Raw genomic sequence first — 112,406 nt, forward strand, 5'->3', positions numbered from 1 at the left:
CACCCGCCAGCGCGGCCTGCGGGCCATGCCGACGGCCGTCATGTACGCGATGACCGGAGCGAGATAGTTGTGCACCGGGTCGGTCAGACCGCCCCCGGACGCGGGCTGCGTCAGCGCGTCCTGGATGGTGCCGGGCGCGGCCTTCGCCACCCACAGATCGGTCGCGAGCGTCACCCCGTGCGCGAGCACCGCGGCGAGCACCCCGTCCGCGATCCGCAGTCCGTCACGTTTCACCAGACGTTCGATCGCGAACGCCACCGGGATCAGCAGCACCGCGATCGACGACACCAGACCGGCGATCTTCACGAACACGTCGGGCGCGCCACCGGCGCCCTTGTTGATGTCCTGCTCAAGACCCGACGTCGTGCCGTGGGCGAAGGCGGCGATGGCGAGCACCAGGGCGATGGCGAGCAGGCCGATCAGCAGCCGCATCAGGTCCGACGGGCGGTGCACCCGGGCGGCGAGCAGCGGCTCGTCGACGGAGACGCGCTCAGGAGCGTGCCCGGAAGCGTGGTCAGGAGCGTCGTGCCCCTGCGCGTGCTCCCGCGCGTGCTCCGGCGGGCTGTCGTGCGCCATCACCATGTCCGTCTCTGCGTGCCGTTCGGTCATGTCCGCGGCGGTCTGAACCGCCGCCCCCTCCGCCGTCACGGCGTCCGTCGCCGCTGTCGTCGTCTGCTGTTCTTGATCTCGTATCACCAGTCACCGCCCGCATGATGGTGGCACGAAGCGGGTCCGTTCGGAGGCATCAGGGGGTTGTCGGTGGGGTGAGGCAGGATGGGCCGAATGGAGATGCAGGAGCTTCCCGAGCTGCCGGACTACGCGGAACGAGTCCTTCAGGTCGCCGAGGAGATCCCGCCCGGCCGGGTGATGACGTACGGGGACGTCGCCGAATGGCTGGGCCAGGGCGGCCCGCGCCAGGTGGGCCGCGTGATGGCGCTGTACGGCGGCTCCGTGCCCTGGTGGCGCGTCGTCCGCGCCGACGGCGCCCTGCTCCCGGGCCACGAACGGCGGGCGCTCGGCCACTACCGGGCGGAGGGGACGCCACTGCGGCAGCAGCGCGACGGCGCGATGCGGCTCGACATGTGCCGGGCGCGCTGGGACGGGGCGGGGGCGGACCAGGCAGGTCCGGGAGCCCCGGCGGGGGAGTGAGCGGGCCGCGGCGCGGCGCACCCCGGCGGACCGGCCGTGGGACGGCTGCCCGGACCTGAGGCCCCCGGACCGTCGTCCGGTCCCGGATCCCCGTACGGCTCCGGACCGTCGTCCGGTCCCGGATCCTCGTACGGCCCGGGATTCTCGTACAGCCCCGGATCCTGGTACGGCCCGGGATCCTCGTACGGCTCCGGTTCGCGCCGCCCATCGCGTAACGTCGATGGCCGCGCCCCTCACCCGGGCACCCCGCATCCCGACCCACCAGCACCACCAGGACCGGCGACCCACGTGACTTCCACCTCCACCCTTCGGTACACCCGGGGCCCCGGCGCGTACCGGCTGGTGCGGGCGGTCCCGGCACCGGTGCGGCCCCCTGTCCTTGACGCAGGGCAGCGCGCGGTGGTTGAGCACACGGAAGGACCGCTTCTGGTCCTCGCCGGACCCGGCACCGGCAAGACGACGACACTGGTCGAAGCGGTCGCGGCCCGCGTCGAACAGGGCGCCGACCCCGAACGGCTCCTCGTCCTCACCTTCAGCCGCAAGGCCGCCGTGGAACTCCGCGACCGGATGGCGGCCCGCCTCGGCGGCCGCCGCCCCCCGCAGGCCACCACCTTCCACTCGTACTGCTACGCCCTGATCCGCGCCCACCAGGACGCCGACCTGTTCGCCGAACCGCTGCGGCTGCTCTCGGGACCCGAGCAGGACCTCGCGGTACGGGAACTCCTCGCCGGCCAGATCGACCTGGAGCGCCTCGGCCTCGGCCACGTCCGCTGGCCCGACGAACTGCGCGCCTGCCTCACCACCCGGGGCTTCGCCGACGAGGTCCGCGCCGTGATCGCCCGCTCCAGGGAACTGGGCCTCGGCCCCGACGCCCTCGACGCCTTCGCCCGCCGGGTCGGCCGCCCCGACTGGCGGGCCGCGGCCGGGTTCCTCGCCGAGTACCTCGACGCGCTCGACCTCCAGGGCGTCGTCGACTACACCGAACTGGTGCACAGGGCGGTACTGCTCACCGAACGGGCGACGCCCGGCACCCTGCCCCCGTACGACGCCGTGTTCGTCGACGAGTACCAGGACACCGACCCGGCCCAGGTACGGCTCCTCCGCGGCCTGACGGCGGGGTCGGGCGCCCGCGCGCTGATCGCCTTCGGCGACCCCGACCAGTCCATCTACGCCTTCCGCGGCGCCGACGTGAACGGCATCCTCGACTTCCCCGCCACCTTCGGCGGCCCCGTCCACGCCCTCACCACCACCCGCCGCTCCGGCGCCGCCCTGCTCGCCACGAGCCGCCTCCTCACCGCCCGCATGCCGCTGCCCCGGCTCCCCGCCGACCGGGTCCGCGCCCACCGCGACCTGACCCCGGTACGCCCCGGCGGCCGCACCGAGGTCCACACCTACCCGACCCCCTCCACCGAGACCGACAACATCGCCGACCTGCTGCGCCGCGCCCACCTGGAGGACGGCGTCCCCTGGCACGACATGGCCGTCCTCACCCGCTCCGCCACCCCCCTCCCCACCCTCCGCCGCGCCCTGACGACGGCCGGCGTCCCGGTGGAGACCGACGCCGCCGACACCCCGCTCCGCCATGAGCCCGCCGTGGCGCCGCTGCTGCTGGCGCTGCGGGCGGCGGCGGGGGGAGCGGAGGCGGGTGCGGCGGCGCCGGGGGCGGGCGTGGGCGAGGCGGGCCCCGGGGCCGGGGGCCCGGACACCGGTTCTGGCACCGACAGCGGCGACGCGGCCGAAGCCGAAGCGGGCTCCGGGGCCGGGGGCCCCGACACCGGCGCGCCCGGCGACGCCGCCGACCCGGCGGCTCCCGCGCCCGACGACGCGCCCGGCCAGGCCGCAGGCCCGGCCACCCCCGCCGCCCCCGACATCGCGGTGCCCGGCGACACCGCCCCCACCTGGCTCGACACCGACACCGCCGTCACGCTCCTCGCCTCGCCGCTCGGCGGCATGGACCCCGCCGACCTGCGGCGGCTCGGGCGCGCGCTGCGCGACGAGGAGCGGGCCGGGGGCAACGCCGTGCCCCCGCCGTCGGACGTGCTGCTCGCCCGCGCCCTCGCCGAACCCGAGCGGCTCGTCGCCCACGACCAGAGCTACGCCCGCGGCGCCCGCCGCCTCGGCGAACTGCTGCGCGCCGCGCGCGAACGGCTCGCCGCGGGCGGCACCGCCGAAGAGGCCCTGTGGCTGCTCTGGAACGGCACGCCCGAAAACGGCACGCCCTGGCCCGGCCGACTGGAACGCGCCTCGCTGCGCGGCGGCACCGCGGGCCGCAACGCCGACCGCGACCTCGACGCCCTGTGCGCGCTGTTCGAGACCGCCGCCCGCGCCGAGGACCGCGTCGGCGGCCGCGGCGCGCTCAACTTCCTCGAAGAGCTCGACGCCCAGGACATCGCCGCCGACACCCTCACCCGCCGCCACCTCCGCCCCGACGCCGTCCGCCTCATGACCGCCCACCGCGCCAAGGGCCTCGAATGGGGCCTCGTCGTCGTCGCCGGTGTCCAGGAGGGCCTCTGGCCCGACCTGCGCCGCCGCGGCTCCCTCCTCGAAGCCGACCGCATCGGCCGCGACGGCCTCGCCGAACCCCTCACCCCCGGCGCCCTGCTCGCCGAGGAACGCCGCCTCTTCTACGTCGCCGCCACCCGCGCCCGCGACCGCCTCGTCGTCACCGCCGTCAAGGCCCCCGCCGACGACGGCGACCAGCCGTCCCGCTTCCTCACCGAACTCGGCGTCGAACCCAAGGAGATCACCGGCCGCCCCCGCCGCCCCCTCGCCGTCGCCGCGCTCGTCGCCGAACTCCGCGCCACCACCGTCGACCCCGCCGCGTCGCCGGAGCTCCGCGCCGCCGCCGCCGAACGCCTCGCCCGGCTCGCCGCCCTCACCGACGACGACGGCCACCCGCTCGTCCCGGCCGCCCACCCGGACCGCTGGTGGGGCCTCGCCGAACCCACCCGCGCCGCCGCCCCGCTCCGCGACCGCGAGGCGCCCGTCGCGCTGTCGGGCTCCGCGCTCGACCAGCTCGTCAACACCTGCGCCCTCCAGTGGTTCCTGGGCCGCGAGGTCAAGGCCGACGCGCCCGCGACCGCCGCGCAGGGCTTCGGCAACGTCGTCCACGTCCTCGCCGACGAGGTCGCCTCCGGCCGCACCCCCGCCGACCTCGACGTCCTGATGGCCCGGCTCGACTCGGTCTGGGACGCCCTCGCGTTCGACGCGCCCTGGAAGTCCGCCCAGGAGAAGCGGAACGCCCGCGTCGCCCTGGAACGCTTCCTGCACTGGCACGTCCTCGACCGGGCGGGCCGCACCCCCGCCGCCACCGAGCACGCCTTCGACGTGACCCTCGGCGCGGGCGACTACCAGGTCCGCATCCGCGGCTCCATGGACCGGGTCGAGACCGACGAGCAGGGCCGCGCGTACGTCGTCGACTTCAAGACCGGCAAGACCGCGCCCACCAAGGACGAGGTCGCCCACCACCCGCAGCTCGCCGTCTACCAGCTCGCCGTCCGCGAGGGCGCCGTCGACGAGGTCTTCGGCGGCCGCACCCCCGAACCCGGCGGCGCCGAACTCGTCCACCTGCGGCAGGCCGCCGCCAAGAAGGAGGGCGGCGAGGCCCTGCCCAAGGTGCAGGGCCAGAGCCCGCCGGACGCCGAGTGGATCGGCGGCCTCCTCGCCACCGCCGCGGGCCGGGTCCTCGACGAACGCTTCACCCCGACCACCGGCCAGCACTGCACCACGTGCGCGTTCCGCGCCTCGTGCAGCGCGCGCGCCGAGGGCCGCCACGTCGTGGACTGACCGGGAACGAACTGACCGGGAACGAGCGGTACGCGCGCGTGTACGGCGTTCTCCGGCGCCGGTACGACATGGGCACCGGTACGGCACGGGCACCGGCCCCGTACGGCGTGCGGTCGCGGGCCCGCGCGGGGTCCGGCACCCTGGGAGAACGGGCCCAGGGGGGAGCCGTGGGCTCGGGGAGAGTCCGCGAGGAGGCTCGCATGGCGTCCCACACGCCCGGCACCACCCCACAGCGCCCCGCGCCGCCCCGCGGACCCCGGCGGCACGCCCACCGGCGGGCCCTCGGCGCCGCCCTCGCCGTCACCACGGCCCTGCTCCTCGGCGCCGCACCGGCCGCCACAGCAGCCACCGCCGCCACGCCCGCAGTAGAGGTGTCCGCCCCCACCCCCGACCCGTTCCGGAACCTCACCGCCGACCAGATCGCCGACCGCGCCGTCACCGCCACCCAGTCCGCGACCTCGGTCCGGATGGCCGGCCGGGTGGTCTCCGGCGGACAGCCCCTGGACGTCGACTTCTCCGTCGACGACCACAAACAGTGCACCGGCACGATCCGCCTCGAAGGCGGCGCCGCCGAACTCCGGCAGACCGGCGGCGTCACCTACATGAAGGGCGACCAGGCGTTCTGGCGCGCCTCGATGACCTCCCAGGGCCTGCCCGCCCCACAGGTCGAGGCCACCATCGAACTCCTCAAAGGCCGCTGGCTGAAGATCACCCCGGGCCAGGCGGGCAGCAGCGACCTGAGCGACGTCTGCGACCTGAAGGCGCTCCTCGCCGACCTCGGCCGGGACTCCGCCGACCGTACGGGCCTGGTCCGCGGCCCGGACAGCGCCGTGAACGGCACCCCGGTCGCCACCGTGATCAAGCACAAGCCCGGCGGCGAGACGACGACCGTGTCGGTCGCCGAGACCGGCAAGCCGTACATCCTGAAGACCGTCAAGACGGGCGGCGAGCAGGCCGGCAGCGTGACCCTCTCCGACTACGACAAGCCGGTCACCGTCGTCGTCCCGCCCGCCGACGAGACCGTCGACCTCTCGGTCCTGGACCAGGGCACCCCGGCCCGCGCCGCCTGACCCGCACGGCCGTCCCGCACCCCGGCCCCGGGGGCGGCGGGTGTGACCCTCCCCACCCACCCACCGCCCCGCCCCCCGCCGCACCGGCCCACCCCACCGGCCCCCACCGCGCACCGCCGCCGACTGTCAGCGCCCCCCGCTAGCCTCTTTCGGGTGACCCCACACCTCACCGACCCCGAGCAGCTCAAGGAGCTCCTCGGCATCCCGTTCACCCCGGAGCAGACGGCGTGCATCATCGCGCCGCCCGCGCCGCAGGTCATCGTGGCCGGTGCCGGGTCGGGGAAGACGACGGTGATGGCCGCCCGGGTGGTGTGGCTGGTCGGCACCGGGCAGGTCGCCCCCGAGCAGGTCCTGGGCCTCACCTTCACCAACAAGGCCGCCGGAGAGCTCGCCGAACGCGTCCGCGCCGCCCTCGTCAGGGCCGGGGTCACCGACCCCGACCCGCTCGACCCCGACGAACCCCCCGGCGAGCCCCGCATCGCCACCTACCATGCGTTCGCCGGACAGCTCCTCACCGACCACGGGCTGCGCCTCGGCCTCGAACCCACCTCCCGGCTCCTTGCCGACGCCACCCGCTTCCAGCTCGCCGCCCGCGTGCTCCGCGAGGCCCCCGGCCCGTACCCGGCGCTCACCCGCTCCTTCCCCACCCTCGTCGGCGACCTCCTCGCCCTCGACGCCGAACTCTCCGAGCACCTGGTCACCCCCGACCAGCTCCGCGCCGCCGACACCGCGCTCATCGGCGAGCTCGCCGACGCCCGGCTCACCAACGCCGACCTGCGCAAACTCCCCGAAGCCGCCACCGCGCGCCGCGAGCTCCTCGACCTCGTCGTCCGCTACCGCGCCGCCAAACGCTCCCGCGACCTCCTCGACTTCGGCGACCAGATCGCCCTCTCCGCCCGGCTCGCCACCACCCGCCCCGAGGTCGGCGCGATCCTCCGCGACGAGTTCAAGGTCGTCCTCCTCGACGAGTACCAGGACACCTCCGTCGCCCAACGGCTCCTGCTCTCCGGCCTGTTCGGCCAGGGCACCGGCCACGCCGTGACCGCCGTCGGCGACCCCTGCCAGGCCATCTACGGCTGGCGCGGCGCGTCCGTCGCCAACCTCGACGACTTCCCCGACCACTTCCCGTACGCCGACGGCACCCCCGCCACCCGCTTCTCGCTCTCCGAGAACCGCCGCAGCGGCGGCCGCCTCCTCGACCTCGCCAACGGACTCGCCGCCCCCCTCCGCGCCCGCCACGCGGGCGTCGCCGCCCTGCGCCCCGCCCCCGGCGCCGAACACGACGGCACCGTCCGCATCGCCCTCCTCGACACCCACACCGAGGAGATCGACTGGCTCGCCGACTCCCTCGCCCACCTCGTCCGCACCGGCACCGAACCCGCCGAGATCGCCGTCCTGTGCCGCACCGCCGGAGACTTCGCCGCCATCCAGGGCGCCCTCGTCGCCCGTGACGTGCCCGTCGAGGTCGTCGGCCTCTCCGGGCTCCTCCACCTGCCCGAGGTCGCCGACCTCGTCGCCGTCTGCGACGTCCTCCAGGACCCCGGCGCCAACGCCTCCCTGGTCCGGCTCCTCACCGGCCCCCGCTGGCGCATCGGCCCCCGCGACCTCGCCCTCCTCGGCCGCCGCGCCCGCCTCCTCGTGCACCGCCCCGGCGCCGACCCCGCCGACACCGACCAGCGGCTCGCCGCCGCCGTCGAAGGCGTCGACCCCGCCGAGGTGATCTCGCTCGCCGACGCCCTCGACACCTTCCTCGACACCGGCAGCGGCGGGCAGGGCGGGCACGGCGCCGCCCCCGGCCCGGCCACCGCCGACGGACTGCCCTTCTCGTCCGAGGCCCGGGTCCGCTTCGCCCGCCTCGCCACCGAACTCCGCAGCCTGCGCGGCTCCCTCGCCGACCCCCTGATGGACGTCCTGCACCGGGTGCTCGCCACCACCGGCCTGGAGGTCGAGCTCTCCGCCTCCCCGCACGCGCTGGCCGCCCGCCGCCGCGAGACCCTCGGCAACTTCCTCGACATCGCCGCCGGATTCGCCGCCCTCGACGGCGAAGCCACCCTCCTCGCCTTCCTCGGCTTCCTGCGCACCGCCGCCCAGTACGAGAAGGGCCTCGACAACGCCCTGCCGGGCGGCGAGAACACCGTCAAGGTGATGACCGCCCACAAGTCCAAGGGCCTGGAATGGGACGTCGTCGCCGTGCCCGGGCTCGTCACCGGACAGTTCCCGTCCACCCGCGCGCGCGAGTCCTGGACCACCCAGCCGCAGGTCCTGCCGCACGCGCTGCGCGGCGACGCCGCCACCCTGCCCGCGCTCGACACCTGGGACGCCGCCTCCCTCAAACACTTCAAGGAAGACCTCCGCGACCACCAGCACACCGAGGAACTCCGCCTCGGCTACGTCACCTTCACCCGCCCCCGCTCCCTGCTCCTCGGCTCGGGCCACTGGTGGGGCCCCGCCCAGAAGAAGCCCCGCGGCCCCTCCGACTTCCTGCACGCCCTGTACGAGCACTGTGCGACGGGCGCGGGCGAGATCGAGGCATGGGCCGACGAACCCGCCGAGGGCGACGCCAACCCCCTCCTCGCCGCCGAACTCGCCGACCAGGCATGGCCGCTGCCCCTGGACCGCACCGGCCTCGCCCGCCGCCGCGAGGCCGCCGAAGCCGTCCTGCGCCACCTCTGGGCCCCCGCGCCCGAGACACCCGCGACGCCCGCGGCGGATGCCCCGGCGGACCCGGACGACCCGGACGACCCGGACGACCTCTGGCTCCCCGGCGAGCTCGACGGGGACGGCGGCTGGGACGACGAAGGAGATGGCGAAGAAGACGTCGAAGGGAACGGAGTAGGGAACGACGGCGCCCCTGGTCCCACCCCGGACCCCCGCCCCGGCGCCCGCCTCCCCGCCCCGCGCCCCGAGGCCCGCCCGGCCCGGCGGCCCGCGCCCGCCCCGACCCCCGAGGACGCCCGGACCATCGCCTCCTGGGACCGCGACCTCACCGCCCTCACCGCCGAGCTGCACCGCGCCCGCGCCACCACCCGCGACGTCCTGCTGCCCGCCTACCTCTCCGCCTCCCAGGTGCTGCGCCTCGCCGCCGACCCCGACGGCTTCGCCAAGGAGCTGGCCCGGCCGATGCCCCAGCCGCCGCAGCCCGCCGCCCGCCGCGGCACCCGCTTCCACGCCTGGGTGGAGTCCCGCTTCGAGGAACTGCCGCTGCCCATGCTCGGCCCCGACGAGCTGCCCGGCGGCGAGGACTTCGCGGGCGAGCCGGAGATCCGCGACGAGCGGGACCTGGAAGCCCTCAAGGAGGCGTTCGACCGCACCCCGTACGCCCGCCGCGTCCCGTACCGCGTCGAGGTCCCCGTCCACCTCTCCCTCGCGGGCCGGGTCGTCCGCGGCCGGATCGACGCCGTCTACCGCGACGAGGCCACCGGCGCGTACGAGATCGTCGACTGGAAGACCAGCCACCTGCGCACCGCCGACCCGCTCCAGCTCGCCCTCTACCGGCTCGCCTGGGCCGAGCAGCACGGCCTCGACCCCGACGAGGTCACCGCCGCGTTCGTGTACGTCCGCACGGGCGAGGTCGTACGGCCCCGACGGCTGCCCGGCCGCCCCGAACTGGAGGCGATCCTGCGCGGCGCGCCCCCCGAGGACGCCGGACCCGGACCCGTACCCGAAGCCGTACCCGACGCCGGACCGCCGGACCCCGCCCTCGACGAGGCCCCGCCCCTCGACGACCTGCCCCCGGACGAGGACCCCTTCCATGCCGGATAGGCTCGGGAGCATGAGCGAGACCCCGGACAGCGCCGTCCGCACCGCGGACACCCCTGCCCCGAGCGACGGCGGCACCACCGCCGGCACCGCGGGCACCTCCGACGTACGCGCGTACGTCGAGCGGCACCGCGCCGACTTCCTCGGCGAGCTCGCCGAGTGGCTGCGGATCCCGTCCGTGTCCGCCCAGCCGGAGCACGCCGACGACGTCCGGCGCAGCGCCGCATGGCTCGCCGACCGGCTCACCGGCACCGGCTTCCCCACCGTCGAGGTGTGGGAGACCGACGGCGCGCCCGCCGTCTTCGCCGACTGGCCGTCCGACACCCCGGACGCCCCGACCGTGCTGGTCTACGGCCACCACGACGTGCAGCCCGCCGCCCGCGAGGACGGCTGGCACACCGACCCGTTCGAGCCGGTGATCACCGACGGCCGGATGTACGCGCGGGGCGCCGCCGACGACAAGGGCCAGGTGCTGTTCCACACCCTCGGCGTCCGCGCCCACCTCGCCGCCACCGGCCGCACCGCGCCCGCCGTCCACCTCAAGCTGCTGATCGAGGGCGAGGAGGAGTCCGGCTCGCCGCACTTCCGCGCCCTCGTCGAGAAGCACGCCGACCGGCTCACCACCGACGTCGTCGTCGTCTCCGACACCGGCATGTGGTCCGAGACCACCCCGACCGTGTGCACCGGCATGCGCGGCGTCGCGGACTGCGAGATCGACCTGTACGGGCCCGACCAGGACATCCACTCGGGCTCCTTCGGCGGCGCCGTGCCCAACCCGGCGACCGTCGCGGGCCGGATCGTGGCCGCGCTCCACGACGCCGACGAGCGGGTCGCGATCCCCGGCTTCTACGACGGCGTCACCGAACTGACCGACGCCGAGCGGGCCCTGATCGCCGAGCTGCCCTTCGACGAGGCGGCCTGGCTGACCACCGCCAAGTCGCACGGCACCCTCGGCGAGACCGGCTTCGCCACCCTCGAACGCGTCTGGGCCCGCCCGACCGCCGAGGTCAACGGCATCGGCGGCGGCTACCAGGGCCCCGGCGGCAAGACCATCGTGCCCGCCACCGCCCACCTCAAGCTGTCGTTCCGGCTCGTCGCGGGCCAGGACCCGGCCAGGATCGAGACCGCCGTACGGGACTGGCTCACCGGCCTCGTCCCGGCCGGCGTCCGCCACGAGATCGTCTTCGGCGCCCCCACCCGGCCCTGCCTCACCCCGCTCGACCACCCGGCCCTCACGGCGGTCGCGGGCGCCATGAGCCGCGCCTTCGACGGCGCGAAGGTCCGCTACACCCGGGAGGGCGGCTCGGGACCGGCCGCCGACCTCCAGGACGTCCTGGCCGCCCCGGTGCTGTTCCTCGGCATCTCGGTCCCCTCCGACGGCTGGCACGCGCCCAACGAGAAGATCGAGCTCGACCTGCTGATGAAGGGCGTCGAGACGGCCGCGTACCTGTGGGGCGACCTGCCCGCCGCCCTCGCCGCCGCCGGGCCCGCCGGGTCCGCCGGGTCCGCCGGGTCCGCCGGGTCCGCCGGGTCCGCCGGGTCCGTACAGGACGACGGCGCCGATCCCGTACGCCACGAAGACGACGCCTGACGCACACCTCGGCGGCCTGCCGCACCACCCACCCGCCGAGACCCGCCGAGCGCCTGACCCACACACCGAACCGGGGGAGTTGGAAGCACCTGTGAGCACCTTGAACAACGCGTTCGCGGACCACCCGATCTCGCTCACCGCCCCGAGCGGCATCGACCGCGCCGCCCACCACCGCCTCGACGAGGCATGGCTCGCCGCGGCGTGGAGCCACCCCAGCACCCGGGTCTTCGTGGTCTCCGGCGGCCAGGTGCTGATCGACGACACCCCGGACGGCCGCACCGAACTGGTGATGACCCCGGCGTTCGAGGCACCCGTCACCGAGACCCACCGCTACTTCCTGGGCACCGACCCCGACGGCGTCTCCTACTTCGCGCTCCAGAAGGACAGCCTGCCGGGCCGCATGGACCAGTCGGCCCGGCCGGCCGGGCTGCGCGAGGCGGGCCTGCTGCTCTCGCCGCGCGACGCCGGACTGATGGTGCACGCGGTGGCCCTGGAGAACTGGCAGCGGCTGCACCGCTTCTGCTCGCGCTGCGGCGAACGCACGGTCATCGCCGCCGCCGGCCACATCCGCCGCTGCCAGGCGTGCGGCGCCGAGCACTACCCGCGCACCGACCCCGCCGTCATCATGATCGTGACGGACGACCAGGACCGCGCCCTGCTCGGCCGCCAGGTGCACTGGCCCGAGGGCCGGTTCTCCACCCTGGCCGGATTCGTCGAGCCGGGGGAGTCCATCGAGCAGGCCGTGGTCCGCGAGGTCTTCGAGGAGGCGGGCGTCACGGTCGGCGAGGTCGAGTACGTCGCCAGCCAGCCCTGGCCCTTCCCGTCCAGCCTGATGCTGGGCTTCTTCGCCCGGGCGACCTCCGACGAGATCACCGTCGACGGCGACGAGATCCAGGAGGCCCGCTGGTTCTCCCGCGAGGAACTCGGCGCCGCCTTCGCCTCGGGCGAGGTCCTCCCGCCGTACGGGATCTCCATCGCGTCCCGCCTGATCGAGCTCTGGTACGGCAAGCCGCTGCCGAAGCCGGGCGACGTGGTCTGACCGCCTTCGCCGGGGCTACGTGCCGCCGGCAACGGAACAGCCCCCTCCCGATCCTTCGGGAGGGGGCTGTTCTCAGCCATGTACGGCCACGGCCACCGGTGCCTCAGACCGCGAGGGCCTGCTTGACCTGCGCCAGGCTCGGGTTCGTCATGACGACCTCGGAACCGCCCGTCGACGGGACCACACGGACCGTCGGAACGGTCTGGTTGCCGCCGTTGGCCTCCTCGACGAACTTCGCCGAGTCCGGGTCCTGCTCGATGTTGATCTCCGTGTACGCGATGCCCTCGCGGTCCAGCTGGCTCTTCAGCCGGCGGCAGTAGCCGCACCACGTCGTGCTGTACATCGTCACAGTGCCCTGCATGGCCTGGTGCTCCTTAGGTCTCCGTCGTGCGATCGGCTCCGGGGCGAAGCCCGGGGTCGGTGCCGAGGACAAGAACGTACGCCGAACCCCCGCCATTCCCGCAATGCGAGCCGCGATCCGGATCCGGGCAGGGAGCCGGGCAGGGAGCCGGGCAGGGAGTCGGGCAGCGCGGGGCAGGGCGCCGGGCAGGGATCCGGGGCCGGGGCCGTGCCCGGCGCCCGGGCCCCGTGATTCGTATGACCGGACCGGCCCGCCTGTGGACAAGCCGCCGCACCCACCCCGCCGAACCTGGCAGCATGGCTGATGTGACAGCAGCGACGCACTCCTCCCTCTTCCCGCAGGTCCCCGAGTCGGCCGACGCGGTGCTCGACGGGCTCGACCCCGAGCAGCGCGAGGTCGCCCTGGCCCTGCACGGCCCCGTGTGCGTCCTCGCCGGAGCCGGCACCGGCAAGACCCGCGCCATCACCCACCGCATCGCCTACGGGGTCCGCGCGGGCATCCTGCCGCCCGCAGGCGTGCTCGCCGTCACCTTCACCAACCGCGCCGCCGGAGAGATGCGCGGCCGGCTCCGCGAGCTCGGCGCCGGCGGCGTCCAGGCCCGCACCTTCCACTCCGCCGCCCTCCGCCAGCTCCAGTACTTCTGGCCGAAAGCAGTCGGCGGCGACCTGCCCCGCCTCCTGGAACGGAAGATCCAGCTCGTCGCCGAAGCCGCCGCCCGCTGCCGCATCCGCCTCGACCGCAACGAGCTCCGCGACGTCACCGGCGAGATCGAATGGGCCAAGGTCACCCAGACCGTCCCCGCCGACTACCCCGCCGCCGTCGCCAAAACCACCCGCGACGCCCCCCGCGACCCCGCCGAGATCAGCCAGATCTACGCCACGTACGAACAGCTCAAGCGCGACCGCGACGTCATCGACTTCGAGGACGTCCTGCTCCTCACCGTCGGCATCCTCCAGGACCGCCACGACATCGCCGACCAGATCCGCCGCCAGTACCAGCACTTCGTCGTCGACGAGTACCAGGACGTCTCCCCCCTCCAGCAGCGCCTCCTGGAACTCTGGATGGGCGACCGCGACAACCTGTGCGTCGTCGGCGACGCCAGCCAGACCATCTACTCCTTCACCGGCGCCACCCCCGACCACCTGCTGAACTTCCGCACCCGGCACCCCAGCGCCACCGTCGTCAAACTGATCCGCGACTACCGCTCCACCCCCCAGGTCGTCCACCTCGCCAACGGCCTCCTCAGCCAGGCCCGCGGCCGCGCCGCCGAACACCGCCTCGAACTCGTCTCCCAGCGCGACCCCGGACCCGACCCCGCCTACACCGAATACCCCGACGAACCCACCGAGGCCGAAGGCACCGCCCGCCGCATCCGCGACCTCATCGCCGCCGGCGTCCCCGCCGGCGAGATCGCCGTCCTCTACCGCATCAACGCCCAGTCCGAGGTCTACGAACAGGCCCTCGCCGACGCGGGCGTCCCCTACCAGCTGCGCGGCGCCGAGCGCTTCTTCGAACGCCAGGAAGTCCGCGAAGCCGGCGTCGCCCTCCGCGGCGCCGCCCGCGCCGGCGGCAACGACTCCCTCCTCGACGACGCCGACGACCTCCCCTCCCAGGTCCGCGCCGTCCTCTCCACCAAGGGCTGGACCAGCGAACCCCCCACCGGCTCCGGCGCCGTCCGCGACCGCTGGGAATCCCTCGCCGCCCTCGTCCGGCTCGCCGAGGACTACGCCCGTGCCAAACCCGGCGCCACCCTCTCCGACCTCGTCGCCGAACTCGACGAACGCGCCGCCGCCCAGCACGCCCCCACCGTCCAAGGCGTCACCCTCGCGTCCCTGCACGCCGCCAAGGGCCTCGAATGGGACGCCGTCTTCCTCGTCGGCCTCACCGAAGGCATGATGCCGATCACCTACGCCAAGACCGACGAGCAGATCGAGGAAGAACGCCGCCTGCTCTACGTCGGCGTCACCCGCGCCCGCCTCCACCTCTCCCTCTCCTGGGCCCTCTCCCGCGCCCCCGGCGGCCGCGCCTCCCGCCGCCCCACCCGCTTCCTCAAGGGCCTGCGCCCCGGCTCAGGACCCCTCGGCGCCTCCGGCGGCGCGGGCGGCGCGGGCGGCGTCGACCGAGGCAGCGGCGGCGGCCGCCGCAAGCGCCGCGGCCCCGTCCTCTGCCGGGTCTGCGGCACCACCCTCACCGACGCCGGCGAGATGAAGCTCATGCGCTGCGAAGGCTGCCCCTCCGACATGGACGAAGGGCTCTACGAGCGACTCCGCGAGTGGCGCATGGAACAGGCCCGCGAGCTCGGCCAGCCCGCCTATTGCGTGTTCACCGACAAGACGCTCATGGCCATCGCCGAACAGGTCCCCGGCACCGACGGAGAGCTCGCCGGGATCTCCGGCGTCGGCGCCCGCAAGCTCGACCGCTTCGGAGCCGACGTACTCGCCATCTGCGCAGGTCAGGAGCCTGGCGGAAGCCACGAAGAAGAGTGAGAAAAACTCGTGGCAAAAATAGTTTGCGCCCGCCCCACCACGCCCCATAGGTTCTTAACCACGACACAGCGGCTTCTCCGAAGCCCTGTCCTCGTGCTGTACTTGTCCAAATGAACATGAAGGTCCGGCTCACACCGAACCTTCCGAGACGCCGAGAGGAGGCGATTCCAGTGATCAGCATCACCACCAGCTCCATCAAGACCAGCACCGCCAAAATGACCGATCTCTCGGTCGCCTCCGCCTGCTCGCTCGGCCTCTCCGTCGCGCTCGCTCCCATCGCCCTCCGTGGCACCGGTCTGTCCGGCGCCGGCCTGCCTCTCGGCATGTCCGGCCTCCTGATGGACCGGCCCGAGGGCAATGAGCGACCGACCAAGGCACTGGAAGCAGTAGAGGGCAAGGCCAAGGGCTTTACCTATGGCTTTGCGGCGACCAGTGCCGGCAACCAGCAGCAGACGACGCAGCACCACACGATGTGGGCCTTCCGTGGGCTCGAACCCTGGAGTGATCCAGCCTGATCGACGATCAGGCCGGCGCCTTCAGGGCCGCGGAACCCCACCAGGGATCCGCGGCCCTTCTGTTTGTCCCCGAACGGGGCTGACGGAACGAAGGGGCCTCGGGACCAAGCAGTGACCGGTACCAGCCGAAACCCCGGCCCACCAGGCCGGAACGACCAGACGAGGAAAAACACCCCGTGCAACTCGAAGCGCACGCCGCCCCGTCCGTACCGCCTTCCGAAACGATCCCGCCGCCCCGCCGCACGGAGGACTCCACCTTGACCCCCCTCACCGCGCTCACCGCGCTCGACGACGCCATCGAGAACCTCGGCGTACCCGTCCCCTGCCGCTCGTACGACCCCGAGGTCTTCTTCGCCGAGTCCCCGGCCGACGTCGAGTACGCCAAAGCGCTCTGCAAGACCTGCCCGCTGATGGAGGCATGCCTCGCCGGCGCCATCGAGCGCCGCGAGCCCTGGGGCGTCTGGGGCGGCGAGCTCTTCGTCCAGGGCGTGGTCGTCGCCCGCAAGCGGCCCCGCGGCCGCCCGCGCAAGAACCCGGTCGCGGCATGAACGCCACCGGAACCATCGACCGCCCCCTCACGCACGATCCCCAGAAGCAGGCCCCGATGACGACGCCCGCCCCCCACGAGCCCTCCGGCTCCGCAACCCCAGACGTTTCGATCATTGGCGCGAACCGCTCGCGTCAGAACAGGACCCGTGAGATGCAACTCATCCCAGAAGCCCTGGCCCGTGCCCATATGCACGACCGCCTTCGCGAGGCCGACCGCGACCGACAGGCCGTCCGCCTGATCGCCGCCCGCCGCATGCAGCGCCGCGCCGAGCGCGTCTCGCTGCGCGCCCGCCGCGCCCTCGCCATGGCCGTCATGCACTGAGCCACGCCACCCGAACACCCGCGGGGGCCGGTCCGAACGGACCGGCCCCCGCGGTGCGTTGCCCCGAACCCGGGCACTCCCCGAGTTATCGTCACCAAGGTGAACGAACCACCCACCGCAGAGTCGCCCACCACCCCCGCGCCCGCCACAGGCCCCGCCACCTCGGCCACCACGCGCGCCGACCAGCCCGCCCTCGTCTGCGCCCGCTGCGGCAAGCCCACCCAGGAACTCCCCCTCACCTGGACCTGCTCGGTGGAGAACGGCACCCGCCACTACTTCTGCGACGACTGCGCCCGCACCCACCTCAGAGCCATCGAAGGCCGACTCGACTCCGCCTGGTGGTGACCCCGGCGTACCCCGACCGCCACCCCAGCCGCCGCACCGGCCGCCACACCGGACCCACGCTCACGAAGACTCGGCAGGCGCGACGAACCCCGGCAACCACTCCGCCAACTCGTCCCGCAACCGCACCGTCGCACCCAACTGGCACAGCACCCCGATCGTGCTCAACGTCACACGGTGAATCAGCAGATACGACGGCGGCAGATTCAACTGCCGCCCCAACTGATGCGCCGGAGACCGAGGATCCGCGATCCGCGCCGCCTGCGCCCGCAGCCACCCCCGCGTGAACTCGAACGCCTCCACCTCCGCCGGCTCGATGATCGGCACCAGATACTCGAGCACCGCATCCGGATCCAGCGCCACCGACTCCTTCACGAAGCCCTCCGCGCACAACAACGCGTACACCGGCTCCGCCCGCCCCTCCAACGTCATCCGCAGACACGCACCGATCGTCTCCGGCAACCCACCCGGCAACCGGTCCACCGTCCCGAAGTCCAACACCCCGAGCCGCCACGAACCCGGCTCACCCCCCTCCGGACCGTCCACCGCCCCACCCGGCAACAACCGGAAATTCCCCGGATGCGGATCCGCGTGCAACAACCCCGTCCGCGCCGGACCCGAGAACAAGAACCGCGCCAACAACTGCCCCGCCCGATCCCGCTGCTCCCGCGACCCCTCCGCGATCACCTCCGACAACGGAATCCCGTCCAGCCACTCCGTCACCAACACCTGCTCCGACTGATGCACCACCGCCGGAACCACCACATCCGGATCATCCGCGAACACCACCGCGTGCGCCCGCTGCGACGCCGCCTCAAGGCCGTAGTCCAACTCCTCCTCGACCCGGTCCCGCAGCTCCTTGATCAACGGCTTGATGTCCATCCCCGGAATCAGCGGCCCCAGCAACCGGGCGAACCGGCTCAACTGCGTCAGATCCGACAGCAGCGCCGCCCCCGCCCCCGGGTACTGCACCTTCACCGCCACCTCACGGCCGTCGTGCCACACCGCCCGGTGCACCTGACCGATCGACGCCGCCGCCGCGGGCTTGTCCTCGAACTCCAGGAACAGCTCCCGCCACCCCTCGCCCAGCCGCTCCGCGAGCACCCCGTGCACCGTCCGCGTCGGCATCGGCGGCGCCGCATCCTGCAACTTCGTCAGCGCCGCCCGATACGGGCCCGCCACCTCCTCCGGCAACGCGGACTCGAAGACGGACAGCGCCTGCCCGAACTTCATCGCCCCGCCCTTCAGCTCACCGAGCACCTTGAACAACTGCTCGGCGGTCCGCTGCTGCAGCTCCCGCGCCACCAGCTCGGCGGACTTCCCACCGATCCGCTTGCCCAGACCCCACGTGGCCCGCCCGGCGAAGCCCAACGGCAACGCGGCCAGCTTGGCCGTCCGGGTGACCGCCTTCCGGGGAAGATCAGACATACGCCCTCCAAGTCCCAGCTGCCGTGCCGCGGGCCGGCTACCCCGCCATTGTGTCGTGCCCCCCTCGCGAACCGGCCGCACGTTCCCCCTCGCCGTCGCGCCGGGCACCACACCCGCACTCCGGATGCGGCCGCACCGGCTCCGACCGCCACTCCAGCAACGGCAACGACACCTCCCACCGCGCCCCCGTCGACGACGGCAGATCCCCGTCGAGGAACGACAACGCGTGCGCCGCCGCCAGACCCGCCACCGCCGACGCCAGCGTCACATCACAGGCGGGCAGCGGATGGCGCCGCCCCGACCGCCACTGCACCGGAAGCCGCGGCCACACCGGCTCCCGGTCCGCCAGCTCCCGCTGCATGCACCCGGCACAGGCCGTCCCGCCCGGCAGCACCAACGGCCCCACCACCCCCGTCGCCTCAAGGACCCCCGCGTACAGATGCGGGGTACCGGTCGCGAGCCAGGCGTCCGCGGGCAGCGGATCGGGCACATAGGCCCCGAGCCCGTCCCGCGGTGCCACGACCACCAACGCGATCCCGGCCTCTTCGGGGGCCCCACCCCCTCCCCCTCCCCCCGCCCCCACCCCTCCCCTTTCCCCCGTGGTGTCGCGTGGCCCTCCCCGGGGGCCGGTGGCCGCTGGTGGGCGACCGGTCGGTGTACTGCGGCGGACCAGGCGGGTGGCCGCCCGGGCGCGGCGGTCGCCGACGGCTTCCGGGGGGAGGCCGCCGGGGGAGACCTCCCATGGGGTGACCGTGCCGGAGTCGAGGACTTCGACATGGCCGATGCCCGCGGCCGCGAGGAGCGCCGCGATGGCCGCGCCGACCCGGCCCGCGCCGCGGACCTGGACCCGCAGCGCGCGGCGGGCGGTCAGGGCGCGGGCCGCCCCGTCGGGGGCCGGGTGGACCACCGAGAGGGAGGCCAGGTCGGCCCGGACCGGGTCGAGCTCGGGGTCGGCGCGTCCGGTGGGCCGGGCGGACGCGTCGGCGATCAGTCCGGCGTCGGCGAGCCGGGCGAGCAGTGCCTCCAGATGTTCCGGGGATCTGCCCAGGGCGGCGGCCTCCGCCCGGAGCAGATCCATGCCTCTCGTGCCGTCGAGGAGGTCGATCAGACTGCCTGTCGTCGTGTCGATCGGCCCCACGACCACCGCGTGGGCGGGGGTGACGCCGAACTGCACGTACTTCAGATTTCGCCAGGCCCGGCGCAGTGCGGGCTTCACCATCGGATGCATCGCCACCCCCGTGAATCGCTTCTGGGGTCAGCTTGCCCAGTTGTGGCGGAGGGGGTGGAAAGTTGTCCACAGGGCTGAGGCATTAGTCATTCGAATGCGCCGGTGCGGGACTTCCACCGGGGCCAGCGGGTAACGTCGGGGCCGTGCCGGCCGACCCACAGCGAAGCGTGACGAGCAGACCGCCCAGCGGTCCGGCGGCGAGCGCGGTCGAGGTCCGCAGGAGCTCCCGCCGGAGCCGTACCGTGTCCGCCTATCGTGAGGGGGACCGGACGATCGTGCTGATCCCCGCCCGGATGTCGGAGGCGGAGGAGCAGCGCTGGGTGACGGTGATGCTGGACAAGCTGGCGGCGCAGGAGAGCAAGCGGGTGCTCGGGGACACCGAGCTGACGGAGCGCGCGGCCCGGCTGTCCGAGCAGTATTTCGACGGCAGGGCGCGGCCCGCGTCGGTGCGCTGGGTGACGAACCAGAACACCCGCTGGGGGTCGTGCACCCCGTCCGAGGGAAGTATCCGGCTGTCGCACCGGCTGCAGGGCATGCCGGAGTACGTGGTCGATTACGTGCTCTGCCATGAGCTGGCGCACCTCCTTGTGCCGGGGCACGGGCCGCGGTTCTGGCGGCTGCTCGACGCGTATCCGCGGACCGAGCGGGCGCGTGGCTATCTGGAGGGTGTGGTCGCGGCGGCGCGGCTGCCGCATCCGCCGGGCGGCGACCGCGAGGACTGACCGTCCGTGGACGGGGGCCGGGCGCGGCCGGCTTGTGCTCCGGTTCTGTACCGAAGCGCCCCGGGCCTGCCGCATTGTCCGGGGCACCCGTTAGCCTGGCGCGACGCATTCGTCGTTTCGGGATGGGGGACGGTCGTCACACATGGCCAGGGAATTCCAACGCGGCCACAAGGCCAAGATCAGTGATCTCACGGCGGGGACCGATCTGTATGTGGGTGTGCAGATCTCCGGTCCCGGCTTGACCTTCGACATCAGCTGTTTCGGCCTGGACGCCGAGGAGCGGCTCTCGGACGACCGCTATTTCGTCTTCTTCAACCAGCCGAAGTCGCCGGAGGAGTCCCTTCAGCTGCTGGGCGCGCAGGCCGGGGACACCGAGTCGTTCCGGGTGACGCTCGACCGGATCCCGGCGAGCATCCACAAGCTGTCGTTCACCGCGACCCTCGACGGCACCGGGCAGATGTCGCAGATCGGCCCTGGCTGGATCCGGATTGTCGCGGGCGGTGAGGAGGTCGCCCGGTACGCGTTCGACGGGGCGGAGTTCTCCACCGAGCGTGCGGTGATGCTGGGCGATTTCTATCTGAAGGACGTGTGGCGGTTCGCCGCGGTCGGGCAGGGCTTCGACGGTGGTCTTGAGGCGTTGCTGAAGAACTTCGGCGGCGAGGTCGCCGAGGAGGAGCCCGCGCCGGAGCCGCCCGCCGCGGCCGCCGCGCCCGGGTTCGCGCCGCCCGCGCAGGCCGCCGCGCCGCCCGCGCAGGCCGCCGCGCCGCCCGCGTTCGGCGTGCCCGCCGCCCCGGCTCCGGCTCCCGCACCGGCGGCGCCGGCCCCGCCGCCGTCGTTCGGTGCCCCGCCCGCGCCCGCACCGGCCCCCGCGCCGATGCATTCGGCGCCGACCATGGTCGCCCCGATGGCGCCCGCCCCGGCTCCGGCTCCCGCGCCGCCCGCCCCGCCGGGCCCCGCGCCCGCCCCGTACGGCCAGGTCCCGGGCCAGGTCCCGGGCCAGCCGCCGTACGGGCAGCCCGCCCCCGCCCCCTACGGGCAACCGCAGCAATTCGGCCAGGTGCCGCCGCAGGGCATGCCGCCGCAGGGCATGCCCCCGGGCCCCGGCATGGCCCCGCAGGGCATGGCACCGGCCCAGGCCATGCCGGCCGCCGGGGCCGGGCTCGCCGCCGCGCTCGCGCCGTACAAGGAGACCGCGACCGGCGCCCGCTGGACGCCGCAGAACCAGCAGCTGATGCGGGTCGACCTCGGCATGGGCGGGGTGCCCGTGCTCGCCCGGCAGGGCTCGATGGTCATGTACCAGGGGAAGGTCGACTTCTCCTACAAGGGCGCCGGATTCGCCGGCCGGATCGTCGGCAACGCCACCGGCCAGGAGATGCAGCTGATGCGCTGCACCGGCCGCGGCCAGGTGTTCCTCGCCGAGAACGGCGCCCATCTGCACCCGATCGAGCTCCAGGGCGACGCGATCTGCGTCTCCGCCGAGAACGTGCTCGCCTTCGACGAGTCGCTGCACCACGAGGTGCGCCGGATCGAGGGCCACGGCATCCCCGGCGGCGCGCTGTTCACCATGCAGTTCCAGGGCTCCGGCACCGTCATCGTGAAGACCCACGGCACGCCCGTCGTGCTGCCGGTCACCCCGACGACGTTCGCCGACTGCAACGCCGTCGTCGCCTGGTCGGCCGCCTCCCAGGTGATCCTTTCCAGCCAGGTCAGGCTGCGCCGCAACGCCTACCCGGGGCACAGCGGCGAAACCGTGAACCTGCAGTTCCGGGGCGCCCCCGGCAACTTCATCGTCGTCCAGCCCTACGAGGTCTGAGGAGCCCGGCACCATGAACCAGCAACTCGCGGGCTACGCCCCGACCCCGGTCACGGCCCGGATGGAGAACCACGGCCGGTCCATGCTCAAGGTCGCCATGGCGAGCGGCCAGGACCTCTTCGCGCGCACCGGCTCGATGGTCGCGTACGAGGGCTTCGTGACGTACGAGCCGAACCCGCCGGCGGTACGGCAGATGGCGTCCCAGTGGCTCACCGGCGAGGGCGCGCCGTTGATGAAGTGCTCCGGTGACGGACTGCTCTATCTCGCCGACTACGGCGCCGACGTCGTCGTCGTCAACCTCAACAACGACGCCCTGTCGGTGAACGGCAGCAACCTCCTCGCGTTCGACGCGCACCTTCAGTGGGGCGTGGAACGGGTCAAGGGGCTCGCCAAGTTCGCCGGGCAGGGCCTGTTCAACGTGCAGATCGCGGGCACCGGCTGGGTCGCGCTGACCTCGCGCGGCACGCCGATCGTGGTCGACTGCGGACGTGGCGAGGACGAGACGTACGTGGACCCGGACGCGCTCGTGGCCTGGTCGCCCGCCCTGAAGGTGAAGGGCAAGCGCAGCTTCAAGGCGTCCTCGCTGATCGGGCGGGGCAGCGGCGAGGCGTTCCAGATGGCCTTCTCGGGCCAGGGCATCGTCGTCGTACAGCCGAGCGAGGACAGCACCGACCGCCTGCGGGTCCGGGGCTGAGGGGGAGCGAGAACAATCATGCAGAGCCCGCTTTTCAACTACGCCGAGCAGCAGAGCCAGGAGCGTTACGTCGTGCAGAACCCGCAGCTGCTGCGGGTGACGCTGGGCGGTCACGACGACGTCCTCGCCCGTAAGGGTGCGATGGTCGCGTACCAGGGTCTGGTCGACTTCGACGGCGAGTACAAGTCGCCGAACCAGCGGCGTTCCCGGGCGCGCACCGGTGAGGGTCTGGATCTGATGCGCTGTTCGGGGCAGGGCACGGTGTACTTCGCGAACCTCGCGCAGTACATCCATGTGGTGGACGTCGACCCGGAGGGGATGACCGTCGACAGCGCGTACGTGCTCGCGCTCGACTCGACCCTGCACACCGAGGTCATCGCCGTGGACAGCCAGTACGGGGTGTCCGGGACCGGCAAGTACCAGCTGAACATCACCGGGCGCGGCAAGGTGGCGCTGATGACGTCGGGTCAGCCGCTGATGATGCTGGTGACGCCCGACAAGTACGTGAACGTCGACGCGGACGCGATCGTCGCCTGGTCGGCCGGGCTGCGGGTGCAGATGCAGGCGCAGACGGTGAACAGCAGTGTGATGCGGCGCCGAGGGAACACGGGGGAGGGCTGGGAGCTCAGTTTCCTCGGGCAGGGGTACGCGCTGGTGCAGCCGAGCGAGGTGATGCCGCCGCAGCACGCGGCGCTCGGTCAGGGTGTCGCCGCCCAGTTCGGGGTGGGGCAGCACGGGGCGCGCGGGCAGAACCAGGGCAACGTCTGGAGCTGAGCCCGCGACCGTACGGGCCCGGTGGGCATGAGTGAGGGGCGGTCTCCGTGGAGACCGCCCCTCGCCTTCTTGTGGCGGCGGTACGGGCCGATGGCCTTCTCGCCGCGGTACGGGCCTACAGGCGGCGCAGCGTCGCCGTCAGCAGTTCGGCGACCGACGTGTCCGCCACGTCGGCGACCTCGTCGTAGTCGAACCAGCGCAGGTCGAGCGACTCGTCGCTGATCCGCTCGGCCGCGCCGGCCGGGGTGAGCGCCGCGTACTGCACGTCGAGGTGCCAGTTGCAGGGCGCCGGGATCGGGTGCCGGTCCAGGCGCACCGGGCCGCCGGGGAGCAGCGTCAGTCCTTCGATGCCGGACTCCTCGGCGCCCTCGCGGAGCGCGGCGGCCTCGACGGTCGGGTCGCCGGGCTCGCAGTGGCCGCCCATCTGCAGCCACATGTTGAGCTTCTTGTGGAGGGTGAGCAGCACCTTCCCGCGGGTCGGGTCGACGACCAGGGCGCTGGCGGTGAGGTGGCCCGCCGTGCACGGCTTGTACATGCCGTCGGGGTGGGTGGCCAGATGGTCCAGGTAGGTCTGGCGCAGCTCTTCCTGGTCCCCGTACCCCTTGAGGACGAGGACCGCGTCGTCGTACAGGCTCACTTCGCGTCGTCGCCCTTGCCCTCGGTGTCCTCGGTGCCCTGGCCGTCCTGGCCGTCCTGGCCGTCCTGGCCGTCCTGGTTCTCCGGGGCGGTCCCGGGCGCGTTGCCCTTGGCGGCCTCGCCGAGCATCTTGTCGAGCTCGGAGAAGTCCAGGTGCTCGCGGTGCACGAAGCCGTCCGGGTCGTCCAGGTCGGTCGCCGTCGGCAGCATGTCCGGGTGCTCCCACAGGCCGTCCCGGCCGTCGACGCCGCGCGCGTCGGTGAGCGACGCCCACAGCCGGGAGGCGTCGCGCAGCCGGCGCGGGCGCAGTTCGAGACCGATCAGGGTGGCGAAGGTCTGCTCGGCGGGGCCGCCGGAGGCCCGGCGGCGGCGCAGCGTCTCGCGGAGCGCGTCCGCCGACGTCAGGCGGGACTTCGCGGCCTCGTGGACGACCGCGTCGACCCAGCCCTCGACGAGCGCGAGCGCCGTCTCCAGGCGGGCCAGGGCGGCCTTCTGCTCGGGGGTGTCCTCGGGCTGGAACATGCCCTGCTGGAGTGCTTCCTGAAGCTGCTCGGGGTGCGTCGGGTCGAGCTGGCCCACCGCCTCCTCCAGCTTCGCGGTGTCGACCTTGATGCCGCGGGCGTAGCCCTCGACGGCGCCGAACAGGTGCGAGCGCAGCCACGGCACATGGGCGAAGAGCCGCTGGTGGGCGGCCTCGCGCAGGGCCAGGTAGAGGCGGACCTCGTCGGACGGGACGCCGAGGTCCTTGCCGAACGCCTCGATGTTCAGCGGCAGCAGCGCGGCCTTCCCGGCCGGGCCGAGCGGCAGGCCGACGTCGGTCGAGCCGACGACCTCGCCCGCGAGCGCGCCGACGGCCTGCCCGATCTGCTGGCCGAACATGGCGCCGCCCATGGAGCGCATCATGCCGATCAGCGGGCCCGCCATGGCCTGCATCTCCTCGGGCAGCACATCGCCCATGGCGGTGCCGACCCGCTCGGCGACCGGGTCGACGAGCTGCTGCCAGGCCGGGAGGGTCGCCTCGACCCATTCGGCGCGGCTCCACGCCACGGCCGTGCCCGCGCCCGACGGCAGCGAGGTGACGGCGTCGAGCCACAGGTCGGCGAGGCGCACCGCCTCCTCGACGGCGGCCTTCTCGGCCGGGCCCACGCTGGCGTCCTTGGTGCCGTCGGGGGTGCCCTGGGCCACCACCTGGCGGGCGATCTGCTTGGCCATGTCCCAGTTGACCGGGCCGCCCTCGTAGCTGAGCATCTGGCCGAGCTGCTGGAAGGCGGCGCCCAGGTCCTGCGGGTTCAGCGAGCCGAACATCGCGGCGAACGGGTTGTCGCCGCCCGGGCCGCCGATGCCACCCATGCCGGGCAGGCCGCCGAAGCCGAACGGGTTGCCGCCGCCCTGGCCACCGGACCCCTGGTCACCGGCCCCCTGGCCACCTCCGGTGGGGTCCTTCTTCTTGCCCTCGTCGCCGTTGTCCGGCTCCTCCGGCGGAAGGCCGAATCCGAATGGTGTGTCGCTCACAGGTTTCCTCGGCTCGTCAGGCCGTCGGCTGCTGCCGACGGCGGCTCTCTCGGCTCGGCTCGCCTCCCCGATGCCACACCACCAGCGTAGGCGGTGGGTCACCGGTCGGTCCTGGCCCGCGCGGCCGCCACCACCTGACATCCGTCCGGATCCGGGCTCGGTGCTCCGTGGAGCCGTGGCCTGGGGCAGGATGGACGCCACCTGGTACGTACGCGTCATTCGGGTACGTACTGAAGACAACCGCTGGAGACGCCCGGTGAGTTCCCCTGATCCTCAGGTTCGCGCAGCGCGAAACCACTCAACCAGGTCCGCCGCGCGCGGGCCCGTCGTCGCGGTCACCGGTGCCGCGTCCGGCGTCGGAGACCTGCTGACCCGGCGCCTGGCCGCGTCCGACGAGATCAAGCGGGTCGTCGCCATCGACGAGCGCCGGGGCGACGTCGTGGACGCGCAGTGGCACATCCTCGACGTCCGCGACCCGGCGATCGCCGAGAAGCTGCGCGGCGCGGACGTCGTCGTGCACCTCGCGGTCGACCTGGACCTGGAGACCGACCCGGCGGCGCGCACCGCGTACAACGTGCGCGGCACCCAGACGGTGCTGACGGCGGCCGCCGCGGCCGGGGTGCACCGGGTGGTGCTGTGCACGTCGACGATGGTCTACGGGGCGCTGCCCGACAACGACATCCCGCTGTCGGAGGACGCCGAGCTGCGTGCCACGGCGGAGGCCACGGGCGTCGGCGACATGCTGGAGATCGAGCGGCTCGCCCGCCGGGCGCCGCGCGCCCACCCCGGCCTGAACGTGACCGTGGTGCGTCCCGCGGTGCTGGTCGGCGGTACGGACACGGCGCTGACCCGCTACTTCGAGTCGCCGCGGCTCCTCGTGGTCGCCGGATCGCGGCCCACCTGGCAGTTCTGCCACGTCGACGACCTGGTGAGCGCCCTGGAGTACGCGGCCCTGGAGAAGGTCGAGGGCGAGTTCGCGGTCGGCTGCGAGGGCTGGCTGGAGCAGGAGGAGGTCGAGGAGCTGTCGGGGATCCGGCGGATGGAGCTGCCGTCGGCGGTCGCGCTCGGCGCGGCGGCCCGGCTGCACCGGATCGGGCTCACCCCGTCACCGGCGGGCGACCTCGCGTACACGATGCATCCGTGGGTGGTGAGCGTCGGGCGGCTGCACGACGCGGGCTGGCGGCCGCGCTGGACGAACGAGGAGGTGCTTGCGGCGCTCCTGGAGGAGGTGCAGGGCCGGCACACCGTCGCCGGGCGGCGGCTCGGCCGCAAGGACGCGACGGCGGCCGGCGCGGCCGGTGCGACGGTGGCGCTGCTCGGCACGGCGGCCCTCGTCCGGCAGATGCGCAAGCGGCGCGGCCTGTAGGACCCTCCTACGGGGGGTCCCCGGCCCCCGGTGGAAAACGCTATTCCGCGCTGTCGGTGCGGTACGGCACGATGGAGGCATGGCGCAGACGCACACCCCCAGCGACCACCCCGGTGAGCTGGCCTCGGACGACCCGATCAAGCTCCTCGCGATCCGTGACACCCCGCTGTCGGTCGACGAGGTGTTCCGCGCCGTCGGCGACGACGCGGCGGGCGGCACGACGCTGTTCGTCGGCACCGTCCGCAACCACGACGGGGGCGCCGACGTCGACGCCCTGGGCTACTCCTGCCACCCCACCGCCGAGGCCGAGCTGCGCCGCGTCGCCGAGAAGGTCGTCGCCGACTACCCGGTGCGCGCCCTGGCCGCCGTCCACCGGGTGGGTGACCTCCGAGTGGGTGACCTCGCGGTCGTCGTCGCCGTCTCCTGCCCGCACCGCGGCGAGGCGTTCGAGGCGTGCCGCAAGCTGATCGACGACCTCAAGCACGAGGTGCCGATCTGGAAGCACCAGAAGTTCTCCGATGGCACCGAGGAATGGGTCGGCGCCGGGTCCTGCTGACCTCCCGCACCGGTTCACCGAGGGTTCCCGACGAGGGTTCGACGAGGGCCCGCGGAGGGCCTGCGGGCGGCTCCCCGAGGGTGTTGTCGCTGCGCTGGGTGACCGGCCGGTGGCAAGGCGCCACGCCGACGAGGGGTAGTCGAACGCCCCGATTTGCGTAACCGCCCCCCAGGCAGGAGCGTTGGGTTCGCGGATGAATAATCTGCTGATCCACTCACTGGGGACCACTGGGGATGGGAGGTCGGGATGGCGGCGCTGGCCTGGTTGCTGATTCCGCTTTTCGCCGTCATCGGCGCGGCGATATGGGGAAGCTGGGCATCACGGAACAAGACCATCGGTGACGTCGCGGAGCTCGCGGGCTACGCGCGGTTCAGGGACGCCATGGAGCGCACCCACGTCACCTCCGACCCAGCGGCCGCCCCGGCCTCCGCTTCGGCCCGGCCGGAGCGTGACTTCGTCACCCCCGCCGCGGTCGCACCGGCCGCCGCCACCGCCCCGTCGACCCCCGCCGCGTGACGCCGTAACGGTCCTCGGCGCGGCCCCGGTTCTCGTACGGACCGCCCCAGGGGTGCACTCACAGGCCGGTCCCGTACTGTCGTTCCATGCCACGCCGCACCGCGACGATGCTCGCCTCCACCCTGGTCCTGATCACGCTGCTCTGTGTCGGCGTCCTCATCCCGGTGCCGTACGCGGAGATGAGCCCCGGCCCGACGGTGAACACCCTCGGCGACGCGCGCGGCGAGCCCGTGCTGAAGATCTCGGGACACCAGACCTACCCGACCTCCGGGCACCTCAACATGACGACGGTCCGGGTCACCGGCGCGGACTACCGGATGAACGGGTTCGAGGCCGTCTACGGCTGGCTGGCCCACGACAGCGTCGTCGTCCCGCACGACACCCTCTACCCGGACGGCAAGACCGAGGAGCAGTCGAGCCAGGAGAACGCCGAGGAGTTCAGTCAGTCGCAGGAGAGCGCCAAGGTCGCCGCCCTGAAGGAGCTGAAGATCCCGGTCACCACCCGGGTCGTGGTCGCCACCGTCGTCAAGGGCACCCCCGCCGAGGGCAAGCTGCACGCCGGTGACGTGATCCGCGCCGTCGACGGGGTGGCCGTCAAGGAACCCGGCGACGTCGCCAAGCAGGTCACCAAGCGCAAGCCCGGCCAGGAGGTCGTCTTCACCGTCGTCCCGGCCAAGGAGGCCGCGGCCGCCGAGAAGGCCCACAAGGACGCCACCACCACCCAGCGGGTCGTCATCAGGACGGTCAAGTCGGAGGAGGGCGACCGGGCCATCGTCGGCATCCAGGCCGGCACCGACCACGTGTTCCCGTTCACCATCGACATCAACCTGGCCGACGTCGGCGGCCCCAGCGCCGGTCTGATGTTCGCGCTCGGCATCGTCGACAAGCTGACGCCGGGACAGCTCACCGGCGGCAAGTTCATCGCCGGCACCGGCACCATCGACGACAAGGGCAAGGTCGGCCCGATCGGCGGCATCGAGATGAAGCTGGTCGGCGCGCGCAAGGCGGGCGCCGAGTACTTCCTCACCCCGGCCGACAACTGCGCCGCCGCGGCCGCCGACACCCCCGACGGGCTCACCCTGATCAAGGTGAACACCATCGACGACGCCACCAAGGCGCTTGAGAAGATCCGCGCCGGGGACACGAAGTCGCTCACCGGCTGCGCCAAGGGCTGAGCCCCGGGACCGGAGCGGGGGATCCGGGGTCCGGGGTCCGGGGTCCGGGGTCTGATATCCGGGATATCGGATCCGATGTCCCGGATCCGATATCGGATATCCGAAATCTGATATCCGGGCCCCGCGTCCCGGGCCCCGCGTCCCGGGCCCCGCGTCCCGGGCCCCGCGTACTGGGGCCCGGATCCCCGCGGCCTCAGGACTCGAACGTCGCCGCCAGCGCGTCCGCGAGCCCCGGCACCAGGTCGGGGCCGGTCAGGACCTCGGTCGCGGTGTCCTTCTCGCGCAGCCGGATCGCCGCCTCACGGGCGCCGGTACGCAGCACCGCGACCGTCATCCGCACCTCCTGGCGGTCCGGGTGACGGGCCACCCACTTCGCCAGGGCGGCCTCCTTCAGGCCCTTCGGCACGGCCGCCTCCGCCGACGGCGGCAGCATCAGCCGCTCCACCGTCAGCGCGCAGCCCGCCACACCGGCCGGCCAGGCGATGGTGCCGAGGAACTCGTCGAGGGCCTTGCCGCGCGGCAGCTCCTCCTGCTCGATAGGGGTGTACGTGGTGGTCTCGGCGCCCCCGGCACCCAGCTGGGCCGCCAGCTTGGGCTCCTGGGCGCGCAGCCGGGCGGTGTCGACGAGGGCGAAGAGCCGGGCCGGCCGGTCCCAGCCGAGACCCGACGCGTACTCGTCGATCTCGAGCACGGCACGGGTGAGGGGGCTCGTGGCCATCGGAGGGCCGGAGGGGGAAAGGTTGGACATGACCAATATCCTGCCTCCTCTTCCCCCCAGGACGGGAACTAGGTAAAGCCTCAGTAAGTTGCACCAGTGGGCTCTACGATCGCGGAGCCTGCTTTCCGCGTCACACGACGCACATGACGCACACGACCAGACGCATCAACCCGAGGGGCGCACGTTGGCTTTCCAGATGCCGGACCGCGGAGGCGGCACAGGTCCTTCGGGACCGAGGATCAGAGTCGGCCGGCCGTCCCGGCGCGCCCGCACCCTGCTGATGACGCTGGGTGTGCTGGCGGTCCTCGCCATGGCGTTCGTGATGTTCGCCGGGTTCTGGACCGACTGGCTGTGGTTCAGGTCCGTCCACTACTCGTCCGTGTTCACCACCACCCTGTGGACCAAGATCGGGCTCTTCCTGGTCTTCGGCCTGCTCATGGCGCTCGCCGTCGGCCTGAACATCTGGCTGGCCCACCGGCTGCGGCCGCCGCTCAGCGCGATGTCGCTGGAGCAGCAGAGCCTCGACCGCTACCGGATGGGCGTGGCGCCCTACCGCAAGTGGGTGCTGCTCGCCGTCGCCGTCCTCGTCGGCCTGATCGCCGGCGCCTCCGCGTCCGGCCAGTGGCGCACCTGGCTGATGTGGGTCAACGGGGTGCCGTTCGGCCAGAAGGACCCCCAGTTCGGGCTCGACGTCGCGTTCTACGCGTTCGACCTGCCCTGGTACCGGTTCCTGCTGGCGTTCGGCTTCGCCGCCACCGTGCTCTCGCTGATCGCCGCCGCGCTCACCCACTACCTGTACGGCGGGCTGCGGATCACCAGCCCCGGCGCGCGCGCGACCGCCGCCGCGACCGGCCACCTGTCGGTGCTGCTCGGCGTCTTCGTGACCCTGAAGGCGGTGGCGTACTGGCTCGACCGGTACGGCCTGGCGGTGAAGTCCAGCGACTTCAAGGCCACCGGCAACTGGACAGGACTGCGCTACGTCGACGCCAACGCCTACCTCCCGGCGAAGACCATCCTGTTCTGCATCGCCGCGATCTGCGCCGTGCTGTTCTTCGCCACCCTGTGGCGGCGCACCTGGCAGCTGCCGGTGATCGGCTTCGGCCTGATGGTGCTCTCGGCGATCCTCATCGGCGGCCTGTACCCGGCGATCGTGCAGAAGTTCCAGGTCCAGCCGAACGAGCAGGCCAAGGAAGCCGAGTACATCAAGAAGAACATCGACGCGACCCGCAAGGCGTACGCGATCGACTCGACGAAGGCCGAGGACTACTCGGGCAAGTCGACCGTGAAGGCGAAGGACCAGCTGCGCGCGGACGCGGACACGGCGGCCAGCTACCGGCTGATCGACCCGAACGTCGTCTCGCCGACCTTCCAGCAGCTGGAGCAGAAGCGGAAGTACTACCAGTTCCCGCTCACCCTGGACGTCGACCGCTACAACGGCAAGGACACCGTCGTCGGTCTGCGTGAGCTCAACATCAAGGGCATCCCGAAGCGGAACTGGATCAACGACCACTTCACCTACACCCACGGGTACGGCGCCATCATGGCGACCGGCACCCAGACCGACGCCAACGGCTCCCCGGTCTTCACCGAGCAGGGCCTGCCGACCACCGGGATGCTCCCGAAGTACGAGCAGCGCATCTACTACGGCGAGAAGACCGACCAGTACTCGATCGTCGGCGGGCCCCAGAAGGAGCTCGACTACGAGGACAACGGCGAGAAGACCACCAGCTACGAGGGCAAGAGCGGCGTCAGCCTCTCCAACGCCTTCAACCGCGCCGCCTACGCGGTCGCGTTCAGCGAGCCGCAGATCCTCTACTCGGGAGCCATCGGCGACGGCTCGCGGATCCTGTACAACCGCACCCCCAAGGAGCGGGTCGAGGCCGTCGCGCCGTGGCTGACCATCGACGGCGACGCCTACCCGGCGGTCGTCGACGGCCGCATCCAGTGGATCGTCGACGCGTACACGACCACCAACGGCTACCCGTACGCGTCGCGCACCACGCTGGGCGAGTCCACGGCCGACGCCCTGACGGTCGGCAACCAGCAGCGCGCGGTCGTCGCCCAGCAGAACCAGGTCAACTACATCCGCAACTCGGTGAAGGCCACCGTCGACGCCTACGACGGCACGGTCAACCTGTACCAGTGGGACACCGAGGACCCGGTCCTGAAGACCTGGATGAAGGCGTTCCCCGGCACGGTCAAGGACCGCGCCGACATCAAGCCCGACCTGCTGGCCCACCTGCGCTACCCGCAGGACATGTTCAAGGTCCAGCGCGAGCTGCTCACCCGCTACCACGTGCAGGACCCGGCGCAGTTCTACAGCGGCTCGGACGCCTGGCAGGTGCCGGACGACCCGACCAACAAGGACGGCAACGCGGTCCCGCCGTACTACCTGAGCATCAAGATGCCCGGGGACGACAAGCAGAACTTCTCGCTGACGACCACGTTCACGCCCAACGGGCGGCCGAACCTGGGGGCGTTCATGGCAGTCGACGCCGACGCCAACAGCAAGGACTACGGCCGCATAAGGCTGTTGTCGGTCACCGAGGACGTGCCAGGACCCGAACAGGTGCAGAACAAGCTCAACAGCCTGCCGTCGGTGGCGACGTTCGTCCGTGACATGAAGGGCGCCGACTCCGACATCATCTACGGCAATCTGCTCACCGTCCCGCTCGACGGCGGCTTCCTGTACGTGGAACCGGTGTACGCCCAGGGCCGCAACGCCCAGTACCCGCTCCTGAAGAAGGTCGCCGTGTCGTACGTGGACGCGGACCAGCCGAAGGGCGACACCACCAAGGACACCACGGTGTTCGCGGACAACCTGACGGGCGCCCTCAACGCGGTCTTCGGGGTGGAGGGCACCACCAAGCCGCCCACCACCGAGCCGCCGGGCACCAAGCCGCCGACGCCCACCACCAACGACGCCGCGCTGAAGCAGGCCATCGCCGACGCGCAGAAGGCGTACGACGACGGTGAGGCGGCGCTGCAGAAGGGTGACTGGGCGGCCTACGGCAAGTCCCAGGAGGCGCTGCAGGACGCCCTGCAGCGCGCGGCCGACGCCGGGGCGAAGCTCCAGACGCCGGCCCCGGGCGCGACGCAGGGCTCGACACCCGGCGGCAAGCCCAGTGGTACGCCGAGCGCACCGCCCGGCGGCACGCCGAGCACGCCACCGAGCAGCCCGCCCAGCCCGGGCGGCTGACCGGCGGACAAGCCCCACCCCCGCGTCGTGATACTGTTCAGGAACCGACGCGGGGTGGAGCAGCTCGGTAGCTCGCTGGGCTCATAACCCAGAGGTCGCAGGTTCAAATCCTGTCCCCGCTACTGATCGACGAGGGCCCGGATCCAGATGGATTCGGGCCCTCGTCGTGTCCGGCCACGGTTCGGGACGTGGGCCGGGCCGGGTCGGGCGGCGGGTCCGGGGGCGCCAGGGGAGGGCGACGCGTGCGCGAAGCGCGGTACGGAAGGGGTGAGTTGGCACGAGTCGTGTTTGACTTGTCTCTCTGTGGGCATGTCGACAAAACGCTGAAGTGACCTCACTGGCCGCGGATACCAGGTGTACGCGGGTTGCGGGTGGTGCGACGATGGTATTTATGGGGGACAGGGCAACTCTGTTGGAGACAGGGCGGTTTGTGCAGCGGCATGCCGGAAACGCCGCAGACGAGATCATCGAGGCCGTGAGGGCCGTCGATGCGGCCGTCGACACCACCGCCGAGCAGGAGACCGACACCGAGGCCGAGGCCCGACACCGCCTCGCCGCCGAGCGCGGCGACGCCCCGGCCATGAGCGTCCTCGGCGCGCTGCTGCTGCGCCGCGGCGACCTCGACGCCGCCGAGCCGTATCTGCGCGGCGCCACCGGACAGGGCGACCGCGCCGCCGCCAACAACCTCGGCGTCCTGCTGCACCAGCGCGGCTACCCGGACGAGGCGGCCGGCTGGTGGCGGGTCGCCGCCGTCGCGGGCTCCGCCCCCGCCGCACACGCCCTCGGCCGCCACCACCGCGAGCGCGGCGACGAGCCCGCCGCCGAGTACTGGCTGCGCCAGGCCGCCGAACAGGGCCACGCCCTCGGCGCCTACGCCCTCGCCGACCTCCTGGAGCACCGCAGCGACGTCGGCGCCGAGCGCTGGCTGCGCGCCGCCGCCGAACAGGGCCACCGGGAGGCCGCGTACCGGCTCGCCCTCGCCCTGGAGCGGCGCGGCACCGAGCCCGCCGCGCGCGGCCCGCACGCCCCCGCCCACGACCCGCTCACCGGCCCCGTCACCGGCCGGAGCCAGGGCGCGGGCCGCGGCGCCACGGCCGGCAAGCCCGTGGGCAAGGCCGCAGGCAAGGCCGTGGCCAAGGCGCCAGGCCAGGCGGCGGGCGCCGCCACCGGGCCCCGTACGCCCGACGGCTGGCTCGCCGAGGCCGAGCAGTGGTTCCGGCAGGCCGCCGCCCGCGGCCACCGCCGGGCCGCGCTGCACCTCGGCGCCATCCTGGAGAAGCGCGGCGAGCTCAAGGAGGCGGGCCGCTGGTACCTCACGTCCGCCAAGGACGGCGAGGCCAAGGCCGCCTGCGCGCTCGGCTTCCTGCTGCGCGACGCGGGCGACGAGGAGAGCGCCGCCGTCTGGTGGCTGCGCGCCGCCCAGGACGGCGACGGCAACGCCGCCAACGCGCTCGGCGCGCTGCACGCCGCCCGCGGCGAGCAGCAGACCGCCGAGCGCTGGTACCGCGCCGCCATGGACGCGGGCGACGTCAACGGCGCCTACAACCTCGGGCTGCTCTGCGCCGCCCAGGAGCGCACCGCGCAGGCCGAGCAGTGGTACCGGCGCGCCGCCTACGCCGGGCACCGCGAGGCCGCCAACGCGCTCGCCGTGCTGCTCCTGCAGGCCGGGGACGCGGGCGGCGCCGAGCCGTGGTTCTCCAAGGCCGCCGAGGCGGGCAGCGTCGACGCCGCCTTCAACCTGGGCATCCTGCACGCCGGACGCGACGACGACCGCACCGCGCTCGCCTGGTACGAGCGGGCCGCGGCCGGCGGCCACACCGAGGCCGCCCTCCAGGTCGGCATCGCGCACCTGCGCGACGGCGACGAGCAGGCCGCCGAGCGGCACCTGCGCTGCGCGGCGGGCGGCGGCAGCGCCGAGGCCGCCTACCGGCTCGCCACCGTCCTCGACGCCCGCCGCCCCGCGCCGGGCCCGCCGGTCCTCGGCGCCCCGCGCGAGGAGAAGACCGAGTGCGAGGAGTGGTACGAGCGGGCCGCCGAGCAGGGGCACCGCCGCGCCCAGGTCCGCGTCGGCATGCTCGCCGCCGGGCGCGGCGACGTCCCCGAGGCGGCCCGCTGGTACCGGGAGGCCGCCGAGGCGGGCTCCCGCAACGGCGCCTTCAACCTCGGACTGCTGCTCGCCCGCGAGGGCGCCGAGCGCGAGGCCGCCCTGTGGTGGACCCGCGCCGCGCACGCCGGGCACGGCCGGGCCGCGCTGCGGCTCGCGCTGCTCGCGGCCCGGCGCGGCGAGCTCACCGAGGGCCGCCGCTGGTGCGCCCGCGCGGTCGAGCTCGGCCCGGCGGAGGTCGCCGAGCGGGCGGCCCGGCTGAGCGAGGCGCTGCAGCAGGAGCTCACCGCGTAACGGCAGCTCACGTGTGACGGGAGGTGGCCGAGTTACCGATTTGCTGTACTCCGAACGGTCCCGTAAGGTTGTGTTCACCGACGCGGGGTGGAGCAGCTCGGTAGCTCGCTGGGCTCATAACCCAGAGGTCGCAGGTTCAAATCCTGTCCCCGCTACTCAGTAGCACGAAGGCCCGGATCGTCTCGACGATCCGGGCCTTCGTCGTATCCACCGTCGTATCCGCCGACGGCAGTGGATGACACGGAAGTGGCGCGGAAACGGCGCGGAAACGGCACGGAGCAGGCACGGAAAAGGCCGCCACCCCTCGGGTGGCGGCCTTTTCACATGCCTTCAGGTGCGTCGGTTACGTCAGGCGGTCGACGCGCAGCTCGGGCAGATGCCCCGGTACGTGACCTCGACCTCGGAGATCGTGAAGCCGAAGCGCTCGCCCGTCGGCAGGTCCGCGAGCGGGTCTCCCGCCGGGTGCACGTCGCGGATCGCGCCGCAGCGGGCGCAGACCAGGTGCTGGTGCGGGCGGTGGGCGTTCGGGTCGTAGCGCTTGGCGCGCTTGTCCGTGGCGACTTCCAGCACCTCGCCGAGGGTCACCATCTCGCCCAGCGTGTTGTAGACGGTCGCCCGGGAGATCTCGGGCAGCCGCTCCACGGCACGGGCGTGGACCTCGTCGGCGGTCAGGTGCACATGGTCCCCGTCGAGCACCTCGGCCACGACGCGACGCTGTGCGGTCATCCGCCAGCCTCGGCCGCGCAGTCGTTCCAACAGGTCACTCATGGGGGTCAGAGTAACAGTCGCCGACGTCAAATCCCGAACCGGTGTGAGTTTGGATGACAGCTTGACTTAGACAATGTCAAATGTAGGATCGAGTTCGAACAGGACGGACCGGCAGGGCGGCAGGACAGGCCGCCACGGCAGGAGGCGCAGCATGACGCAGGGACCGACGCAGGAGTCGACGCGAGGACCGCTCACCACCGAGGCCGGGGCTCCGGTCGCGGACAACCAGAACAGCGAGACCGCGGGCGCCGGCGGACCGGGACTGGTCCAGGACCAGCACCTGTTCGAGAAGCTGGCGCACTTCAACCGCGAGCGGATCCCGGAGCGCGTGGTGCACGCGCGCGGCGCCGGTGCCTACGGCACGTTCACCGTGACCGCCGACGTGACCCCGTACACCCGGGCCGCGTTCCTCTCCGAGGTCGGCAAGCAGACCGAGACCTTCCTGCGCTTCTCCACGGTCGCGGGCAGCCTCGGCGCGGCGGACGCGGTGCGCGACCCGCGCGGCTGGGCGCTGAAGTTCTACACCGAGGAGGGCAACTACGACCTCGTCGGCAACAACACCCCGGTCTTCTTCATCCGGGACGCCATCAAGTTCCCCGACTTCATCCACACCCAGAAGCGCGACCCGTACACCGGCTCCCAGGAGGCGGACAACGTGTGGGACTTCTGGGGGCTCAGCCCGGAGGCCACCCACCAGGTGACCTGGCTGTTCGGCGACCGCGGCATCCCGGCCTCGTACCGGCACATGAACGGCTACGGCTCGCACACCTACCAGTGGAACAACGAGGCGGGCGAGGTCTTCTGGGTCAAGTACCACTTCAAGACCGACCAGGGGATCAAGAACCTCACCCAGGCCGAGGCCAACCGGCTCGCGGGCGAGGACCCCGACTCCCACCAGCGCGACCTGCGCACCGCGATCGAGCAGGGCGCCTTCCCGACCTGGACCGTGCAGGTGCAGATCATGCCCGCGGCCGACGCGGCGGCCTACCGCTTCAACCCGTTCGACCTCACCAAGGTGTGGCCGCACGCCGACTACCCGCCGATCGAGATCGGCACCCTCGAACTCAACCGCAACCCGCGGAACGTGTTCGCCGAGGTCGAGCAGTCGATCTTCAGCCCGGCGCACTTCGTGCCCGGCATCGGCCCGTCCCCGGACAAGATGCTCCAGGGCCGGCTGTTCGCGTACGGCGACGCCCACCGCTACCGCGTCGGCATCAACGCCGACCACCTGCCGGTGAACCGCCCGCACGCCACCGAGGCCCGCACCCACTCCCGGGACGGCTTCCTGTACGACGGCCGGCACGGCGGCGCCAAGAACTACGAGCCCAACAGCTTCGGCGGGCCCGAGCAGACCGGCCGCCCGCTGTGGCAGCCGCTGCCGGTCACCGGGGTCACCGGCGACCACCCGACCCCGGCGCACGCCGAGGACGACGACTTCACGCAGGCCGGTGAGCTGTACCGGCTGATGGCGGAGGACGAGAAGGCGCGGCTGGTCGACAACCTCGCCGGGGCCATCGCCCCCGTCTCCCGCGACGACATCGCCGCGCGCGCGATCGACAACTTCCGGCGCGCGGACGAGGACTTCGGCAAGCGGCTGGAGGCCGCCGTCCAGGCCCTGCGCGGCTGACGGCCGCGAGCCGGAGAAGAGAGAAGAGCGGAAAGGGCCGGGTCCCGTACGCGCAGGCGTACGGGACCCGGCCCCGTTTCCGCGCGTCAGGCGGCGCTGTGCACCGGCAGCCAGCAGCGGATGATGTCGCGGACCGAGACGATGCCCACCGGGCCGTGGTCGTCGAGCACCACGAGATGGCGGAAGCCGCCCCTGGTCATCGCCTCGGCCGCCTCCTCGAGCGTCCAGGTCGGCGCGGCGAACACGACGTCCCGGGTGGTGTGGGCGTCGGCGGTCTCATGGTCGGGATTCCGGTCGGTGCCGACCGCGTTGAGGACGTCGCGCTCGGTCAGGATTCCGAAGCCGCCGGAATCACCGTCCTGGACGATGGCGGCGCCGACCCGGCGGGCCGACATCAGACGGGCGGCCTGGCGGAGTGTGTGGGCGGGGCCGATGGTGAGGACCACGGTGCTCATGGCGTCACGGACGAGCATGGAGGGAACCACCTCCTGGTCGAGAACCTCGCGAACCTCTCGAGAACTCATTCACAAGTTCACAAGTGGGGGGAGTCTCAGAGTGGCAGCGGGGGAGAGGTGCGACAAGGGGGCGCGCGGAGCGTGCGGAGCGGGACACGCGCGCGCCCGGCGGACGTTCGCCGCCGCGGTCGTCCCCGCCGCGGGCGTTCATCGTTTGTCTACCGCCGCCTCGGAAGATCGGTCGCGCAAGCAGCACCGAGGGCAGGACCGAGAAAGGCAACGGGGACGATGACCGCGAAGAAGCTCCTCACGAAGAAGTTCGCGCACCGGACGGCGGGGGCGGTGGCGGCCGGACTGCTGGCGCTGGCCGGGACGCTCGCGGGCGCGGGCACCGCGCAGGCCGCGTACGTCGAGCGGACGCACACCCTGTGGGACGGCGCGACCCTCCAGGACGGCCAGCACGTCAGCACCGACTACGCCCGGCTGATCATGCAGCCCGACGGCAACCTGGTCTTCTACCGCACCGACCGCGCGGGCGACTGGTCGCACGCCACGCCCAAGTGGCACACGAACACCTACGGCTGCGGCCGCCAGGCCACGATGCAGAGCGACGGGCGCCTCGTCGTGCGCGGCGCGAACGGGCGGGAGTGCGCCTCCGTGGGCCGCCAGGGCAAGGACGGCTACGCGAACGCCTGCCTCCAGGTGACCCAGGAGCAGGGGCTGCACATCTGGTACACGAACCGGGCCTGCGGCACCTTCAGCGGGCTCGACGCGCGGAGCACCGGCGAGGACAGGGCCGTCCTCTACTCCGACCTGTACTGACCCTCCCTCCGCGGTACGTGGCCCCGGCCGGACCCCCTCTCCGGCCGGGGCCTTCCGCGTACCCGCCACCGGGACGGCCCCCGGCCGCCGCCCGGCTCAGGCCGACAGCCGCCCCACCAGATCCGCCACCGACCACTGCGGCCGGGCCGCGAGCCGGGCCGCCGCCGCCCGCAGCCGGGCGGGCTGGTGGCCGCACAGCACGGCCAGTTCCCGCGCCGCCCCCGACTCCCGCCGGATCCGGTCGGGACCCGCGATCCGCGCGAGCAGCTCGTACGCGTCGTCCGGCTCCAGCGGACCGAGCCGCAGCCGGGCCGCCGCCGCTCCCGCCCACGGTTCCTGGTCCGCCTCCGTCCCCGCCTCCGCCTCCGCGACCAGGGCCGCGCACCCGGCCACCCCGGGCAGCAGCGGCGCGGGCTCCGGCACCCCGTCGAGCAGCACCAGGACCCGCCGCCCGGCCAGCGCCGCCCGGTAACGCGCCGCGAGCCGCGCCGCCCCCGCGTCCTCGGCGGGCCGCACGCCCAGCGCCCGCAGAAACCCCGCCAGGACCTCCCGTACGTCGCAGGACGCGTCGCCCCGCGCGTACAACTGCCCGTCCGGGAACGCGTCCCGCACCCGGTGCGCCAGGTGCACGGCGAGCGTCGAGGTGCCCGTGCCGTACGGCCCCGAGAGCGCGACCACCGGGCTGCCGCCCGGGTCCGCCCGCAACAGGCCCTCCGCCTGCCGGACCTGCGCCCCCCGGCCCACCAGGTCCGGGATGTCCGGCGGCAGCTGGCACGGCCGCGGCGACGCGGCCGACGGGGCCGGGACCGGGACCGGGGCCGGGGGCGGTGCGGGGTCGCCGCGCCGGATCCGCCCGTACAGCTCGGTCACCGCCCCGCCCGGATCCAGGCCGAGCCGCCGGTCGAGCCGGTCCCGCAGCCCCTCGAACAGGGTGAGCGCCTCCGCGCGCAGACCGCAGCGGTACAGCGCGAGCAGGCACAGCCGGTGCGCCTCCTCGTCGTCCGGGCGCTGCGTCACCAGCGCGCGCAGCGCGGGCAGCGCCTCGGCGTGCCGTCCGAGCGCCAGCTCCGCCTCGTACAGCGTCATCTCCGCCGCGTGCCGCGACCCGGCGAGCCGCTCCCTGGCCCGCCGGGCCAGCGGCCCCGGCACCCCGTCGAGCGCCTCGCCGCGCCACCGGCCGAGCGCCCGTACCAGCAACTCCCGGGCCCGCGCCGGGTCCTGGCGCAGCAGCGCGCCGGCCCGGGCGGTGTCGTCCTCGTACCGGAACACGTCCACGGCCTCGCGCGCGACGGCCAGCCGGTAGCCGCCCGACGAGGCCACCACGGCCTCGGGCGCGTCGAGCGCCCGGCGCAGCCGGTGGGCGTGGGTGCCGATCTGGCCGAACGGATCCTTCGGCCAGTCCTCCTCGTCCTCGCCCCACACGGCGGTCACCAGCCGTGGCGTCGGCACCAGTTCACCCGCCGCGAGCAGCAGCGCGCACAGCACCGCCCGCTGCTGCGGCCGCCCGAGCGCCCGCTCCCGCCCGCCGTGCCACGCGCGCGGCGCGCCGAGAATGGCGAATTCGATTCCCATGACACCCCCGTAAGCCATGAGTCCGTCCCGGCTTGCGTGCCGCATCATAGGCGGCCGGACCGCGCCGCCCCGAGGGGTCGGGCGGGCCGGGCGCGTCCCGCGCCGGAGGGGAAAAGGGGAGGTCACGGGGGCCGTGAGCGGCAGGGGAACGAGGGGGATCGTGGGGCAGGCAGGGCAGGCAGGGCAGGCAGGGCAGGCGGAGCTGGGGGGAACCCTGGGGCGAGACGGTGAGGACGGGGGCGCCCCGGGCGCCGGGGGCGGGAGCGGTACGGGGCCGGGTGGCGCCCCGGCGCCCGCGCTGCGGTTCGCGTTGCTCGGGCCGCTGCGGGCCTGGGTCGGCGCGGACGAGGTCGACCTCGGGCGGCCGCAGCAGCGGGCGCTGCTCGCCGTGCTGCTCGACGCGCCCGGGCGGACCGTCGGGCACGGGGTGCTCGCGGAGGGCATCTGGGGGGAGGGGGCCGCGCCCGCCGATCCGCGCAAGGCGCTGCAACTCCTCGTCTACCGGCTGCGGTCCGCGTTCCGGCCGTACCTCGACGAGTCGCCGATCGTCCGGGTGGGGGAGGGGTACGTGCTGCGCGCCCCGGGGGCGGGCACCGACCTGGCCGAATGGCGGCGGCTGCTCGCCGAGGCGGCGCGGCTGCGGGCCGCGGACGCCGGGGCGGCGGAGGTACGGGAACCCCTGCGCGCCGCGCAGCGGCTGTGGGACGGCGAACCGCTCGCCGGGCTCGGCGGCCCGCACGCCGAGGCGGTCCGCGCCCGGCTCGCCGAGGAGCGGCTCGGCGCCCTGGAACAGCGGCTCGAACTCGACGCCGAGCTCGCCGACCGCGCGGACCTCACCGCCGAGGCCGCCGCTCTCTGTCTGGAACACCCCGACCGCCCCCGCCTCGTCGCCGTCCTGATGCGCGCCCTGCACCGGGCGGGCCGCACCGCCGAGGCCCTGGCCGTCTTCGAGGACGCGCGTGGCGGCCTGCCGGACGGGTGGGGAGGGACGGTCGGTGCGGGTGGGCCGAGCCCCCACCCCGACTCGCCCGCCGGGCTCCACCTCCGCATCCTGCGCGACGACCCCACCCTGCTGCCCGCCCCGGCGCACATCGCCGAGTCCGCCGACTCCGCCGCGTCCGTCGAGTCCGCCGGGACCGGCTGGCAGGCGCCCGCGCAACTGCCCGCCGACCTGCCCGACTTCACCGGTCGCGGCGCCGATGTCGACGCCCTCGCGGACCGGCTCGCGGGGGCCGGGGGGCGGGCCGTCGTCGTGTCGGCGCTCGACGGGATGGGCGGGGTCGGGAAGACCTCGCTCGCCGTGCACGCCGCCACCCGCGCCGCCGGACGCTTCCCCGACGGGCAGCTCTTCGCCGACCTGCGCGGCGCCGACCGGGCGCCGCGCGAACCGGCCGCCGTGCTCGCCGAGTTCCTGCGCGCGCTCGGCGTCGCCGCCGATGAGGTGCCGGCCGGGGCGGCCGAGCGGTCCGCGCGCTACCGCTCGGCGCTCGCCGGGCGCCGCGTCCTCGTCGTCCTGGACAACGCCGCCGCCCCCGAACAGGTCGAGCCGCTGCTGCCCGGCTCCGCCGACTGCGCCGTGCTCGTCACCAGCCGCACCCGGCTGCCCGGCCTCGCCGGGGCCCACCACCTGCGGGTCGACCCGCTGCCCGCCGACGAGGCCGCCGAACTGTTCACCCGGATCGTGGGCGCCGCCAGGACCGGAGCCGAACCGGGCCGGGTCGAGGAGATCGTCGCCGCGTGCGGGCGGCTGCCGCTCGCCGTACGGATCGCCGCGTCCCGGCTCGCCGCCGACCCGGACCTGACCCTCGCCGCGCTCGCCGACGGACTGCGCGACGAACGGCGGCTCGCCGCCCTCGACGACGGCGAGCGGGCCGTCGAGGCCACCTTCGCGCTGTCGTACCACCGGCTCACCCCCGAGGCCGCGCGCGCCTTCCGGCTGCTCGCGCTGCCCGACGCGCCGGACATCGCGCTGCCCTGCGCCGCCGCGCTCCTCGACCGCACCGAGGAGCGGGCCGACGAACTCCTCGAAGGGCTCGTCGACCTCAACCTCCTCCACTCGCCCGGCTTCGGCCGCTACGGCTTCCACGACCTGGTCCGCGCCTACGCCCGCGCCCGGCTCGCCGACGAGGACGGCCCGGCCGAGCGCGCGGCCGCCGCCGCCCGGCTGCTCGACTTCTGCCTGGCGACCGCCCGGAACGCCGACACCGCCGCCCGCTCCGTCGACCCGGCCGAACAGAGCCTGCTCGACACACCCGTGGCCAGGACCGGCCGGTCCTTCGGCACCGGCACCGGCACCGGTACCGGCACCAGCACCGGCACCAGCACCAGCACCGGCTCCGGCACCGGCACGGACGCCGTCCGCTGGATGCGCGAGCAGGCGCCGGTGCACGCCGCCGCCGTCGCCCTGGCCTGCGCGGACCCGGCGCTGCCGCTCGCGCAGGCCGCCGAACTCGTCGACAAGATGGGCTCCGTCCTCTTCGACCGCACCCAGACCAGCGTCATCGCCGACCTCGCCGCCCGCGTCGCCGACACCGCCGCCACCCGCCGCGACCACGCCCCGCAGGCCCTCGCCCGGTACGTGCGGGGCAACATGCTCTGGCACGTCAACCGGTACGAGGAGTGCGAGGCGGAGATCGGCCGCGCGGTCGCGCTCTGCGCCGAACTCGCGGACGGGCAGCGCCGAAGCGGCCCGGGGCCCGCGGGCCGCCGCCCCGATCCGGCCGCCCGGGTCCTGGCCAAGGCGCTGATCATCCTGGCCGGGCGGGCCCGCATCCACGGGCGGCACGCCGAGGCGGCCGAGCACGCGGGCCGGGCCGCCGAGGCGTTCCGGGCGCTCGGCGCCGAACGGGCCGAGGGCAGCGCGCTCGGCGAGTTCGCGTTCAACGCGGCGCACACCGGACTCCTCGACGAGGCCCGCCGGGCCGCCGAACGCGGCGCACGGCTGATGCGCGCCGCCGGACCGGTCTCCGCGGCGACCGGCCGCTACTACCTGGCCCGGGTGCTGCGGCTGTGCGGCGACCCGGAGGCGGCGCTCGCGCACGCGACCGGCGCCCGCGAGGAGTTCGCGCGCCTCCAGGTCGCCGTGTTCGAGGCGGCGACCGGCGACCTCGCCGCCCGGCTGCACGCCGAGTCGGGCCGGGCGACGCTCGCCGCGGAGGCCGCCGAGGCGGCGCTGCCGCTCGCCCGCCGCACCAGCGCCGCCCTGGAGGCGGCCCTGCTGCACACCCTGGGCGCCGCCCTCGGCTCCCTCGGCCGGCCCCGGCAGGCCCGCGCCTGCCTGGAGGACGCGGCGGAGGTGTACGGCCGCCTCGGCATCGCGGAGGAGGCGGCAGCGGTACGGGTCCTGCTCGCCGCCCTGCCGACGCCGTGACCGCCCTGGCGTGACCGACGAGCGGTGAGCCCCCTGTCGTGGCCCGCCGGGCCCGCCGGGCCTGTGCGCTACGCGCGTTGACCGGATGTCTACCGGGGCCGGTGACCGTACTCCCCGTCAGGTCACCGACCCGACACGGACACCGGTACGTGCACCGGCACCGGTACGTACACCGGCCCCGGTCCAGGTACCGGCGCCGGTGGCGACACGACAGGAGACATCACGACATGACGACTCAGCCGCAGGACGGGCAGGTCTGGGCGCTCGTCGCCGCGAACGGCCGCGCCGCCGACGTCAACGCGAGCCAGGCCACCGAAGGCAACCGGATCCAGGCCTGGGCGCCCAACGGCTCCGGCGCCCAGGGCTGGGTGTTCTGGGCCAAGGAGAACGGCTCCTGGCTCCTGGAGACCCGGCTCACCCACCACACCCACGCCCCCGGTCAGGCGATGGTGATGGACTACAACTTCTCCAACTTCACCACCCACCTGGTCCGCGAGCACGGCGGCAACAACCAGCGCTGGCACCTGGAGGACGCGGGCAACGACCGGGTCCTGCTGCGCAGCGCCCGCCCCGACGAGGGCGCCGCCTACCTCACCGCCGACGCGCAGGGCGCGGCGCTCGGCGTGTGGCGGCGCGACCCCGCCAACCAGGGGCAGCTCTGGCAGCTGGTCCCGGCGGGCCAGGCCGGCGGCGGCCAGCAGGGCGGCGGCAGGCCGCAGCCCCAGCCCCAGCCCCAGCCGCAGCCCGGGCAGGGCGGCTTCCTCGGCGAGATGCTCGCCATGGTCAACCAGGAGCGGCGCCGGGCCGGGGTCCCCGACCTGCGGCTCGACGACCGGCTCTCGGCCGCCGCGCAGCGCCACGCCAACGACCTGGCCCGCAACGACCTCACCCAGCACAACGGCACCGACGGCTCCGACTTCGGCCGCCGCATCCGGGAGGCCGGATACCCGGGCAACACCGCCCAGGCCGAGAACGTCACCCCGTCCAACAGCGTCCCCGAGGCCATGGGGATGTGGATGAACAGCCCCGGCCACCGCACCAACATCCTCAACGGCACCTACCGCAACCTCGGCGTCGGCTACGCGCCCCGCCAGCGCGGCAACTGGGGCCGCTACGTCCAGACCTTCGGGAGCTGAGCCCGATGGGAACGGTCTGGATCCCCGGCGCCGTCCGCCTCGGTGACGGGGCGATCGGCGGCGCCATGGACACCCCCGCGCTGCCGCCCCGGGTGGTCTGGCACACCACCGAGAGCGGCGCGGGCAACGCGGCCTTCGACGCCGTCGGCGCGTACCTGATCCGGCAGGGCAGCGAACCGCACCTCCTGTACGACCCCACCACCGACCGGCTCGGCCAGTTCGGGCCGCTCGACCGCAGCGCCCGGGCGCTGCGCAACGACGGCGAGACCCGCACCAACCGCACCGGCCGGGTCTGTGTGCAGATCGAGGTGCTCGCCCGCGCCTCGAAGCCGTTCACCGGCTACTGGAGCCCCGGCCCCAACCTGCGGGCCATCATGGCGGCCGCCCGATCCTGGGGCGTGCCCGACGTGTGGGCGGGCCGTGAGCGGTCCCGTACCGACTGGCGGGGCAAGGGCGGCCACTTCGGGCACGCCCATGTGCCGGGCAACGACCACTGGGACCCGGGGGCGATCGACCCGGGCGCGCTGTTCGCCGCCGCGGGCGGCACGGCGCCCGCCCCGGCCCCGGGCGGGCAGCGGCCAGGACCGCGGTCCGTGGTCAGCCTGGCCCGGGTGCTGGACGCGGCCCGCCGTGACCCGGCCGCCGCGCAGGGGGCGGCGGCGCACCGCGCCGACGTGCTCCCGGTGGAGAAGGCGCTCGCCGCCGAGGGGCTGCTGCCCGCGGGGTGGGCGGACGGCTCCTTCGGCACCAAGACGGTGAGCGCGTACGCCGCCTGGCAGCGGCGCTGCGGCTTCGGCGGCGCGGACGCCGACGGCATGCCGGGCCGCACCACCCTGGAGCGCCTCGGCAAGGCGCACGGCTTCCAGGTCACCGGGTGAGCGCACACCTCACGCGTACGACTCGCACCACTCGCACCACTCGCACCACCCGTAGCGATCGAACCCAACGAACCGAGAGGACCCGCACCATGACCACCCTCCGTACCCTCGCCGCCGCGTTCGGCGCCGCCGTGACCGTCGCGGGGGCGGCCCTGGCGACCGCCCCGGCGGCGCAGGCCGCGCAGAGCGCCGGATGCGGCGAACTGCCGCCGCCGATCACCACCCACGTCGAGGTGACGACCTACCGCGGCGGCGCGCTCGACCTGCCGAACAACAACGAGTCCGTCGGCCAGCGGGTCGGCACCTGGACGCCCAACGGCTCGCCCGCGCAGACCTGGACGGTCTGGAGCTACTGCGACGGCACCAGCGCCATCAGCCACGGCTACGACAAGGTCCTGGAGGCCGGTGGCACCAACGACCTGGCGATACCGCAGCTGGGCTCGGCGTCCCGGGACGGCCTCAACAGCCCCTGGGGCGGGGTGAACCCGGCCCAGAAGTGGCGGCTGCTCGACGGCGGCAACGGCTGGCGGATGGCCCAGAACACGGTCACCGGCAAGTGCCTGAAGAGCAACGGCGTCGGCTACCTCAACTCCATGGCCACCTGCGACGGCAACGACGCCGGCCAGTGGTGGCAGCTCGGCTGACGGCCGCCGGTCCCTGGGCGGCTCAGCCGCCCAGGTAGCTGAGCAGCTCCCCGTGCAGCAGCCCGTTGGAGGCCGCCGCGTTCCCGCTGTGCGGGCCGTGGCGGCCGTCCAGGCCGGTGTACGTGCCGCCCGCCTCCTGCACGACGACGGCCACGGCCGCCATGTCCCACAGCGACAGCTCCGGCTCCGCGCACAGGTCCACCGAGCCCTCGGCGACCATCATGTACGGCCAGAAGTCGCCGTACGCCCGGGTCCGCCAGCACGCGCGCGTGAGGTCGAGGAAACCGTCGAGCTGCCCGCGCTCCTCCCAGCCGCTCAGGCTGGAGTACGCGAACGAGGCGTCCTCCAGGCGGCTCACCTTGGAGACACCGATCCGGCTCGCCGAGGCCAGGCTGCGGCCGGTGTACGCGCCGAGGCCCTTCGCCGCCCACCAGCGGCGGCCGAGCGCGGGCGCCGACACCACGCCGACGACCGGCTGGAAGCCGGTCTCCCCGGCCTCCATCAGCGCGATCAGGGTCGCCCACACCGGGACCCCGCGCACATAGTTCTTGGTGCCGTCGATCGGGTCGATCACCCAGCGGCGCGGGCCCGTGCCCTCGACGCCGTACTCCTCGCCGAGCACCGCGTCCCGCGGCCTGGCGCGCTTCAGCTGACCGCGGATCAGCTCCTCGGCGGCCTTGTCGGCCTCGCTGACCGGAGTCATGTCGGGCTTCGTCTCGACCTTCAGGTCGAGCGCCTGGAACCGGTCCATCGTGGCCGCGTCCGCGGCATCCGCGAGGACGTGGGCGAGACGCAGATCATCGTGGTAGTCGGCCATGGTCGAAACTCTATCCCCCGAAGAAGCGTCGGCCGGTGGCGGCCCTTGACAGTGCGTGGCCGTCCGTCAACGCTGAGCGCAGAACCGATCCGGCTGGGAGGCGCCCGTGCCGACTGCCCGCGAGACCCTGCTCGACACCGCCCGTACGGCCCTCGACACGCTGCCCTGGTCCGCCGTCCGGATGGTCGACGTGGCCGCCCGCGCGCGGGTGTCCCGGCAGACCCTCTACAACGAGTTCGGCAGCAAGGAAGGGCTCGCCAGGGCCCTGGTGCGGCGCGAGGCCGACCACTATCTGCGGGGCGTCGAGGCCGCCCTCGCCCGGCCGGGACCGCCCGCCCACCGGCTGGCCGCCGCCGCCGAGTGGACCGTCGCCGCCGCTGCCGCCCGGCCGCTCACCCGGGCGCTGCTCACCGGCACCTGGGACGACCGGCTGCCCGCCCCGCGCGCCGCGCGCCGTGGCGGCCGCGCCCCGGTCGTACCGGAACAGCGGCGGGCCGACGCCGGGGTGCCGACCCCCGCCGAGCTGCTCGCCCAGGCCACGGACCGGGCCGCCGCGCTCGCGGAGCACGGGGCCGCGCCGGACGCCTGCGAACTGGCCCTGCGGCTCGCCCTGTCGTACGTCGTGACGGCGGCCCCGGCCGCCCCGGCGGGCGTCCCGCGCCACCGTCCCGCGCCGGGTCAGTGGGCGGAGCCGGACAGCTGCAGGCCGATGACCCCGACGATCACCAGACTGATCGAGACGATCTTGAGCGTGGACACCACGTCACCCAGGAAGATCATCCCGTAGATCGCGGTGCCCGCCGCGCCGATCCCGGTCCACACCGCGTACGCCGGACCGATGTCCAGCTTGCGCAGCGCCAGGGTCAGCAGACCGAAGCTGCCCAGCGCGAACGCCGCGAACGCGACCGTCGGCCACAGCCGGGTGAAGCCGTGCGACAGCTTCAGACACACCGCGAAACCGGTCTCCAGGAGCCCGGCGACCACCACCAGCAGCCACGCCATCGTCAGTGCCTCCCACGCCGTCGGTGACTGCTTCGTCTCACTTGGTGCGATTATGCACTTACCAAGAGCGAGTGCCCGCAAACGTGCGCGATTCGGGTGACGCGTCGCGACCGCCCCTTGAAGGCGGCGGCAGGACGCCGGAAAGGCGGCGGCCCGGCTCAGCCGCCCGGATCAGTCGCCCTCGCGCCGCTCGCGGGTCGCGAGCAGCCGCCGCAGCGAGTACAGCCGGGCCTGGTCCGCGTGCCCCTCGGCCACCCACGCGTCGAGACCGCAGTCCGGCTCGTCGTGGCTGCACGCGCGCGGGCAGTTCTCGGTGCCCGCCGCCAGGTCGGGGAAGGCGTGGATGACCCGGGACGGATCGATGTGCGCCAGACCGAAGGACCGCACGCCCGGGGTGTCGATCACCCAGCCGTCCGCCTTGTCCAGCGGCAGCGCGAGCGCCGAGGTGGTGGTGTGCCGGCCGCGCCCCGTCACCGCGTTCACATGACCGGTGAGGCGTCGCCGCTCCTCCGGCACCAGCGCGTTCACCAGCGTCGTCTTGCCGACGCCCGAGTGCCCGACGAACGCCGTCACCCGGTCGCCCAGGTGCTCGCGCACCCGGTCCGCCGCGCCGCCGTCGTACAGCTCGTCCCGGTTCACCACGACATAGGGGATGTCGAGGTCGCCGTACAGCTCCAGGAGTTCCGACGGCGGCGCCAGGTCCGACTTGGTCAGCACCAGGAACGGGGTGAGCCCGCCGTCGTACGCCGCCACCAGACAGCGGTCGATCAGCCGGGGCCGCGGCTCCGGGTCGGCCAGCGCCGTCACGATCGCCAGCTGGTCGGCGTTGGCCACCACCACCCGCTCGAACGGGTCGTCGTCGTCGGCCGTGCGGCGCAGCACCGAGGAGCGCTCGCTGATCCGCACGATCCGCGCCAGGGTGTCCCGCTCACCGGACAGATCGCCCACCAGGGACACCCGGTCGCCGACCACCGCGGCCTTGCGGCCCAGCTCACGGGCCTTCATCGCGACGATGATCCGGTCCTCGACCAGACAGGTGAGGCGGCCCCGGTCGACGGTGAGGACCATGCCCTCGACGGCGTCCTCGTGCTTGGGACGGATGTTGGTACGGGGCCGGTTGCCCTTGCGGTTGGGCCGCTGGCGGATGTCGTCCTCGTCGGTGTGCTTCCCGTAACGCCGCATGGCTCAGACTCCGAGCATTTCGGTCCACATCCTCGGGAAGTCGGGCAAGGTCTTCTCCGTCGTCGCCACGTTCTCGATCTCCACCCCCGGCACCGCCAGGCCGATGATCGCGCCCGCGGTCGCCATCCGGTGGTCGTGGTACGTGTGGAAGACGCCGCCGCGCAGCGGCCGGGGCCGGATGTGCAGACCGTCCGCGGTCTCCGTGACGTCACCGCCGAGACCGTTGATCTCCTTGGTCAGCGCCGCCAGCCGGTCCGTCTCGTGCAGCCGCAGATGGGCCACCCCGCGCAGCGTCGACGGGGAGTCGGCGAGCGCGGCGACCGCCGCGATGCCGGGGGTCAGCTCGCCGACCTCGCCCAGGTCCACGTCGATGCCGTGGATCCGGCCGGTGCCGGTGAACGTCAGACCCGCGTCGGTCAGCTCGCAGGCGCCACCCATGCCGGTGAAGATCTCCCGCAGCGCGTCACCGGGCTGGGTGGTCCTGGCCGGCCAGTCCGGCACGGTCACCCGGCCACCGGTCACCAGGGCGGCGGCCAGGAACGGCTGCGCGTTCGACAGATCGGGCTCCACCACCAGGTCACGGCCGAGCAGCGCCGACGGGGCGACCCGCCACACGTCCGGGCGGCCGCCGTGCTCCGGCTCGTCGACCTGGGCGCCCACCGCGCGCAGCATCTCCACCGTCATCCGGATGTGCGGCAGCGACGGCAGCCGGTCGCCGACGTGCCGCACCTCCACACCCTGGTTGAACCGGGCACCCGACAGCAGCAGCGCGCTGACGAACTGCGACGAGGACGAGGCGTCGATCTCGACCACCCCGCCCTCCAGGCCACCGGCGCCGTGCACGGTCAGCGGCAGCGCGCCGCGCCCGTCGTCGTCGATCCGGGCGCCGAGCGCGCGCAGCGCGTCGATCACCCCGTGCAGCGGGCGCTCGTGCGAACGCGGGTCGCCGTCGAAGCGGACCGGACCGTCGGCGAGCGCCGCGACCGGCGGCAGGAAACGCATGACCGTGCCCGCGTTGCCGACGTCCACGGCGGCCGGACCGCGCAGCCCGGCCGGAACGACCCGCCACGCCTCGCCGGAACCGTCCGCGCCCACACCCTCGTCGATCTTCACGCCGAGCGCGCGCAGCGCGTCCGCCATCAGCACGGTGTCGCGCGACCGCAGCGGACGGCGCACCCAGCCCGGCTCGGCGGCCAGCGCGGCGAGCACCAGGGCCCGGTTGGTGACCGACTTCGATCCGGGCACCGCGACGGTGGCGTCGACGGCACCCCGCGCGTACGGGGCGGGCCAGAGCCCGGTGAGCGGGTCGGCGAGCGGGCCGGAGAGCGGATCGGTGGACGCGGAGCTTTCGGTCATGCCCTCACTTTACGGGGGCGTGAGCAGGCCGGTGGGCCGTGCCTTTGGGGTCAGGCCGGGCTCGCGACGTCCGGCACGCACGCTCGCCGCGTTGTCGTCACTCGCCAACGCTCCGCGTTGACTCCCTCCTCCGCCTTGCGATCGCACGCACCGGACCCCGCTCACTGACCCGGCCTGACCCCAAAGACACGGCCTACACGCCGAGCGGCCCCGGTGAACCGGCCGCTACACGCCGAGCAGCCAGCGTCCGCCGCCGATCAGCGAGCAGATCGAGACCGCGTGGAAGAACAGCAGCCACAGCGTCGGCGGCACATGCGTGAGCCGGGCCAGCTGGTCGGCGTCGGAGTCACCGGCACCGCCGTGCCGCCGCTTCGCCTGCAGCTCGAACGCGGGCCTGACCCCGCCGAGCAGCAGGAACCACACCACCCCGTACGCGAACACCGCCTGCACGGCCGGGCCGGTCAGCCAGGACACCAGCAGGAACAGACCGCCGGTGACCAGGACCGTGAAGATCCCGTACGCGTTGCGGACCATCACCAGGAGAGCCAGCAGCAGCGCGGTGGCCAGCCAGAGCAGCAGCGTGATCCGGCCGCTCGCGAGCAGCGCGGCGCCGCCGAGGCCGAGCAGCGGGGCGGCGGTGTACCCGGCGGCGGCGGTGAGGATCATGCCGAGACCGGTGGGGCGGCCGCGCGAGACGGTGAGGCCGCTGGTGTCGGAGTGCAGCCGGATCGACTGCAGTCTGCGGCCGGTCAGCAGCGCCACCAGGCCGTGGCCGCCCTCGTGGGCGATGGTGACGGCGTTGCGGGACAGCCGCCATATCGGGCGGGGCAGCACCGCGGCGAGGGCGGCGACCGCGGTGGCGATCACGATCCACTCCGCGGGCGCGGTCTGGGTGCCGAGCAGGCCGGGATCGAGGCTCATCGACGGCTCATTTCCTGGACTGGCTCCTCGAAAGGGGACGGGACCGTGGCAGTGTGGCACTCATGTGCGGACGGTATGCGGCGAGCAGACGCCCCGAGGACCTGGTGGACGTCTTCGAGGTCGAGAAGTGGGAACCGACGGAGGCGCTGGCCCCCGACTGGAACGTGGCCCCGACCAAAGAGGTCCACGCGATCCTGGAGCGTCCTCTCAAAGACGCGGAATCCCGTCGGCCGGTTCGCCAGATGCGGGTCCTGAAGTGGGGCCTCGTGCCGTCCTGGGCGAAGAGCCCGGAGGGCGCCGCCCGGATGATCAACGCCCGCGCGGAGACCGTCCACGAGAAGCCCGCCTACCGGCGCGCCTTCGCCGCCCGCCGCTGCATCCTGCCCGCCGACGGTTATTACGAGTGGGTGACCGGCGCCGACGAGCGCGACCTGGAGGTCGAGGGCAAGAAGAAGCGGCCGCGCAAGCAGCCGTACTTCGTGACCCCCGCCGACGGCTCGGTCTTCTCGATGGCCGGGATCTACGAGTTCTGGCGGGACCGCACGCTGCCCGACGACCATCCGCAGGCATGGTGGGCGACCTGCTCCGTACTGACCACCGAGGCGGAGACCGGACCGCTCGGCGTCGCCCCCGCCGAGGGCCCGGGCACGCTCGCCGAGATCCACCCCCGGATGCCGTTGATGCTCACCCCGGACCGCTGGGACGCCTGGCTCGACCCGGCCCGCACCGACCCCGACGAACTGCGCGGACTCCTCGTACCGCCGCCGGAGGGCCTGATGCGGGCGTTCGCGGTGCCGACCATGGTCAGCAACGTCCGCAACAACGGGCCCGAGCTGCTCACCGAGCTCACCGGGCCCGAGGTCGGCACGCTGTTCTGAGCCCCGCTGTTCCGAACCCCGCTGTTCCGAAGCCCGGCGCCTTCACCGGGCGCCGGTCCCGGCCCGGCAGGATGGGGCCGTGACCAAGGACCAGACGAACCCCACCGACCCCACGGACCCCACGGACCCCACGGACCGCTCCGGCCGCACCGACCTGACGAAGATCGAGAACGTTCCGACCGACGCCGGGGACGCCCGGATCAGCTGGGTCGCCGCACCCGAGCCGTGGGCCGTGCTCGCCGTGAGCCACGGCGCCGGCGGCGGCATCGAGGCCCGCGACCTCCAGGCGCTGGCCGCCGCGCTGCCCGCGCACGGGGTCACCGTCGCGCTGGTCGAGCAGCCCTGGCGGGTCGCCGGGAAGAAGGTCGCCCCGGCCCCCAAGACCCTCGACACCGGCTGGCGCGGTCTGTGGCCCGCGCTCGCCGCGCCCGGCCTGCCGGTGATCGCCGCGGGCCGCAGCGCCGGGGCCCGGGTCGCCTGCCGCACCGCCGCCGGACTCGGCGCGAGCGCCGTGCTGGCGCTGAGCTTCCCGCTGCACCCGCCGGGCCGGCCGGAGCGCTCCCGGGCCGACGAGCTGCTGTCCGCCGGGGCCGCCGGGCTGCCCACCCTCGTGGTGCAGGGCGGCAACGACCCCTTCGGGAAGCCGGACGAGTTCCCGGCGGGCCCGCACACCCTCGTCGAGGTGCCGTACGCCGACCACGGCTTCGCCGTGCCCAAGCGCGCCCCGATCGGCCAGGACGAGGCCCTCGCGGTGATCGTCGACGCCGTCGCCGAGTGGGCCTCGTCACTGCCCCGCACCGGCCGCTGACGCCCCGCCGGATCCGCCGCCGGATCGGCCGCCGGATCCACGGCGAGACCGCCCGCGCGACCCGCCGCGCAAGCCGTCACGGAGCCCGCCGCGGAACCCGCCGCGGGGCCGGGAATGACGAGCGGGGCACCGCTGTTGTGAGGGACAGCGGCGCCGGAAGGGCGCCGGAAAGCACGGAGCAAGGGAAGAGGGAGTTCGTCGCATGGGTTCTGCCATCTGCCATGAGCGCCCGCGGGCCGCGGACCTCGACTGGACCGTGCTGCCCTCGGCGCGGGTCGCCCCTGTTCGGGCGGCGGGCGGAGCGGTTCCTCGTCTATCCTCCGAAGCGAGTGGATCCGCGTTCGGATTCGCCGCAGCGCTGGAGGAGGTGGGTCCGGTCACTGGGACCGACACAGGGACCGACGACGGCCCCGAGGAGACGACCGTGGAGCGCAACGCGCGCTTCGAGCGGGACGCCCTCGGCTACCTCGACCAGATGTACTCGGCCGCGCTGCGCATGACGCGCAACCCCGCGGACGCGGAGGACCTGGTGCAGGAGACCTACGCGAAGGCGTACGGATCCTTCCACCAGTTCCGTGAGGGCACCAACCTCAAGGCGTGGCTGTACCGGATCCTCACGAACACCTTCATCAACTCGTACCGGAAGAAGCAGCGCGAGCCCCAGCGGTCCGCCGCCGAGGAGATCGAGGACTGGCAGCTGGCCCGCGCCGAGTCGCACATGTCGACCGGACTGCGCTCGGCCGAGTCGCAGGCCCTCGACCACCTGCCGGACTCGGACGTGAAGGAAGCGCTCCAGGCGATCCCCGAGGAGTTCCGCATCGCGGTGTATCTCGCCGATGTAGAGGGCTTTGCGTACAAGGAGATCGCGGACATCATGGGTACTCCCATCGGTACGGTGATGTCCCGACTGCACCGGGGCCGCCGCCAGCTGCGCGGCATGCTCGAGGACTACGCTCGCGAGCGCGGGCTGGTTCCCGCGGGCGCCGGAGAGTCGTCGCACGATCTGAAAGGCTCGGGCTCATGAGCTGCGGAGAGCCGCACGAGACGGACTGCACGGAGATCCTCGACCATCTCTACGAGTTCCTCGACCGGGAGATGCCGGACAACGACTGCACCAAGTTCGAGGTCCACTTCGAGGAATGCTCCCCGTGCCTGGAGAAGTACGGGCTCGAGCAGGCCGTGAAGAAGCTCGTCAAGCGGTGCTGCGGCAGTGACGACGTGCCGATCGACCTGCGCGCCAAGGTGATGGGACGGATCGACCTGATCCGCACCGGCCACACCGTGCCCGAGCAGGACATCACGGTCACCACCGCCGACGCGACCGCGCCGCAGGAGCAGTGACCGCAGCCGCAGCCGTAGCGGTGGTACGAGCGGGACCTATGGTCAGGCGTACGTGAGACGGGCCGGGCCCCCAGGGGGTCCGGCCCGTCACCGTACCCGGTGTGCCCATCGGCTTGTATCACCCGATGGTGCGAATCGGCCCCGCCACGCCCTCACCGGCCCCTCAACTCGCTAGCGTGACGGGCGTGATGGGCGTGAAGGTCAGACCGCGGGCGACGACCGTCCCGCGCGCCGCGCGGGTGTACGTCGGCTGCGCCGGGCTCGCCGCGGCCACCGCCACGCTGCCCGCGCTGCGCCCCGGCGCCGACACCCCCTGGCGGACCGTGCTGCTGCTCGCCGCCCTCTACCCGCTGTGCGAACTGCCCGCCCGCTGCCGGGTCGTGGGCCCGGCACTCGGCGGCGCGCCCACCGGCGGCGCGGGCACCGGCCCCGGCCCGGGACCCGCACCGCTCGGCACCGGCTCCTTCTTCCCCGTCCTGCTCGCCGCCGCGCTGCTGCTGCCGCCCGCCGCCGCCGCGCTCACCGCGCTGCCCGGCGCCGTGCTCACCCGCGTCGACCGGCCGCCCGCGCTGCTCCGCCGGGTCTGGCGGGCCGCCCAACTCGCCCTCGCCGTCGGCGCCGCCGCCCTCGTCGCCCGCGAACTGCGCTGCCACGACGCCCTCGGCCTCGGCCTCGACACCCCCGACTTCCCCTATGTGCTGCTGCCCGCCGGGGCCGCCGCACTCACCTTCTGCCTGGTGCTCACCGCCCTCGACGGCGGCATCCGGGCCACCGCCGAAGGAGTCCAGGCCCGCGCCGCCTGGCGTGGACTGCTCGGCCGGGCGCTCGCCCCGCACGCGGTGCACGGCCTCGCCGGACTCATGATGGCCGTCCTCTGGCGCAGCAGCTACGGACCGGTCGCCGCGCTGTTCGTGCTGCTCCCCATGTACATCTCCTGCTGGGGCTTCGCCCAGTACCACCGCGAGCGCGCCGCCCACCAGGCCACCATCCGCGCCCTGGTGCAGGCCGTCGACATCAAGGACCGCTACACCCGGGGCCACAGCGAACGCGTCGGCCGCGCCTCCGTCCTGATCGCCCGCGAGCTCGGCATGGCCGAACCCCGCCTGGAGGTCGTCAGGTTCGCCGGGATCCTGCACGACGTCGGCAAGCTCGGGGTGCCCACCCGGGTGCTGCGCAAGGACGGCCCGCTCACCCCCGAGGAGCGCCGGATCATCGAGCTGCACCCCGAGTACGGGCACGAGATGGTCCGCGGCATCGGCTTCCTCGGCGAGGCCCGCACCGCGATCCTCCACCACCACGAGCGGATGGACGGCTCCGGCTACCCGTACGGCCTCAAGGGGCACCAGATCCCGGAGTACGCGCGCGTGGTCGCCGTCGCCGACGCCTTCGACGCCATGACCTCCACCCGCTCCTACAGCAGGGCCCGGCCGGTCGCCGTCGCCGTCGCCGAGCTGGAGCGGTGCGCGGGCACCCAGTTCGACCCCGAGATGGTCGGCGCGCTGGTCCGGGCGCTGCGCCGACACGGTTGGCAGACCGAGGTCACCGCCGACGAACCCGCCGTGCCGGTACCCCGGGGCCAGGGCCAGGGCCAGGGCCGGGACCAGGGCCGGGACCAAGGCCGGGACCGGGACGACGACCGCCCCCGCCGCCCCGAACCGGCCCCCGCCCCGATGGCCGAGCCCGCCCCGATGGCCGAGTCCGTCCCCAGGGCCGAGCCCGCCCCGGCGGCCCCGCTGAAAGGGCCCGCGTGACCGCCCGCCGACAGACCCGCCGCACCCCTCCCCGACAGCCCTGCCGCGGCCTCCGGCTCCCCGGCACCCCGGGCGCCCGGGCCGTGCTCGGCCTGGTGCACGGCTCGGCGCTGCTGCTCACCCTCACCGGCCTCGGCAGCACCCTCTGGCACGGCGTCGAGGACCCCGGCAACGCCCTCGCCTTCGGCGTCCTCATCGCCTTCGGCGAACTGGCCAGGTCCCGTGCCCGGGCCGACGGGGAGCCGCCGCTGCTCGACGAACCGCGCGGCCGGGAACCCGCTCCGCTCGCCGCCGCGGGCGCCCTCGCGTACGCCCTGCTCGGCCAGAGCGCCGGATCGCCCACCACTCACGGCGTGCTCCAGACCGTCGCCGTCGCCTTCGCCGCCGGTCTCGCCGGCACCGTGCCGCACATCGCCCGGGGCCGCGGCCCCGACCCGGACCACCTGGCCCGGCGGATCCTCACCGTCGGCTTCGCCGCGCTCTGCTTCCAGCCCCTCTACAACACCGGCGCCCTCACCGACCGGCTCGGCCGGGGCCCCTCGTACGCCCTCTTCCTGCTCCTGCTGCTCGTCCTCACCGCGCTCTGCGACGCCGTCCTCGGCGCCCTGCTGCACCGGGCCCGCACCGGCCACCCCTACGGGCCGCTGCTCCGCGACGAGCTGCGGGCGCTGCCCGGCATCGGCTCCGCCGTCTGCGCCACCGGCACCGTGATGGCCCTCGGGGTGGCCGTCGCGGGCCTGTGGGCGCTGCCCGTGTTCGCCGTACCCCTGCTGCTCGCCCAGGTGTCGTTCCGCCGGTACGCGGCCGTGCGCACCACCAGCCGGCAGACCATCGCCTCGCTGGCCCGCGCCACCGAGATCGCGGGCTGCACCCCGGCCGGGCACGCCCGCCGGGTCGCCGCGCTCAGCCGCGCGGTCGGCCGCGAGTTGGGCCTGTCCGGGCAGGAGCTGACCGTCCTGGAGTACGCGGCGCTCATGCACGACATCGGCCAGCTGTCGCTGGTCGACCCGGTCGACGGCGGCGCCACCGCGGCCCTGCCCGAGGTGCGGCAGCGGCGGATCGCGCAGCTCGGCGCCGCCGTGGTGCGGCAGACCGGGGTCCCGGAGGCCGTCGCCCGGATCGTCGAGCGGCAGGCAGACCCGTACCGGGAGCAGCCGCTGCCCGCCCGGATCGTGCGGACCGTGAACGCGTACGAGGAACTGGCGGCCGGCAGCGCGGGCGGCGGGCTCGGCGCCCTGGAGCGGCTGCGGCTCGGCACTGCCCGCGACCACCACCCCGACGTGGTCGAATCGCTGGCCAGGGTGCTGGCGCGGGGCGGTGCGGCCACCGCCGTCACCAGGGGCGTCGCCCCCGTCCCGCCGGGGTAACCCATGGGTAATGAGCGCGCGTCCGACCGGGCATGGTTGGATGCGAACAAGAGGGTGAAGCGACCGGCAGGCGGGAATCGTGAGGATCTTCGGGAAGGTACGGCATCGGCCCTCCGCCTCGTGGCGGCAGGCCACCGACCGCGCGTTCACGCTGATCGGCGACGGCCGGTACGAGGACGCGGGCGCACTTCTGACGCGTGCGGCTGATCTGGAGCCCTGGCTGTCGGAGTCCTGGTTCAACCTGGCCCTGCTGCACAAGTTCCGGCACGACTGGGAGCAGGCCAGGGCGGCGGGACTGCGGGCCGTGGCGCTGCTCGACAAGGAGACCGGCGCCCCCGACTGGTGGAACGTCGGCATCGCCGCGACCGCGCTGCAGGACTGGCCGCTGGCCCGGCGGGCCTGGCAGGCGTACGGCCTGAAGGTGCCGGGCGCCGCGTCGGGCACCTGCGAGCCGGCCGGGATGGAGCTGGGCAGCGCCGCCGTACGGCTGTCGCCGGAGGGCGAGGCCGAGGTGGTCTGGGGCCGCAGGCTCGACCCGGCCCGGATCGAGGTGCTGTCCATCCCGCTGCCGTCGTCGGGCCGCCGCTGGGGCGAGGTCGTGCTGCACGACGGCGTTCCGCACGGCGAGCGCACCACCAGCGCGGGCCCCGCCTACCCGGTGTTCGACGAGATCGAGCTGTGGGCGCCGTCGCCGGTGCCGACCTGGGTGGTGCTCCTGGAGGCGGCCACCGAGGCCGACCGGGACGCCCTGGAGCAGCTCGCGGCCGACGCGGGCTTCGCCGCCGAGGACTGGTCGTCCTCCGTTCGGCTGCTCTGCCGGGCCTGCTCCGAGTCGACCATGCCGAGCGCCGAGGGCGAGGGCGAGCACCTGGACCCGCACGACCACAGCGAGCCGGGGCACCCGGGCCCGCTGGGGCACCGCTCGCCCGGTGAGCTGTGGGTGCCGGAGCGCGAGTGCGGCATCGCGGCCCCGGCGGGCCTGGTGCGCGGGCTGCTCGACGGCTGGGTGGCGGACTCCCCGGACAGCCGGGAATGGCGTGATCTGGAAGAAGTCTGCTGACGGCTGCCCGTAGGCTGTACGCCGACACCACACGGTGACACCACGGTTTTGAGGAAGGCGTACGGCGGACATGGCGCAGCAGGACACCGAGCAGGGCCGGGGCGGCGTGCTCCCCGTGGACGACGAGGGCTTCGTCATCGACACGGCGGAGACCGAGGAGCGCGAGACCGCGTTCCGCGAGCGCGGCACCTCCCGCCCGATCACCGTCGTCGGCAACCCCGTCCTGCACAAGGAGTGCAAGGACGTCACCGAGTTCGGCGACGAGCTGGCCACGCTGGTCGACGACATGTTCGCCAGCCAGCGCACCGCGCAGGGCGTGGGCCTGGCCGCCAACCAGATCGGCGTGGACCTGAAGGTCTTCGTCTACGACTGCATGGACGACGACGGCGTCCGGCACGTCGGCGTCGTCTGCAACCCGGTCCTCCAGGAGCTCCCGGCCGAGAGCCGGGTCCTGGACGAGTCCAACGAGGGCTGCCTCTCGGTGCCCACCGCCTACGCGGAGCTGGCCCGCCCGGACTACGCCGAGCTCACCGGCCAGGACGAGAAGGGCAACCCGATCAAGGTCCGCGGCACCGGCTACTTCGCCCGCTGCCTCCAGCACGAGACGGACCACCTGTACGGCTACCTCTACATCGACCGCCTCTCGAAGCGCGACCGCAAGGACGCCCTCCGGCAGATGGCGGAGGGCACCCCGCGCTACCCGGTCGTCGCGAACGACTGACGCCCGCGCGCAGCGGCCATGGAGCCGTACGAAGGGGCCCCGCACCGTCATCGGTGCGGGGCCTTTTCGATCTCGATGGCGAGGGCTCCGAGGGCTTCCTTCTCGGGGCCGTAGATGGTGCGGATGTTGGCGAGTTGCTGGTCGCGGGTGGCGGTCGGGTTGACGTGGGACGGGCCTTCGCCGTCGAGGAGGGCTTCGAAGTCGGGGTACTCGGTGATGCGGAGGACTTCGACGTCGCAGGTCTCGTCGGTGTCCTTGATGCGGAAGCGGATGGTGTCGCCGGCGGTGAGGTCGGCGAGGTGTGGGTACTTGACCCGCACCTCGATGGTCTTGGTGCCCGCGGCGACGAGGTCGAAGTACTGGCGGTAGAGGTGGAGTTCGCGGACGCGGGTGGTGCGGTCGGTCATCGGGGACGATCACTCCTGGGGGAGGGCGCGGTGATCAGGCGGCCGATCTCGGCGGCCGAGTACGAGCGGAAGAAGTGGCGGGGGTCGGAGAGCAGGACCTCGCTCAGGACGAGGAGCCGGTCGGCGTAATCGGTGGCGGTACCGGGCCACTGCCGGGTGTCGAGCATCCAGGGGGCGGCGCCCTCGGGCAAGGGGGCTCGGCCTTCTCGTACGAGGGATTTCGACAGCTTGGCGCCCGTGTCGGTGACGACCTGGGGGCAGAACAGGCGGGCCGGTAGCTGGGCTCGGGTGAGGCCCAAGGCATGGAGGGCCTCGTCGACGAGGTGGGAACCGAAGACCCAGTCGCCCCCCTTGACCATGACGTGCAGGGTGCCGTTGGGGCTGGTCAGGGCGAGTTCCTTGACCAGGTTGCGGTACAGGGTGGCCAGGTCGAGGTAGCCGCCGGTAGCGGGGGTGACGGTGGCCTCGTACGGGCCGTGGTGGAGGCAGGTTGCGGAGACCGTCGCTGACTCGGGCCCGGTGAGATGGACCTGTGTGCGTTCGGCGTGCTTCTCGGCCCAGCCGCAGGCAGGGCGCGGGCAGGGGACACGGAGGTGCGGGGTGCCGGTGGAGGGGGCGAGCCACCAGCGGGCGGCGTCGATGCGGGGGAGGAGCCGGAGCCAGGTGCGGCGGTAGTGCTCGCCGGCCTGCTGCTGGGTGTACGTCTCGATGCGGTGCGGGATGCCCAGGCGCCTGGAGAGAGCTGTGAAGAGGGGCTGGTAGAGGGCGGTGACGAGGTCGTTCAGGGTGTGCTCGCCGAGGGCTTGGGCGTAGGCGCGCTGGTAGCGGTGGCCGCTGACCGGGTCGGTGGTCAGCTCGTACGGGGCGTTGTCGAGGGCGCTGAAGAGCACCTCGGCGGGGAGCTCGAAGCGGTCGCGCAGTCGGGCGGCCATGGCGAAGGCCAGGGACTGCACGAGCGAGGTGCCGATGTGCGGGGCGCCGTTGATCTGGGTGCCGACGACCAGCACGATCCGCTCGGGCGGGCTGGCGAGGATGCGCGGGGTCAGGACGTCCTCGGCACGGTGGAGGGCGTTGGCGAGAACCGTGTTCGGCGAGACGGGGTGCGTGGTCACGAGATGGCCCCCCTTGGGTTCGGTGACGCGGTTGAAGGCGGCGTGAGTCTGCTTGCCATGGTCAACAGCAAAGCGATTTAACTCATTTGGGTCGGGAGCCAGCGTGTGGGCCAAGACGGGGGCCACTATGGGGGCCAGTGGTCACGTGTTCCTGGGGGACGGCATGGGTGACACCGGGATCGGCGCCTTGCTCGTCCGGCTGCGTACCGCGCGCGGCTGGAGCCAGCAGAGGTTGCCGACGAGTACAACGCCCTGGAGGGGCGCTCCGCGAAGACCGGCAAGGAGATCGGGCGGTACGAGCGCGAAGCGCGAGTTCCCGTTCCCTATACCAGGAAGTACCTGGCGCAGGTCTTCGGCGTCGATGTCGCCGTACTCGACCAAGCCGTTGCCATCAGCAAGGGGCAGCGGGACGGGGCCGGTGCCGCCGAGGTCGAGACCGTGCCGTCGGTGCTGCCGCCCGAAGACGCCCACGCCCGTGGCGGCCCACTCTCGGAGGACGCGGTGCGTTCGGCGGACTTCGCCCGCTTCATCGCGCAGCGGAACGCCGACGAGTTCGTCGTGGAGCAGCTGGAGGCAGACGTCGGCCGGCTCGCCCGTATGTACGTCAGCCACCCGCTGATGGAGCAGTACGTCGAGATCAGGCGGTTACGGGACGGGATCTTCGACCTGCTGCGCGGGCGCCAGCACCCTCGGCAGACCGCTGACCTCTACCTTTCCGCTTCTCGCCTCTGCGGCCTGTCCGCGCACGTCTGCCTTGACCTCGGCGCCTACGACTCCGCCGCCACCCACGCCCGCACCGCACGCGCCTGTGCCGAGGCGGCCGGGCACGAGGGGATGCTGGCCTGGGTACGGGCCGTGGAGTCGTTGATCGCGTACTGGACCGGGCGGTACGAGCATGCGGCCCGGCTGGCGCAGGCCGGTCGGCGGCACAGGGTCAGCGGCAGCATCGGCGCACGGCTGGCGAGTCTGGAGGCGCGGGCGTTGGCGATGGTCGGCGACTCGGCAGGCGCGCTCGCCGCCCTGTCGGATGCCGAACGATCGCGCGAGGCGATCTCGGGCCGGGACGAGGTGCTGGGAGTCTTCGACTTCCCCGCGGCCAAGCAGTTCGCGTACGCCGGAACGACCCTCTTGGCCGTGGGCGGGCAGGAGCACGTTCAGCGGGCCATCGTCAGCGCGGAGACGGCGATCCGCCTCTACCGCAGCGCGGACGGAGACGACCAGTCGGTCGGTGACCTGTTCGCCGCGCACCTCGATCTCGCCAGCGGGCACCTGCTCCTGGGCGACCTGGAGGGCACGGAGGAGATGCTCGGCTTCGTGCTCCAGTCCTCGCCCGAGCGCATGTCGGCCAGTATCGTGCGCCGGCTCACCGTTCTCGGGCGGGAGCTGGAAGGGCAGCAGTACGGTGGAGCCGCCCAGGCAGCGCACCTGCGCGAACGACTCCAGCACACGGCCGTCCGTGTGTCCCTGCCCGCCGCCCACCCACCGGAGTTGCCGACGTGACCGACCTGTCCGCCGCCCATGACGCCGCCGTCACCGACCGGGCCCGCCTGGCGGGCAGCGCCTACAACGGGGACCGAGACCTGGCCGCCCGGCAGTCCCTCTACCAGTGGCAGACACCCCGGTACGACCTTCCCGGTCTCGTCGCCGAGCGGCTGAGCGACGTACGTGGCCGGGTCGTCGACATCGGCTGCGGCAACGGCAAGTTCATCCAGCGGCTCCGCCAGGACCGCCCGGACCTGTCCCTGCTCGGCCTCGACATCGCTCCCGGCATCCTCGCCGGTCTCCCCGGGCCGGTCGCCGTGGCGGACGCCACCCGGCTGCCGCTGGCGACAGGCAGCGTCGACGCCGCCCTCGCGCTCCACATGCTCTACCACGTACCCGACATCCCCCGGGCGGTGAAGGAGCTGGCGAGGGTCGTCGCCTCTGGCGGGCTGGTGGTCGCCTCCACCAACAGCGACCGCGACAAGACCGAACTGGACGACCTCTGGCAACGGGCCGCCGGAGACGTCCTCGGCATCGACCGAGGCCCCGCCCGGATCTCGCTCAGTGCCCGCTTCTCCCTGGAGAAGGCCCCGGCCTTCCTCGGCGAGGAGTTCAGCCGCGTCGAGGCCGTCGAGCTGCCAGGGACCATCACCGTCCGCGACCCGGCGCCCGTCATCGCCCACATGGCCTCGTATCGAGCCTGGGCCGACCAGCACGACGTGCCCTTCGACGCGACCATCGACCGCGCCCGGGCCATCGTCGCCGAGGACATCGCCCGCAATGGCGCGTACGAGATCACGTGCCTCGGAGGTCTCCTCGTCTGCCGGAGCTGACCGGGTACGTGTAGGGGCCCCGCACCGTCATCGGTGCGGGGCCCCTACACGTACCCAGGTCGTGCCGGGCGATGGGTCCTAGAACTCCTCGTCCAGGTCCACCGAGCCCTCGACCGCCACCTGGTAGGCGGACGGGCGGCGCTCGAAGAAGTTGGTCAGTTCCTGGACGCCCTGGAGCTCCATGAACGCGAACGGGTTCGCCGAGCCGAAGACCGGCGGGAAGCCCAGGCGGACCAGGCGCTGGTCGGCGACGCACTGGAGGTACTCGCGCATCGACTCGGTGTTCATGCCCGGCAGGCCGTCGCCGCACAGGTCGCGGCCGAACTGGAGCTCCGCCTCGACGGCCTCCTTCAGCATGTCCGTGACCTGCTCCTGGAGCTGCGCGTCGAAGAGCTCCGGCTCCTCCTTGCGGACCGTGTCCACGACCTCGAACGCGAAGTTCATGTGCATGGTCTCGTCACGGAACACCCAGTTGGTGCCGGTGGCCAGGCCGTGCAGCAGGCCGCGGCTGCGGAACCAGTACACGTAGGCGAACGCCCCGTAGAAGAACAGGCCCTCGATGCACGCGGCGAAGCAGATCAGGTTCAGCAGGAAGCGGCGCCGGTCGGCGGCCGTCTCCAGCCGGTCGATCTTCTCGACCGAGTCCATCCACTTGAAGCAGAACTGCGCCTTCTCGCGGATCGACGGGATGTTCTCCACCGCGTCGAACGCCGCCGCGCGGTCCGCCGGGTCCGGCAGGTAGGTGTCGAGCAGCGTCAGATAGAACTGGACGTGCACGGCCTCCTCGAACAACTGGCGCGACAGGTACAGGCGCGCCTCCGGGGAGTTGATGTGCTTGTAGAGGGTGAGCACCAGGTTGTTCGCCACGATCGAGTCGCCGGTCGCGAAGAACGCGACGAGCCGCCCGATCATGTGCTGCTCGCCCGGAGTCAGCTTGGCGAGGTCGGCCACGTCCGAGTGGAGGTCGACCTCCTCCACGGTCCAGGTGTTCTTGATCGCGTCCCGGTAGCGCTCGTAGAAGTCCGGGTAGCGCATCGGGCGGAGCGTGAGCTCGAAGCCCGGGTCCAGGAGGTTCTTGTCGGTGGAGCTCATTACTGGCATGCCTCGCAGGACTCGGGGTTCTCAAGGGAGCAGGCGAGCGCGTCGGCGTCGGACGCTGCCTGCTGTACGGGGATGGGGGCGGGGGCGGCGACGGCCGACGCCTGGGCGGCGCGGGCGATCCGGGTCGCCGGACGGGAGCGCAGGTAGTACGTCGTCTTCAGACCCTGCTTCCAGGCGTACGCGTACATCGACGACAGCTTGCCGATGGTCGGCGTCTCCATGAACAGGTTCAGGGACTGCGACTGGTCGAGGAACGGGGTACGGGCCGCCGCCATGTCGATCAGACCGCGCTGCGGGATCTCCCACGCCGTCCGGTACAGCTCGCGCACCTCGGCCGGCACCCAGCCGAAGCCCGCGACCGAGCCGTTGGCGTCGCGCAGCGCCTCCCGGGTCTGCGCGTCCCACACGCCGAGCCGCTTGAGCTCCGCCACCAGGTACGAGTTGACCTGGAGGAACTCACCGGACAGCGTCTCGCGCTTGAACAGGTTGGAGACCTGCGGCTCGATGCACTCGTACACGCCCGCGATCGAGGCGATCGTCGCGGTCGGCGCGATGGCGAGCAGCAGGCTGTTGCGCATGCCGACGGCGGCGATCCGCTCGCGCAGCGCGGCCCAGCGCTCCGGCCAGTTCAGCGCCACGTCGTAGTGGTCGGGGTGCAGCACGCCGCGCGCGGTGCGGGTCTTGTCCCAGGCGGGCAGCGGGCCGGAGCGCTCGGCGAGGTCGGCGGACGCCTCGTACGCCGCCAGCATGATCCGCTCGGCGATCCGGGTGGACAGCGCCTGCGCCTCGGGCGAGTCGAACGGCAGCTTCAGCTGGAAGAAGACGTCCTGGAGGCCCATCGCGCCCAGACCCACCGGCCGCCAGCGGGAGTTGGAGCGCCCGGCCTGCTCGGTCGGGTAGAAGTTGATGTCGACGACCCGGTCGAGGAAGGTGACGGCGGTACGGACGGTCTCGTCCAGCCGCTCCCAGTCGAGCTCGCCGGTGCCGGCCAGCACGAAGGCGCCGAGGTTGACCGAGCCGAGGTTGCAGACGGCCGTCTCGCCGTCGTCCGTGACCTCGATGATCTCGGTGCACAGGTTCGAGGAGTGCACGACCGAGCCGGGCTCGGCGGTCTGGTTCGCGGTCCGGTTGGAGGCGTCCTTGAACGTCATCCAGCCGTTGCCGGTCTGGGCGAGGGTACGCATCATCCGGCCGTACAGGTCACGGGCCGGCATGGTCTTGCGGGCCAGGCCCGCCGCCTCGGCCTTGACGTACGCGGCGTCGAACTCGGCGCCGTACAGGTCGACCAGCTCGGGCACGTCCGACGGGGAGAACAGCGACCAGTCGGCGTCCGCGTTCACCCGGCGCATGAACTCGTCCGGGATCCAGTGCGCCAGGTTCAGGTTGTGGGTGCGGCGGGCGTCCTCGCCGGTGTTGTCGCGGAGCTCCAGGAACTCCTCGATGTCCGCGTGCCAGGTCTCCAGGTAGACCGCGGCGGCGCCCTTGCGGCGGCCGCCCTGGTTCACGGCGGCGACCGAGGCGTCCAGGGTCTTCAGGAACGGCACGATGCCGTTGGAGTGCCCGTTGGTGCCGCGGATCAGCGAACCGCGGGCGCGGATGCGGGAGTAGGCGAGGCCGATGCCGCCCGCGTGCTTGGAGAGCCGGGCCACCTGGTGGTAGCGGTCGTAGATCGAGTCCAGCTCGTCCTGCGGGGAGTCCAGGAGGTAGCAGGAGGACATCTGCGGGTGGCGGGTGCCCGAGTTGAACAGGGTGGGGGAGGACGGCAGGTAGTCCAGCCGGCTCATCAGCCCGTACAGCGCCGACACCTCGTCGAGGGCGCGCGCCGAGTCGTCCTCGGCGAGACCCGCGGCGACCCGGAGCATGAAGTGCTGCGGGGTCTCGATGACCTTGCGGGTGATCGGGTGGCGCAGCAGGTAGCGCGAGTAGAGGGTGCGCAGACCGAAGTAGCCGAAGCGGTCGTCGCCCGCCGGGTCGATCGTCGCGTCCAGCCGGTCGGCGTGCAGCGCCACGAAGTCGGCGGTGCGGTCGGCGATCAGGCCCTCGCGGTGACCGACGGCGACGGAGGCGGAGAAGCAGACCGCGCCCTGGCCCGCCGCCTCGTCGGCGATGGTGCGGGTGAGCAGCCGGGCGGCGAGCCGGGAGTAGGCCGGGTCCTCGGCGATCAGACCGGCGGCCGCCTCGGTGGCCAGCTCGCGCAGCTCCGCCGCGTCCGAGCCGGCGTGGCGGCCGCGCAGGGCGGCGGCGGCGACCCGGCCGGGGTCGGTGTCCGGGAGATCGGCGGTGAGATCGGTCAGGGTGCGCAGCAGCGCGGTCCCGGGTCCGTCGTTCTCGATCGCTGCGGCCGGATCGGCGGGCGCGATGGTCACGTGGGGGCTCTCCCTCGCTCGGCTCGGGGCCAGGAGGAAGGGCGGTGGAGGGCGGGCGGCCACCACCGGAAACCGGCAGGGCTGCGCCGCGTCCACCGGCCCACTCCGCGAGGCCCGGACGTCTGTGGCACCCGGAACGGAAGGACCGGGCGCGCTGTCGGCAGGTCTTCGGACTCTCTCCGTGCGAAAGCGCACGAAGTGCACCGTTGCGGGACAGTTCCGGATTTCCACCGGATTCCCCTGCGACGACAGCGAGGACGAGCATACATGTGGGGGGCGCCCATCGCGGCACCCCCCACATGTTGTGTGTCGCGAGTCCCGCTACAACTCCAGGGCGTAGCACATCAGCACGAAGGAAGGCCGCTCGGGTACCGGCGACCAGTCCCGCTCCGGCGTGCGCCGGAAGCCGAGCCGCTCGTAGATCCGGTGCGCGCCGCGCATCCCCGGCTGGGTGGAAAGGACGATCGCGGAACACCCCGGGACGGCCCGCGCGCGCTCCACACAGGCCCGCACCAGCGCCTCGCCCGCGCCCCTGCCGCGGGCCGCGTGCCCGACCGCCAGCATCCGGATCTCGGCCTCGCCCGCCCGGGCCCGCTCGCCGAGCAGACCGGGGGCCGCGACGAAGGTCACGCCGCCCAGGACGGTCCCGGCCCCGGCCCCGTTCTCGTCCTCCTCGGACACCGCCCCTTCTTCCACCGCCACCAGCACCTCGGCCACCTCGGCCCGGGCGGCCACGTCGCGCAGGTGGACCAGATAGCCGTCGTCCGCGGCCAGGTGCCCGTCGTCGACATAGGCCCGGACGGTGAGCTCACCGAGGGTGTCGTACTCCTCCGGCCGTACCGCTCTGATCGTGAAGTCCATGCCCGCAGTCTGCCGCGCCCGCGCCGCACCGCGCGCCCGGCTCCCGCCGGACTTCGCACGCCCGCAACACTCCGTACGTCCACGGCGGTCCGTACGTCCACGGCGGTCCGTACGCCCGCAGCACAAGGCCGCCGGGCCCCTGGCGGGGTCCCGGCGGCCTGGGCCGTGCGGCGCGCCGTGGCTCAGTGCCCGGCGCCGACCTTCGGCAGGTCGGTGACGCCCGCGTCGCCCGCGTCCGCCGTGTAGTCCGACGGCGAGGTCTCGTCGACGCCCTCCGGGGCCTTGAGGGCCCGCAGGACGAAGGTGAGGACGACGGTGACCACGACGTTCAGGACGAACGCGGTGAGGCCGATGTAGCCGATCTCGCCGATGCCCGGGATCTCGGCGGAGGAGCCGCCGAAGTGCTTCTGGGTCGGGCTCGCCACGCCGTACGCCGCGGCCGTGCCGTACACCATGCCGACCGCCCAGCCCGCGAGCAGCGCCCAGCGGTGCATCCAGCGGGTGAACAGACCGCCGACCAGGGCCGGGAAGGTCTGCAGGATCCAGATGCCGCCGAGCAGCTGGAAGTTGATGGCGACGGTCTTGTCCATGGTGAGGACGAAGACCAGGGCGCCGACCTTCACCAGGAGCGACACCAGCTTGGAGACCTTGGTCTCCTGCGCCGGGGTCGCGTCCGGCCTGATGAAGTCCTTGTAGATGTTGCGGGTGAACAGGTTGGCCGCGGCGATCGACATGATCGCGGCCGGGACCAGGGCGCCGATGCCGATGGCGGCGAAGGCCACGCCCGCGAACCAGTCGGGGAACATGTTCTCGAACAGCTGCGGGATGGCGAGCTGGCCGTTGGTGACCTTGACGCCGGCCGCGATGGCCATGAAGCCGAGCAGCGCGAGCAGGCCCAGCATCAGCGAGTACAGCGGCAGGATCGTGGTGTTGCGGCGGATCACCTCACGGCTCCGGGAGGAGAGCGTCGCGGTGATCGAGTGCGGGTACATGAACAGCGCGAGCGCCGAGCCGAGCGCCAGCGTCGCGTACGTCCACTGGCCCGCCTCGCCGGGCACCAGGGCGCCCTTGGGCTTGCCGGTGGCCGGGTTGACCGTCGCGTACGCCTCGCCCGCCTTGGCGAAGATCTCGTCGAAGCCGCCCAGCTTGATCGGGATGTAGATGATCGCCACCGCGATGACGATGTAGATCAGGGTGTCCTTGACGAAGGCGATGAGCGCCGGGGCGCGCAGACCCGAGGAGTACGTGTACGCGGCGAGCACGCCGAACGCGATGAGCAGCGGCAGGTCCTTGACGAACCAGTTGGTGTCCTCGCCGCCGCCGACGCCCATCACGTCCAGGACGGCCTGGATGCCGACCAGCTGGAGCGCGATGTACGGCATGGTGGCGAGGATGCCGGTGACGGCGACCGCGAGGGACAGGCCCTTGGACCCGAACCGGCCCCGGACGAAGTCCGAGGTGGTGACGTAGCCGTGCTTGTGCGACACCGACCACAGGCGGGGCAGGAAGGTGAAGATCAGCGGGTAGACCAGGATCGTGTACGGCACGGCGAAGAAGCCGGCCGCGCCCGCCGCGTAGATCGCCGCGGGGACGGCGACGAAGGTGTACGCGGTGTAGAGGTCGCCGCCGAGCAGGAACCAGGTGACCCAGGTGCCGAACGAGCGGCCGCCCAGGCCCCATTCGTCGAGGCTGTGCTCGTTCTCGGCCTTGCGCCAGCGCGCGGCCAGGAAGCCCATGACCGTGACGGCCAGGAAGAAGAAGACGAAGACGCCGAGCGCCACACCGTTCACGCCGTCGTTCATCGGGCCGCACCCCCCTTGCGGGCGCGCTGGTCACGCTTCCACAGCGTGTAGGCGAGCATGGTGAGCGCGGTGGAGATGACCACCCACAGCATCTGGTACCAGTAGAAGAACGGCACCCCGATGAAGGTGGGTTCGACCTTCGCGTACGAGCCGACCCAGAGCATCGCGACGAACGGCGCCGCGAGGCAGACCGCGATCACCACTCTGACCGGTGTGATGACCGGTTGTTTCCCTTGTGCGGCTTCTGACATGGTGAGACCGTCCCCTCGCTGATCACCTCGTAATGCCGAGGAAATGTAGGCGACGGTCTCGCCGTTAGGAACCCCTGTCCGTATAACGGATACGAGTGTGTCAGTCGGGGCAGGTCAGGGGCGTCGGAAGCCGCCGGGACCGGCCGCGACCGGGCACGGCGATCCGCCCGGATCCGCGCGGGTTACAGCTGAATTCCGCCCGGATCCGCGCGGGTCGCAGCTGAATTCCGCCCGGAATTCAGTCGTTCGGCCGCTGGAGGCGCGCCACGAACTTGTAGCGGTCGCCCCGGTAGACCGAGCGCACCCACTCCACCGGCTCGCCGTTGGCGTCGAGCGAGTGCCGCGAGAGCATCAGCATCGGCAGGCCGACGTCGGTGCCGAGCAGCCCGGCCTCGCGCGGGGTGGCGAGGGAGGTCTCGATGGTCTCCTCGGCCTCGGCCAGGTGGACGTCGTACACCTCGGCGAGCGCGGTGTAGAGAGAGGTGTACTTCACCAGCGAACGGCGCAGCGCGGGAAAGCGCTTGGCCGACAGATGGGTGGTCTCGATGGCCATCGGCTCGCCGCTGGCGAGGCGCAGCCGCTCGATCCGCAGCACCCGCCCGCCGGCCGTGATGTCGAGCAGTCCGGCGAGGGTGTCGTCGGCGGTGACGTAGCCGATGTCGAGGAGCTGCGAGGTGGGTTCGAGGCCCTGGGCGCGCATGTCCTCGGTGTACGAGGTGAGCTGGAGGGCCTGCGACACCTTGGGCTTGGCCACGAAGGTGCCCTTGCCCTGGATGCGCTCCAGGCGGCCCTCGACGACCAGTTCCTGGAGGGCCTGACGGACCGTGGTGCGGGAGGTGTCGAACTCGGCGGCGAGGGTGCGCTCCGGCGGGACCGGGGTGCCCGGGGGGAGAGTTTCGGTCATGTCGAGCAAGTGCCGCTTGAGCCGGTAGTACTTGGGTACGCGCGCGGTACGGGTGGCGATCGCGCCCTCCGGTTCGGTGCTCCCCGCGTCCGTGGCCATAACCTGCCTCTCCGACTGCTGCGCTGCTGCCGTCACCGGCTCCTCCGTCTGTCGCGGCTCACATGGTGGCACGGACCGGTCACGGGTCGTCGCCCTCCCTCAGGTGTCGGTCCGATAACGGACCCGACTGCCCTTCTTATACACCCTTGACACCCCTAAAGGTCTAGGCCAAGCTCCGGGTACTGGTCTAAACCATTAAAGACCAGGTCCCAGCCCCACAGCATCACTCGACGTATGTCTTCGCGCCGTGGGAGGGGGGAGCAGGCATCCCTGAGGAGGGTGGCGTGAAGCGCAAGCTCATCGCGGCGATCGGCGTCGCGGGCATGATGATCTCCGTCGCGGCATGTGGTGGTTCCGACGACAAGGGTGGGGCGAACGCCGGTGGCGACGCCAAGGAGCTGACCGTCTGGCTCACCGTCGACGCGCAGAACAACTGGCCGGAGCTGGTCAAGGCCGCCGATGACGCGGTCGCCAAGAAGCACCCCGGCATCAAGATCAAGCACGAGTACTACGGCTGGCCGGACAAGAACACCAAGCTCGACGCGGTGCTCGCGACCGACAAGGCCCCGGACGTTGTCGAGATGGGCAACTCCGAGATGATCTCGTACATGGCCAAGGGTGCCTTCGCCGAGGTCGACCCGTCGAAGTTCGAGAACTCCGACAAGTGGCTGGACGCGCTCAAGGACTCGGTCACCTACAACGGCAAGACCTACGGTGTCCCCTACTACGCCGGTGGCCGCGTGGGCACCTGGCGCAAGGACATCGCCGCCGAGGCGGGCGTCAAGGCCGCCCCGAAGACCTGGGCCGAGCTGACCGCCGCGCTCGACGCCATCCAGCAGAAGAAGGGCGACAAGTTCAGCGCCTGGTACCAGCCGTCGCCGGACTGGTACGCCGCGATGTCGTTCGTCTACGAGGCCGGTGGCTCCATCGCCAAGCAGGACGGCGAGAACTGGAAGGCCAACCTGTCCTCGGCCGAGTCCGTCAAGGGCCTCACCGAGTACAAGAACATCGTCGACAAGTACATGCACGGCGACAAGACGAAGGACGAGTCCGACCGTCCCGTCGTCTTCGGCCAGGGCAAGTCCGCGACGATCTTCGCGGCCGGCTGGGAGGGCGCCACGTCCGCCACCCCGGAGAACGACAAGGTCGGCGGGCTGAAGGACAAGCTCGAGAACTTCGTCATGCCCGGCCCGTCCGGCAAGAACCTCCCCGTCTTCCTCGGCGGCTCGGACCTGGCCATCCCGGTCAAGTCCAAGGCGCAGGGCGCGGCGGCCGAGTGGATCGCGGCCTTCACCGGCGCCGAGGGCCAGAAGGGCCTCGTCGCCAAGGGCAACCTGCCCAACAACAAGGCGGACCTCGCGCCGCTGAAGAACGACCCGGCCACCGTCGTCCCGGCGACCGCGGCCGAGTCCAGCTGGTTCGTCCCGACCGCCCCCGGCTGGGGCCAGGTCGAGAAGGCCCAGACCCTCAAGACGATGCTCATCGAGATCGCCAACGGCAAGAAGTCGGTCGAGCAGGCGGCCAAGGACGCCGACGCCGCGATCGACAAGGTCATCAACAACAAGTGACCTAGCGCCGCAGGGCCCCGTCCGCGCGACGGCGGGGCCCTGCGCCTGCCCGTACCACAAGAGGGACCGCCGAGGAGCACGGGATGAGTGCCGCAGAGACAACCACCGCGAAGGTGCCGCCGGTGCGGCAATCACCACCGGCCGGAGAGAAGACCGGCAAGCCCGCGCCCCGCGGCGGGAAGTCCAGAAACGGGGCCGGGGTCCCATGGCTGCTCCTCGCGCCATGTCTGCTCGTGCTCCTCCTGGTGCTCGGCTATCCGCTGATCCGGCTGGTCACCCTGTCGTTCCAGAAGTTCGGCCAGCCGCAGCTCTGGGGCTTCCAGGCGCCCGAGTCGGCCGGCTTCGACAACTTCACCAAGATCCTCGGCGACAGCGAGTTCTGGGCCGTCGTGCTCCGGACCGTGATCTTCGCCGCCGGCGCCGTGGTCACCACCATGGTCCTCGGCATGCTGATCGCCCTGCTGCTCCAGCGGGTCTCCGGCTGGGTCAAGGTCCTCATCAACATCGTGCTCGTGGCGAGCTGGGGCATGCCCATCATCGTCGCCACCGCCATCTTCAAGTGGCTCTTCGACACCGACTACGGCGTCCTGAACTGGCTGCTCAGCCAGCTCCCCGGCGTCGACATGATCGGCCACAACTGGTTCGCCAGCGGCCCCCAGGGCCTCGCCGTGATCATGCTCCTGGTGGTCTGGGGCGCCGTGCCCTTCGTGGTCATCACGCTGAGCGCCGGCCTCACCCAGGTGCCCAAGGAGCTGGAGGAGGCCGCCCGCCTCGACGGCGCCGGCGCCTGGAAGGTCTTCCGCTACGTCACCCTGCCGATCCTCAAGCCGATCATCGTGATGCTGACGACGCTCTCGGTCATCTGGGACATGGGTGTCTTCCCGCAGGTGTACGTGATGCGCAACGGCCACCCCGAGGCCGAGTTCCAGCTGCTCACCACGTACTCGTTCGACAGGGCGTTCGTCGTCAACGACTACGGCACCGGCTCCGCGATCGCGCTCGTCACGGTCGCCCTGCTGCTCGGCGTCGTCGCGGTCTACATGCGCCAGATGCTCAAGATCGGAGAGGTCGAGTGAGCACCCTCGCCCAGCGCCCCGGCAAGGTGCGCGCCCCGCGCAAGCCGCGCAAGTCCAAGCTCGGCTGGAACCTGCTCGGTCTGCTCGTCTTCGTCACCGCCGGATTCCCCGTCTACTGGATGATCAACACGGCCTTCAAGCCGTCCAAGGACGCGATCGACCCGGACCCGCACTTCTTCCCGTCGACCTTCACCCTGAAGAACTTCGACCGGGCGCTCAACATCGCGGACTTCTGGGGCCCGGTCGGCCGCAGCCTCCTGGTCTCCACCGTCGTGGTCGTCATCGGCATCGCGGTCGGCCTGCTCGCCGCCCTCGCGATCTCCCGCTTCGCCTTCCGCGGCCGCAAGATCGTCATCGTCGGCATCCTCGCCGTCCAGATGGTCCCGCTCGTCGCCATGATCATCCCGGTCTTCCTGCTGCTCAACGACCTCGGGCAGTACGACAAGCTCACCGGCCTGATCATCACCTACCTGACCTTCATCCTGCCCTTCACGGTGTGGACGCTGCGCGGATTCATCGTCAACATCCCGAAGGAGCTGGAGGAGGCCGCCCAGGTCGACGGCTGCACCCCGACCGGCGCGTTCCTGCGGGTCGTCTTCCCGCTGCTCGCCCCCGGCATGGTCGCCACCTCCGTCTACGGCTTCATCCAGGCGTGGAACGAGTACCTGTACGCGCTGATGCTGATGAGCCAGCAGAACCAGACGGCCACCGTCTGGCTCGGCAACTTCATCACCAAGAACGGCACCGAGTACTCCGCGATGATGGCCGGCTCGACCATGATGGCCGTCCCCATCGTGATCCTCTTCCTCCTCGTCCAGCGCAAGATGGCCGCGGGTCTGACGGCCGGCGCAGTGAAGGGATGACGTCCGCCCCATGACCACGCTCACCACCGGCACGGACACCCTGACCCGGGACGCCCTCACCGTCCTGCAGCCCGGCTTCGTCGGCACCACCGCGCCCGACTGGCTGCTGCGCCGCATCGGCGAGGGACTCTCCTCGGTCGGCCTGTTCGGCCGCAACATCGCCACCCCCGAGCAGCTGGCCGCGCTCACCGCGCAGCTGCGCGCCGAGCGCGACGACGTCCTCGTCGCCATCGACGAGGAGGGCGGCGACGTCACCCGCCTGGAAGTCCGGCAGGGCTCCTCGTTCCCCGGCAACTACGCCCTCGGCACCGTCGACGACGTCGAGCTCACCCGGGCCGTCGCCCGCGAGCTCGGCCGCCGGCTCGCCGAGTGCGGCGTCGACCTCAACTGGGCGCCGTCCGCCGACGTGAACTCCAACGCCGACAACCCGGTCATCGGGGTGCGCTCCTTCGGCGCCGACCCCGAGCTGGTCGCCCGGCACACCGTGGCGTACGTCGACGGCCTGCAGGCCGTGGGCGTCGCCGCCTGCACCAAGCACTTCCCCGGACACGGCGACACCAACGTGGACTCGCACCACGCGCTGCCCCGGATCGATGTGGACCTCACCACACTGCACGCCCGTGAGCTGGCACCTTTCCGCGCGGCCATCGCCGCCGGTACCAAGGCGGTCATGAGCGCGCATATCCTTCTCTCCGCGCTCGACCCCGAGCGGCCGGCCACCCTGAGCCCGCGCATCCTCACCGGACTGCTGCGCCAGGAGCTGGGCTTCGAGGGGCTCATCGTCACCGACGGCATGGAGATGCAGGCCATCTCGTCGACGTACGGCATCGAGCGCGGATCCGTCCTCGCGATCGCCGCGGGCGCCGACGCCATCTGCGTCGGCGGCGGGCTGGCCGACGAGGGCACCGTACTGCGGCTGCGCGACGCGCTGGTCGACGCGGTACGGGCCGGTGAACTGCCCGAGGAGCGGCTGGCCGACGCCGCGGCGCGCGTGCGCGCCCTGGCGGCCTGGACCCAGGCGCACCGGGCGAGGGGGGCAGCATCGGGGCCGGGCGCGGCAGTGCAGGAGGGGACCGCGCCCGGCACCGACGTCGGCCTCGTCGCCGCCCGCCGGGCCCTGCGGGTCACCACCGCCGACGCGCTCCCGACGCCGCCCACGGCCGCGCCCTACGTCGCCTCGTTCACCCCGGTCGCCAACTTCGCCGTCGGCGACGAGACCCCCTGGGGCATCGCCGCCGAGCTGGAGCGGCTCCTGCCGGGCACCACGACCGGCTCGTACGGGGCGGACGCCTCGGTCGACGCGGTGCTCGCCGCCGCGGGGGAGCGGCGGGTGGTCGCGGTCGTCCGCGACGCCCACCGGCACCCGTGGATGTCCGGCGCCCTGGACGCCCTGATCGCCGCCCGCCCGGACACGGTCGTGGTGGAGATGGGCCTCAACGAGTCGGTGCCGCGCGGCGCCCTGCACATCGCCACCCACGGTGCGGCCCGCGTCTGCGGCCGGGCCGCCGCGGAGGTCATCGCGGGCCGCTGAGGCACCCTCCTCGCGGCTTCGCGGTACGAAGAAGGGCCCGGCACCCGTGGGGGGTGCCGGGCCCTTCGCCGTACGCCTGGCGGCGCCGGAAGCCGTGGATCCGCCGGGATCCGTCAGGGATCCGTGGGGATCAGATGCCCTGCCAGTCGGGCTTGTTCACGAAGGTGTGGCGGAAGTAGTCGGCCAGCTTCAGCTTGGACGCGGCGGCCTCGTCGACGACCACGGTCGCGTGCGGGTGCAGCTGGAGCGCGGAGGCCGGGACGATCGCGGCGACCGGGCCCTCCACGGTCTGCGCCACGGCCTCGGCCTTGCCCTCGCCGGTGGCGAGCAGCACCAGGTGGCGGGCCTCCAGGATGGTGCCGATGCCCTGGGTGATGACGTGGTGCGGCACCTGCTCGATGTCGTTGTCGAAGAAGCGCGCGTTGTCGACCCGGGTCTGCTCGGTCAGCGTCTTGATCCGGGTGCGGGAGGCGAGCGAGGAGCACGGCTCGTTGAAGCCGATGTGCCCGTCGGTGCCGATGCCGAGGATCTGCAGGTCCACGCCGCCCGCGTCGCGCAGCGCCTTGTCGTACGCCAGGCAGGCCGCCTGGACGTCCTCGGCGGAGCCGTCGGGGCCCATGAAGGCGTCCTCGGACAGGCCGAGCGGCTCCACGACCTGGCGGAGCACGGTGGCCCGGTAGGACTCGGGGTGCCCGGTGGGCAGGCCCACGTACTCGTCCAGCTGGGCGATCCGGGCCCGGGAGGCGTCCACGGAGCCGGCCGCGACCTGGGCGGTCAGGGCGTCGTAGATGGGCAGCGGGGTCGATCCGGTGGCCACGCCCAGCAGCGCGTCGGGCTTGCGGCGCAGGAGGTCGGCGATGCCGTCCGCGATGAGCTCGCCGCCCGCCTTGGCGTCCTTGACGATGACAACTTCCACGCTGTGCCTGCCGATCTGGTGAGGGGCTGGGGAGGAGCCGGTGGTATAGACCAATCTAGGCGCAAATCTAGCAGAGCGGGGCCCTTTTCCCCATGTCGTTCCGGCTGCCGGACGCAGCCCCTCTCATCGTCGGCCGCCGGGGCCCCACCGGCCACTCGGGCGGTGTACGGGGGCGGGGCGGGCGGCGGTACGGGCCCGCCCCGGGAAGGCCCGGAAAAACCCGCGGGCCGCGGCGCCGGGACGGGACCCTCAACCCGTCCGGCACCGCAGCCCGGAGTTGCCCGGCCGGGGGTGTGCGGTGCCCTCGGCCGTGTGGGAGGTAGCGACGCGGTCAGGGCAGAGAGCGTCGGGTTACCTCGTCCGCCCTCCTGTGCGGGGAGGACGGAGGTTCATGATGTCACTGTGATGCCCTCATTGTGGACTAGACCATTCTCGTCTGTCCATCCATGGGGACCCGGTCCTTTCCCGGCCCATCCTCCAACACGGGCGCCGGGAACTCCAGGTTCACCGCCCGGTAATTCCACGGGTACGCTCGCACACGTGCCCTCCATGAACGACCTCGTCCGCCAGCACACCGCGCTGAGCGAGTCCGACCTCGACTGGCTCCACATGCTGGTGTCGGAGTGGCAGCTGCTCTCCGACCTCTCCTTCGCCGACCTGGTCCTGTGGGTCCCCACCCTGGACGGCACCCGCTATGTCTCGGTCGCGCAGATGCGCCCGAACACCGGGCCGACCTCCTACCAGGACGACATGGTCGGCCACCTCGTGCCGCGCGGCCGGCGCCCGCTCCTGGACGCCGCGCTCGACGAGGGCCGGATCGTCCGCGAGGGCGACCCCGAGTGGCGCGAGGAGGTCCCCGTCCGGGTCGAGTCCATCCCGGTCCGCCGCGAGGGCCGGGTGCTCGGCGTGATCGCCCGCAACACCAACCTGCTCACCGTGCGGACCCCGTCCCGGCTGGAGCTCACCTACCTCCAGTCCGCCTCCGACCTGGCCCAGATGATCGCCGCGGGCGAGTTCCCGTTCCCCGGCGAACAGGTCGACATGGACTCCTCGCCGCGCGCCGGGGACGGCCTGATGCGGCTCGACGCCGACGGCGTCGTCCAGTACGCCTCGCCCAACGCGCTCTCCGCCTACCACCGGCTCGGCCTCGCCGCCGACCTGGTCGGCCAGGACCTCGGCCAGGTCACCGCCGAACTGGCCCCGTCCCGCGGCCCGGTGGACGAGGCCCTGGCCAAGATGGCCTCCGGCTACGCCCCGCGCGAGTTCGAGATCGAGGGCAACGGCGGGGTGATCCAGCTCCGGGCCATCCCGCTCAAGCCCAAGGGCACCCGCATCGGCTCCCTGGTGCTGCTCCGCGACGTCACGGAACTGCGCCGCCGCGAGCGCGAGTTGATCACCAAGGACGCCACCATCCGGGAGATCCACCACCGGGTGAAGAACAACCTCCAGACGGTGGCCGCCCTGTTGCGCCTCCAGGCCCGCCGGATGGACTCCGACCGCGGCCGCGAGGCCCTCAACGAGGCGGTCCGCAGGGTCGGTTCGATCGCCATCGTCCATGAGACGCTGTCCCAGAATCTGGACGAGCGGGTCGAGTTCGACGAGATCGCCGACCGGGTGATCGCGATGGTCGCCGAGATCTCCCCGGGCAAGGTGAGCTGCCGGCGCAACGGCCGCTTCGGCATCCTGGACGCCGAGGTCGCCACCCCGCTCTCCATGGTGCTCACCGAGATCCTGCAGAACGCCCTGGAACACGCCTTCGCGCCGGGGGAGCGCGGCACCGTCGAGGTCACCGCCGTCCGCGGCGAACCCCGCGCCGACGCCCGGCTGCTGATCACGGTGAAGGACGACGGCCGCGGCCTGCCCGAGGGATTCGACCCGCAGCGGGCCGGAAATCTGGGGCTTCAGATCGTCCGGACCCTGGTCGAGGGCGAGTTGGGCGGCACGTTCGACATGCAACCGGTGCCCGAGGGCGGCACCCGGGTGGTGCTCGACATTCCCGTACAGCCGCTGAAATAAGGCGAGTTCGCCGTACGGGGCGCACCCCGCCGGATATTCCGGGCGGGCGCGCACAGCAGCGAGCCCCGGACCGAAAGGAATTCGGTCCGGGGCTCGAATGCTGTGGGTTACTGCGCGCGCTGCGGCTCGAAGGCGGTGAATGCGTACACGGTGTACGCGCCGCGCTGCCTCAGGCTGTTGCAGGTGGCTCAGGCGCTGGCGTTGCGCGCCCGGTTGCGGGCGGCGCGGCGCTTCATCGCGCGGCGCTCGTCCTCGCTGAGGCCACCCCAGACGCCGGAGTCCTGGCCGGACTCGAGCGCCCACTGCAGGCACTGCTCCATGACGGGGCAGCGGCGGCAGACGGCCTTGGCTTCCTCGATCTGCAGCAGCGCAGGACCGGTGTTGCCGATGGGGAAGAACAGCTCGGGGTCTTCCTCACGACAAACGGCGTTGTGACGCCAGTCCATGGCTGCTACCTCTCTTGGTGTGACGTGCGGATTGCTTGTGAATGTGAACGCTTTCACGAATCCCCCCGCAAGGGAAGGGCCGACTGCCAGGTGAACTGGTGTGGTCCTGGGTTTGAGGAGGGGTTCTGGCTTTCAGTGGAGGCCGGTGTTGCGGGCCGTCCCGATCGCCAAGAAGAGACTCGCAAACCTCGGCAGCGGATACAACCCCTTCTGGAAAGTTTTTTTTGATTCCTCGGTGTCGGCTCCGTCACAGCCGTACTTCTAGGGGGTGGAGGGCAGCCTAAACGTTCGAGTAGAAGGACTTTCGGTCCTTCTGGTCACACAATCACACGCAGTGCCCGGCGTACGCCTGTGAACGTCACGCTCTTACGCAGTCCCAGGTGGTCTCCGTCCATCTGCAACGGCAACGGGACCTTCGAATGCAAGGTGAAGTCGGTGAGGTCGTGCAGCGCCTGCGCGTGCTTGCCCTGAGGGCCCCGTTCGGGCGTCGAGGTGAGCAGCTGAGTGGCGAACCGGGCCACCGCGGGGGTCGAGAGACGGGTCAGTCCGACCACGTCCAGCGCTGTTTCGAAGGACGCCTCCGGGGACGCGTACACCGGACGATTGCCCAGGTAGGTCCAGGGAGAGGTGTTGCAGATTATGGAGAACACCAGCTCCCGCACCGGGTCCTCGCCCGGCCGGTCCAGGGTGATCGTGCCGTGTCTGCGGTGCTGCTCGCCGAAGAACTGGCGCAGCACCTGGCGCAGATAGAGCGCATGGGTCGAACGCTTGCCCCGCTCGCGCTGCTGTTCGACCCGGCCGATGACGCTCGCGTCGAAACCGAATCCCGCGCAGAAGGTGAACCAGCGGTCCGGCACCCCTTCGTCGTCCGTGCCCGGTGTCCCGGACGCGAGCCCGAGGCTCACCGTCCGGGTCCGCCGCTCACGCAGCGCGTCCAGGAGGACGCCGGTCGCCTCCACGGCGTCGTTCGGCAGCCCCAGCGCCCGCGCGAACACATTGGTCGAGCCGCCCGGCACCACCGCGAGCCGCGGCAGCCGCTCCGGATCGGGCCCCGCGTGCAGCAGCCCGTTGACCACCTCGTTGACCGTGCCGTCGCCGCCGAGCGCCACCACCAGATCGATGTCGTCCGACTCGGCCGCCCTGCGCCCCAGGTCACGGGCGTGCCCCCGGTACTCGGAGGTCACCGCCTCCAGCTTCATCTCACTGGCCAGCGCGTGGATCAGGACGTCACGGGTACGCGCGCTGGTGGTGGTTGCTGCCGGGTTGACCACGAGAAGTGCGCGCATGACCGCCAGCGTACCTACCCGGTGGTACCGGGCCCAGTCCCGGCCTCCCGGCCCCGGCCGCCCGCGCCCCGGCTACCCTGCCTTGCATGAGCAGTACGCGTAACGCCGACACGAGCGCCGCCAAGGGCGCCGCCGGAAGCTCCGCCGACGGGACCGACGGGGCCGCCGACGCGACCGTACGGCCCGGGCGGCTCACCGCCGCCGCCGCGGTCGCCGGCGTCGAGGGCCTGGCCCTGGTGGCGGGCGGCCTCGTGCTCCTGGTGACCAGCCTCACCGACCGCTCCGGCGACCTCACCTCGGCCCTGATGGGCGCGGTCACCCTGGTCGCCCTCGGCCTGATCCCGCTGGTCGCCGCCCGCGGCCTGTGGCTGCGCCGGTCCTGGAGCCGCGGCCCGGCCGTGATCATGCAGATCCTGGCGCTGCCGGTGGCCTGGCAGCTGCTCCAGGCGAACAGCGTGATGATCCCGGCGGGCATCGCCCTCGCGGTCCTCGCGGTGACCGGCCTTGTCCTGCTCGTCAGCCCGTCCACGACGGAGGCACTCGGCATCCGCCGCCCGGGTCAGGACCCGGCCTCCTAGCGACGCGTACCGCATAGGGGTGTGGGGCCGGGGGAGAACCCCCGGCCCCACACCCATGACCGGTCCGCTGACCGGTCCGCTCACTCCTCCACGAGGAGCTTGTCCCGCAGCTGCGCCAGCGTCCGGGCCAGCAGCCGGGACACGTGCATCTGCGAGATGCCGACCTCCTGCGCGATCTGCGACTGGGTCATGTTCCCGAAGAACCGCAGCAGCAGGATCCGCTTCTCGCGCGGCGGCAGGTCCTCCAGGAGCGGCTTCAGCGACTCCCGGTACTCGACGCCCTCCAGGGCCTCGTCCTCCGCGCCGAGGGTGTCCGCGACCGCGGGCGACTCGTCGTCGGTGTCCGGCACGTCCAGGGAGAGCGTCGAGTAGGCGTTCGCCGACTCCAGACCCTCCAGGACCTCCTCCTCCGAGATCCCCAGCCGCTCCGCCAGCTCGTGCACGGTCGGCGAGCGCCCGTGCTGCTGCGACAGCTCCGCCGTCGCCGTGGTCAGCGAGAGCCGCAGCTCCTGAAGGCGGCGGGGCACCCGTACCGCCCAGCCCTTGTCCCGGAAGTGCCGCTTGATCTCGCCGACCACCGTCGGCGTCGCGTACGTGGAGAACTCCACCCCGCGGTCCGGGTCGAACCGGTCCACCGACTTGATCAGACCGATCGTCGCCACCTGGGTCAGATCGTCCAGCGGCTCGCCCCGGTTGCGGAACCGCCGCGCCAGGTGCTCCACCAGCGGCAGGTGCATCCGCACCAGCCGGTCGCGCAGCGCCGCCTTCTCCGGCGAACCCTCCGGCAGCGCGCGGAGCTCGATGAAGAGCGCCCGCGCCCCGCTCCGGTCGTGCGGGTCCGGCCGCTCGGACCCGTGATGCTGCCCATGACGGGTGTGCTCGGCGGGGGCCGCCGCGGCCTCGGGACCCTCGGGGCCCGCCGGGGCCTCGGCGCCCGCTGGGCCCTCGGGGACCGCCTCGTGCTGTTCGTGCTCGCTCATCTGGTCCGCCTGCTCCGCGTGATCCGTAGCGACCTCGACTCCGACCTCGATTCCGGGCTCGGTGCCGGCCAGGGCGCCGGCCTCCGGATGCGGCCGTGCCTGCTGCTCAGGGATGCCGGCCGTCGCGTCCCCGCGCCTCACGCCGGGCCTGGCCCCGCGCCGCGCTGTTTGTAGAGGCTGATGGAGACGGTTTTGTCGTCGGCCACGGTCGACTCCACCTTGCCCGCCAGCGCCGAGAGCACCGTCCACGCGAAGGTGTCCCGCTCGGGCGCCCGGCCGTCGGTCGTCGGCGCCGACACCGTGACGTCGAGGGAGTCGTCCACGAGCTGGAAGACGCAGCTCAGCACCGACCCCGGCACCGCCTGCTGGAGCAGGATCGCGCACGCCTCGTCGACGGCGATCCGCAGGTCCTCGATCTCGTCGAGGGTGAAGTCCAAGCGCGCCGCGAGGCCGGCCGTGGCCGTACGCAGCACGGACAGGTAGGCACCCGCAGCGGGCAGCCGGACTTCCACGAAGTCCTGGGTCCCGGGCTCGCCTGCGATCTGGGACACCCTCACCTCCAAGGTGGCACAAGCTCTTTCGGGGTCCGAGGAGGGAGCCCCCCGAACCAGGCGGTGCGCAGTCGGTTGCGCAGTCCGCCGAGACGCTATCGCGATCCGTCCCGCCGTGTCGCCAGGGGTCCGGCAGGACCGCCCCCGAGGGCCCGACCCAGAGGGACCCGCCGTGCGCGCCGGCGGCCGCGGAGAACCCGCGGAGGGGTGACGTACCCAGCCGTCAGACGATCGAACCGTCCACGAAGCACCAGCGCCACGCCTCGCCCGGCTCGAAGGTCCGCATCACCGGGTGGCCGGTGCCGTGGAAGTGCGCCGTCGCGTGCCGCCCCGCCGACGAGTCGCAGCACCCCACATGGCCACAGGTCAGGCAGAGCCGCAGCTGGACGGGGTGGGTGCCGTCGGCCAGGCACTCGGGGCAGGTGTCGTTCAGCGGCGCCGGTTCGGGGCGCGGCATTTCGGCAACGTGCGGGCACTCGCTCATGATGGCCAGGTTACGTGGTGACCTTCACGCGTCACGTGGTGACGGTGGAGTCGCGTGGTGACGGTGTCGCGTGGTGACGGTGGAGTCGCGCAGGCGTCACGCGGGACTCGCGTGGGCGTCACGCGGGACCGGAGAGGAGCGGGGGACGGCATGGACGCACTGCAACTGGTGGGGCTGGTCGCGGCGAGCGCCGCGGTGGCGGGCCTCGCCCGCCGGACCCCGGTGCCCGCGCCGCTGCTCCTGGTGGCCGCCGGCCTCGCCGCCGCCTACGTGCCCGGGGTGCCGGACTACACCCTCGACCCGCACATCGTGCTCCCGCTGATCCTGCCGCCGCTGCTCTACACGGCCGCCGTCGAGTCCTCGTACCTCGATCTGCGCGCCAACATCCGGCCGGTCGCCCTGCTCTCCGTCGGCTACGTCCTCTTCGCGACCGTCGCGGTGGGCTGGCTCGCCTACCTCCTGGTGCCCGACCTGCCGCTGACCGCCGCCCTGGTGCTCGGCGCGGTGGTCGCCCCGCCGGACGCGGTCGCCGCCACCGCCATCGCCCGCAAGCTCGGGCTGCCGAACCGCATCACCACCATCCTCCAGGGCGAGTCCCTGGTGAACGACGCCACCGCGATCACCGCCTACAAAGTGGCGCTCGCCGCCGCCGTCGGCGAGGGCCTCAGCTGGGCCGGCGGCCTGAAGGAGTTCGCGCTCGCCGCGGTCGGCGGCATCGGCGTCGGCCTGATCCTGATGGTGCCGATCCACTGGCTGCGCACCCGGCTGCGCGAGGCCCTGCTGCAGAACACGCTCTCCCTCCTGATCCCCTTCGTCGCCTACGCGGCGGCCGAGGAGGTGGGCGCCTCCGGAGTGCTCGCGGTGGTCGTCGTCGGCCTCTTCCTCGGCCACAAGAACTGGCAGGTCGACTTCGCCACCCGGATCCAGGAGGAGGCCGTCTGGAAGATGGTCGCCTTCGTCCTGGAGTCCGCCGTCTTCGCGCTGATCGGCCTCCAGCTGCCGTACGTGGTGCGGGGCCTCGGCCCGTACGGCATCGGCGAGGCCGCCTGGTACGCCGCCGGGGTCTTCGTCTTCGTGGTCGTGGTCCGTTTCGTCTGGGTCTTCCCCTCCACCTTCCTGCCGCGCCGGCTGTCCGCCCGGATCAGGGAGCGCGAGCCGGGCGTCGACTGGAAGGCGCCGGTGATCGTCGGCTGGGCCGGGATGCGCGGGGTGGTCTCGCTCGCGATCGCGTTCTCCATCCCGGTGGCCGTCGACGGCGTCGAGTTCCCGGCCCGCAACCTGGTCCTCTTCCTCACCTTCACCACCGTCATCGGCACCCTGGTGGTCCAGGGCCTCTCGCTGCCGCCGCTGATCCGCGCGCTGCGGCTGCCCGCCCGCGACCGGGTGCGGGAGACGCTGGCCGAGGCGCAGGCCCAGAGCGAGGCGTCGGCCGCCGCCGAGGCCCGCCTGGACGCCCTCCTCGCCGACGACCGCAACGCTCTGCCCGACCCGCTCGCCGAGCGGCTGCGGGCGGTCATGGAACGCCGCCGCAACGCCGTCTGGGAGCGGCTCGGCACGGTCAACGAGGTCACCGGGGAGACCGTCGACGACACCTACCGGCGGCTCGCCGGGGAGATGATCGACGCCGAGCGCGAGGTGTTCGTCCAGCTGCGGGACGCCCGCCGGATCGACGACGAGATGATGCGGACGCTGCTGCGGCGGCTCGACCTGGAGGAGGCGGCGGCCTACCGGGAGGAGTCCGACTGACCGGGCCGCCGAGGCTGCTCCGGCTGCTCCGGTACGGGGGCGGGATCCGGGTCCGGTTCGGGGGCGCCGGTGATCACGGCGGCGATCCGGGTGCCGGGCGGGAAGGCGCCCTCCTCGGCGAGCGTCACCAGACCGTGCAGCATTTTGGCGACATACAGCCGCTCGATGGCGAGTCCATGCCGGGCCCCGTGCCGGGATTCGAACGCGGCGGAGAAGGCGTCGAGCTCCGGGGTGGTACGGGCGTAGCCGCCGCCGTGGAAGCGCTCGTCGAGCAGCCAGTCGCCGCGCGGCCCGCCGAACGCGGCCGCCTGGAGCGCGCGGACCTCGTCGCCGAGGAACCCGCCCCTGAGCACCGGGAAGCCGATCACCCGCCCGCCGAAGCCCGCCGCGAGGCCCGCCAGGGTGCCGCCGGTGCCCACCGCGACCGCCGCCACGTCGGCCCCCGCCGCCGTCAGCTCCGCGCCGAGCGCCACGCACCCCCGCACGGCGGCCGGATTGCTGCCGCCTTCAGGGACGACGTACGCGTCCCCGGGAGCCTCGGCGCGGGCCAGCAGCGCGGCCGGACCACCGGGGTCGTGCTTCGTCCGGTACGTGGCGCGGTCGACGAACACCAGGCGCATCCCGTCCGCCGCGCAGCGCGCGAGCGAGGGGTTCAGCGGGCGGCCGGCCAGCTCGTCGCCCCGGACCACGCCGACGGTCGGGAAGCCGAGCAGCCGCCCGGCGGCGGCAGTCGCCCGCAGATGGTTGGAGTACGCGCCCCCGAAGGTGACCACCGGACGACCGCCCGCCGCCACCAGGTTGGGCGCCAGCTTGCGCCACTTGTTGCCGGGCAGCGCGGGGTGGATCAGGTCGTCCCGCTTGAGCAGCAGGGTGAGCCCGCGCCGGGTGAAGCGCTCGTCGTCGACCGGCTCCAGGGGGGAGGGGAGCCGGGGGCGCAGCCGTATCGCGGGATCGAGCACGTTCACCCGGACATTGTCGCCGGTCGGCGGCGGTCGGCGGTGGTCGGCGGTGCCGTGCCCGGTACGGGGCCTGGCGGCGGGCGGGGCGGGCGCGGCAGGCGCGGCGGGCGGCACGGGGCCGCCGGGCGGGCCAGCTGCCCCGCCCGCCGTCACGCCCGCCGCCGGGCTCAGCGCAGCAGGTCGGCGATCCGCTCGCGCATCGAGCCCATGGTGAAGCCGCGCGGATCGACCTTGCCGGGCTGCCACTCCAGGTGCCCGATCACCGAACGCTGGGTCCAGCCGTGCACCCGGCACAGCGCCGCCGCCGCCTTCGCGATGGCGTCCAGCTGGACCTTGGGCCAGGGGTCCTCGCCGTCGCCGAGGTTCTCGCACTCGAACCCGTAGAAGTGCCGGTTGCCGTCCGTGGTGGCCTCGTCGTCGACCGGCAGGTTCTTCTCGGCGATCACCGCCCGCAGCACCTCGTCGTCGCCGAGCCCGGCGTGGTTCGCCCTGCCGTACCCGACCAGATGCACCGTGCCGTCCTTGGCGATCACGCCGTGGCACAGCGGCCCCGGCAGCGACTCGTACCCGTCCCGGCAGATCCGGACGGTGTTGCTGGTGCCCCGGGTGACGGTGTGGTGGATCATCACGCCGTTCACGGGGCCCCAGGGGCCCTTGTGGTTGCGGTTGTGGGTGCGCCACTCGCCGACCTCGACGACCGACAGGCCCTCGTCGCGCAGCGCGTCGAGGAAGCGGTCCGCGGACATGGGTGTGGCCATGACCGGCTCCTTTCGGGGACGGGGCGCCGGTTCCTCCGGCTCCTCCGGTCCCACCGGAGTACCGGAGTCGCCCGCTCCGCTGCCATCCGTTCGGATCGTGTGCGAGCCGATCCGGACGATCTCGCCGGACGGGCGGCCGAACACCCCCGCCCGACTGGGCTGTTCGAGTGGAAAACGAGCCCCATGCCCCGCTGGAGGCCGTCAAGTCCCACTCGTTTGTGTAATGGCGTCGGCACGCTCCGTGCTGAAAGGCTTCCCCTCGCAGCTTTGTCTTATCGAGAGGGAGTTCCATGTCCGTTGGTTCGGTTGGCGACGAGGTGCGCGAGGGCACGCCCCCGCAGCAGAGTCTCGGCACCGCCGCCGCGCGGAACCTGGCGAGCACCACCAAGTCGGCCCCGCAGATGCAGGAGATCAGCTCCCGCTGGCTGCTGCGCGCGCTGCCGTGGGTGCACGTCCAGGGTGGTACGTACCGGGTGAACCGGCGGCTCAGCTACGCGGTGGGGGACGGCCGGGTCACCTTCGTGCAGACCGGCGAGCGGGTCGCGGTGATCCCGGCCGAGCTGGGCGAGCTCCCCGCGCTGCGCGGCTTCGAGGACCCCGAGGTCCTCGCCGAGCTGGCGTCCCGCTGCGTCCAGCGGGAGTACGCGGCGGGCGCCGTCATCGCCACCCGCGGCGACGCCGCCGACCGGGTCCACCTGCTGGCGCACGGCCGGGTCGAGCAGATCGGCGCGGGCCCCTACGAGGACGAGACCGTGCTCGGGGTCCTCGCCGACGGCGCCTACTTCGGCGAGGACGCCCTGGTCGCCGAGGACGCCGCCTGGGCCTGGACCGCGCGCGCCGCCACCGCCTGCACCGTCCTCGAACTCAGCCGCACCGACGTGCTGAACCTCGCGGAGCGGGCCGGCGCCCTGGCCGGTCACCTCGCGGAGTACGCGGCCCTGCCGCACCAGCGCACCAACCCCTACGGCGAGGCGGTCATCGACCTCTCCGCGGGCCATGTCGGCGAGGCCGTCGTCCCGCACACCTTCGTGGACTACGAGGCATCGCCGCGCGAGTACGGGCTGAGCGTCGCCCAGACCGTGCTCAAGGTCCACACCCGGGTGGCCGACCTCTACAACCACCCGATGAACCAGACCGAGCACCAGCTGCGGCTCACCGTCCAGGCGCTGCGCGAGCGCCAGGAGCACGAGCTGGTCAACCACCGGGAGTTCGGTCTCCTCAGCAACTGCGACTACGGCCAGCGCATCCAGCCGCACGACGGCGTGCCCGGCCCCGACGACATGGACGAGCTGCTGTCCCGGCGCCGCGACTCCAAGCTGTTCCTGGCCCACCCGCAGGCCATCGCCGCCTTCGGCCGCGAGCTCAACCGGCGCGGCCTGGTGCCCGACACCATCGACGTCGACGGCACCCGGATCATGACCTGGCGCGGGGTCCCGATCTACCCCTGCGACAAGATCCCGGTCACCGACGCCCGTACCACCTCGATCATCTGCATGCGGACCGGCGAGAGCGACCAGGGCGTGATCGGGCTGCACCAGCCGGGGCTGCCGGACGAGGTCGAACCCGGCCTGTCCTGCCGCTTCATGGGGATCAACGAGCAGGCGATCATCTCCTACCTGGTCACCGCCTACTACTCGGCGGCCGTCCTGGTCCCCGACGCGCTCGGAGTGCTGGAGAACGTGGAGGTCGGCCGCCGGCACTGAGCGACCGACGTGCCGGGGACGGGGGTCTGGCCGACGGGCCCCCGCCTCCGGCGCCCTTCGCCCCGTGCCGATCGGCTGTGAGGAATGTGACCGAGAAGATGACCACCACCAGCACCCCCATGAACGACGCCGCCCCCGGCACCACCGCGGGCGGGGCGACCGGGCCCAGCGCGGTGCTGCTCCTGGACCGCACCCGCAGCGTCGTCGACCCCCAGCTCCGCGCCACCGTCGACTCCATGCCCGGTTCCATACGGCGCATCGCCGCCTACCACTTCGGCTGGGAGGAGGCGGACGGCTCGCCGTCCCCGGCGGGCCAGAGCGGCAAGGCCATCCGGCCCGCCCTGGTGCTCGCCGCCACCCGCGCCTTCGGCGCCGACCCGGCGCCCGCCGTGAAGGCCGCGGCGGCGGTCGAGCTGGCCCACAACTTCACCCTGCTCCACGACGACATCGTCGACGAGGACCCGACCCGCCGTCACCGGCCCACCGCCTGGAAGGTGTTCGGCATCCCGGACGCGCTGCTCGCGGGCGACGCCATGAACGCGCTCGCGCTGCGACTGCTCGCCGAGGACCCGCACCCGGCCGCCGTCCCGTCCGCCGCCCGGCTCGCCGCCTGTGTCATCGAACTGTGCGCGGGCCAGCAGGCGGACTGCGCCTTCGAACAGCGCGGCCCGCACGAGGTCGCCCTGGACGAGGTGGTGGCCATGGCCGTCGCCAAGACCGGCGCCCTGCTCGGCTGCGCCTGCGCCCTCGGCGCGCTCTACGCGGGCGCCGACGAGGAGGCGGTCGCGGCGATGGACGCCTTCGGCCGGGAGGCCGGGCTGGCGTTCCAGCTGATCGACGACCTGATCGGGATCTGGGGCGACCCGGGGCGTACCGGCAAGCCCGCCGGGGCCGACCTGGTCGCCCACAAGAAGTCGCTGCCGGTCGTCGCGGCGCTCAGCTCCGGCACGGCGGCGGGCGAGGAACTGGCCGCGCTGTACGCGCGCCCGGTGCTCGACGCCGAGGCGGTCCGGGCCGCCGCCGACGCGGTGGAGCGGGCCGGGGGCCGGGACTGGGCGCAGAGCCAGGCGGCCGAGCGGATGGCCCGCGCGGTCGAGCAACTGTCCCGCGCCGTCCCCGATCTGGCGGCGGCGGGCGATCTGCTGGCGCTCGCCGAGTTCGTGACCCGGCGCAGCCGCTGAGGGGAGCCAAAAAGGGAGCCGAAAAAGGGGGCTTGCGTAACCACTACGCATGGAGCACTATGTGCGAAGTGGTTAACGCCCGCCACGCCTCCCAGTGAAAGAGAACCGGCTTGCGCAAGCTCACGTACTACGTCGCCTGCTCCCTCGACGGCTTCATCGGCGACCCCGAAGGCGACGCCTCCTCCATGTTCCTGTTCCTGGACGAGGAGTACGCCGCTTTCATGAACACCGAGTACCCCGACACGATCCCGACCGCGTTCCGTGAGGCCGTCGGGCTCGCCGGTGTGCCCAACAAGCGTTTCGACACGGTGATCCAGGGCCTCGGCTCGTACCGCCTGGCCCTGGACGCCGGCATCGCCAGCCCGTACGCCCATCTGCGGGAGATCGTCGCGACCCGCTCGCTCACCGAGTCGCCCGACCCGAACGTCGAACTGGTCGCGGACGACCTGGTCGGCCGGGTCCGCGCGCTCAAGGCGGAGGACGCCGAGCTCGGCATCTGGCTGTGCGGCGGCTCCGAGGTCGCCGGTGCGCTCGCCGACGAGGTCGACGAGCTGATCATCAAGAGCTACCCGCAGGTGTACGGCGCCGGGAAGCCGATGTTCGGCGGCGCGGCCTTCGACACCCGCGACTTCGCCCTCGACGAGGTGCGCACCTTCGACAACGGCGTCGTCGTGCGCACGTACACCAGGAAGCGGTGACCGGGGGAGCGGTGGCCGTCCCGGACCGGGGCGGCCCAGGACGGTGACCGAGGAGCGGTGGCGGGGCCCGCGCCCTACGCTGGAACCATGACCGGCGAGGCGCCCCGCACCACCAGGGACCCCGTGGCCGAGCATCCGTGCCCGGCCTGCGGGCGCCTCCGCGACGTGCTGCCGCAACGGCACAAGGTGCTCGGCGCCTGGGTGCCCGAGTGGGAGGTCCTGTCGTGCCGGAACCCGGAATGCCCGCGGTACGTTCCGCCGCCCACGGGTGACGATGCGGACGATCCCGGTACGGACGCCGCGAACGCCTCTACCACGCAGGTGACCGGCAAGAACGCCGAGACCGGGAGAAGTCCGGCCCCTGGGTGACCGGCCGCGCGCCGGAGCCGGTCATACCGCTACAGTCCGCGCATGTCATCGGAGTCGACAGAAGTCTGGACCGGTTGGTACCGGGACCGCCGTGGTGCCGAAGCGATCGTCATCACGGCCGACGGGCGCCATGTGGCGACCCGGATCAGGGGAATCGAGTACACGGGCGCGAGCTTCGCCGCCCTGCGCGCCACGGGCGAGGACGGGCAGGTCCTCGGCGGGTGCGTGCTGGAGTGGGACCTGCCGCTCCCCGTCGTCACGGACGGCGTCGCCCAGCAGGCCACGCTGAGCTGCCTGCTGACCCTCGGCGAGCGCAGTGACCTCAGCCTGACCCTCCATTACGGGGGCACGGCCTACGAATCGGGCATCGCGGGAGGGGACTTCGAGGAGGCGCTGGGGCGCGTACGGCGCCAACTGCCGCCGGGCACGGAGTTCGGCCGCAAGCTGCTGCAGGCCGCCTGACGGCCGCCGCACCGGGCGCAGCGCCCGTACCCGCTCCCGTATCGCTTCCGTACCGCTTCCGTACCCCCGTCGTCCGTCAGACGCCGTCCAGACGCCGTCCTCGGGGGGCTCCCGGGTCGCTCCCGGGGTGTCCGTCGTCCGCCCTCCGTCGTCCGCCGTCGCTCAGGCGAGGCCGTCCCAGCCCCAGCGCGGGGTGGGGCCGGGCTCGCCCAGGTCGGTGCCGGGCGGGGACGCGGAGACGTCCTTGGCGATCTTCGTCCCCCAGTCGAAGTACTCCACCACCCGGCGGCGGAGCAGTGCGTCGTCCGGGAGTTCCTTCTCGACCGCCGCGGTCATCAGCTCCATCCACCGCAGCCGCTGCTCCTCCGTGATGGCGAGGCCGAGGTGCGCCGTGAGCAGGGCGTGATGACCGCCGTGGCGGGCGGTGAAGTCGGCGGGCCCCGAGAAGATCTCGGCGAGCCACACCGCCACGTGCTCCACGTGGGTGGGGGTGAAGTGCGCGAACACGGGGGCGAGCAGCGGGTCGGCGAGGACCGCTTCGTAGAACGTGGCCGAGAGCCTGCTCAGCGCCTCGGCGCCGCCCAGGGCCTCGTACAGGGTGGTGCTCCGGTCGGTGCTCCGCTCGTCGGGCATGCCCGTCACGCTACCAAGCGGCTCCGCCGCTCGCCTCCGTGTTCTCCGCGGGTTCCGTGGGGCTCCGCGGGGTCCCGCGCGGGTTCCGCGCGGTGTGGTGCGGTGCGGTTTTCGCGGTGTGGGTTCCGCGGTGTGGGGTCCGCGGTGCGGTGCGGGTCAGCCCACCTTGACGGCCGAGGCGAGGCCGAAGCGCCACAACTGGTCGACGCGGGCGCGCTCCTGGGCGTTCGGGTTGGGGTTCTGGCACGAGGTGCCGGGCCCGCCGCCGGACATCAGCTCGCTGCACGGGCCGCTGTAGTGGTCGGGGAGGCCGAGCACGTGCCCGGTCTCGTGGGCGGTGACGCGGGTGGAGTTGTACTGCTGGTTCTGGCGGTAGTCGAGGAAGATGTAGCCGCCGCCGTGCCCGTCGGTGCTCGCGTACGAGCCGCGCGAGTCGTTGCCCTCGTAGTAGGCGAAGTCGGGGTTGGACCCCTCCACCAGACGGACGTTGACGACGGAGCTGTTCCATATCTGCGCCGACCGGGCGATCTGGGTGCGGAAGGTCGGCGCGCTGGCGGCGCTGTACACGACGGTCACGGCGGCGGCACCAGGCGCGGCGGCCCGCTTCTTCGCCACGGACTTCACGACCGCGTCGAAGAACGCCTGGTTGGCCTTGGCCTCCTCGGCGGAACCGGCGTAGGCGGCGTACGGCGTGCCCGCCGCGGTCCGCTCGGCCGGCTGCCCGGCGGCGGCCGGGGCCACGCCGAGTGAGAGGGTCAGTCCGGCGCCGAGGGCGGTGGCCAGCACGGACGTGAGGATCTTCGGGTGTCGCATGGGGGGCTCCTCCTGTGGGGTTGAGGAGAGTCTGGAGGGAGCCGGGACGCCGGGGAATGATGTCATCCCCCGATAACGCGACGCTATCGAGGGCCAGTTGGGGCGAGGGGTAGGCGTCGCCGGCGGGCCGAAACCGCCGGGGCGGTCTGGTGTGCGAGTCGGTCGCGGTTCTAACCTCGGTGCATGGAGCTGGAGGTGAGGCACCTGCGGGCGCTCTGCGCCATCGCGGACACCGGCAGTCTGCACAAGGCCGCCCGCCAACTCGGCGTCAGCCAGCCCTCGTTGACCACCCAGCTGCGCCGGATCGAGAACGCCCTCGGCGCCGAGCTCTTCACCCGGGGCCGGACCGGCTGCCACCCCACCCCGCTCGGCCGCTCGGTGCTCAGCCGGGCCCGCCCGCTGGTCGACGGGATGGCCGCCCTGATGACGGAGACCCGCGCGGCCGCCGCCCGCAGCACCGAGGGCCCCGCCCTCCGGGTCGGCTCCACCGCGAGCCGCGCCCTGCCCGGCTGGCTGCGCCGCCTCCGCCAGGGCCTGCCCGGCACCGACATCGCGCTGCGCGTGGACGTCTCGGCGGGCACCCTGCTGCGCACGGTGGCGGCCGGGCGGCTCGACCTCGCCTTCGTGCACGAGGTGGAGGGCTTCCCGTTGCGGGTCCCGGACGGCCTCCAACGGCGGGTCCTGGTCGACCGCGAGCCGCAGTTCGTGTCGATGGCCCGGAGCCATCCCGCCGCCCGCCAGGAGGTCGTGGACCTCACCGACCTGGCTCACGACCGGTGGACCGTCGACCCGGCCGTGGACGGCGAATGGGACGGCCTGCGCCGGGTCCTCGGCGCCGCGGGCCTCGACCCGCCCCTGCTGCACGCCGACTACCACACGGCCGCCTCCCTGATCGCCCTCGGCGAGGCCGTCGCCCCCTGCCAGCCCACCTCGGGCCCGCGCCACGACATGGCCGTCCGCCCGCTGCGCGGCGACCCGCTGGCCGTCCGCCTGCTGCTCTTCGCGGCCCCCGGCATCCCCCTGGACCGCCCGTACGCCGACCTCACCGCCGCCTACCGCGAGGCGGCCCGGCACGCCGCCCCGTACCGCCGCTGGCTGAACGCGGGAGGGCGGGCGGGGCCGTGCATGTGAGGGGCCCGGAAAAGAATTCCGGGCCCGGGTTGGTTCGGTGGTTCAGACGGAACTGGTGACGGGGAGGGTGCCGGCCTTCGGCCTAAGGTGATCCGCTGCCCCCACGAGGGGTATGCAGATCAGGGTGGCGAGGGCGGAGAATCCCGCGATGCGGGTGGCCAGGCGCGCGGCGGCGCGCACGGAATTGTTCTTCATTCTGGCTGTCTTCCTCGTTGTGCTAAGACCCGGTCGGAACGGCCGGGAAGGGAAGGAATAGCAGCCTCGGGTCGATCATGGCAAATCGAAGTTTGACATATGCCAAGAGCATTAAACTGGCAGTGGTCGTTCCGATCCCGGGTCCCTCAGAGCACGCGCCGCCCGCTCCTCCTCGTGCGCCGCCCCGATGCCCCGGGCCGCCTCAAGTGCGCCCTTGTAGTGCACCTTTGCCTCGTCCTCGCGTCCGAGGGCGCGAAGCGCCTCGCCTAGCTGCTGAAGGGCCGCCGCCGTATTGCGGAGATCGCCGACCCGGCGGAATGTCGCCAGCGCCCGGCGGTAGAGACGGAGCATTTCCTCGCCTTCTCTCGCCGGTTCCATCGTGTTCGCCAGATTCACCTCGGCCGCCGCCCGCTCCGTTTCCGTCCCGTGTTTTTCCATCAATGCCAGAGATTCTAGGGAGGTACGCTTTGCTGTGGCCATGTCGCCGATATTGACGTATAAGTCGGAGAGATTGTTGAGGACGCAGGCGACCTCTCTTTCGTCGCCGCACGAGCGGAATGTTCTGAGCGCTTCGCGGAAGGACTTCTCCGACTCCTCGAATTCCTGCAGGAAGAGGTGGGTGATCCCGATGTTGTTGTGGCAGCGGGCCATCTGCCAGGTGTCCCCGGTCCGTCGGCGCAGCTGGAGCGTCGCGTTCTGGAGTGTGAGCGCGGTGTCGAGGCGGTCGAGGTGCCAGTGGATGACGCCGAGCAGATGGCGGACCTCGGCCTCGGCCTCCGGGTCGCCCAGTGAGCGGGCGAGGTCGAGGGCCCGGTGGGCGCTCGACAGGGCGCGGTCGTAGCGGCTCGCGCGGGACTGGGCCGTACCGAGGTCGACCAGGGCGCAGATCTCGCCACGTACGTCGCCGGTCGCGCTCCAGTGCCGGGCGGCCGGGCCGTGCATCCGCTGCGCCTCGCCCCAGTGGCCGTCTTCCTCCAGGAAACCGCCCAGTGCGGCGGCGAGCAGGGCGGCCTCGCGGGGGTGGCCGTGGGTGCGGGCGTGGTGCTCGGCGGCGACCAGGGCCGGACGCTCCTCGGTGAGCCAGTCGCGGGCCTCCTGGGCGTCGCGCCAGTCCGGGAGTTCGAACGGCTGCGCCCCGTACGTGGGGTGGTCGGCGGGCTCGTGCCGGAAGCGGCGGGGATGGATCAGGCGGGCGGCGCGGGTGGCCGCCTGGAGGAAGAATTGGATCAATCTGCCGCGGGCTTCGGCGCGTTCGGCGGGGGAGTCCTCCATGGCCGCCAGCATCCGGGAGAACTCGCCTACGAGGTCGTGGAAATGGAAGCGTTCGGGCCGGGGTTCGGAAAGCAGATGATCGTCCAGGAGTGCGTCGATCGTGCGTTCTGCGTCCGTGAACGGAAGTCCGGCGAGAGCCGCTGCCGCGTGTGGTCCGAAAGAAGATCCGAAGTGCAGGCTCAGCAGCCGGAACGCGTCTTGTCGATCTTCCGTCAGCGAATGGTAGGACATTTCGAAGACGCGCGCGATCTCCGTGAATCCGTCCCGGATCTCGGCGAGTCGGCCCGGCGTCCGCTGCAATTTCTCGATGAGATGGGTGATCGTCCACGAGGGGCGGGACACGAGCCGTCCGGCGGCGAGTTCCACCGCGAGCGGCAGCTGTCCGCAGAGCCTGACGATCCTGGCCACGTCCGCTTGGTTCAGTGCCCGTTCGTCCCCCACGAGGCGGCGGAACAGGGCCGCCGCGTCCTCGGCCGGCAGCACGTCGAGGAAGAGCGAGCGGACGCCGGGCAGTCCGGTGATCCGGCGGCGGCTGGTCACGATCACCAGCGAGGGGGAGCTGCCCGGCAGCAGCGGGCGCAGCTGTTCGGCGTCCGCCGCGTCGTCCAGGACGATCACGGCGCGGCGGGTGCGCAGCAGGGTGCGCCAGAGCGCGGTCCGCTCGTCGGCGTCGGCCGGAATGGCGTCGGCGGCGACACCGAAGACGCGCAGCAGGGTGAAGAGGGCGGCCTGGGCGCTCAGGGCCTGCCGCCCGGGGGCATGGGCCCGCAGGTCGACGAGGACCTGGCCGTCGGGGTAGCGGTCGGCGAGCCGCCGGGCGGCGTGCACGGCGAGCAGGGACTTGCCGACGCCCGGCATCCCGGCGATGGTCTGGAGCGCGATGACGCCACCGCTCCCGGCGACGATCTCGAGTTCCCGGCGCCTGCCGACGAGTTCGCCGTGGCTGGGCAGGGTGTGCGGGGCGGCCGGGTGGGCGGGGCGTGCGGCCTCGGGCACGGGCAGGAGCTCGGCCAGCGGCGCGTGGCCGAGGATCAGGCGGTGCAGCCGTACGAGTGCCTCGCCCGGGTCCGAGCCGAGTTCGTCGGCGAGCCGGCGGCGGACCGTCTCGAAGGTGCGCAGGGCGTCGGCCTGCCGCCCGCAGCCGTAGGTGGCGGTCATCAGCTGGGCCGCGATCGTCTCGTCCGTCGGGTGCTCGTCCAGGAGCGCGCTGAGGTCGGGCACGAGCGCGGCGTGGCGCCCGAGGCGCAGTTCCAGGTCGATGCGGGTGAGAGTGGCGGCGAGCCGGGTCTCGCGCAGCCGGTCCCGGGTCCCCTCGGCCCAGAGCCCGTTCAGTCCGGTGAGCGGCTCGCCGCGCCAGAGTGCGTCCGCCTCGGTGAGCAGGGCGAGGGCCGCGTGGGTGTCCCCGTTGTCGGCGAGGGCGCGCGCCTCGTCGGCCAGTCGCCGGAAGCGGTGCCAGTCGACGCGGTCGGGGTCGATGTCCAGGGTGTAGGCGTTGGCCTCCTGGATCAGCCGGGCCGGGCAGTCCGCGGCCTTCAGGCGGTTCCGGATCCGGGTGGCGTGCACATGCACGCTGGCCCGTGGTTTGGCGGGTGGCTGGTCGTCCCAGAGGCGTCGGACCAGGGTGTCGAGCGGGACCGGCCGGCCCGCGTTCAGGGCCAGGGCGGCGATCGTCAGACGTTCTTTCGGGGTTCCGGGTGAGGCGCGGACGCCCTTCGTCACGAATTCCACCGGCCCCAGTACGCGTATTCCGAAGTCCGTTCCGAAGTCCATCACCCAGCGTCCCCCATCGCCGGCGCGACCTGCTTGTGCAGGTACTCGCGTTCAGGGGCCAAAGGATGACACGATGTCAAGAAGGTCAGAAGATGGCGTCTCTCGATCAAAATACTTGGCCAAAATGATCGGCCAATCCAGAAAATTGATCAATATAGATCATTGCGGGTAAGGGACTTGCCAATGGGAAGCGCCAGTGTCATAGGCGTCGTAGGACATACGGGGGGAGACGGCGGAAATGGAACCCGTGACGGCCGCACAACTCACCACCGCCCTCATCGACGGGGTGTCGCGCCCCGCGTTGTGGCGTGTTCTCATCGACGGACTGCAGCGGTTCCGCGGGATGCACGCGGTCGACGACCTGCTGCGTGCGCAGTTACGCGGCGGGGTCGACGCCCCGCCCCTGATCAGCGAATCCCTGGCCCTGGCCCTGCTCTCCGCGGCACACACCGCTCCCGAACTCGGCCGGGTGCTGGACCGCTGGACCGAAGCGGTCTCGGAGCAAGCGGTCGCGTGCCCAGGAGCCGACACGGAATCGAGCGGATACCGCGTCCAGGCCAGGAACGGCGTGACCGGTTCCGCCACCGTGCACGGTGCCGTGGTGCAAGCCGGTGACATCCGGGGCGACGTGCACATCCACGTGCCGCCCTCCACAGCACCCGGTGGCGCGGCCGGACCCGCGCCGTTCGGTGCGCCGCCGCTGTCCTCCGTCGCTCACGCGCACGGGGCACCAGGGCGGTTCGCGCCTGACGGCGTCCCCGTACCCCGGCAACTGCTGCCGCTGCCAGAGCACTTCACCGGCAGATCCGACGCCCTGGACGCGCTCGAAGCACTCCTTCCGGCGCCGGGATCCTGGTCCCGGCCGTTGTTCGTGGTCGTCAGCGGGCCACCCGGAGTCGGCAAGTCCGCGCTCGTCACCCACTGGCTGCACGGAATGGCCGACAGCTTCCCCGACGGGCAGCTGTACGCGGACCTCCGCGGCCACCTCCCCGACGCCGGGGCAGGGCCCGCCGCGCCCAGCGAGATCCTGGGCCGGTTCCTGCGCGCCGTCGGCGTCACCGACGTCCCGGTGGAACTTGCCGAGTCCGCGGCCCTCTGGCGCTCCCGAACGGCCGGACTCCGGCTGGCCGTCATGCTCGACAACGCCCTCAGCGCCGCCCAGATCCGCCCCCTGCTCCCGAGCGCACCCGGCAGTCTCGTCACGATCACCAGCCGCAGTCGGCTCACCGCCCTCGGCATCGACGGAGCCTCCTTCCACCAGCTCGGCCTGCTGACGACCGACGAGGCCGTCGATCTGCTCGCCCGCAGGATCGGAACCGAGCGAGTGCAGCGTGAGCCCGACGCCGCCCATGCCGTCGCGACACTCTGCGAAGGGCTGCCGCTCGCCGTCTGCGTCGCCGCTGCCCGGCTCGCCGCACGCCCCCAGCAGTCGCTCGTCGCCCTGGCCGCGGCCCTCGGCGGCGCCGGTGCGGCCCGTCTCGACGCCCTCAGCCTCGGCGGCGAGCGGGCCGTGCGGACCGCCCTGGACGACGCGTACCGGCAACTGCCTCCCGAACTCGCCCTCGGCTACCGCAGGCTGGGGCTGCCACCCGTCGACGTCCTGAACGGTCCGGTCGCCGCCGCGGCCTGCGCCGTCGCGGCCGACGAGGGAGACCGGCTGCTCGACGCCCTGGCCGAGGTCAGCCTGCTGGAGGACCTGGGTCCCGACGACACCACGGGTCTCGGCCGCTACCGCTTCCACGACTTGGTCCGCGTCCACGCCGGCCAGGTCGCCACCGCGACCGAGGACGCGGCGGAACGCCGGGCGACCGTCCGCAGGGTCGTCGACCACTATCTCGCCACCGCAACCGCCGCGGAGGAACTGCTCACGCCCAGCCACCGCACCCTGCGCCGTGACTACGCACAGGAGACAGCGGAACCGCACGCGGACGGCCCGGAGCCGTGGGCCGCCCACCGTCCCCCGTTCGACGGCCAGGCCGCCGCCCTCGGCTGGCTCGACGCCGAACGATTCCACCTGATGGCCGCTCTGCGCACCGCCGCGGAGGAGGGCTGGCACGCCACCGCCTGGCAGCTCGCCGACGCCATGTGGCCGCTCTTCCTCCGACTGCGCCCCTACGACCTCTGGGTCGAGGCGCACCGGATCGGTCGGGCCTCCGCCCTGCACGCCGGGGACCGGCAGGGCCTGAGCCGGATGCTGACCTCGGGCGGCGCCGGATTGCGTAACGCCGGCCGGTACGAGGAGTCCGCCGAGTGGTACGGACAAGCCGTTGAGGGCGCCAGGGCGGACGGCGACCGCAAGGCCGAGGCCCAGGCCCTGCACGGGCTCGGGCAGGCCCACCGGCTGGCCGGGCGGCTCGCTCCCGCGACCGAGTACTTCACCGCCGCACTCGCGTTGCGCGAGGCCATCGGCCACCGGCGCGGCGCCGCTCTGACCCGTGTGTGCCTCGGAGACGTCGCCCTGGCGGCCGAGGAACCACGGCGCGCCCTGGCCCCGCTCGCCGAGGCCAGAGCCGAACTCCTCGCCGTGTCCGACCCGTACGACGCGGCACGGGCGCTTGCCTTCCTCGGGCTCGCCCTGGCCCTGGCGGACACCAGGGACGCAGCCGGGCAGGACGGTGAGACCGTGCTCGGGCAGGCCCTCGACGAGTTCGCGGCAACCGGCTCGGCGCACTGGCAGGGCCGGGTCCTGGAGATGCTCGGGGACGTCGCCGTACTGCGCCAGGACCCGGCGCAGGCCAGGGACCGGTACGAGCGGTCCCTGGCCCACTACGCACCGGTCAGCACACGGGACGCGGCCCGGCTGCGCGACCGGATCGCCGCCCTTGGCCCCCGCCGGTGACGACGAGCACCACGATCCGGCCGGAGGCGGGCAGCCGGACGCCCACGACGCTGCCGCCCTCGCTGCGGGCGACGACGCTCAGCAGACAGCCGGGATAGCGAACGAGCACGTACCGGGCGAGCAGGACGGCGGTGCGATGTGGCCGGGGACGACGGGTCCGCAGCAGATCGGCGCACTCATGCCAGGCAGCGGTGAGCGTGCGCGCCTCGGGACGGCCCGCGCCGCGGTCGTCGGCGGTGGTGGCGGTGGTGGCGCTTTCCAGGTCCACACAGAGCAGCTCGTCCCCGCCGTCACCGCACCACGCCGCCGCGACGCTCACGCGGACACCTCGTGCCAGCCCTCGCCCTCGCCGCCCCTGAGCTCCCCCGCGTCGAGCGGGCGCGGGTCCGGCAGCGGGGCCGTCGCCGGTGCGTAGGCGGGCTCCCCGAGCCGCAGGACCCGGTAGAGCAGTCGCCGCATGTTCGCGTTGAACCGGCCCGGCTCGGACGAGATCCGGGAGGCGACGCGTGCGTACGCCTCCGCCGGGCGCTCCGCCGCCGCGTAGGCCAGCTGCTCCGCCAGCGGGTGGAACGGGGACAGCGCGGGCGCGACCCGGGCCAGTTCGGCGCCGGGGGAGGCCGCGTTCACGTCCTCCTCGGGGAACCGCGCCAGCAGGATCGCCGCCGGGGTCATCGTCGCGTACAGCGTGACCGAACCGTGGTCGCCGATCACCCAGTCCGCGGCGACGAGGAGCGGCCGCCAGTCGACGCCGGGCGAGACGAGCGTGATGCCCCGGTGGCGCAGCGCCCCGAGCCAGGCCCGCACCTGCCAGTCGCCGTGGCCGGACCAGACGTTGGGATGGACGAGCACCGCGATCCGGTAGTCGCGGCCCGGCAGCTCCGCGAGGAGCCGCGGCAGCAGCGCGTCGAGCCGGTTGAAGGCGGATCCGAGCCCCCACGTGGAGGACACGAGCACCAGCCGTTCCCCGGGCCGCAGCCCCAGGGCGTGCCGGTAGCGCTCGCGCAACGGCAGGCTCGCCGCGATCCGGTCGTGCACCGCGTCGCCGACCACCTCGGTGATCGGCAGGGCCTCCGGGCAGGACTGCCGGAGCAGCGCGCGGTCCTCCTCGTGCGCCACGGCGTAGGCCGCGGGCACCACCCGCCCGTTCCAGGTGAGGTAGGCGCGCCCCATGCCGCCGACCGCCCGCGGATCGCCCGGTGTCCTGGCGTCCGCGACCCGGGACAGCTTGATGTGCCCGGCGCCGTGCGGCAGTCGGACGAGCGGCGCGCGCAGCTGCTCGGTGCCCTGGGCGCCCGCGGCGAGCGCGAGGTCGAACTCCGTGCCCACCGCCTCCTCCCACGGCAGCACGACCTCCCCGACGTCGCGCAGCGCCCTGCGGGTGCCGCCGTTGAACGCGTGCGGCGCCACGGTGAAGGCGACCTGGACGCGCAGGTCTGACGCGAGCAACGGCAGCACGTCGCGCAGCCTGCCCGCGTACACCTCCGTATGGACGACGACCAGTACCTTCCGGCAGCCGGTCAGGGTGAGCCACTGCGCCGGATTCCTGTCCACCACGTTCATTCGAGTCCCCGTCTTCCCTTCCTGGTCCTGCGGCGCGGACTGGGGCCGCGCCACGCTCGGACCTTCCCCGGGCCGATGTGCGCCCGCTTGCGGGGGCCTTGCCGAATCCTTGCCGCGCCTTGCCGCCGCCCTGGGACGGCCGACGGTGCTGCATGATGGCGCCATGATCAGGAGTGGCAGCGGGTGTGGCAGCAGGTGCGGCGGCCGGGGTGAGGCATGGTGAGCGTGGCTCTGGTGCGGCGGGCACACCCCGAGGATCTGGCGCGGGTCGCCGAACTGGCCGCGGAGCACGCCGCGTACGAGCGGGCCGCCGCGCCGCCCGCGGATCTCGCCGTACGGCTGGACAAGCTGCTGTTCGGGACGGCCGAGCCGCGGCTGCGCTGCCTGGTGGCCGAGCTGCCGGACCTGACCCTGGCCGGGTACGCCACCTGCGCGCCGGAGTTCTCGACCTGGACGGCGACCGAGTACCTGCACATGGACTGCCTCTATCTGACCGCCGACGCCCGCGGACACGGCCTGGGCGCGCTGCTGATGGCCGCCGTGCGGCGGGAGGCGCGGGAGCTCGGGCTCGCGCACGTCGAATGGCAGACGCCGACGTGGAACGAGGGGGCGCGGCGGTTCTACGACCGGCTCGGGGCCACCTCGAAGGAGAAGCTCCGGTACGCGCTGCCCGCGACGAGCGGCACCGAGTGACCACTCCAGGTCCGGGTCCAAGTCCCAGCCCTGGCCCCGGTTCCGGTTCCGGTCCCGGTCCCGGTCCCGGTCCCGGTCCCGGCGGGGCCACGCCGCTGGACGCGTCCGTCGACGCGCTGTCCGACGTGCTCGAACTGATCCATCTGCGGGGCGGCGAACTGGCCCGGGTACGGACCCGGGGCGCCGAGCAGGTCCGGCACGGGGCCGGGGAGCGGGTGCTGCACCTGGTCGAGCGGGGCCCGGTGGAACTCGCCGTCACCGGCGGCGAGCGGATCCGGCTCGACCCCGGGGACCTGGCGCTGCTCGCGACGGGCGCGGCGCACGCGCTGCGCGCGACCGGCGGTGTCTCCGGTGCCGGTGGCGCCGGGGCGGGGGCGGGGGCGTGGCTGAGCGGGCGGTTCCTCGTCGAGGAGAAGGAGGCGGCGCCGCTGCTCGCGGTGCTGCCGCCGGCCATCGTGCTGCGCGGCTCGGCGGCGGGCCTCGACTGGCTGCCGGTGGGCGCGGGCCTGCTCGCCGCCGAGGTCGCCGACCCGAGCGCGGGCTCGCAGGTGATGGTGTCCCGCATCCTGGACCTGCTGTTCATCCGGGCGCTGCGCGCCTGGGCGGAGTCCGCCGCCCCGCTCGTCCCCGGTCTCCTCACGGCGGCCCTCGACCGGCCCCTGGGGCCCGTACTGCGAGCCCTGCACCGGCACCCCGAGCGGCCCTGGTCCGTCACCGAACTCGCCGACCTGGCCGCGCTGTCCAGGGCGGCGTTCACGGCGCGCTTCGTCCGCCTGGTCGGCGAGCCGCCCGCCCGGCACCTCGCCCGGCTGCGGCTCGCCCGGGCCGCCGACCGGCTGGCGACCACGGCCGAACCGGTCGGGACGATCGGCCGGACGGTGGGGTACGCGTCGGAGGCGGCGTTCTCCCGGGCGTTCACGCGCGCGTACGGCTGCTCGCCGCGCGCCTGGCGGACGACGAGCGGAACGATGAGCTGAATGGCGAGCGGAACGGCAAAGAACGACAGCGGTTCGATCATGTCCCCGACCGCGCCGCGCTCCTAGCGTGAGCGGTGCCGGCGGTTCGCCGGCCGAGCGAGCACGGATCAGGCGGATCGGACGGTACGGGTCATGGCGCAGGCGCAGAGCCAGGGTCAGGGGCGGGAACAGGGACGGGAGCAGGCGGAGGCGCAGGGCCGGGGGGCGGCCGCCGCCGACACGGTCGTCCTCATCCACGGGCTCTGGATGACCCCGCTGTCCTGGGAGCACTGGGTCTCCCACTACGAGCGGCGCGGCCTGAAGGTCGTCACCCCGGGCTACCCGGGCATCGGGCCCGGCACGGCGGGCGTCGAGGCGCTGCGCCGCGACCCCTCGCCGCTGGCGGGCCTCGGGGTCCGCGAGGTGTACGACCACCTCGCCGAGACCGTGTCGGGGCTCGCCACCCCGCCGATCCTGATGGGCCACTCCTTCGGCGGCATCTTCGTCCAACTGCTCCTGGACGCGGGCCTCGGCGCGGCGGGCGTCTCGATCGACGGCGCCCCGGTGAAGGGGGTGCTCGCGCTGCCGCCGAGCGAGATCAGGGCGACCTTCCCGGTGCTGCGCAATCCGGCCAACCGGCGGCGCGCGGTGCCGATCACCGAGAAGGAGTTCCACTACGCGTTCACCAACAACCTGAGCGCCGGGGAGTCCAAGGCGGTGTACGACCGTTACGCCGTGCCCGTCTCCGGCCGCATGGTCTTCCAGGGCGGCCTCGCGAACCTCACGCCGCGCGCGACGACGACGTACGACTTCACCGACGACGGCCGGGCCCCGCTGCTGTTCATCGCGGGCGGCAACGACCACATCCTGCCGCCGGCCGTGCAGCGCGAGAACTACGAGAAGAACGCGAAGCGTTCGCGGGCGACCACCGCGTACAAGCTCTTCGCGGGCCGCAGCCACCACACCTGCGGCGAGCCCGGCTGGGAGCGGGTGGCGGACCTCGCCCTCGACTGGGCGCGGAATCCGGTCGCGGGCGTGCTCGCGTAACGGAGGGGCGATATCACGCCGCCGGGCGCGCGGAAGGGGAAGCGGCTATTCGGGTGCGGCGGGCCGCCGTTCTGCCGCACACTCTCCACATGATCGTCCTGCAGCCCGTCCTGGAGCTTAGCGACACCGGGGGCTTCGACCTGTGGCCGGTGGCCGACTTCGAGGCGTACGACTTCCTCGCGCTCGGCGGCGGGCTGAGCCCGGCCGAGGTGGGGGCGGCGGTGATGTGCGTCGCCGCGTACAACCGGTCCGACGAGCCCGATCCGGCCGACGCGACGGCCGATCCGGTGGGGCGCTTCCTGCACGGGCTGCTCACCGCGCCCGCCCCGGCCGCGTCCGGCGGCCTGCGGGCGATCGACACGTCGACCGGCGCCGTCCTGGTGCCGGGCTGCTGCAACTGGCTGGGGGAGCGGCGCGACTGGCTGGGCGTCATCGACGGCGACGGCTGGGCGTCCTTCGGCCACCACCCCTCCCCGCTCGCCGAACGCGTCGGCGGCCTGGTCCGCCTGACCCCGGACATCGACCGCCCGGGCACCCCGGTCCTCGAACTCCCCGTCACCGATCTCCCGGCCCTCCTGACGGCGGCGGAGCACGACATACGGGCCTTCCTCGACCTCACCACCACCTGGTCCACCACCCACCTCCCCACCCACACCCCGGCCCTCCGCACGGCCTTGGCGCAGGCGTTGGCGGTGCCGGTGGCGCAGACGGCGGGCTGAGGCCCGGTCGGATCTCGGTGCGGAGCATGCTCGGGTGGCGTCCCCGCGTGAATCCTCACCGAGTCGGCGATGTCCCCGACGGTCTGACCCGACGGGCTCGTTCCTTCGTCGCCGCGCATGGCGTCAAGGCCGACGTCCGCCCTGTCGAGGAGCACCGGCGGTGGTGGCTCGAGCGGGGCGTCCCGGCAGCGGTGATCGATCGCATGGCGGCCTATCAGGAGCGCTGGGGCGGTCTGTCCCTGCCGCCCGCGCCGCAGTACGACGGAGGCCCCAGGTACCTCGATCCGGATTCGCCCGAAGCGGACTCCGCGGGGTGGTGGTTCGAGGCCGGGACGCAGCGGACCGCAGTCTCCTTCTCGTTCCTGATCGGTCCGTCCGGAGAGTTCGGCATCCAGGCAGAGGGAGGGAAGTGGGTGCCGCTCCACGCGACCATCGAGGGCTGGGTGGAGTCGCTCGCGCTGGCTCACGAGGCATCCCTGGGGGCGCGGCAGGTCACCAGGCTCGTCGGCGATGACGTCGACGGCCTCGACCTGAACGGTTTCGCGCCGATGCGCGAGGTGAGGGGGCTGGCCGACACCTGGTGGCGAGGGCCCGACTCGCTGGTGGCCCGCTACAGCGGGGAGGCCACGGCGTACGACTGGCCCGGAGGCCGCATCGCGGTGATCTACGCCGGCTTCGACGAAGGGAGACGGTGAGGAGGCGCGGTCGACGACGGCTGACCCTGGCCGACCCCGGCTGACCTAGGAGATGAGGAACCAGGCGGCTCCGGAGCGCGCCTGGCCCCTCGCTACCGTCTTCGCATGACCGCGAACGAAGACCGCCAGTTCCCCGCCGCGCTCGCCGCCGCCATGGCGGTCCGGCTCAGGTGCATCGGCGAGGACGGTGTCGACTTCGAGCCCTACGAGTCGTTCCTGACCGCCGAGGAGACCACCGACTGGATCCGCGCGTGGACCAGCAACGCCGAGCTGAGCGGCGACGACTTCCGAGTGTTCGGCCAGGACGGCACCGGTGGGTACGCGGCGCTGTGGCTGGTGCGGACCGGGCGGGAGTTGGGGGAGCAGCCCGTGGTGTTTCTGGGGTCCGAAGGGGAGACCGGCGTCGTCGCACGCGATCTGGGCGCCTTCTTGCGGCTGCTGGCGGACGGCTTCGGCCCGTGGGAGGCGGTCACCTTGTACGACCCCGAGCCCGACCCCGAGTCGGACTGGGTGCCGGGGGCCCACCCCGATCTGGCGGCCGTCGCGGAGCAGTTCGCCCCGGGCCGTCGCGCGTCGGCGGCGGACATCATCGGGCGGGCCGCGCACGAGTTCCCCGACTTCGACGACACCATCATGAAGCTCTGCCGGTGGTGAGCCGGTGAGCCGCCGGAGCGCGGCCCGGCGAAAAAACACCGCACCCGGCCCGCCATGACGCCGTTCTCGGCGTCCATGACGGACCGGGTGCGGACAGGCAGGCAGGTGGCCCGGGCCGGGAACCTCTTCCTCCTCAACAACGGCAACGCCTATGGCGCCCTCGCCTGCCTCTTCGGCATCCGCAACTCCTTTGACTTCCGTCCGCTGGCCGAAGGCCGCGGCTTTCCGTCCGACGCATCCGCGGCACTGCGAACCGAGTACGCGACCTACGGCGGTCCTCCTGACGCACACGGCACAACGTGGATCACCTGGTCCGAGCTCGTCGCCGCCGACTGGAGCGAGACCGGCCGGGGACCGGTCTGGAGCGTGATGCGAACGCTCAGCGAACTCCACGGCGCGGACCCGGTGCGGCTTGTCGTCTGGTTCCACTGACATCCGGTTGGCGCTCGGGACGCTGTCAGGGGCCTCTGGTAGACACCGGACATGACGTACATGGTGATCGTCGAAGGCGATGCGGGTGGTTGGAGTGTCGATCGGAAAGCGCTGACGGAAGTGATCTGCGCTCGGTGGGCGAAGGTCGTGGTCGACTCGACGCATCACAGCGAGGTTCGGAGCTTCCTCTGGGAGCTGGAGACCGAGAACGGTCCAGGCGAGGCATATCTGCATGAGGACGGCACCGCCCTGTACATGGATGTATGTCAGGAAGACGCCATTGGGCTCGCAGCCGCCTTTCGCCGACTCACCCCGGGGAACCTTGATCTGATCTTCTGCGACGAGGGTTACACCTTCGATGTCCGGCTCAGTGCGGGGGCTACCGAGACTGAACTGACTGACCTCGTGAATGCCGCCTGACCGAGCGGGGAATGTCGGACATACGATCCTCATGGAGGGGGAGGGCACGATGGAGGACATTTCTGTGACGAACAGCGAAGACCTGCATCCTGCCCGGATACCCGGGTACGAGGGTGACCCCCTCACTCACCAGGCCGGACTTCTGGACGAGCCCTTGTTCTGGTTGGGACACCTCTACTCGTGTGCCCAGAGCGAGGATGCTGAAGAACTGCTGTTCGGCGCGGACTACGACGCGGCCGGAGACTTCCAGCGGCACCTGTGGGAACGTGCCGAGTGGCCGACCTTCACCGTCCCGCTCGCCGACGATCACCGTCTTCACGTCGTCTACCGAACCTTCGCGGACGACACCGGCATCGACTACCTCCTTCACCATCCCGACTGGGAGCAGGCCGAACTCCTCGCTCAGGACGACGGACACTTCATGGGTCCTGGCCTGTCCTGGTCCGAGCTCATGGCGGCTGTGGAGAACGGGCTGCCCGGTGGAAGCACCACCGATCCCTCGGCCCGTCTGCTGCTCTTGCTGCCTGCGTTCGGTGATACCGATTTGCCCGACGACGCCGTTGACCGGCTGACAGAAGCGCTGCGCGGCCTCACAGGAGTGGAATCACCCGAGCTCCTTGCTGTTGCCCTCCTTGATCACCAGGGGGCTCCTGGCCCTGCGGGCTGGACGACGACTGGGCATGGTTTCTCCGTCAGCGATGGCGACTACTCATTCCGGAACCCCGCCAACCGTTTCGCGCCGCCAGCCGATCGCCTGGCTCGGGTGGCCGCAGCACTGGCGCCGTGATCACCGGGCCGTGACGCCGCAAGGGCCTGTTCATACCGAGCAGCAGGACAGCCCGTTGGCCGAGTTGGCCATCGCCGATTTTCATCGCCTGATTGTGGAAGGCAGACCAGGGACGCAGCGCGAACGATCTGAATCGGACTGTCGCGCCTGGCGTGCTTGCGGAACGACTCCAGCAAACGGCCGTCCGCGCGTCCGTGTCCGCCGCCCACACCTCGGAGTCGTCGACATGACCGACCTGTCCGCCGCTCACGACGCCGCTGTCACCGACCGGGCCCGCCTGGCGGGCAGTGCGTACAACGGAGACCGGGACCTCGCCGCCCGGCAGGCGCTCTACCAGTGGCAGACACCCCGGTACGACCTGCCGGGACTCGTCGCCGAGCAGTTGGGCGACGTACGCGGACGGGTCGTCGACATCGGCTGCGGCAACGGCAAGTTCATCCGGCGGCTCCGGCAGGACCGCCCTGACCTGCCCCTGCTCGGACTCGACATCGCCCCAGGCATCCTGGCTGACGTTCCCGGCCCCGTAGCCGTGGCGGACGCGACCCGGCTTCCGCTGGCGACGGAGAGCGTCGACGCCGCTCTCGCGCTCCACATGCTCTACCACGTGCCCGACATTTCCCGGGCGGTCAGGGAGCTGGCCCGGGTCGTGGCCCGCAGTGGGCTGGTGGTCGCCTCCACCAACAGCGACCGAGACAAGACCGAGCTCGACGACCTCTGGCAACGGGCCGCCGGAGACGTCCTCGGCACCGGTCGGGGTCCCGCCCGGATCTCGCTCAGTGCCCGCTTCGCCCTGGAGAGGGCCCCGGCCTTCCTCGGCGAGGAGTTCAGCCGTGTGGAGGTCGTCGAACTGCCCGGAACGATCACCGTCCACGACCCCGAGCCGGTCATCGCCCACATGGCCTCGTACCGTGCCTGGGCCGACCAGCACGCCGTGCCCTTCGACGCGACCATCGACCGCGCCCGCACGCTCGTTGAAGACCACATCGCCCGCCATGGCGCGTACGAGATCACGTGCCTTGGCGGCATCCTCGTCTGCCGCCGGTGAGGTCACCGGTGAGCGGCCGGAGCGCGGCCCGGCGGAAAACACCGCACCCGGTCCGTCACGACGCCGTTCTCGGCGTCCATGACGGACCGGGTGCGGACAGGCAGGCAGGTGGCCCGGGCCGGGATCAAGCCTTCTTGGTCTCCCAGAAGATGCGGTCGATCTGTTGGTACAGGTGGCTGGCGGCCTGGCGACCTGCGCGTTCTCGTCTGACCTGGGGTTTTCCGCTAGCAGTATCTAGCAGTATCTAGCAGGAGTTTGTAGCGTCACGCATCAACTTCCCATGATCATCTCCCATCCTTTCTCCCACGTCCCCGGCTGGCCTAGACGGCGACATAGGGAAGGGCCGCCCGCCCGCCGGGGGTGCTCGGCGAGCGGACGGCCCGCTCAGGGTGGGAATCGAAGATCACAAAAAGCGCCACAGGTGACGCTGACATCGGACCATGCAGGTCACAGCGTTGTCGAGTGCCTCCCGAACAGCCCCAATGGGTCCAAAATCGACGACGGGCCCTCGGGCGCCGCATCCGCGACCTGCGAGTGCAGCAAGGGCACACGCAAGAAGCTGTCGTGGAGATGACCGATATCGACCGCAGGACCTTCCAGCGGATCGAGGCCGGAACCAGCGACCCGCGCTACGGAGACCTCCTGCTCATCGCCGATGCGATCGGTGTTCCCCTCGCCGAGCTGGTGCGGTAGCCCCGCCCCGGCCGCGGGGGAACGAGTCGGCCGGGGCGGTCAGGGGTGTTACTGCCCGCAGGTGTTGCAGCTGTACATCTGCTGCGAGATGCAGTTGCCGTGGTCGTCGTACACGTACACGGTGCTGCGGGTGCCGGGGCACATCCCGGTGCCGTCGGGCTTCTGCCTACCGCACGGTGTGGCTACGTCCTGCTGGTGTCCCATAGGTGTACATCTCCTTGTGAGCCGTGGTCGGTTCCCATCGCCCTTTGCACCGGCCGCACCACCACGTCCACCGGTCATCAGCACCGGGAAGCGTGGTCGTGGTGTCCTTCCACAGAAGCGGCGGGGTGGGGGGGCAGGTGGGGCATGACGGCGGCGTGTGCACCATGTGGGGTCTCCCTTGGGGTCGCTGCCCAGCGTGGCGCGTACGCCAGGTAGTGCGTGGTGCTGAACCAGCTCGGCCACCCGTACGAGGGACAGCCGCGCTGGCGTCTAGGGGGTGGTGATGGTGATGCCGTACGCGATGGCGGCGAGGATGCTCAAGACGATGACGACGTAGAGCACCTGGCGCAGGAGGTCCGTCACGGCGTGCTGGTGTGGACCGGCGGGAGCTGCTCGCGGCCCACGAACGCGGCTCGCCTGCTGGTGCGCTGGTGGTCGCGAAGGGCCTGGAGGAGAGCGCGACCGGCGATGCCGAGCTGGCGCGCGTAGCTCCAGTTCGCGAGCGAGCCGTCCTGCGGTCCGGCCGCGACGAGTTCCGTCCACATCCGCACGGCGGCTGTACCGCGCTCGGGCCGCTGATCCTCCGGGATCTGAGATACCCCGATGGCGAGGGACGAGCAGTACGTGATCAGGTTGTCCGTGATCTGGGCGATGGCCTCGTCGCTCGGGCAGTGGTGCTCCAGCTTCACGGCGGCGGTGATGTACCGCTCGGCCTCCGCCTCGACGTGACCCTCTATCCCGTCGGCCACCGTGGCGAGCGCGGCGCCGAGGTCGACCGCGACCAGCGTCTCGTCGGCCCTGTCGTGCTGCGGCTGCTCGTGCATGCTCGCTCCCTACCGTCGCTGTGACCTGCGGTCAGTACGACGGTAGGGCCCGGCGCGAGAGGTAGAGGGGGAGAATCTCCCCCCTCCGTTACGCCGTTACGCGGCCAGCAGGCCGACCTTCACAGCGAGTTCGGAGGCGCGGCGGCGACGGTCAGCAACCTTCGACTCAACCTCCTCCAGGATGATCGCGCGGGCGTACCCGTTGTAGCGGATCGTCTCCGGGGCCGCAGCGTGCGCCTGCGCGAGGGTAGCGATCGCCGCCTCGGGCTGCCGGTCGAGCTGGTACCCACGGGCCTGCTCGATGCGGTGACGGGCTCGGCGCGGGCGGGACGGGATGATGTCGGCGTCCGCGCGGGCGGCCTGCCGTACGGACTCGTGGCCGGAGTGCAGCTCGACGGCGACGGTGACAGCGTGGGCGCCCATGATGGCCTGCGAGAACGAGGTCACGGGGTGGTAGTAGGAGGCGGGCAGCCGCTCGGCCATCCCCTTGGCGACGTCCCAGTACCGCCAGGCGTCGGCGGTGTCGCCGCGGCGAGCGGCGGTGTATCCGGCCTCGAAGGTGAGTGCTCCGGCGATCGCGAGGACGTCGTCTGAGGCGTCGGGCAGCAGCGGGGTGAGGTAGTCAAGGGTCTGCTGGGTGATCTGGTCGGCGGCGTCGTAGTGGTCGGGCCCGGTGTCGCGGTGGGCCTGGGCGAGAAGCCAGGTGGACACGCCGATCGAGTGCGGGTTCGCGGACTGCTGGGCGGCGACCATGCTCCGCTCGGCGACCCTCCACAGGAGGCTGCTGTCGGGCTGGTAGGACAGGAAGAACTGGCTGAGGCTGTACACCTCGGCGAGGACGGCCTGGGCGGCGCGCCACTCGGTCGGCTGGACGGCGAGCTGCACCGCGAGTTGGGCGTCGCAGATCAGGTCGGGCAGGAGTGCGCCGATCCTGTCCCGGTGGTCGGGGGCCGAGTGCCGGGCGGCCCACGCGCTCGCGAGGCGCGCCTTGAGGTGCGCGGTCCGGGGCGGCGGCCCGGTGGGGATGCCGATCTGAAGGGTGTCCACGGCCGCGCGTACCGACGCGAGGCGGGGGTGGCCGGGGCCGATGAAGAGGTCGACGTGCACGTCGGGGCGTCCTGTGAGGTCGGAGAGGTCCCGGACCCGCAACGCCTGCGCGATGCGGTAGACCATGTCGATCCCCGGCGGCTGCATCCGGCCGCGCTCCATGTCCTTCACCCAGTCCACCGACTTGCCGAGGAGACCGCCGAGGACGGCGCGGGTCATGCCCTTCCGCTCGCGGAGGATCTGCATTCTCTGGCCGAACACCAGCGGGTTGGCGTACGGGTCCGGGGTAGCATCAGATGACACGGCCTTGCCCCTATCTCTGGTCAGACTCGACACCTGCCAGCGTAGAGGGCAAGGCCATAAGCGTGAGCCCGCGAATCCCGAACTCCTCCAGGACAACCCGTGTGA

The 112,406-nt window shown here is 72.8% G+C and carries 103 protein-coding genes, 2 tRNA genes and 1 riboswitch (1 of these 106 cut by a window edge); of the genes, 65 read left to right on the forward strand and 40 right to left on the reverse strand.

Annotated elements, in window-relative coordinates; genetic code table 11:
* A protein-coding gene (locus tag ACIPXM_RS05230) for a flippase-like domain-containing protein (protein ID WP_401652080.1) crosses the window boundary here: on the reverse strand, positions 1–609 show its 5' end (the start). 2,097 nt of this gene lie to the left of the window's left edge; the window shows 609 of its 2,706 coding nt (coding positions 1–609); it begins with the start codon at positions 607–609; its stop codon lies off the left edge, out of view.
* A 165-nt stretch (positions 610–774) separates the two neighbouring features.
* Between ACIPXM_RS05230 and ACIPXM_RS05235 the strand changes: the two genes are divergently transcribed.
* The 6 genes from ACIPXM_RS05235 (at position 775) to nudC (ending at position 12,394) form a co-directional block, all read left to right on the forward strand.
* Positions 775–1,149, forward strand: a complete 375-nt coding sequence (locus ACIPXM_RS05235) for an MGMT family protein (protein ID WP_401652082.1) — start codon at positions 775–777, stop codon at positions 1,147–1,149.
* Between the two features lie 342 nt (positions 1,150–1,491).
* A complete protein-coding gene (locus tag ACIPXM_RS05240) occupies positions 1,492–4,935 on the forward strand; it encodes an ATP-dependent helicase (protein WP_401652511.1) in 3,444 nt (1,147 codons plus the stop codon).
* 200 nt (positions 4,936–5,135) lie between these two features.
* On the forward strand, positions 5,136–6,005 hold the full coding sequence (locus tag ACIPXM_RS05245; RefSeq protein ID WP_401652084.1) for a hypothetical protein: 870 nt from the start codon (positions 5,136–5,138) through the stop codon (positions 6,003–6,005).
* A 153-nt stretch (positions 6,006–6,158) separates the two neighbouring features.
* Positions 6,159–9,767, forward strand: coding sequence for a UvrD-helicase domain-containing protein (locus tag ACIPXM_RS05250; RefSeq protein WP_401652086.1), 3,609 nt, complete (start codon positions 6,159–6,161; stop codon positions 9,765–9,767).
* A 10-nt stretch (positions 9,768–9,777) separates the two neighbouring features.
* Positions 9,778–11,355 (forward strand): dipeptidase, encoded by a 1,578-nt coding sequence (locus ACIPXM_RS05255; protein WP_401652088.1) that lies wholly within the window; start codon positions 9,778–9,780, stop codon positions 11,353–11,355.
* Positions 11,356–11,446: 91 nt separating this feature from the next.
* The gene (nudC, locus tag ACIPXM_RS05260) at positions 11,447–12,394 is read left to right on the forward strand and encodes an NAD(+) diphosphatase (RefSeq protein ID WP_401652090.1); all 948 of its coding nucleotides are present in this window, start codon (positions 11,447–11,449) and stop codon (positions 12,392–12,394) included.
* 103 nt (positions 12,395–12,497) lie between these two features.
* Here the strand turns inward: nudC and ACIPXM_RS05265 are convergent, their stop codons facing one another.
* Positions 12,498–12,755, reverse strand: a complete 258-nt coding sequence (locus tag ACIPXM_RS05265) for a mycoredoxin (RefSeq protein ID WP_401652092.1) — start codon at positions 12,753–12,755, stop codon at positions 12,498–12,500.
* Between the two features lie 305 nt (positions 12,756–13,060).
* Between ACIPXM_RS05265 and ACIPXM_RS05270 the strand changes: the two genes are divergently transcribed.
* The 5 genes from ACIPXM_RS05270 to ACIPXM_RS05290 all read left to right on the forward strand — a co-directional run bounded on the left by ACIPXM_RS05270 (position 13,061) and on the right by ACIPXM_RS05290 (position 16,972).
* Positions 13,061–15,241, forward strand: a complete 2,181-nt coding sequence (locus ACIPXM_RS05270; protein ID WP_401652513.1) for an ATP-dependent DNA helicase UvrD2 — start codon at positions 13,061–13,063, stop codon at positions 15,239–15,241.
* Positions 15,242–15,411: 170 nt separating this feature from the next.
* A complete protein-coding gene (locus tag ACIPXM_RS05275; protein ID WP_401652094.1) occupies positions 15,412–15,756 on the forward strand; it encodes a hypothetical protein in 345 nt (114 codons plus the stop codon).
* Between the two features lie 176 nt (positions 15,757–15,932).
* On the forward strand, positions 15,933–16,304 hold the full coding sequence (locus tag ACIPXM_RS05280) for a WhiB family transcriptional regulator (protein ID WP_401652096.1): 372 nt from the start codon (positions 15,933–15,935) through the stop codon (positions 16,302–16,304).
* Complete coding sequence (locus ACIPXM_RS05285) at positions 16,301–16,627, forward strand: hypothetical protein (protein ID WP_401652098.1); 327 nt, start codon at positions 16,301–16,303, stop codon at positions 16,625–16,627. Before ACIPXM_RS05280 ends, ACIPXM_RS05285 begins: the two co-directional genes overlap by 4 nt.
* Positions 16,628–16,726: 99 nt before the next feature.
* Positions 16,727–16,972 (forward strand): hypothetical protein, encoded by a 246-nt coding sequence (locus tag ACIPXM_RS05290; RefSeq protein ID WP_401652100.1) that lies wholly within the window; start codon positions 16,727–16,729, stop codon positions 16,970–16,972.
* A gap of 60 nt (positions 16,973–17,032) precedes the next feature.
* Here ACIPXM_RS05290 and ACIPXM_RS05295 read toward each other — a convergent pair whose 3' ends face one another.
* Entirely contained in the window at positions 17,033–18,397 is a 1,365-nt protein-coding gene (locus tag ACIPXM_RS05295) for an ABC1 kinase family protein (RefSeq protein ID WP_401652102.1), read from the reverse strand.
* Between the two features lie 37 nt (positions 18,398–18,434).
* Complete coding sequence (locus ACIPXM_RS05300) at positions 18,435–19,625, reverse strand: TOMM precursor leader peptide-binding protein (RefSeq protein ID WP_401652104.1); 1,191 nt, start codon at positions 19,623–19,625, stop codon at positions 18,435–18,437.
* Between the two features lie 143 nt (positions 19,626–19,768).
* Between ACIPXM_RS05300 and ACIPXM_RS05305 the strand changes: the two genes are divergently transcribed.
* The 4 genes from ACIPXM_RS05305 to ACIPXM_RS05320 all read left to right on the forward strand — a co-directional run bounded on the left by ACIPXM_RS05305 (position 19,769) and on the right by ACIPXM_RS05320 (position 23,628).
* Positions 19,769–20,347, forward strand: a complete 579-nt coding sequence (locus ACIPXM_RS05305) for a M48 family metallopeptidase (protein WP_401652106.1) — start codon at positions 19,769–19,771, stop codon at positions 20,345–20,347.
* Between the two features lie 142 nt (positions 20,348–20,489).
* Positions 20,490–22,160, forward strand: coding sequence for a TerD family protein (locus ACIPXM_RS05310; protein ID WP_401652108.1), 1,671 nt, complete (start codon positions 20,490–20,492; stop codon positions 22,158–22,160).
* Between the two features lie 13 nt (positions 22,161–22,173).
* Positions 22,174–22,854 carry an AIM24 family protein gene (locus tag ACIPXM_RS05315; protein ID WP_401652110.1) on the forward strand — a complete coding sequence of 227 codons (681 nt, stop codon included), beginning with the start codon at positions 22,174–22,176 and terminating at the stop codon, positions 22,852–22,854.
* Positions 22,855–22,872: 18 nt separating this feature from the next.
* On the forward strand, positions 22,873–23,628 hold the full coding sequence (locus tag ACIPXM_RS05320; RefSeq protein ID WP_401652112.1) for an AIM24 family protein: 756 nt from the start codon (positions 22,873–22,875) through the stop codon (positions 23,626–23,628).
* Between the two features lie 115 nt (positions 23,629–23,743).
* On the opposite strand, the gene ACIPXM_RS05325 is transcribed toward ACIPXM_RS05320, so the two are convergent.
* Together ACIPXM_RS05325 and ACIPXM_RS05330 are read right to left on the reverse strand one after the other, a co-directional pair.
* Complete coding sequence (locus ACIPXM_RS05325) at positions 23,744–24,265, reverse strand: NUDIX hydrolase (protein WP_401652114.1); 522 nt, start codon at positions 24,263–24,265, stop codon at positions 23,744–23,746.
* Positions 24,262–25,776 carry a zinc-dependent metalloprotease gene (locus ACIPXM_RS05330; protein ID WP_401652116.1) on the reverse strand — a complete coding sequence of 505 codons (1,515 nt, stop codon included), beginning with the start codon at positions 25,774–25,776 and terminating at the stop codon, positions 24,262–24,264. The genes ACIPXM_RS05325 and ACIPXM_RS05330 overlap by 4 nt, the downstream gene beginning before the upstream one ends.
* Positions 25,777–26,032: 256 nt before the next feature.
* Here ACIPXM_RS05330 and ACIPXM_RS05335 point away from each other — a divergent pair, with 256 nt between their 5' ends.
* The 4 genes from ACIPXM_RS05335 (at position 26,033) to ACIPXM_RS05350 (ending at position 29,389) form a co-directional block, all read left to right on the forward strand.
* Positions 26,033–27,142 (forward strand): SDR family oxidoreductase, encoded by a 1,110-nt coding sequence (locus tag ACIPXM_RS05335; protein ID WP_401652117.1) that lies wholly within the window; start codon positions 26,033–26,035, stop codon positions 27,140–27,142.
* A 79-nt stretch (positions 27,143–27,221) separates the two neighbouring features.
* Positions 27,222–27,698, forward strand: a complete 477-nt coding sequence (locus ACIPXM_RS05340; protein WP_401652119.1) for a molybdenum cofactor biosynthesis protein MoaE — start codon at positions 27,222–27,224, stop codon at positions 27,696–27,698.
* Positions 27,699–27,962: 264 nt separating this feature from the next.
* Positions 27,963–28,214 (forward strand): hypothetical protein, encoded by a 252-nt coding sequence (locus ACIPXM_RS05345; RefSeq protein ID WP_401652529.1) that lies wholly within the window; start codon positions 27,963–27,965, stop codon positions 28,212–28,214.
* A gap of 86 nt (positions 28,215–28,300) precedes the next feature.
* Positions 28,301–29,389 carry a PDZ domain-containing protein gene (locus ACIPXM_RS05350; RefSeq protein WP_401652121.1) on the forward strand — a complete coding sequence of 363 codons (1,089 nt, stop codon included), beginning with the start codon at positions 28,301–28,303 and terminating at the stop codon, positions 29,387–29,389.
* A 193-nt stretch (positions 29,390–29,582) separates the two neighbouring features.
* Here ACIPXM_RS05350 and ACIPXM_RS05355 read toward each other — a convergent pair whose 3' ends face one another.
* Positions 29,583–30,137 carry a PPA1309 family protein gene (locus ACIPXM_RS05355; protein ID WP_401652123.1) on the reverse strand — a complete coding sequence of 185 codons (555 nt, stop codon included), beginning with the start codon at positions 30,135–30,137 and terminating at the stop codon, positions 29,583–29,585.
* Positions 30,138–30,303: 166 nt separating this feature from the next.
* Between ACIPXM_RS05355 and ACIPXM_RS05360 the strand changes: the two genes are divergently transcribed.
* From ACIPXM_RS05360 to ACIPXM_RS05375, 4 genes are all read left to right on the forward strand, one after another.
* Positions 30,304–33,306 (forward strand): UPF0182 family protein, encoded by a 3,003-nt coding sequence (locus tag ACIPXM_RS05360; protein ID WP_401652124.1) that lies wholly within the window; start codon positions 30,304–30,306, stop codon positions 33,304–33,306.
* A 48-nt stretch (positions 33,307–33,354) separates the two neighbouring features.
* Positions 33,355–33,428, forward strand: a tRNA-Met gene (locus tag ACIPXM_RS05365).
* Positions 33,429–33,688: 260 nt separating this feature from the next.
* Positions 33,689–35,704 carry a tetratricopeptide repeat protein gene (locus ACIPXM_RS05370; protein WP_401652126.1) on the forward strand — a complete coding sequence of 672 codons (2,016 nt, stop codon included), beginning with the start codon at positions 33,689–33,691 and terminating at the stop codon, positions 35,702–35,704.
* Between the two features lie 81 nt (positions 35,705–35,785).
* A tRNA-Met gene (locus ACIPXM_RS05375) sits at positions 35,786–35,859 on the forward strand.
* A 193-nt stretch (positions 35,860–36,052) separates the two neighbouring features.
* Here ACIPXM_RS05375 and ACIPXM_RS05380 read toward each other — a convergent pair.
* The gene (locus tag ACIPXM_RS05380) at positions 36,053–36,472 is read right to left on the reverse strand and encodes a Fur family transcriptional regulator (RefSeq protein WP_401652128.1); all 420 of its coding nucleotides are present in this window, start codon (positions 36,470–36,472) and stop codon (positions 36,053–36,055) included.
* A gap of 151 nt (positions 36,473–36,623) precedes the next feature.
* On the opposite strand from ACIPXM_RS05380, the gene ACIPXM_RS05385 reads away from it, so the two are divergent.
* Positions 36,624–38,099, forward strand: a complete 1,476-nt coding sequence (locus ACIPXM_RS05385) for a catalase (protein WP_401652130.1) — start codon at positions 36,624–36,626, stop codon at positions 38,097–38,099.
* An 86-nt stretch (positions 38,100–38,185) separates the two neighbouring features.
* On the opposite strand, the gene ACIPXM_RS05390 is transcribed toward ACIPXM_RS05385, so the two are convergent.
* On the reverse strand, positions 38,186–38,572 hold the full coding sequence (locus tag ACIPXM_RS05390; protein ID WP_401652132.1) for a cyclic nucleotide-binding/CBS domain-containing protein: 387 nt from the start codon (positions 38,570–38,572) through the stop codon (positions 38,186–38,188).
* A 270-nt stretch (positions 38,573–38,842) separates the two neighbouring features.
* Here ACIPXM_RS05390 and ACIPXM_RS05395 point away from each other — a divergent pair, with 270 nt between their 5' ends.
* Positions 38,843–39,376, forward strand: a complete 534-nt coding sequence (locus ACIPXM_RS05395; RefSeq protein WP_401652134.1) for a hypothetical protein — start codon at positions 38,843–38,845, stop codon at positions 39,374–39,376.
* Positions 39,377–39,472: 96 nt separating this feature from the next.
* On the opposite strand, the gene ACIPXM_RS05400 is transcribed toward ACIPXM_RS05395, so the two are convergent.
* Complete coding sequence (locus ACIPXM_RS05400; RefSeq protein WP_401652136.1) at positions 39,473–40,948, reverse strand: BTAD domain-containing putative transcriptional regulator; 1,476 nt, start codon at positions 40,946–40,948, stop codon at positions 39,473–39,475.
* 160 nt (positions 40,949–41,108) lie between these two features.
* Between ACIPXM_RS05400 and ACIPXM_RS05405 the strand changes: the two genes are divergently transcribed.
* The 4 genes from ACIPXM_RS05405 to ACIPXM_RS05420 all read left to right on the forward strand — a co-directional run bounded on the left by ACIPXM_RS05405 (position 41,109) and on the right by ACIPXM_RS05420 (position 46,976).
* Entirely contained in the window at positions 41,109–44,318 is a 3,210-nt protein-coding gene (locus ACIPXM_RS05405) for an AfsR/SARP family transcriptional regulator (RefSeq protein ID WP_401652138.1), read from the forward strand.
* A 227-nt stretch (positions 44,319–44,545) separates the two neighbouring features.
* Positions 44,546–45,454: a CAP domain-containing protein gene (locus ACIPXM_RS05410; RefSeq protein ID WP_401652140.1), complete on the forward strand. Its 909-nt coding sequence runs from the start codon at positions 44,546–44,548 to the stop codon at positions 45,452–45,454.
* 5 nt (positions 45,455–45,459) lie between these two features.
* A complete protein-coding gene (locus ACIPXM_RS05415) occupies positions 45,460–46,332 on the forward strand; it encodes a peptidoglycan-binding protein (RefSeq protein ID WP_401652142.1) in 873 nt (290 codons plus the stop codon).
* Positions 46,333–46,421: 89 nt separating this feature from the next.
* Positions 46,422–46,976 carry an RICIN domain-containing protein gene (locus ACIPXM_RS05420; RefSeq protein ID WP_401652144.1) on the forward strand — a complete coding sequence of 185 codons (555 nt, stop codon included), beginning with the start codon at positions 46,422–46,424 and terminating at the stop codon, positions 46,974–46,976.
* A gap of 22 nt (positions 46,977–46,998) precedes the next feature.
* Here the strand turns inward: ACIPXM_RS05420 and hisN are convergent, their stop codons facing one another.
* Positions 46,999–47,793, reverse strand: a complete 795-nt coding sequence (gene hisN / locus ACIPXM_RS05425; RefSeq protein ID WP_401652145.1) for a histidinol-phosphatase — start codon at positions 47,791–47,793, stop codon at positions 46,999–47,001.
* A gap of 106 nt (positions 47,794–47,899) precedes the next feature.
* On the opposite strand from hisN, the gene ACIPXM_RS05430 reads away from it, so the two are divergent.
* Positions 47,900–48,580 carry a TetR/AcrR family transcriptional regulator gene (locus ACIPXM_RS05430; protein ID WP_401652147.1) on the forward strand — a complete coding sequence of 227 codons (681 nt, stop codon included), beginning with the start codon at positions 47,900–47,902 and terminating at the stop codon, positions 48,578–48,580.
* On the opposite strand, the gene ACIPXM_RS05435 is transcribed toward ACIPXM_RS05430, so the two are convergent.
* The 4 genes from ACIPXM_RS05435 to ACIPXM_RS05450 form a co-directional block, all read right to left on the reverse strand.
* Positions 48,472–48,795 carry a DMT family transporter gene (locus tag ACIPXM_RS05435; RefSeq protein ID WP_401652149.1) on the reverse strand — a complete coding sequence of 108 codons (324 nt, stop codon included), beginning with the start codon at positions 48,793–48,795 and terminating at the stop codon, positions 48,472–48,474. The two genes, ACIPXM_RS05430 and ACIPXM_RS05435, sit on opposite strands and share 109 nt — an antisense overlap.
* A 171-nt stretch (positions 48,796–48,966) precedes the next feature.
* A complete protein-coding gene (gene rsgA, locus ACIPXM_RS05440; RefSeq protein ID WP_401652151.1) occupies positions 48,967–49,977 on the reverse strand; it encodes a ribosome small subunit-dependent GTPase A in 1,011 nt (336 codons plus the stop codon).
* A 3-nt stretch (positions 49,978–49,980) separates the two neighbouring features.
* A complete protein-coding gene (gene aroA / locus ACIPXM_RS05445; RefSeq protein ID WP_401652153.1) occupies positions 49,981–51,333 on the reverse strand; it encodes a 3-phosphoshikimate 1-carboxyvinyltransferase in 1,353 nt (450 codons plus the stop codon).
* Between the two features lie 225 nt (positions 51,334–51,558).
* Positions 51,559–52,254: a M50 family metallopeptidase gene (locus tag ACIPXM_RS05450; protein WP_401652155.1), complete on the reverse strand. Its 696-nt coding sequence runs from the start codon at positions 52,252–52,254 to the stop codon at positions 51,559–51,561.
* A 62-nt stretch (positions 52,255–52,316) separates the two neighbouring features.
* On the opposite strand from ACIPXM_RS05450, the gene ACIPXM_RS05455 reads away from it, so the two are divergent.
* From ACIPXM_RS05455 to def, 8 genes are all read left to right on the forward strand, one after another.
* Positions 52,317–53,132 (forward strand): SOS response-associated peptidase, encoded by an 816-nt coding sequence (locus ACIPXM_RS05455; RefSeq protein ID WP_401652157.1) that lies wholly within the window; start codon positions 52,317–52,319, stop codon positions 53,130–53,132.
* Positions 53,133–53,286: 154 nt separating this feature from the next.
* Positions 53,287–53,940 carry an alpha/beta family hydrolase gene (locus tag ACIPXM_RS05460; protein ID WP_401652514.1) on the forward strand — a complete coding sequence of 218 codons (654 nt, stop codon included), beginning with the start codon at positions 53,287–53,289 and terminating at the stop codon, positions 53,938–53,940.
* A gap of 367 nt (positions 53,941–54,307) precedes the next feature.
* Positions 54,308–54,964 (forward strand): sigma-70 family RNA polymerase sigma factor, encoded by a 657-nt coding sequence (locus tag ACIPXM_RS05465; protein WP_401652159.1) that lies wholly within the window; start codon positions 54,308–54,310, stop codon positions 54,962–54,964.
* Complete coding sequence (gene rsrA, locus ACIPXM_RS05470) at positions 54,961–55,281, forward strand: mycothiol system anti-sigma-R factor (RefSeq protein ID WP_401652161.1); 321 nt, start codon at positions 54,961–54,963, stop codon at positions 55,279–55,281. The genes ACIPXM_RS05465 and rsrA overlap by 4 nt, the downstream gene beginning before the upstream one ends.
* A gap of 188 nt (positions 55,282–55,469) precedes the next feature.
* On the forward strand, positions 55,470–57,032 hold the full coding sequence (locus ACIPXM_RS05475) for an HD-GYP domain-containing protein (protein ID WP_401652516.1): 1,563 nt from the start codon (positions 55,470–55,472) through the stop codon (positions 57,030–57,032).
* A gap of 83 nt (positions 57,033–57,115) precedes the next feature.
* Entirely contained in the window at positions 57,116–58,399 is a 1,284-nt protein-coding gene (locus ACIPXM_RS05480; RefSeq protein WP_401652518.1) for an HD-GYP domain-containing protein, read from the forward strand.
* A gap of 79 nt (positions 58,400–58,478) precedes the next feature.
* A complete protein-coding gene (locus tag ACIPXM_RS05485; RefSeq protein ID WP_401652162.1) occupies positions 58,479–59,459 on the forward strand; it encodes a tetratricopeptide repeat protein in 981 nt (326 codons plus the stop codon).
* 70 nt (positions 59,460–59,529) lie between these two features.
* Positions 59,530–60,180 (forward strand): peptide deformylase, encoded by a 651-nt coding sequence (gene def, locus ACIPXM_RS05490; protein ID WP_401652164.1) that lies wholly within the window; start codon positions 59,530–59,532, stop codon positions 60,178–60,180.
* 47 nt (positions 60,181–60,227) lie between these two features.
* On the opposite strand, the gene ACIPXM_RS05495 is transcribed toward def, so the two are convergent.
* Both ACIPXM_RS05495 and ACIPXM_RS05500 read right to left on the reverse strand, forming a co-directional pair.
* Positions 60,228–60,587 carry an ASCH domain-containing protein gene (locus ACIPXM_RS05495; protein ID WP_401652166.1) on the reverse strand — a complete coding sequence of 120 codons (360 nt, stop codon included), beginning with the start codon at positions 60,585–60,587 and terminating at the stop codon, positions 60,228–60,230.
* Positions 60,584–61,699 carry a hypothetical protein gene (locus tag ACIPXM_RS05500; protein WP_401652168.1) on the reverse strand — a complete coding sequence of 372 codons (1,116 nt, stop codon included), beginning with the start codon at positions 61,697–61,699 and terminating at the stop codon, positions 60,584–60,586. Before ACIPXM_RS05500 ends, ACIPXM_RS05495 begins: the two co-directional genes overlap by 4 nt.
* 447 nt (positions 61,700–62,146) lie before the next feature.
* On the opposite strand from ACIPXM_RS05500, the gene ACIPXM_RS05505 reads away from it, so the two are divergent.
* Together ACIPXM_RS05505 and ACIPXM_RS05510 are read left to right on the forward strand one after the other, a co-directional pair.
* The gene (locus ACIPXM_RS05505) at positions 62,147–63,199 is read left to right on the forward strand and encodes an XRE family transcriptional regulator (protein ID WP_401652170.1); all 1,053 of its coding nucleotides are present in this window, start codon (positions 62,147–62,149) and stop codon (positions 63,197–63,199) included.
* Positions 63,196–64,014: a class I SAM-dependent methyltransferase gene (locus ACIPXM_RS05510; RefSeq protein ID WP_401652172.1), complete on the forward strand. Its 819-nt coding sequence runs from the start codon at positions 63,196–63,198 to the stop codon at positions 64,012–64,014. The genes ACIPXM_RS05505 and ACIPXM_RS05510 overlap by 4 nt, the downstream gene beginning before the upstream one ends.
* Before the next feature lie 78 nt (positions 64,015–64,092).
* On the opposite strand, the gene ACIPXM_RS05515 is transcribed toward ACIPXM_RS05510, so the two are convergent.
* The 6 genes from ACIPXM_RS05515 to ACIPXM_RS05540 form a co-directional block, all read right to left on the reverse strand.
* The gene (locus ACIPXM_RS05515) at positions 64,093–65,106 is read right to left on the reverse strand and encodes a ribonucleotide-diphosphate reductase subunit beta (protein WP_401652174.1); all 1,014 of its coding nucleotides are present in this window, start codon (positions 65,104–65,106) and stop codon (positions 64,093–64,095) included.
* Complete coding sequence (locus ACIPXM_RS05520; RefSeq protein WP_401652176.1) at positions 65,106–67,481, reverse strand: ribonucleoside-diphosphate reductase subunit alpha; 2,376 nt, start codon at positions 67,479–67,481, stop codon at positions 65,106–65,108. The genes ACIPXM_RS05515 and ACIPXM_RS05520 overlap by 1 nt, the downstream gene beginning before the upstream one ends.
* A gap of 141 nt (positions 67,482–67,622) precedes the next feature.
* Positions 67,623–67,763: riboswitch (cobalamin riboswitch) on the reverse strand.
* Positions 67,764–67,802: 39 nt separating this feature from the next.
* Positions 67,803–68,342, reverse strand: a complete 540-nt coding sequence (locus tag ACIPXM_RS05525; RefSeq protein ID WP_401652179.1) for a GNAT family N-acetyltransferase — start codon at positions 68,340–68,342, stop codon at positions 67,803–67,805.
* Between the two features lie 182 nt (positions 68,343–68,524).
* Positions 68,525–70,144 (reverse strand): monocarboxylate uptake permease MctP, encoded by a 1,620-nt coding sequence (mctP, locus tag ACIPXM_RS05530; RefSeq protein WP_401652181.1) that lies wholly within the window; start codon positions 70,142–70,144, stop codon positions 68,525–68,527.
* Positions 70,141–70,395: a DUF3311 domain-containing protein gene (locus tag ACIPXM_RS05535; protein WP_401652183.1), complete on the reverse strand. Its 255-nt coding sequence runs from the start codon at positions 70,393–70,395 to the stop codon at positions 70,141–70,143. The genes mctP and ACIPXM_RS05535 overlap by 4 nt, the downstream gene beginning before the upstream one ends.
* A gap of 238 nt (positions 70,396–70,633) precedes the next feature.
* Positions 70,634–71,398, reverse strand: a complete 765-nt coding sequence (locus tag ACIPXM_RS05540; protein ID WP_401652185.1) for a GntR family transcriptional regulator — start codon at positions 71,396–71,398, stop codon at positions 70,634–70,636.
* Positions 71,399–71,682: 284 nt separating this feature from the next.
* On the opposite strand from ACIPXM_RS05540, the gene ACIPXM_RS05545 reads away from it, so the two are divergent.
* The 4 genes from ACIPXM_RS05545 to ACIPXM_RS05560 all read left to right on the forward strand — a co-directional run bounded on the left by ACIPXM_RS05545 (position 71,683) and on the right by ACIPXM_RS05560 (position 76,436).
* Complete coding sequence (locus ACIPXM_RS05545; RefSeq protein WP_401652187.1) at positions 71,683–72,966, forward strand: extracellular solute-binding protein; 1,284 nt, start codon at positions 71,683–71,685, stop codon at positions 72,964–72,966.
* An 83-nt stretch (positions 72,967–73,049) separates the two neighbouring features.
* A complete protein-coding gene (locus tag ACIPXM_RS05550; protein ID WP_401652189.1) occupies positions 73,050–74,042 on the forward strand; it encodes a carbohydrate ABC transporter permease in 993 nt (330 codons plus the stop codon).
* The gene (locus ACIPXM_RS05555) at positions 74,039–74,905 is read left to right on the forward strand and encodes a carbohydrate ABC transporter permease (RefSeq protein ID WP_401652191.1); all 867 of its coding nucleotides are present in this window, start codon (positions 74,039–74,041) and stop codon (positions 74,903–74,905) included. The genes ACIPXM_RS05550 and ACIPXM_RS05555 overlap by 4 nt, the downstream gene beginning before the upstream one ends.
* A gap of 10 nt (positions 74,906–74,915) precedes the next feature.
* Positions 74,916–76,436 (forward strand): glycoside hydrolase family 3 protein, encoded by a 1,521-nt coding sequence (locus ACIPXM_RS05560; protein ID WP_401652193.1) that lies wholly within the window; start codon positions 74,916–74,918, stop codon positions 76,434–76,436.
* Between the two features lie 130 nt (positions 76,437–76,566).
* Here ACIPXM_RS05560 and nagB read toward each other — a convergent pair whose 3' ends face one another.
* The gene (gene nagB, locus ACIPXM_RS05565) at positions 76,567–77,352 is read right to left on the reverse strand and encodes a glucosamine-6-phosphate deaminase (RefSeq protein ID WP_401652195.1); all 786 of its coding nucleotides are present in this window, start codon (positions 77,350–77,352) and stop codon (positions 76,567–76,569) included.
* A gap of 549 nt (positions 77,353–77,901) precedes the next feature.
* On the opposite strand from nagB, the gene ACIPXM_RS05570 reads away from it, so the two are divergent.
* On the forward strand, positions 77,902–79,368 hold the full coding sequence (locus ACIPXM_RS05570; RefSeq protein ID WP_401652520.1) for a sensor histidine kinase: 1,467 nt from the start codon (positions 77,902–77,904) through the stop codon (positions 79,366–79,368).
* 188 nt (positions 79,369–79,556) lie between these two features.
* Here ACIPXM_RS05570 and ACIPXM_RS05575 read toward each other — a convergent pair whose 3' ends face one another.
* Together ACIPXM_RS05575 and ACIPXM_RS05580 are read right to left on the reverse strand one after the other, a co-directional pair.
* Positions 79,557–79,814 (reverse strand): WhiB family transcriptional regulator, encoded by a 258-nt coding sequence (locus ACIPXM_RS05575; protein ID WP_003953983.1) that lies wholly within the window; start codon positions 79,812–79,814, stop codon positions 79,557–79,559.
* A 317-nt stretch (positions 79,815–80,131) separates the two neighbouring features.
* A complete protein-coding gene (locus ACIPXM_RS05580; protein WP_401652197.1) occupies positions 80,132–81,100 on the reverse strand; it encodes a diacylglycerol/lipid kinase family protein in 969 nt (322 codons plus the stop codon).
* A gap of 86 nt (positions 81,101–81,186) precedes the next feature.
* Here ACIPXM_RS05580 and ACIPXM_RS05585 point away from each other — a divergent pair, with 86 nt between their 5' ends.
* Entirely contained in the window at positions 81,187–81,678 is a 492-nt protein-coding gene (locus ACIPXM_RS05585) for a hypothetical protein (RefSeq protein ID WP_401652199.1), read from the forward strand.
* 80 nt (positions 81,679–81,758) lie between these two features.
* On the opposite strand, the gene ACIPXM_RS05590 is transcribed toward ACIPXM_RS05585, so the two are convergent.
* The 3 genes from ACIPXM_RS05590 to ACIPXM_RS05600 form a co-directional block, all read right to left on the reverse strand.
* The gene (locus ACIPXM_RS05590; RefSeq protein WP_401652201.1) at positions 81,759–82,799 is read right to left on the reverse strand and encodes an RNA polymerase sigma factor SigF; all 1,041 of its coding nucleotides are present in this window, start codon (positions 82,797–82,799) and stop codon (positions 81,759–81,761) included.
* Complete coding sequence (locus ACIPXM_RS05595; RefSeq protein ID WP_401652203.1) at positions 82,796–83,209, reverse strand: anti-sigma regulatory factor; 414 nt, start codon at positions 83,207–83,209, stop codon at positions 82,796–82,798. Before ACIPXM_RS05595 ends, ACIPXM_RS05590 begins: the two co-directional genes overlap by 4 nt.
* Positions 83,210–83,432: 223 nt before the next feature.
* A complete protein-coding gene (locus ACIPXM_RS05600) occupies positions 83,433–83,693 on the reverse strand; it encodes a UBP-type zinc finger domain-containing protein (protein WP_401652205.1) in 261 nt (86 codons plus the stop codon).
* A gap of 150 nt (positions 83,694–83,843) precedes the next feature.
* On the opposite strand from ACIPXM_RS05600, the gene ACIPXM_RS05605 reads away from it, so the two are divergent.
* Positions 83,844–85,439, forward strand: coding sequence for a Na+/H+ antiporter (locus ACIPXM_RS05605; RefSeq protein ID WP_401652207.1), 1,596 nt, complete (start codon positions 83,844–83,846; stop codon positions 85,437–85,439).
* Here ACIPXM_RS05605 and ACIPXM_RS05610 read toward each other — a convergent pair.
* Together ACIPXM_RS05610 and ACIPXM_RS05615 are read right to left on the reverse strand one after the other, a co-directional pair.
* A complete protein-coding gene (locus tag ACIPXM_RS05610; protein ID WP_401652209.1) occupies positions 85,418–86,404 on the reverse strand; it encodes a 1-aminocyclopropane-1-carboxylate deaminase/D-cysteine desulfhydrase in 987 nt (328 codons plus the stop codon). The genes ACIPXM_RS05605 and ACIPXM_RS05610 overlap by 22 nt on opposite strands.
* Positions 86,405–86,565: 161 nt before the next feature.
* Positions 86,566–87,156: an N-acetylmuramoyl-L-alanine amidase gene (locus tag ACIPXM_RS05615; RefSeq protein WP_401652211.1), complete on the reverse strand. Its 591-nt coding sequence runs from the start codon at positions 87,154–87,156 to the stop codon at positions 86,566–86,568.
* A gap of 290 nt (positions 87,157–87,446) precedes the next feature.
* Here ACIPXM_RS05615 and ACIPXM_RS05620 point away from each other — a divergent pair, with 290 nt between their 5' ends.
* The 5 genes from ACIPXM_RS05620 (at position 87,447) to ACIPXM_RS05640 (ending at position 91,569) form a co-directional block, all read left to right on the forward strand.
* Complete coding sequence (locus ACIPXM_RS05620) at positions 87,447–88,859, forward strand: family 2B encapsulin nanocompartment shell protein (RefSeq protein ID WP_401652213.1); 1,413 nt, start codon at positions 87,447–87,449, stop codon at positions 88,857–88,859.
* 98 nt (positions 88,860–88,957) lie between these two features.
* Positions 88,958–90,040 (forward strand): family 2 encapsulin nanocompartment cargo protein polyprenyl transferase, encoded by a 1,083-nt coding sequence (locus ACIPXM_RS05625; protein ID WP_401652215.1) that lies wholly within the window; start codon positions 88,958–88,960, stop codon positions 90,038–90,040.
* Positions 90,041–90,150: 110 nt separating this feature from the next.
* On the forward strand, positions 90,151–90,738 hold the full coding sequence (locus ACIPXM_RS05630) for a dihydrofolate reductase family protein (RefSeq protein WP_401652217.1): 588 nt from the start codon (positions 90,151–90,153) through the stop codon (positions 90,736–90,738).
* A gap of 87 nt (positions 90,739–90,825) precedes the next feature.
* Positions 90,826–91,107 carry a hypothetical protein gene (locus ACIPXM_RS05635; protein WP_401652218.1) on the forward strand — a complete coding sequence of 94 codons (282 nt, stop codon included), beginning with the start codon at positions 90,826–90,828 and terminating at the stop codon, positions 91,105–91,107.
* Positions 91,108–91,149: 42 nt separating this feature from the next.
* Positions 91,150–91,569 (forward strand): DUF6304 family protein, encoded by a 420-nt coding sequence (locus ACIPXM_RS05640; RefSeq protein ID WP_401652220.1) that lies wholly within the window; start codon positions 91,150–91,152, stop codon positions 91,567–91,569.
* A gap of 162 nt (positions 91,570–91,731) precedes the next feature.
* On the opposite strand, the gene ACIPXM_RS05645 is transcribed toward ACIPXM_RS05640, so the two are convergent.
* Positions 91,732–92,202 (reverse strand): group II truncated hemoglobin, encoded by a 471-nt coding sequence (locus ACIPXM_RS05645; protein WP_401652222.1) that lies wholly within the window; start codon positions 92,200–92,202, stop codon positions 91,732–91,734.
* 156 nt (positions 92,203–92,358) lie between these two features.
* Entirely contained in the window at positions 92,359–93,015 is a 657-nt protein-coding gene (snpA, locus tag ACIPXM_RS05650) for a snapalysin (RefSeq protein ID WP_401652224.1), read from the reverse strand.
* A 183-nt stretch (positions 93,016–93,198) separates the two neighbouring features.
* On the opposite strand from snpA, the gene ACIPXM_RS05655 reads away from it, so the two are divergent.
* On the forward strand, positions 93,199–94,146 hold the full coding sequence (locus tag ACIPXM_RS05655; RefSeq protein WP_401652226.1) for a LysR family transcriptional regulator: 948 nt from the start codon (positions 93,199–93,201) through the stop codon (positions 94,144–94,146).
* A 42-nt stretch (positions 94,147–94,188) separates the two neighbouring features.
* Here ACIPXM_RS05655 and ACIPXM_RS05660 read toward each other — a convergent pair whose 3' ends face one another.
* Together ACIPXM_RS05660 and ACIPXM_RS05665 are read right to left on the reverse strand one after the other, a co-directional pair.
* The gene (locus ACIPXM_RS05660) at positions 94,189–94,341 is read right to left on the reverse strand and encodes a hypothetical protein (protein ID WP_401652228.1); all 153 of its coding nucleotides are present in this window, start codon (positions 94,339–94,341) and stop codon (positions 94,189–94,191) included.
* 111 nt (positions 94,342–94,452) lie between these two features.
* On the reverse strand, positions 94,453–97,341 hold the full coding sequence (locus tag ACIPXM_RS05665) for a BTAD domain-containing putative transcriptional regulator (protein ID WP_401652230.1): 2,889 nt from the start codon (positions 97,339–97,341) through the stop codon (positions 94,453–94,455).
* A 280-nt stretch (positions 97,342–97,621) separates the two neighbouring features.
* On the opposite strand from ACIPXM_RS05665, the gene ACIPXM_RS05670 reads away from it, so the two are divergent.
* Positions 97,622–100,222 carry an ATP-binding protein gene (locus tag ACIPXM_RS05670; protein ID WP_401652232.1) on the forward strand — a complete coding sequence of 867 codons (2,601 nt, stop codon included), beginning with the start codon at positions 97,622–97,624 and terminating at the stop codon, positions 100,220–100,222.
* Here ACIPXM_RS05670 and ACIPXM_RS05675 read toward each other — a convergent pair.
* Positions 100,161–100,541 (reverse strand): hypothetical protein, encoded by a 381-nt coding sequence (locus ACIPXM_RS05675; RefSeq protein ID WP_401652233.1) that lies wholly within the window; start codon positions 100,539–100,541, stop codon positions 100,161–100,163. The two genes, ACIPXM_RS05670 and ACIPXM_RS05675, sit on opposite strands and share 62 nt — an antisense overlap.
* A complete protein-coding gene (locus ACIPXM_RS05680) occupies positions 100,538–101,782 on the reverse strand; it encodes a hypothetical protein (protein ID WP_401652235.1) in 1,245 nt (414 codons plus the stop codon). The genes ACIPXM_RS05675 and ACIPXM_RS05680 overlap by 4 nt, the downstream gene beginning before the upstream one ends.
* A 216-nt stretch (positions 101,783–101,998) precedes the next feature.
* Between ACIPXM_RS05680 and ACIPXM_RS05685 the strand changes: the two genes are divergently transcribed.
* From ACIPXM_RS05685 to ACIPXM_RS05735, 11 genes are all read left to right on the forward strand, one after another.
* Positions 101,999–102,475 carry a GNAT family N-acetyltransferase gene (locus ACIPXM_RS05685; RefSeq protein WP_401652237.1) on the forward strand — a complete coding sequence of 159 codons (477 nt, stop codon included), beginning with the start codon at positions 101,999–102,001 and terminating at the stop codon, positions 102,473–102,475.
* Positions 102,364–103,452 carry an AraC family transcriptional regulator gene (locus tag ACIPXM_RS05690; RefSeq protein ID WP_401652239.1) on the forward strand — a complete coding sequence of 363 codons (1,089 nt, stop codon included), beginning with the start codon at positions 102,364–102,366 and terminating at the stop codon, positions 103,450–103,452. The genes ACIPXM_RS05685 and ACIPXM_RS05690 overlap by 112 nt, the downstream gene beginning before the upstream one ends.
* A 132-nt stretch (positions 103,453–103,584) precedes the next feature.
* Positions 103,585–104,478 carry an alpha/beta hydrolase gene (locus ACIPXM_RS05695; RefSeq protein WP_401652241.1) on the forward strand — a complete coding sequence of 298 codons (894 nt, stop codon included), beginning with the start codon at positions 103,585–103,587 and terminating at the stop codon, positions 104,476–104,478.
* Between the two features lie 89 nt (positions 104,479–104,567).
* Positions 104,568–105,197 carry a hypothetical protein gene (locus ACIPXM_RS05700; protein ID WP_401652243.1) on the forward strand — a complete coding sequence of 210 codons (630 nt, stop codon included), beginning with the start codon at positions 104,568–104,570 and terminating at the stop codon, positions 105,195–105,197.
* A 203-nt stretch (positions 105,198–105,400) separates the two neighbouring features.
* A complete protein-coding gene (locus tag ACIPXM_RS05705) occupies positions 105,401–105,892 on the forward strand; it encodes a hypothetical protein (protein ID WP_401652245.1) in 492 nt (163 codons plus the stop codon).
* A 105-nt stretch (positions 105,893–105,997) separates the two neighbouring features.
* Positions 105,998–106,546: an SMI1/KNR4 family protein gene (locus ACIPXM_RS05710; RefSeq protein ID WP_401652247.1), complete on the forward strand. Its 549-nt coding sequence runs from the start codon at positions 105,998–106,000 to the stop codon at positions 106,544–106,546.
* A 54-nt stretch (positions 106,547–106,600) separates the two neighbouring features.
* Entirely contained in the window at positions 106,601–106,978 is a 378-nt protein-coding gene (locus ACIPXM_RS05715; protein WP_401652249.1) for a hypothetical protein, read from the forward strand.
* A 51-nt stretch (positions 106,979–107,029) separates the two neighbouring features.
* Entirely contained in the window at positions 107,030–107,398 is a 369-nt protein-coding gene (locus ACIPXM_RS05720; protein WP_401652251.1) for a hypothetical protein, read from the forward strand.
* A 49-nt stretch (positions 107,399–107,447) separates the two neighbouring features.
* Positions 107,448–108,185: a hypothetical protein gene (locus ACIPXM_RS05725; protein ID WP_401652253.1), complete on the forward strand. Its 738-nt coding sequence runs from the start codon at positions 107,448–107,450 to the stop codon at positions 108,183–108,185.
* Between the two features lie 226 nt (positions 108,186–108,411).
* On the forward strand, positions 108,412–109,230 hold the full coding sequence (locus tag ACIPXM_RS05730; protein ID WP_401652255.1) for a class I SAM-dependent methyltransferase: 819 nt from the start codon (positions 108,412–108,414) through the stop codon (positions 109,228–109,230).
* Positions 109,231–109,692: 462 nt separating this feature from the next.
* The gene (locus ACIPXM_RS05735) at positions 109,693–109,923 is read left to right on the forward strand and encodes a helix-turn-helix domain-containing protein (RefSeq protein ID WP_401652257.1); all 231 of its coding nucleotides are present in this window, start codon (positions 109,693–109,695) and stop codon (positions 109,921–109,923) included.
* 48 nt (positions 109,924–109,971) lie between these two features.
* Here the strand turns inward: ACIPXM_RS05735 and ACIPXM_RS05740 are convergent, their stop codons facing one another.
* From ACIPXM_RS05740 to ACIPXM_RS05750, 3 genes are all read right to left on the reverse strand, one after another.
* Positions 109,972–110,127, reverse strand: a complete 156-nt coding sequence (locus ACIPXM_RS05740; protein WP_401652259.1) for a hypothetical protein — start codon at positions 110,125–110,127, stop codon at positions 109,972–109,974.
* Between the two features lie 359 nt (positions 110,128–110,486).
* Positions 110,487–110,951 carry a DUF6415 family natural product biosynthesis protein gene (locus ACIPXM_RS05745; RefSeq protein ID WP_401652261.1) on the reverse strand — a complete coding sequence of 155 codons (465 nt, stop codon included), beginning with the start codon at positions 110,949–110,951 and terminating at the stop codon, positions 110,487–110,489.
* A gap of 96 nt (positions 110,952–111,047) precedes the next feature.
* Complete coding sequence (locus ACIPXM_RS05750) at positions 111,048–112,301, reverse strand: helix-turn-helix domain-containing protein (protein WP_401652263.1); 1,254 nt, start codon at positions 112,299–112,301, stop codon at positions 111,048–111,050.
* Between the last annotated feature and the right edge of the window lie 105 nt (positions 112,302–112,406).

Origin of the sequence: Streptomyces sp. NPDC090025 (assembly GCF_044748125.1) — a bacterium.
Lineage (GTDB): Bacteria > Actinomycetota > Actinomycetes > Streptomycetales > Streptomycetaceae > Streptomyces.

Excerpts from the sequence above, each read along its gene's own strand:
- ACIPXM_RS05715 (WP_401652249.1), top strand. The coding sequence starts at position 106,601 with ATGACGCCGTTCTCGGCGTCCATGACGGACCGGGTGCGGACAGGCAGG.
- ACIPXM_RS05690 (WP_401652239.1), top strand. The coding sequence starts at position 102,364 with ATGGCAGACGCCGACGTGGAACGAGGGGGCGCGGCGGTTCTACGACCG.
- ACIPXM_RS05685 (WP_401652237.1), top strand. The coding sequence starts at position 101,999 with ATGGTGAGCGTGGCTCTGGTGCGGCGGGCACACCCCGAGGATCTGGCG.
- ACIPXM_RS05395 (WP_401652134.1), top strand. The coding sequence starts at position 38,843 with ATGACCGCGAAGAAGCTCCTCACGAAGAAGTTCGCGCACCGGACGGCG.
- ACIPXM_RS05315 (WP_401652110.1), top strand. The coding sequence starts at position 22,174 with ATGAACCAGCAACTCGCGGGCTACGCCCCGACCCCGGTCACGGCCCGG.
- ACIPXM_RS05370 (WP_401652126.1), top strand. The coding sequence starts at position 33,689 with ATGGTATTTATGGGGGACAGGGCAACTCTGTTGGAGACAGGGCGGTTT.
- ACIPXM_RS05385 (WP_401652130.1), top strand. The coding sequence starts at position 36,624 with ATGACGCAGGGACCGACGCAGGAGTCGACGCGAGGACCGCTCACCACC.
- ACIPXM_RS05300 (WP_401652104.1), bottom strand. The coding sequence starts at position 19,625 with ATGCATCCGATGGTGAAGCCCGCACTGCGCCGGGCCTGGCGAAATCTG.
- ACIPXM_RS05265 (WP_401652092.1), bottom strand. The coding sequence starts at position 12,755 with ATGCAGGGCACTGTGACGATGTACAGCACGACGTGGTGCGGCTACTGC.
- ACIPXM_RS05355 (WP_401652123.1), bottom strand. The coding sequence starts at position 30,137 with ATGTCCAACCTTTCCCCCTCCGGCCCTCCGATGGCCACGAGCCCCCTC.
- ACIPXM_RS05235 (WP_401652082.1), top strand. The coding sequence starts at position 775 with ATGGGCCGAATGGAGATGCAGGAGCTTCCCGAGCTGCCGGACTACGCG.
- ACIPXM_RS05635 (WP_401652218.1), top strand. The coding sequence starts at position 90,826 with ATGACCGGCGAGGCGCCCCGCACCACCAGGGACCCCGTGGCCGAGCAT.
- snpA (WP_401652224.1), bottom strand. The coding sequence starts at position 93,015 with ATGCGACACCCGAAGATCCTCACGTCCGTGCTGGCCACCGCCCTCGGC.
- ACIPXM_RS05600 (WP_401652205.1), bottom strand. The coding sequence starts at position 83,693 with ATGAGCGAGTGCCCGCACGTTGCCGAAATGCCGCGCCCCGAACCGGCG.
- ACIPXM_RS05475 (WP_401652516.1), top strand. The coding sequence starts at position 55,470 with ATGGGCGTGAAGGTCAGACCGCGGGCGACGACCGTCCCGCGCGCCGCG.
- ACIPXM_RS05285 (WP_401652098.1), top strand. The coding sequence starts at position 16,301 with ATGAACGCCACCGGAACCATCGACCGCCCCCTCACGCACGATCCCCAG.
- ACIPXM_RS05295 (WP_401652102.1), bottom strand. The coding sequence starts at position 18,397 with ATGTCTGATCTTCCCCGGAAGGCGGTCACCCGGACGGCCAAGCTGGCC.
- ACIPXM_RS05575 (WP_003953983.1), bottom strand. The coding sequence starts at position 79,814 with ATGGACTGGCGTCACAACGCCGTTTGTCGTGAGGAAGACCCCGAGCTG.
- ACIPXM_RS05570 (WP_401652520.1), top strand. The coding sequence starts at position 77,902 with ATGAACGACCTCGTCCGCCAGCACACCGCGCTGAGCGAGTCCGACCTC.
- ACIPXM_RS05350 (WP_401652121.1), top strand. The coding sequence starts at position 28,301 with ATGCCACGCCGCACCGCGACGATGCTCGCCTCCACCCTGGTCCTGATC.
- ACIPXM_RS05420 (WP_401652144.1), top strand. The coding sequence starts at position 46,422 with ATGACCACCCTCCGTACCCTCGCCGCCGCGTTCGGCGCCGCCGTGACC.
- ACIPXM_RS05560 (WP_401652193.1), top strand. The coding sequence starts at position 74,916 with ATGACCACGCTCACCACCGGCACGGACACCCTGACCCGGGACGCCCTC.
- hisN (WP_401652145.1), bottom strand. The coding sequence starts at position 47,793 with ATGGCCGACTACCACGATGATCTGCGTCTCGCCCACGTCCTCGCGGAT.
- ACIPXM_RS05550 (WP_401652189.1), top strand. The coding sequence starts at position 73,050 with ATGAGTGCCGCAGAGACAACCACCGCGAAGGTGCCGCCGGTGCGGCAA.
- ACIPXM_RS05670 (WP_401652232.1), top strand. The coding sequence starts at position 97,622 with ATGGAACCCGTGACGGCCGCACAACTCACCACCGCCCTCATCGACGGG.
- ACIPXM_RS05255 (WP_401652088.1), top strand. The coding sequence starts at position 9,778 with ATGAGCGAGACCCCGGACAGCGCCGTCCGCACCGCGGACACCCCTGCC.
- ACIPXM_RS05310 (WP_401652108.1), top strand. The coding sequence starts at position 20,490 with ATGGCCAGGGAATTCCAACGCGGCCACAAGGCCAAGATCAGTGATCTC.
- ACIPXM_RS05640 (WP_401652220.1), top strand. The coding sequence starts at position 91,150 with ATGTCATCGGAGTCGACAGAAGTCTGGACCGGTTGGTACCGGGACCGC.
- rsrA (WP_401652161.1), top strand. The coding sequence starts at position 54,961 with ATGAGCTGCGGAGAGCCGCACGAGACGGACTGCACGGAGATCCTCGAC.
- ACIPXM_RS05730 (WP_401652255.1), top strand. The coding sequence starts at position 108,412 with ATGACCGACCTGTCCGCCGCTCACGACGCCGCTGTCACCGACCGGGCC.
- ACIPXM_RS05450 (WP_401652155.1), bottom strand. The coding sequence starts at position 52,254 with ATGAGCCTCGATCCCGGCCTGCTCGGCACCCAGACCGCGCCCGCGGAG.
- ACIPXM_RS05655 (WP_401652226.1), top strand. The coding sequence starts at position 93,199 with ATGGAGCTGGAGGTGAGGCACCTGCGGGCGCTCTGCGCCATCGCGGAC.
- ACIPXM_RS05400 (WP_401652136.1), bottom strand. The coding sequence starts at position 40,948 with ATGGGAATCGAATTCGCCATTCTCGGCGCGCCGCGCGCGTGGCACGGC.
- ACIPXM_RS05745 (WP_401652261.1), bottom strand. The coding sequence starts at position 110,951 with ATGCACGAGCAGCCGCAGCACGACAGGGCCGACGAGACGCTGGTCGCG.
- ACIPXM_RS05740 (WP_401652259.1), bottom strand. The coding sequence starts at position 110,127 with ATGGGACACCAGCAGGACGTAGCCACACCGTGCGGTAGGCAGAAGCCC.
- ACIPXM_RS05340 (WP_401652119.1), top strand. The coding sequence starts at position 27,222 with ATGGCGCAGACGCACACCCCCAGCGACCACCCCGGTGAGCTGGCCTCG.
- ACIPXM_RS05525 (WP_401652179.1), bottom strand. The coding sequence starts at position 68,342 with ATGGACTTCACGATCAGAGCGGTACGGCCGGAGGAGTACGACACCCTC.
- ACIPXM_RS05380 (WP_401652128.1), bottom strand. The coding sequence starts at position 36,472 with ATGAGTGACCTGTTGGAACGACTGCGCGGCCGAGGCTGGCGGATGACC.
- ACIPXM_RS05725 (WP_401652253.1), top strand. The coding sequence starts at position 107,448 with ATGGAGGACATTTCTGTGACGAACAGCGAAGACCTGCATCCTGCCCGG.
- ACIPXM_RS05360 (WP_401652124.1), top strand. The coding sequence starts at position 30,304 with ATGCCGGACCGCGGAGGCGGCACAGGTCCTTCGGGACCGAGGATCAGA.
- ACIPXM_RS05410 (WP_401652140.1), top strand. The coding sequence starts at position 44,546 with ATGACGACTCAGCCGCAGGACGGGCAGGTCTGGGCGCTCGTCGCCGCG.
- mctP (WP_401652181.1), bottom strand. The coding sequence starts at position 70,144 with ATGAACGACGGCGTGAACGGTGTGGCGCTCGGCGTCTTCGTCTTCTTC.
- ACIPXM_RS05680 (WP_401652235.1), bottom strand. The coding sequence starts at position 101,782 with ATGAACGTGGTGGACAGGAATCCGGCGCAGTGGCTCACCCTGACCGGC.
- ACIPXM_RS05720 (WP_401652251.1), top strand. The coding sequence starts at position 107,030 with ATGACGTACATGGTGATCGTCGAAGGCGATGCGGGTGGTTGGAGTGTC.
- ACIPXM_RS05415 (WP_401652142.1), top strand. The coding sequence starts at position 45,460 with ATGGGAACGGTCTGGATCCCCGGCGCCGTCCGCCTCGGTGACGGGGCG.
- ACIPXM_RS05705 (WP_401652245.1), top strand. The coding sequence starts at position 105,401 with ATGGCGGCCTATCAGGAGCGCTGGGGCGGTCTGTCCCTGCCGCCCGCG.
- ACIPXM_RS05645 (WP_401652222.1), bottom strand. The coding sequence starts at position 92,202 with ATGCCCGACGAGCGGAGCACCGACCGGAGCACCACCCTGTACGAGGCC.
- ACIPXM_RS05700 (WP_401652243.1), top strand. The coding sequence starts at position 104,568 with ATGATCGTCCTGCAGCCCGTCCTGGAGCTTAGCGACACCGGGGGCTTC.
- ACIPXM_RS05245 (WP_401652084.1), top strand. The coding sequence starts at position 5,136 with ATGGCGTCCCACACGCCCGGCACCACCCCACAGCGCCCCGCGCCGCCC.
- ACIPXM_RS05660 (WP_401652228.1), bottom strand. The coding sequence starts at position 94,341 with ATGAAGAACAATTCCGTGCGCGCCGCCGCGCGCCTGGCCACCCGCATC.
- ACIPXM_RS05695 (WP_401652241.1), top strand. The coding sequence starts at position 103,585 with ATGGCGCAGGCGCAGAGCCAGGGTCAGGGGCGGGAACAGGGACGGGAG.
- ACIPXM_RS05625 (WP_401652215.1), top strand. The coding sequence starts at position 88,958 with ATGACCACCACCAGCACCCCCATGAACGACGCCGCCCCCGGCACCACC.
- ACIPXM_RS05455 (WP_401652157.1), top strand. The coding sequence starts at position 52,317 with ATGTGCGGACGGTATGCGGCGAGCAGACGCCCCGAGGACCTGGTGGAC.
- ACIPXM_RS05515 (WP_401652174.1), bottom strand. The coding sequence starts at position 65,106 with ATGAGCTCCACCGACAAGAACCTCCTGGACCCGGGCTTCGAGCTCACG.
- def (WP_401652164.1), top strand. The coding sequence starts at position 59,530 with ATGGCGCAGCAGGACACCGAGCAGGGCCGGGGCGGCGTGCTCCCCGTG.
- ACIPXM_RS05615 (WP_401652211.1), bottom strand. The coding sequence starts at position 87,156 with ATGGCCACACCCATGTCCGCGGACCGCTTCCTCGACGCGCTGCGCGAC.
- ACIPXM_RS05540 (WP_401652185.1), bottom strand. The coding sequence starts at position 71,398 with ATGGCCACGGACGCGGGGAGCACCGAACCGGAGGGCGCGATCGCCACC.
- ACIPXM_RS05535 (WP_401652183.1), bottom strand. The coding sequence starts at position 70,395 with ATGTCAGAAGCCGCACAAGGGAAACAACCGGTCATCACACCGGTCAGA.
- ACIPXM_RS05390 (WP_401652132.1), bottom strand. The coding sequence starts at position 38,572 with ATGCTCGTCCGTGACGCCATGAGCACCGTGGTCCTCACCATCGGCCCC.
- aroA (WP_401652153.1), bottom strand. The coding sequence starts at position 51,333 with ATGACCGAAAGCTCCGCGTCCACCGATCCGCTCTCCGGCCCGCTCGCC.
- ACIPXM_RS05435 (WP_401652149.1), bottom strand. The coding sequence starts at position 48,795 with ATGGCGTGGCTGCTGGTGGTGGTCGCCGGGCTCCTGGAGACCGGTTTC.
- ACIPXM_RS05605 (WP_401652207.1), top strand. The coding sequence starts at position 83,844 with ATGGACGCACTGCAACTGGTGGGGCTGGTCGCGGCGAGCGCCGCGGTG.
- ACIPXM_RS05320 (WP_401652112.1), top strand. The coding sequence starts at position 22,873 with ATGCAGAGCCCGCTTTTCAACTACGCCGAGCAGCAGAGCCAGGAGCGT.
- ACIPXM_RS05710 (WP_401652247.1), top strand. The coding sequence starts at position 105,998 with ATGACCGCGAACGAAGACCGCCAGTTCCCCGCCGCGCTCGCCGCCGCC.
- ACIPXM_RS05580 (WP_401652197.1), bottom strand. The coding sequence starts at position 81,100 with ATGCGCGCACTTCTCGTGGTCAACCCGGCAGCAACCACCACCAGCGCG.
- ACIPXM_RS05620 (WP_401652213.1), top strand. The coding sequence starts at position 87,447 with ATGTCCGTTGGTTCGGTTGGCGACGAGGTGCGCGAGGGCACGCCCCCG.
- rsgA (WP_401652151.1), bottom strand. The coding sequence starts at position 49,977 with ATGCGGCGTTACGGGAAGCACACCGACGAGGACGACATCCGCCAGCGG.
- ACIPXM_RS05585 (WP_401652199.1), top strand. The coding sequence starts at position 81,187 with ATGAGCAGTACGCGTAACGCCGACACGAGCGCCGCCAAGGGCGCCGCC.
- ACIPXM_RS05495 (WP_401652166.1), bottom strand. The coding sequence starts at position 60,587 with ATGACCGACCGCACCACCCGCGTCCGCGAACTCCACCTCTACCGCCAG.